The sequence below is a fragment of the Kitasatospora sp. NPDC057904 genome (genome assembly GCF_042887925.1).
In the GTDB taxonomy this organism is placed as follows: Bacteria; Actinomycetota; Actinomycetes; order Streptomycetales; family Streptomycetaceae; genus Kitasatospora.
On the sequence record NZ_JBHVOL010000011.1, the window covers coordinates 1 to 96,704 of the forward strand.

Below are 96,704 nucleotides of genomic sequence, written 5' to 3' on the forward strand. Positions count from 1 at the left end.
GTCGGCGAACTCCCCAAAACCCGCTCCGGCAAGATCATGCGCCGCCTCCTGCGCGACATCGCCGAAGGCCGCGAAGTCGGCGACACCACCACCCTGACCGATGCCGCCGTGATGACGTCCATCCAGGCGCAGCTGACCGACGGTTCACCCAGGAGCTGATCGCGTCCCCACACGGCGAGGGGCCGCTCACCGGTTCGCTCCGGTGGGCGGCCCCTCGCCATCGAACTCCACCGAGGATCAGCCGAGTTGACCTACCGACCCGCGCTCGCCGCCACCAAGGCCACCGCCGCGCTCGCCCTGCTCCCCTGCCTCCTGCTCCCCTGCCTCCTGCTCGCCGGCCTGGCCGCCGGACCCGAAGGTGCGGCCGCCCCTGCCCCTCCGGTCTCCCGAACACTGCGCGGGCTCGGCAACCTGACGGCCGACCAGTCCGGACTGAGGATGACGGCCTTCGGGGCGGACGCCTCGCACGCCGCCGACGGCGCCGCAGTGACCGCGATGCCGGAGAACGCCGAGGAGAACCAGGAGTGGCTCGTACGGCCCGCCGCCGGCGACGAACTCGTCCTCCAGTCGCTCCTGCCGAGCACCGGTGACGACGGGACCGGCCCCCTGGTGCTCACCACGGATCCGGACGGCTCGGTCTACCTCGCACACGAGCGGGCCGGGAGCAGCCCGGAGCAGGCGAGCCCGGACCAGTCATGGACGTTCGCGGACGTCACCGCCCCTCCCCGGTGGACCACACCCGGCGCCGCCCCCGCCGGGCGGTCCACCACCCGGCTCCGGATCCACGCCCACCGGGGCGGCTGCCTCGTCGAGCAGGGCTACGGCGAGCGGCTCGCGGTCGGAGGCTGCGACGATCCCAGGGCCTGGTGGACGGCAGAGGGCTTGACCGGCTAGCCGACGACAGCCGAGCAGGACAGGTGCAGGACCTCCCCGTCCCGCAGCCCCAGCGAAACGGCCGTGTCACCGGGTTCGAGCGGAGCACCGCCGAGACGCCGCAGCGCCCAGTCCCCGTCACCGGCCTGGCTTCCGGCAACGCACCGGACCAGCGCCGGAATGAGCCCCACGACCGGGACGGTGACCGGAACGGCCAGCTCGACGAGACCCTCCGGCCCCACGACGGTCAGCTCGCGGACGGCGTGCGCGGGAGAGATGGCGGTCAGCGTGGCGGTCATGGTGCTCCTCGGATGCGCGAAACGGCGGGGACGAACGACTCCGGCAACCACGTGCCACACCGTCCGGACCGACGCGTCCGGTGTCTCCCAGTGCCTCCACCCTAGGAACCGGGCAGCCCGAGGACATGACGACCGCCACCGACAGAATTGCGTCCCCGGACCGAAACCTTCGAAGCGCCATCCACCGCGGCCGGCGCCCCCGGTAGGTGGCGATCAGGTCGCGGTGGATGGGGTACGACGCCCTCGGGGTGCGGCGCTGCGGCACTGCGGCGCGAAGTCGACGTGGACGAGACCGAAGCGCTGGTGGCAACCCTCGACCGACCGGGGCGTACGGGGTCAGCGGGGCCCACGTCATCGTCCCGGGTCACGGCGCCCCGTTCCCCGCCGGGTCGGCCCCGCGCTGACGGCCCCGGAGGGACCGGGGATCCCGCCGCGCGATCACGTCACCGCACAGGCGATTCGGCTTGGCTTCGAGCACCCGCCGCCGCGCGCGTACGGTGGATGTATGGCCGGACGGGTAGCCGGTGGCAGGCACGGCCGGCTGCCACTGCGGGTGACCGCACGCCGCGATGTGGCGTTCTGCTCCCACACAGGAGGGAAAGGTCATGCCCGAGCACAGGATCGGCACGCAGGAGGAGTTCGAGGCGGCGCGAGCGGAGCTGCTCGCGGAGGAGAAGAAGCTCACCCGACGAAGTGACGAGCTCGCGCGGAAGCGGCGGGAGCTTCCCTGGGTGCCGGTCGAGAAGGACTACGGCTTCGAGACCGAGGGCGGGACCAAGTCGCTCGCGGACCTCTTCGGCGGGCGCTCGCAGCTGCTTGTCTACCACTTCATGTTCGGCCCGCCGTACGAGGCCGGATGCCCGGTCTGCTCCTCGATCGCGGACACCCTCGACCCCAACGCGGTCCACCTCAAAGCCCGCGACGTGACGCTGATCTGCTCCTCGCGGGCGCCGATCGCCAAGCTCCTCGCCTACCGGGAGCGGATGGGCTGGGGCTTCGACTGGGTCTCCACCGCCGGCAGCGACTTCCACCGCGACCTCGGCTTCCAGTACACCGCGGAGGAGCTGGGGCCGTTCCTCGCTGGCGACATCCCGCCGACCGTCCGGCAGATGGCGGAGGCCTGCGGCACCGACGTGCCCGGGTACGTCACCGAGGGACCCGGGCTGAGCGCCTACGCGCTCTCGAACGGCACCGTCCACCGGACGTACGTCACCACCGCACGCGGCCTTGAGCCCGCCATGGCCTACTACGGCCTCCTCGACCGGACGCCGCTGGGCCGGCACGAGGAGGGCGAGGAGACCCACTGGCTGCGCCGCCACGACGAGTACGGCCCGCCGACCGCCTGACCCTCGAACGGCCCGCCTCTTCGGCTCCGCTCCGGAGCCGAAGAGGCGGGCCGGACTCCTACGGCTTCGGCGAATGACCACGGCCAAGTGGCCTGGTAGGGCTGGTCACGTGTCGTCAAGCATGCGAGCGCCGTGAAGGGCTGGTGATTCTGTCGTTCGCTGCGACTAATGTGCCGGTCATGTCGGATGGAATGCAGGACGGCGGATCCATCCTCGAGGGTTCGCCGGCCTGGAGGATGGCTGCCAGAGGGCGTCAACTATTCGGGCGGGCGGGGGAGATCGAGACGCTGCTGGAGGTGCTGGGTGACCTGACGACGGCGGGCGGACGGGCGATCGCACTGGTCGGGGAGCCGGGCATCGGAAAGAGCGCGCTGATGTCCACGGCCGTCGCACACGCCAGGGCCGCCGGGGTCCGGGTGGACACGGCCCAGGGGCAGTACGCGAGCGCACCCGCGCTCCCGGGCCTGCGGTCGCTGCTGGACGAGCCCTGCGACGTGCGCGAGCAGGTGACGCGGGACGGCGCGGCGGTGGTCGCCGTGGACGACCTGCACCATCTTGCGGCCGATCGGATCCCGGGCCTGGAGCGGGTGCTCCAGGCGACCGCCAACGGCCCGCTGCTCTGTCTGCTCGCCTACCGGCAGCGCCAGCTCTCGCCCGCGCTCGCCGCCGTGCTGTCCCGCGCGATATCCGCCGGCCTGCTCGACGTGTGGCAGCTCGGGCCGCTCTCCCCGGCAGCGACCAGGGAGTTGCTCGGCGAGCGTCCCGACCTGGAGAAGCTCCACCACGAGGGCCAGGGCAATCCGCAGTACCTCACGATCATGGCCTCCGACGGCCAGGCGATGGCCGCGGCCGGTACGGCGATCCTCGGTGAGCTGGCCGGCCTCGATGACACCGCGCGCACCGTGCTCCACGCCGCGGCGGTGTTCGACCACTCGTTCCACCCGGAGCTGCTCGCCGCCGCGCTGGGGCTGGAGTTGCCCGAGACCATGCGGGCTCTGGACCTGCTCACCGGCCTCGACCTGGTACGGCCGGCCAACGCCGGAGCGAAGATGGTCCTGCGTCACCCGGCGGTGGGTGCGGTCGTGTACCAGCAGATCGAACCCAGCCGGCGCCGGGACCTGCACCGCCGCTCGGCGGCCGCGCTGGCCAAGCTCGCGGTGCCGATCGCCCGGCGGGCCCACCATGTGGCGCGGTCCCTCGACCCGAACGAGCCGGAGCACCTCACCACCCTGATCGCCGCCTCGCGAGACGCGCTGCACACCTCCCCCGCTGTGTCGGCCGGGTATCTCGAGGTCATACTGCCGCTGCTCCGGGAGGGTGGGCAGCACTGGCACGAAGCGCAGGTGCTGCTCGCGCAGACGCGGCTGCTGACCGGCGACGCCACCGAGAGCCGGGCGATGCTCGACACGCTGCGCCGACCGGCGGCCGGCCGACCGCCGCACGGAAACCACGCCGTGACCGCACTCGCCGACGCGAGCCGGGCCGAACGGCAACTCGGCCGCTACAGCGAGGCCGGCGCCGTGGCGCGTGCCGGGCTCACGGCCCTGGCCGACCGCGACTGCGCCGCGGCGGCCGCCCTGCACTCCGAACTCGCCGACTGCGCCTACGACCTGCAGGACTACGAGAGCTGTCGGCAGCACGCCGAGACGGCCGCCGCGATCGCCCGCCGGAACCACGACCGGGTCAATGAGGCCAAGTCCCTGGCCCAGGCGTCGCTCGCCCACCTGTTCACCGGGGACCTCGCCGCGGCCGACCGCACCGCGGACAGCGCGGTCGAACTCGTCGACGCCGTCTCCGACGCCACCCTCCTGACCAATCTTGAGGCGCTGTACCACGTGGGCACGGCCGAAGGGACCCTCGGACGCCTGGCCGCCGCCGAGCGTCACCTCACCCGGGGCGCGGCGCTGTCCCGGCGCACCGGGCAGACGTACATCCAGCCCGCGCTGCTGATGGCGCTGGCCGGCACCCAGCTGCGCTGCGGGGACCTGCGCCGCACGCTGGCCACGCTCGACGAGGCCGACCGGCACACCGAGTTCGACGGCAACCCGGCGATCCGGGCAGTGCTGGCGGTGCTCCGCTCGCAGGTCCTGCTGTGGCGGGGCGGCTCCGCCGAGGTGCGCGAGGTGCTCGCGTCGGCCGATCGCGCGGCGGCGCTCGCCGACGGTCAGTCCACCGCCTGGGCCGTCAACGTCCGCTGCTCCCATGCCGAACTCGTGCTGATCACCGGGGATCCGGCCCGGGCGAGCCGGCTGCTGCTGGACGCCGCAGGCGGCGTCCACCTGCCCCGGGTCACTGCCTGGTGGCAACCACGCTGCTACGAGACCCTGACGCAGGCTGCGATTGCCGAGGGGGACCGGACGATGGCCGAGCACTGGGCGCACCTCGCCGAGGCCCGGGTCGACGAGCTGCCCTCCGCCAACCGTCGCGGGTACGCCGGGCGCACACGCATGTGGGCCCACCGGATGCGCGGGGACGTCGAGCAGGCTCGGCTCAGCGGGCTGGCGGCGGTCGCGGACTTCACCGTCGGCGGTGAGCGCATCGAGATGGGCCGCACGCTGGTCGCGGTGGCCGCGCTCACGCTGGACGGCCTGCGGACCGAGCAGGTGGCCGGGTGGCTCGACCAGGCCGCGGCGCTGGCCCACCAGTGCGGCTCGGCCCGGCTGGCCGACGAAGTCTCCCACCAGCGCGCCCGGTTGTTCACCGCGCTGGCTTCGTCCGCTGCTCCCTCCGCCCTCGTCCCGTCCGATGCCCGGAGCGGGGCGGATCCGGCCGGGCTGGCCCTGCTCACCGGACGGGAACAGGAGATCGCCCGCCTCGCCGGCACCGGCCTGACCAGCGGAGAGATCGCCGGCACGCTGTTCCTCAGCGTGCGCACGGTCGACACCCACCTCGGCCGGGTCTACCGCAAACTCGGTGTCTCCAACCGGGCGAGCCTCACCCGCGCCCTGCTCGGCGAGGCACCCGACACGGCATGAGGGAGTCGTCGCCCAACGGCTGCTCCGCCCGCTACCTCCCCCCTCGGACGGGGTCAGGAGCTGCGTTGCCAGGTGCTCAGCGAGAGCTTGACCTCGCCGGTCTGTACGTCGGCGGTCTCGATGGTCGCGATCGCGATGCTGTTGGCGGTGCGGTCGCGGATGCAGAGCAACCGGCCGCCGTTCACCTGGGCGAAGCCGACGTCGGCTCTGGGCTGGGTGTCGATCGCGGCGTTGCACTGGGCCGGGGTGGACGACGGGTCGGTCAGCACGGCGAAGTCGGAGAGGTCGAAGCCGGCCGCGCGGAAGGAGTCGGCCGAGACGCCACCGGTGGGGCTCTGGTGCGTCAGGGCGAGGGCCCACTTGGGAGCGGTGACGGCAGGGGCCGTCTTCCCGCCTGCCAGGTCGACCTGGTAGGCCTGGCTGGCGTACAGGCTGGCCGGGATCGTCAGTTCGACCTTGTTCACCACCGGGGTGTAGCTCCCCGCCGTCGCGGGCGCCGAGCCGCCGCCGACCGAGCCGGGTGCGCTGGGCGCGCCACCGGCCGACGAGGCGCCGGCGCTGGCCGCACCGGCGGCCGCGCTGGTGGGCGCACCGGTGGCCGCGCTGGTGGGCGCGGTTGCGGGAGCCGTCGATGCGGGAGCCGTCGTCGACGCGACCGGGGACTTCGCGGCGGCCGGGGCCTGGGCGACGTCGCTGCCGCTGGTGGTCGACGTGTCGTGCCGGGTCAGCAGCACCCCGGCCAGCGAGCCGCCGAGCGCCACCACCACGGCGATGGTCACCAGGGTCTTCCAGGAAACGCCTTTCGCCTTGGCCTGCGGCGGTGCGAGGGGCGGCGCAGCCCCGGCGATCGGAACGGTCTGCTCCGGATATTGCGCACGTGCGGTGGGCATCTCACTGAGCGGTGGTGGGGGAACCGCCGCCGGCGTCGGGGTACCGAGCGAGGGCACCGAGTCCAGGACGGTGGGGGTCGGCAGTGTCCTGGGCAGGTCGGAACGGCGGATGATCTCGGTGGCCACCGGCGCGGGGAGCCAGTCGTCGGCGAACCGCAACTGCCCACCGATCTCGGGGCGGTTGCGGACGAGCTCGATGATCTCGGCAGGCGTGGGACGGTCCTCGGGCGACTTGGCCAGACAACGCTCCAGCAGCGCGCGCAGCTCGGCGGGCACCGCGTCCAGCTCCGGTGGCTCGTGCACCACCCGGTAGAGCACCGCGGTCTCCGGCCCTTCGCCGAACGGCTGCACGCCGCCGGCCACATAGGCGGCCAGCGCGCCCAGCGCGAAGACGTCAGTGGCGGGGGTGACCGGGCGGCCCTGGGCCTGCTCGGGCGCCATGTAGGCGGGCGAGCCGATCCGGACCCCGGTGCCGGTCAGCGCGGTGGTGTCAGCGGCCCGGGCGATGCCGAAGTCGATCACCCGCGGACCGTCGGCGGCGACCATCACGTTGGCGGGCTTCAGGTCGCGGTGCACCACGTCGACGCTGTGGATCGCCTGCAGCGCCTCGGCGATGCCGCCGAGCAGCAGCAGCACGGTGCGCACCGGCAGCCCGCCGTGCTCGCGCGCCACCTGCTGCAGCGAGGGGCCCGGCACGTAGGCGGTGACCAGCCAGGGGGTGTCGGCCTCGGTACCGGCGTCGATCACCTGGGCGGCGTACAGGCCGTGGATCCGCTGAGCGTTGGCCACCTCCCGGGTGAACCGGCGGCGGAACTCGGGGTCCTCGGCGAACTCGGGGCGGACCACCTTGAGGGCCACCGGGCGTCCGCCGGGCGTGTAGGAGAGGTAGACCCGGCCCATCCCGCCGGCCCCCAGACGCGCGTACAACCGGTAACCGGCTACTTCGGTCGGGTCGTCCGCCTGGAGGGGCTGAAAGGCGGGTGGCGGCGATGCGGCGTGGTGGAGATCGTCTGCAGGCATGGGCAGGGATTCGCCTCACTGTGTGTCACTTGTGGAAATTCAGGCAGCCCTTGAATTCGGCTGGAGTGCTCTGTCAGAAGCGGCCTCGCGCGGATTCCCCGGACGGCATTCACGTGCCGCCGACAAGGGTCGCTAGGTAATCCGCTTCTTGATTGCTCCTGTCACCCCGGGCAAGCCTCCCCGGCGACGGGGCCCACGGGCGTCAGTAGAACTACGCATTCCGACTACGTAATCCACCGGGTTCCACCGACCCCCAGCCGCAGGCACGGATCCACACGCCGCGCCAAGCCGCACTCAGCCACGAAAGATGCTTCGCAGAGCCCGACCGGACCTGAATCGAGTCCGGCGGGTGCCACAACAGCCCAGCCCCCGACTACCGCTCACCCCGGGCCCGGTGGGTGGCGATCAGGTCGCGGTACCAGGCGTACGACGCCCTCGGCGTGCGGCGCTGCGTCGCGAAGTCGACGTGGACGAGGCCGAAGCGCTGGTGGTAGCCCTCGGCCCACTCGAAGTTGTCGAGGAGGGACCAGGTGTAGTAGCCGCGGACGTCGGCGCCCTCGGCGATGGCTTGGGCGAGGGCGTCGAGGTGGGTGGCGAGGAAGTCGATGCGGGGGTGGTCGGGGGTGGTGGACTCGTCGACGGAGCAGCCGTTTTCGGTGATGGTGATGGGCGGGAGGGCTTCGCCGTACATCTTCCGCAGGCTGGCCAGGAGTTGGCGCAGGCCGTCGGGGACGACGGGCCAGCCGAAGGCGGTGTGGGGGGCCTCGGGGATGTCGACGAGGTCGAAGGGCAGGCCCGGGGAGGTGGGGGCGGCGACGCGGGTGGGGTTGTAGTAGTTGAGGCCGAGGCCGTCCAGGCGCGGGGTGTGGATGAGGTCGAGGTCGCCGTCGCGGACGGCGCCGTAGATGTCGTCGGGGACGCCCAGGGCGGAGAGGTCGGGGTAGCGGCCGAGGAGGACGGGGTCGGTGAACAGGCGGTTGTGCAGGGCGTCGTAGGCCTCGGCGGCGGCTGCGTCTTCGGGTGACGAGGAGGCCGGCCACACCGGGGTGAGGTTGTTGGACAGCATCACCTCCAGGCCCCGCTCGTGGAGCAGCGAGGCGGCCAGGCCGTGGGCGAGGAGCTGGTGGTGGGCCGCGGGCAGGGCCTCGAACATGAGGGTGCGGCCGGGGGCGTGGGTGCCCAGGGCGTAGCCGAAGACGGTGTGGACGAAGGGCTCGTTGAGGGTGATCCAGGCGGGGATCCGGTCGCCGAGGCGGTCGGCCACGAGGGTGGCGTACTCGGCGAAGCGGTACGCCGTCTCGCGGTTGAGCCAGCCGTCGGCGTCCTCCAGAGTCTGTGGGAGGTCCCAGTGGAAGAGGGTGGGCAGCGGGGTGATGCCGGCTTCCAGGAGGGAGTCGACCAGGCGGTCGTAGAAGGCCAGGCCGGCGGGGTTCACAGGCCCCGTGCCGGTGGGCAGGATGCGGGACCAGGCGATGGAGAAGCGGTAGCCGTCCAGCCCGAGGCCCTTCATCAGGGCGATGTCCTCGGCGTACCGGTGGTAGTGGTCGCAGGCGACCGCTCCCGTGTGCCCGTCCCGGACGGCGCCGTGGCGCGCGGTGAAGACGTCCCAGACGGACGGGCCGCGGCCGTCCTCCTCCACCGCCCCCTCGATCTGGTAGGCGGCGGTGGCGGCACCCCAGCGGAATCCGGAGGGCAGGTCGAGGCGGTTCGGCATGGCAGCCTCCCGAGGCAAACATGAGGAGTACTCATGTTATCGCCGTGCCGCCGGAACGCCAGAGGACGGGTTTCCGCGTTCCAGCAGGGCGAGCCGGGTGTCGCGCCGCTGGGTGGCCTGGGGGCAGAGGCGGCGAGCACCGGCACGGCGGCGAACGGCTCGCCCCGCCACGAGTCCAGCAGGGCAAGCACAGGAGGAGGGCAGCAGCGTTCGCACCTCCGGGCCGGCGAGCAGCAGCGGCCCGAGCAACCCGAACCGGACCCCTGCGCCGGAACCCCCGTAGTGACGACCGGTCGCATCGACGGAGGAGGAGCAGGCTTCCTTGACAGCTGCCGCCGCGGCCGGACGGGGCTTGACGTCAAGTGCGCTTGAACTTCGATCATATGGACGTCGCCCCGCAGCGGGGCGCGCAGATCCGACTGTCGAGGAGTTCCCCATGTCCGCCACGCCCCTCCGTCTCGCCGTCATCACCGGTAGCGTCCGGGACGGCCGGTTCGGGCCGACCGTCGCCAACTGGGTCGCCTCGCTCGCCAAGGAGCGGGACGACCTGCTGGTCGATGCGATCGACCTCGCCGACCACCCGTTGCCGCACGAGCTGTCCCACAACCCCGGCAAGGAGGTTGCGCAGGTGCTGGCCGGGGTCTCGCCGCGGCTGGCCGAGGCGGATGCCTTCATCGTGGTCACCCCGGAGTACAACCACAGCTTCCCGGCCTCGCTGAAGAGCCTGATCGACTGGCACGGGAAGGAGTGGGCGGCCAAGCCGGTCGGCTTCGTCTCCTACGGCGGCCTGTCCGGTGGCCTGCGGGCGGTGGAGCAACTGCGGCAGGTCTTCGCCGAGATGCACTCCGTGACCGTCCGTGACGTGGTCAGCTTCCACAACTGCTGGGGGCTCTTCGACGAGACCGGCGCGCTGAAGGAGCCCGTCGGCGCGACGGCCGCCGCGACCACGCTGTTCAACCAGCTCGGCTGGTGGGGACAGGCCCTGCGCGAGGCCCGGGAGAAGAAGCCCTACGGCAACTGACGGGCACTAACGCGGGGTGGCGGCCGTCCCGTTGATCACCATGCGGAAGGTCCACGCGAGGCGGTCCTCCGGGGTGCCGGCGAGCAGGGCGGGGCCGAGGGCCGCGATGCGGGGGTGCTCGGGGGCGGTGGCGGCGAGCAGGGTTTCGGCGAGGGCGGTGTGTTCGGCCTCGGCGCCCGGGTCGGCGTCGCGGGCGGACTGTTCGGCGGCCGTCGCGGTGGCCACGAGCAGCAGGACGTCCACACCCCAGGCCGCCTGCCCGTCCGGCACGCCGCCCTCGTGCAGCAGCGCGAGGAGCGCCTCCACGACGGCGAGGTAGTGCGGGCCCGACGGGCGGGTGACGAGTGCGGTGTGGGCGAGCGCCGGATGCCGGAACAGCACCCCGGTGTACGAGCCGAGGACGGCCGCCAGGCGCTCGCGCCAGTCGCCGGCCGCCCGCACCGGCGCGAGGTCCACCGCGCCGAGGAACTCCTCCAGGATCGCCGCGTGCAGCTCGGCCGTGTTGGCGACGTACACGTAGAGCGAGGCCGGGCCGGTGTCGAGCTCCTGCGCGAGGCGGCGCATGGTCACCCGCTGCAGTCCCTCGGCCTCCAGGATCCGGACGGCGGCGGCGACGATGCCCTCGTAGGTGAGGGCCGGCTTGGCCGGGCGTTCGCGGCGGCTGCGGGGGCGGGGCGTCGGGGTGCTGCTCATGCCGCCCACCTTAGGCCGCGGGCCCGGTGACCAGGTCGAGCATCCCCTGGAGCCCGTCCGGCCCGAACATCCGCTCCAGGTTGGCCGCCGACTCCGCCGCCGAGGCCTCGCTGCGCGGGAACAGCTCCCGCTCGTACGCCGCGAGCGCCGCCTCGGCGGCGCCGGGGTGGGCGGCGATCGCCGCGCCCAGTTCGGCGCCGTCGAGCATGGCGAGGTTGGCGCCCTCGCCCGCGAACGGGGACATCAGGTGGGCGGCGTCGCCGAGGAGCGTGACGCCCGGGACGCGCTCCCAGCGGTGGCCGACCGGCAGGGCGTGGATGCGGCGCCCGACGAGCGGCCCGTCGGCGTCGGCGACGAGGGCGCGCAGGCCGTCGGACCAACCGTCGAACTCGGCGAGGACGGCCCGCTTGACCGCTGACGGATCAGCGGCGCCGAGGCCGTCCAGCCACTCCTCCCCCACCCGCAGGGCGGTGTAGACGTGGATGCTGCCGTCCGTTTCGAGGTGGCCGAGGAAGCCGCGGTCCTCGGCGAGCGCCATGAAGAACCCGCCGCCGACGAGCGCGGCGGCCTCGGGGTGACGGACGGCGGCGTCGTGCAGGTCGGCCTCGACGAAGGAGATGCCGGTGTAGGCGGGGACGGCGTCGGACAGCAGCGGGCGGACCCGCGACCACGCGCCGTCGGCACCGATCAGCAGGTCGGTGGTGAGGGTGCCGCCGTCGGCGAAGGCGACCTCGTGGCGGCCGTCACCGAGCGCCCGGACGCCGGTGGCCTTGCGGCCCCAGCGGACCGTCCCGGCGGGGAGGGAGCCGAGGAGGAGGTCGCGCAGGGCGCCGCGGTCCACCTCGGGGCGGCCGCCGGTGCCGTCGTCCGGGGCGTCGAGCCGGACGGTGCCGTCCGGGGCGACCAGCCGCATGGCCTCGCCGCCCTCGTGGACGAGGGCGCGGAAGCCGTCGTACAGGCCGGCCGCGTGCAGGGCGCGCTGGCCGGACTCCTCGTGGATGTCGAGCATGCCGCCCTGGGTGCGGGCCTCGGGGGACGCCTCCAGGTCGAACACGGCGGCCTCGACACCGTGAACGTGGAGCACGCGGGCGAGGGTCAGGCCGCCGAGGCCGGCTCCGAGGACGGCGATCGGGACGTGGGCGGGGACGGGGGCCGGGTTGCGCTGGGTCATGTCCGCTCCTTCGGGTCGCTGTCCTCTCCACGGTAACGAACATGTTCGTTACGAACAAGTTCGCCGAGACGAAGAAGGGGGGAGGGCGGAGGCCCGAAGACCTCCGCCCTCCCCCGGCTCAGCCCGGCTCGACCAGGCTCAGCCCGCCAGCGGTCCGGCTCCCGCCAGGAGCAGCGAGAAGCCCGAGTCCGTCGGCTGCTGCGGCGTCTTCACGTGCACCACGCCCGCCGCCGCGTCGTAGAACCACCCCGCGCCCGCCGCGTCCAGCCCGGCCTGCGAGGAGTAGCCGTCCAGCGGCTCGTGGTCCAGGAGCACCGCGCCCGGCCCGGCCCCGGCGTGGACGGTGAACTCGTAGGCGCGCGCGGCCGGCTTGCCCGTGTAGTCGCCCACGCTCGGGCCCACGTCCACGGTGGTCACGCCGTGCCCGCGCCCGACCGAGCGGACCGACACCTCCTGGGTGGCACCCGCGCCCTGCTCGTGCGCGCGCGTCGTGCCGTCGTCCTCGTAGAGCGTGAAGGAGGACTCGCCGCCCTTGGCGTAGACGTCGTAGGAGAGCCGGCCGGTGTCGCGGGTCTGCCACGACAGCGTGCCCTGCGGCCACATCGGCACGACGGCTCCGGCCCGGACGAACAGCGGCAGGGTGTCCAGCGGCGCCTGGTAGCCGTTGACCGTGGTCGGGCCCTCGTACGTCTTGCCCGTCCAGTAGTCCACCCACGTGCCCTTCGGCAGGTAGATGCCGTTGCGGACGGACGAGTTGTCGTACACCGGCGCGACGAGGAAGTCGCTGCCGCTCATGAACTCGTACTTCGCCGCGTCGCCCCACGTGTTCGGGTCGTCCGGGTACTCCAGCACGAGCGGCCGCACCGCGCCGACGCCCGTGCGGTGCGCCTCCTCGGCGAGCGTGTAGAAGTACGGCAGCAGGCGCTCCTTGAGCTGGAGGTAGCGCCGGTTGACCGAGGTGTACGGCTCGCCCGCCCGCCACGGCTGCTTGTCGGCGGCCGCCCAGCCGTCCATGGTCATGATGGCCGGGACGAAGGTCTTCCATTCCAGGTCCCGGGTCTCCACCTTCGGGTCGCTGCCGAAGATGCCGCCCACGTCACCGGTGTTGTACGCGATGCCGGACATGGCCGCGCCCGCGTACGTCGGGATCTGCCAGCGCACGTAGTCGTACGTGCCCTTCTGGTCGCCGCTCCACAGCACGCCGCAGCGCTGTGCGCCGGCCCAGGAGACGGGGAGCCAGACGAAGCCGCGGGCGTCGCTGTTCTGCTCGATGCCGTCCTTGGCCTTCAGACAGCCGTCCAGCGCGAACTTGTAGCCGGGGCCGACCCAGGCGACGTCCAGCTTGCGCACCCGCACGCCCGCCTTGACCTCCTCGCCCTGGTTGGGCAGGCCGGTCGACGTCCACAGGCCCAGCTGCATCTGGTGGTCGCGCAGGCCCTGGCCGGTCTGCTGGAGGTTCTCGTAGCCGCAGCCGTAGCCGTCGTTGACGAGCATCCAGCCGAGCGGCTGCTGGTTGGCGGTGTAGCCGTCGGCGACCTTGAGGGCGTCCAGGGTGTGCCGCTCGCCGCGGTTGGCGTTGTGCAGGTAGCAGTCGGAGTCGCCCGGTTCGAGGCCGTAGACGGGCGGCATGAAGGGCTTGCCGACGAGGTCGGTGTAGGCGCCGATGATGTTCTTGAGGTCCGGGCCGTAGAAGTAGTAGCCGTCGAAGCGGCGTTCGCGCTCGGACGTCTGCACCGGGTCGCCGAAGGTGTACGTGCCGGGGGCGTAGGTGTGGCGGAAGACGCCGTAGCCGGCCGAAGAGAGGTAGAAGGGCTGGGAGTTGTTGAACCCGCCCTCGTTCCAGTTGTAGTCGTTGGCGACGTGGACGGTCCTGCCCCGGTGGGAGAACGAGCCGTTCTGCTCGCCCGCGCCGTAGAACTGCTCCTGCGGCCCGCGGGCGAGGGTCTGCTGCATCGCGTCCTGGGTCCAGGTGAGGCCGCGGGTCTCCTCCCAGACGCGCTTGGTGTCGTCGTCGGTGTAGAGCGCGAAGCGCAGCGGCTGCTTGTACGCGCGCAGGGTGAGGTGCGCGGAGCTGATCGCGTAGTAGTCGCCCTCGTCGCGCTCCTCGACCGTCTTGAGGGTGGGCGGAGTCGTCGCGATCATCTCGCCGACGGGCGGGGCCGTGAAGGTGCCGTCCGGGCTGAACTGCAGGCGGAAGGCGTCCTCGGTGGTGAAGTCCACGCGGGCGCGGGCCGTCGCGCCCGCCTGGATCAGGTAGCCGTCGCCGTCCCGGGCGATGCCGGTCGCGTCGCCGACGGTGGTGGGCTCGGGGAGCAGCGCGGTCGCGGTGTAGGAGGAGTTCTTGACGGAGTAGGGCACCACCAGCACCTGGTAGGTGCCCGACGCGTCCGGGATCACGGCGGTGGTGGGGACGGCGCCGGTCTGGTTCTCGGCGACCTTGCGGCCCGCGCCGTCGTAGACGTAGAGGTCGAACTCCATGGTCGGGTCGGGCCAGCTGATCGAGACCGGCACGCCGCCGTCGGGGTGGCCCTGCCAGTAGCCGGCCGGGACGTCCACGGTGATCGAGAAGCGGTCGCAGACCTTGCCGTCCGGGTCGGCGGCGGCGCTCGGGCAGTGCGCGGGGTCGGGCACGGCGCCGTTGGCGTAGGTGGGGCTCTGCCAGGTCACCGTGCGGTGGCCGGGCGAGAGCGTGCCCGCCGACGGCGTCGCGGCGCGGGCCGCGGGGACGGCGCCGAGCAGCGCGCACAGCAGCGCGAGCACGGTGGTCAGGACGCCTCGGGGGTGCGGGCGGCGTAAGCGGTGGCGCATGGACGGCATGGGGCGTGTCACCTTCCGTTCGTCGGGGGGCGTCTCGTCGGGGGGCGTCTGTGTTGGCCGCCCGTCCGCTCACCGTCCTCAGGAAGGGTTCGCCCGGAGGACGGTGAGCAGGCGGGCGACCTCGGCGGCCGTCGCGGCGCGGCCGGCCCCGAGGTAGCGGCGGGTGTCCACGAGCCGCACGTCGTCCGCGAGGGCGCGCCGGACGGAGGCGGTGAACACCCGGTTGAGCTGGGTGGCGATGTTGACCTTCGTGATGCCGTGCTCGACGGCCCGGGTCAGGTCCTCGTCCGCGACGCCCGAGGACCCGTGCAGCACGAGCGGCACCGGCACGGCCTCGCGCAGCCGCGCGATGAGGGCGAAGTCGAGGACGGCGTCCCGGGTGGCCATCGCGTGCGAGGAGCCGACGGCGACGGCCAGCGCGTCGACGCCCGTCCCGGCGGCGAAGTCGGCCGCCTCGTCCGGATCGGTGCGCACCCCCAGCGCGTGGACGCCGTCCTTGCCGCCGATCTCCCCCAGCTCCGCCTCCACCCAGACCCCGGCCGCGTGACAGCGGGCCACGACCTCGGCGGTCCGGCGGAGGTTGTCGGCGTGGGCGAGCGCGGAGGCGTCGAACATGACCGAGGAGAAGCCCAGGTCGACGGCCTCGGCGACGAGTCCGGCGGACGTCGCGTGGTCGAGGTGGACGGCCACGGGAACGGTCGCCCGCCGCGCGAGCGCGAGCGTCGCGGCGGCGACCGGCGCGAGGGCGCCGTGGTAGCGGACGGCGTTCTCGCTGAGCTGGAGGACCACCGGCGCCCCGACCGCCTCGGCCCCCGTCACGATGGCCTGCGCGTGCTCCAGCTGGATGACGTTGAACGCCCCGACCCCCCGGCCGTAGGCGACTGCGGGGGCGACGATGGCACCGGTACCGGTCAGGGGCATCGGGGACTCCTCGGGTCGGGGTGGCGGGGGCGGGGGCGGGCGACACCGGCTCCGCAGCGGCCGATCGGACACTCGCGCAGCGCGGGAAGTCGAACCGGCCGACTTCCCGCGCACGCCCCCTCCGCGCACGCCCCCTCCACGCCCGTCACGTCCCCGTCTCCGCCGCCAGTTCGCGGGCCAGGAGGGCTGCGCCCTGGCAGCCGGCGCGGGGGCCCAGTTCGGCGGGGACGATCTCGGGGACGGTCTGGAACGTCAGGCGGGCCGCGAGGGCGGTCCGGAGCGGGGCCAGGTGGAGTTCGCCCGCTTCGGCGAGGCCGCCGCCGATCACGATGCGCTCGGGGTCGAGCAGGGTGACGGCGGCGGCGAGGCCTTCCGCGAGGGCGTCGACGGCCTCGCGCCAGACGGTGACCGCCGCGAAGTCGCCGGTGCGGGCGCGTTCGGCGACCTCCTTGGCGTCCGTCCCGGTGCGGCCGGTCCTGCGGGTGTAGCGGCGGGCGATCGCGGCGGCCGACGCGACTGTCTCCAGGCAGCCCCGGCCGCCGCACCCGCACGGTTCGCCGGCGGCGAGTTCCACCGGGAGGTGGCCGAGTTCACCGGCCTTGGCGTGGCTGCCGGTCAGCGGGCGGCCGTCGACGACCAGGGCCGCCGCGACGCCGGTGCCGACCGGGACGAACAGGAAATTGCCGCTGCCCCGACCGGCCCCCAGGCGGGCTTCGGCGAGGCCGCCGGCCCGGACGTCGTGGGCGAGGGCGACGGGGACGCCGAGTTCCTCCGCGAGCCGGTCGCGGACGGGCAGCCGGTGCCAGCCGAGGTTCGCGGCGAGCACCGACCGACCGGCCGGCCGGCTCGTCGACGATGCCGGGGATCGCGACGCCGGCCGCCACCGGGCGGTAGTGGTCGGCGAGTTCGCGGGCGGTGGCGAGCACCGTCGCGAGTACTGCCTCCGGGCCGTGCTCGGCGCCGGTGGGGCGGCGGGTGGCGGCCCGCAGGCGGCCGTCCGGGCCGGCCGCGCCGCCCTTGACCCAGGTGCCGCCGACGTCGAGCGCGATGACCGTGGTCACGGCCGGGTGAGGACGATCGACCGGGTGAGGTGGCGCGGCCGGTCGGGGTCGAGGCCGCGGGCCTTGGCGAGTTCGACGGCGAGCCGCTGGGCGCGGATCAGGTCGGCGAGCGGGTCCAGGCCGGTGACGGAGGTGGTCGCGCCGATCTCGCGGACCTGGTCGAGGAGTCCGGCCGGCGGCTCGCCGAAGAACCAGACGACGGTGTCCGGAGCGGTGACGCTGATCGGGCCGTGCCGGTACTCCATCGCCGGGTAGGACTCCGTCCACGAGCCGGAGGCCTCGCGCAGCTTCAGCGCCGCCTCGTGCGCGAGACCGACGGTCCAGCCGGTGCCGAGGAAGGTGAACTGCCGTGCGTCGAGGGCGCCTTCGGGCAGGTCGGCGGCCAGCGCCCGTTCGGCCTGGGCGGGCAGGTCGGCCGGGGCGTGGCCGAGCCGGGCGCGCAGCAGGGCGAGGGTGGTGGTGGCGAAGCGCGTCTGGACCACCGACTCCTCGTCCGCGAAGGCCAGGTCGACGACGGTGTCGGCGACGGCGCTGATCGGGGTCGTGGGGTCGCCGGTGATCGCGGTGCGGGGTGTGCGGTCGGCGCGCGCGAGCGCGGTCAGCACCTCGGTGGTGGTTCCGGAGCGGCTGAGGGCGAGGAGCCGGTCGTAGCGGCGGTCGGCCGGGTACTCGGAGGCCGGGAAGGCGTCCGTCTCGCCGTGGCCGGCGGCCTCGCGCAGCGCCGCGTAGGCCTGGGCGACGTAGAGCGAGGTGCCGCAGCCGATGACGGCCACCCGCTCGCCCGGTTCGGGCAGCCCGGCCGGGTCCAGTTCCGACGCCCGCCGCCAGCAGTCCGGCTGATCCGCGATCTCACGCTCGACGTGACTCCGATTGACGTGACTCTGGTTGACGTGACTCCGGTTGACGTGACTCTGGTTGACGTGACTCACAAGGGCCTCCCCGCCTACGGCGCCAACAGCTCCCACGGCACTTCTGCTCAAATCTGCCGCACTTCACGCCCAACAGATCAAGATTGAGCAACCGGCGGCGAGGCTACACGCAGTTCCAGTCACACGGAAGGGTGCCTTCTCGCCACGGCCCGTACGGCAACACTTCGATAACGCGCCCGTCATGGCCATCGCCAACGGGGCACACTCTGGGCACGCTACTGATCGAACTTGATTGGTGATCTGCGCGATCGCACAACTTCACGCAGTTCGTAGACTCGCAAAGGCGGTCCTGCACATGAAGCGGCCTCTCCTCGCCCTGTCGGCGGCCACCCTGGCCGGCACGCTCGCCCTGTCGGCGTGCAGCAAGGGCTCCGGCTCCGGCGGCACGTCCGCCGACGGCGTCACCACGATCCGGTTCGTCGCCGCCGACTACGGCTCCAACGGGCAGAACCCGAGCCAGGCGTACTGGCAGGGCGTCATATCCGCGTTCGAGCAGCAGAACCCCAAGGTCAGGGTGGACCTCCAGGTCATCAACTGGAACGACCTCGACACCCAGGTCAAGACCATGGTCCAGAACGGCAACCAGCCCGACCTCCTGCAGACCGGCGGCTACGCCGACTACGCGAAGAACGGCATGCTCTACCCGGCAGGCGACGTCCTCTCCGCAGCCACCGCCGACGACTTCGTCCCGGCCCTCGCGAAGGCCGGCGTGCAGGACGGCACCCAGTACGGCGTCCCGTTCGTCTCCAGCGCCCGGATGTTCCTGATCAACAACACGCTCTTCCGCAAGGCCGGTCTCGACCCCGCCAATCCGCCGAAGACCTGGGACGACGTCACCGCCGCCGCGACCGCCCTCAAGAAGGCGGGCGTCGAGGTGCCGCTCGGGGTGCCGCTCGGCAAGGAGGAGGCGCAGGGCGAGTCGTTCATCTGGATGCTCGGCAACCACGGCGGCTACCAGGACGCGGGCGGCAAGTACGCCATCAACTCCCCCGCCAACGTGGCCACGTTCACCCAGCTGAAGTCCTGGGTCGACGCGGGCCTGACCGAGCAGAGCCCGGCGGCCGTCAACCGCACCGACCTCACCAAGGACTTCGCGTCCGGCAAGGTCGGCATGCTCAACGGCATCCCCACCCTGCTGGGCGACGTCAAGACCATGGACGTCAGCTGGACCGCGATGCCCGGGAAGGACGGCGCGAGCCCGTCCACGCTCGGGGTGGCCGACTGGGTCATGGCCTTCAAGAAGGGCGGCCACAAGGAGCAGGTCAAGGCCTTCCTCGACTTCGCCTACGCCAAGGACAACGCGGTGAAGTTCGCCAAGGAGTACAGCCTGCTGCCGGTCACGAAGTCCGCGCTCACCGCCCTCCAGGCCGACCCCGACGAGCAGGCGCTCGCGCCCTTCCTGCGCATCCTGCCGACCGCCACCTTCTACCCGCTCAGCGACCCGACCTGGCCGGGCGTCTCGGCCCAGGTCAAGACGCAGATCGGCACCGCCGTCAGCGACCCGAAGAAGGCGCTGGACGCGCTCCAGCAGGCCGCCGTCCAGGCCGGCCAGTGACCGTGCCGCACCCACCGCGCCGCCGGGACCCGCTGCGCCACCGGGACCCCCTGCGCCGTCTCGGCCCGGTGCCGTGGATCGCGCCCGCCGTCCTGCTGATCCTCGCCGTGGTCGTCTGGCCGGTGGTGGAGATGGTCCGCACCTCGCTGCGGCGCATCGACACCACCGGCACCGACCACGGCGCGGCCGGCCTGGCCAAGTACCGCAAACTGTTCGCCGACCCGCGCCTGCCCGAGGTCCTCGGCTGGACGGTGCTCTGGACGGTCGCCGTCGTCGGCCTGACCATGCTGCTCTCGCTCGCCCTCGCCCAGCTCTTCAACCAGGAATTCCCCGGCCGACGGATCACCCGCTGGGCCCTCATCGCCCCCTGGGCCGCCTCCGTCCTCATGACCGCGATCGGCTTCCGCTGGATGCTCGACCAGGTCGCCGGCGTCCTCAACCGCCTCCTGCTCGACCTCGGCCTCATCGACCGCCCACAAGCCTGGCTCGGCGACGCCACCCACGCCAAACCCTGGCTCATCGCCGTCGCGGTCTTCGTCTCCCTCCCCTTCACCACCTACACCCTCCTCGCCGGCCTCCAGACCATCCCCACCGAGGTCTACGAAGCCGCCCGCGTCGACGGCGCCACCCGCCGCCAGACCTACCGGCTCGTCACGCTGCCGCTGCTGCGCCCGGCCTTCCTCGTCGCCCTCGTCGTCAACCTCATCAACGTCTTCAACTCCTTCCCCGTCATCTGGGGCATGACCCAGGGCGGACCCAACGCCGACACCGCCACCACCACCGTGTTCATGTACATGCTGCGCGGCTACGACGTCGCCGAATCCGCCGCCATGTCCGTCGTCAACTTCGCCGCCGTCATCGTCATGGTGCTGCTCTTCCTCAAGGTCAGCCGCTGGAACGAGGAGCAGGGCCAGTGAAACGCTTCGACCCCCGTACCCTGCTGCCGGCCGCCGCCGCCTGGGCGCTGGCGGCCCTGTTCCTGCTGCCGTACCTGGAGATGCTCGTCACGGCGGGCCGCCCGGCCGGCGAGCTGCGCGACAACGGCTACCTGCCGGACCACTTCAACTGGTCGTCGTTCACCGCGGTGTGGCGGGACACGACGCTCGGCCAGAACCTCCAGGTGACCCTGGTGGTCGCGGGCGGCTCGACGCTGCTGGTGCTGCTGGTCGCGCTGCCCGCCGCGTACTACACGGCGCGGGTCCGCTTCCGGGGGCGCCGGGCGTTCCTGCTGCTGGTGCTCGTCACGCAGATGTTCCAGCCGACGGCGCTCCAGGTGGGCCTCTACCGCGAGTTCTACGCGCTCGACCTGCTGGACACGGTCCTCGTGCTGGTGCTCGCCAACGCCGCGTTCAACCTGGCGTTCGCGATCTGGATCCTCAGCGCCTACATCGCCTCCATCCCGGTGGAGCTGGAGGAGGCGGCCCGGATCGACGGCACCGGGCGGCTGGGCGCGCTGTGGCGCGTCACGCTGCCGCTGGCGCTGCCGGGGGTGGTGACAGCGGTGATCTTCACGTTCATCGCGGCCTGGAACGAGTTCATCATGGGCCTGACCCTGACGACCTCCCCGGACCGGCAGCCGCTGACCGTCGGGATCAACAACATGATCGGCGCCTACAGCGTGCAGTGGAACCAGGTGTTCGCCGCGTCGCTCGTCGCGATCGTGCCCGTCGTCGTCCTGTTCGCGGTGATCGAACGGCACGTCGTCTCGGGCCTGACCGCCGGCTCGGTCAAGTAGCCGCCCCCGCAGCGGCGTTCACACGCGCTGGACGCGCACCCCGCAGTCCGCGATGGCCTTCTCCTGGGCGTCCGTCATGCCGGTGTCCGTCACGATGTCGTGCACCTCGGCGAGCGGGCAGATCGACGCGAAGGTGACCCGGCCGACCTTGGTGCTGTCCGCCAGGACCACCGACCGCGCGCTGCCGCGCAGGAACGCGCGGTCGGTCTGGGCCTCCATCTCGTCGTGCGTCGTGCAGCCCTCGTGCGGGGTGAGGCCGTCGACGCCGACGAACGAGACGTCGAAGTGGTAGTGGGAGAGCATCCGTTCGGCCGCCGGGCCGATCAGCTCGTAGCTCGCCGAGCGGGCGATGCCGCCGATCACCACCAGGCGGATCTCGGGGCGGACGATGAGCTCGGCCGCGACGTTGACGGCGTTGGTCACGACGGTGACGCCGCCGCGCTCGGCCAGCACCCGGGCGAGCTCGCTCGTCGTCGTGCCGCCGGTGAGGCCCACGACCGCGCCCTCGGGCACGAGTTCGGCCGCGGCGCGGGCGATCCGGCGCTTCTCCTCCTGCTGCTTCTCGCTGCGGTGCCGCAGCGGCAGTTCGAGATTGACCGCCCCGGTGACGGCCCCGCCGCGGGTGCGGTGCAGCAGACCCTGGTCGTGCAGCTCCTGGAGGTCCCGGCGGACCGTGGCCCCCGACACCCCGAGCAGCCCGGCGAGCGCGTGCACGTCCGCGCTTCCCGCCTCCGAGATGTGGGACAGGATCCGTGCGGCGCGATCAGCTTTGAGCATGACCGGAGTGTAGCCCCGGGGCACGACACCTGCGCAGCCCTGGGCGATTCCCGAACGACCGGCCGGACAGCCCGGGATCGCGACCTGCGCGAAGCTGCGCAATTTGCCATGGACTGATCAATATCGAACACGGCGGGACGTCCGTCCATTACCTGCGGAGCGCCAGCCACCCGGCCGTCACGCTGACCGCGGGTCCGAGCAGCAGGACCAGCCGGCGCGGGCGGGACTGGAGGGTCAGGCGGAAGCCTCCTACCCGGAACTCCAGGAACGGGCGCGGGGAACGTCGCTTTCGGCGCACTCGAATCTCCGTAGACGGTACCAACGGGGGACGGTCCCATCACAATGGCCAGCACGGTGGTTGCGTCAGGTCGCAACGGCATCGTGCGTCGGCCCGACGCAAGATGCCGGCCGCACAACACGGAGGAGGCACGGCGTGACGCGGGAGCAGATGCCCGCACCACGGGGGTTGTCCCCGCTGGACGAACGGCTGTCGGAGCCGGAGCGGCGCTGTGCGCAGCGTCTGCGGGAGTTGCGGGGACGCATCGGGCTCTCGTCGGAGGAACTGGCCGGGCGGCTGAGCGGCGACGGACTGCGGGTCGACCGGACCCGCCTGTCGAAGTTCTTCAACGGCCGTGAGGTGCCCCGTCGGGAGCTCGCCGCGCGGCTCCACGAGCTGATCGCCGAGCAGGAGGGCACCTGCGTCTCCCCCGAGGAGGTCGCGGCGACCCGGGCGTTGATGTACGCGGCGGCCCGCGCGCGAAGCCCGCTCCAGGCCCGCGAGTTCGAGCTCGCCGACGCCCGCGAGGACCTCGACCTGCACCGCGCCCAGGCGCTCCGGGAGATGGACGGCCTCCAGCAGGAGCTCCGGGACGAACGCGAGCTCCGGCGGAACGCGGAGGAGGCCCTGGAACACCTGACCTCCCGAAGCCGGGAGGAAGTCCGCGGGTTGACCGAGCAGCGGGACGCCGCTCTCGACCGCATCGCACAGCTGGAGGACCAGATCCGCCAGGCCGGAGCCGTCCTGCGCCTGCGCGAGGTGTACGCCCGGACCCTCGACGAGCTCACGCGCGCGACGAACGCCGAGCTCGAACTGCGGGAGAGGGGCGGCACGGGCGATCTGACGGGCATGTGCGAGGCGGTCTCCTACCTGCGGGACGCCGACCAGGACGAGGCCGCGGACAACCTCATCGAGCAGGTCGCGCTCGGCCACCCGGTCCGCGACGTCATGGCCCTCGCCCGGGAGTTCAGGGACCGGCGCCGCCTGCACGACGGGATCACGGTCGAATACGCCCTCGCCTGCGTGCGCCGGCCGATCGACCTCTTCCGCTGGATCGCCGACCAGGACGAGCCGAGCGGGGAGCGGTCGGGCCTCCTGACCGCCATGGCCAGCTCCGCGCCCGTCGGGCACCTCGTCCGGTTCCACAAGGCTTGCGAGGAACACGGGAACGCGGGTCTGGACATCGATCTGCTCCGGGCGATGGCCAGGAATCAACGGACGGTCCCGGAGGACGACGACGGCGACGACGACTTCTGGACGACGGACCTCCGGAACCGCCTCGCGGGCTACCTGCAGGCGGCCGCCGAGGCGGAGCACGCGGCTACCGAGGCGGAACAGCCTGCGACCGGGGCGGAGCAGCCGGCCGCCGTGCCGGCCGTGCCGGACGGGCCGATGAGCGGCGCGAACGCCTGAGGCGACCGGCGGTGGGGTCCACCGACCGGCGGACCCCACCTGGCCGGTCAGAAGGCCGAGTTGGCGAACCAGAGCGCGAGCAGCGCCTCGTCGCCCGCGACGGCGACGCCCTCCGAGGCGCGGTCGACCCGGCCGTACAGGAGGAGCAGCAGGTCGGCGGCGGTGGCGGAGACGGTCGCGTCGGCCGGGACGTGCGCGGCGTCGCGGTCGAGGCCGAAGCCGTCGGGGCGGAGGCGGACGAGCCAGGTGCCGTCGCCGTCGGTGCGGGCGAAGCGGATGGTGCGGTCCTCGGCGCGGAGCTCGGCGGTGCCCGGGGCGAAGAAGACCGCGTACGGCAGGTTGGTGAGGAATTCGTCGACGCCGTCGGCGGCGAGCTCCGGGGCGATGTCCGCCTTGCCGCCGAGGGCGAGCTCGGCGTCGACGCGGTGGACGAGGGTCTCGAACAGCATCCGACGCACCCAGAAGCGGGCGTGCTGGTCGGCGCCCCAGGCCCACATCGGGGCGTCGAGGTCGGTCGCCGCGAAGGCCTCGCCGGCCTCGGCCGCCGCGTCGGCCAGCCAGTCGGGGAACGCCTCGGCCCGCCCGGGCAGCTTGAGGTCCACGTCCCGGCTGGTGGGCCGCTCCTGGATCCGCTGCCGCAGCAGGACGGTGAACCAGCGCTGGACGCTGCCCGCGTGCTGGACGAGGTCGGCGAGGGTCCACCCGGGGGTGGTGGGCACCGGGGTGGCCGGGTCGGCGGCCCGCACGGCGCCGACGAAGCGGGCGGTCTCGGCGGCGACGGCGGCGCTGTGGTCGAGCGGGGTCATCGGTGTGGTCTCCAGGGAGGTGGAAGGGGTGAGGGGCTCAGGGGCTCAGACGAGGGGCTTGTCGACGACGGCCTTGAGGTGGCTGAACGTGTCGATCGAGTACTCGCCGTGGTAGCGGCCCATGCCGCTCCCGCCGACGCCGCCGAACGGCAGCTCGGGCATCGCCAGGTGCAGGACCGGCAGGCCGAAGTTGAGCGCGCCCGACGACGTCTCCTCGGCCAGGCGGCGCTTGGTCTCGGCCGACTCGGTGAAGGCGTACAGGGCGAGCGGCTTGTCGCGCTCGTTGATGAAGGCGATCGCCGCGTCCAGGTCGGGGACGGTGAGGACGGGCAGGATCGGGCCGAAGATCTCGTCCCGCATCACCGGGGCGGTGGGCTCGACGTCGGCGAGGACGGTCGGGGCGAGGTAGCGGGCCGCGCGGTCGTGGGCGCCGCCGGTGACCGTCCGGCCGTCGCCGAGGAACGCGGTGAGCCGGTCGAAGTGGCGCTCGCTGACGATGCGCCCGTAGTGCTCGGCCGCGGCCGGGTCGTCGCCGTACAACTCGTGGACGGCGGCGGCGAGTTCCTTCTCCAGCTCGGCCGCGGTGTCGCCGACGGCGAGCACGTAGTCCGGGGCGACGCAGGTCTGGCCGGCGTTGAGGAACTTGCCGCGGGCGATCCGGCGGGCGGTGACGGCGAGGTCCGCGCCGGGCTCGACCACGACCGGGCTCTTGCCGCCGAGTTCGAGGGTGACCGGGGTCAGGTGCCGGGCCGCGGCGGCCATGACGATGCGGCCGACGGTGCCGTTGCCGGTGTAGAAGATGTGGTCGAAGCGCTGCTCCAGCAGCGCGGTGGTCTCCGGGACGGCGCCCTCGACGACGGCGACGGTCTCGCCGAGGTAGCGCGGCAGCAGCTCGGCGATGGCCGCGGAGGTGGCCGGCGTGAGCTCGCTGGGCTTGACGACGGCGGCGTTCCCGGCGGCCAGGGCGCCGACCAGCGGCGAGAGGGCCAGCTGGAGCGGGTAGTTCCACGGCGCGATGATCAGCACGACGCCCAGCGGGTCACGGACGACGGTGGCCTCGGCGGGCCGGAACGGCTCCGGGACGGCGGCCGGGCGCGGGCGCAGCCACTCGGCCAAGTGCGCGACGGTGTGGTCGAGTTCGTTGAGCGTGAAGCCGATCTCGCTGCGGTAGGACTCGGCGGCGCTCTTGCCGAGGTCGGCGCGGAGGGCCTCCTGGAACACCTCGGCCTGCTCGGTGAGCAGGGCGCGCAGGGCGGCGAGCCGGTCGAGGCGGTCGGCGAGCGGGCGGGTGCGGCCGGTGTCGAACGCGGCCCGCAGCCGGGCGACGGCGGCGGGGATGTCCTCGGCGGAGGCGTGGGCGGAGGGTCCGGACAGTGCGGTCATGGGGTTCTCGCGGTCCTTCGGGATGGCTTGCGCACATCGATGTTTCATCACTTGAAGCAATACCGACGCTAGACGTGAAAGGTTGAGTTTGTCAATCATTTCCCCGGGGTCCCGCGCGGGGTCCCGCCCCTCCCCCCGTTGATTCGCCCCCACCTGGCCGAATGCGGCACAGTGAGCCCTATGAGCGCGAACACGTGGAGTCACGTACCCCCCGGACGGCGCAAGCCCGTCCAGCAGCGCAGCCAGGAGCGGTACGGCCGCATCCTGGACGCCTGCGCCGGGCTGCTCGACGAGGTCGGCCCCACCGCGCTCACGACCAAGGAGGTCGCCGCCCGCGCCCAGGTGCCGATCGGCACCCTGTACCAGTTCTTCGCCGGCAAGGAGGACCTGCTCGCCGCGCTCGCGAGCCGCAACCTCGACCACTACCTCCAGCGCCTGGACGGCCGGCTCGCGCAGGCCGCCCCGGTCGGCCCGGCCCGCTTCACCGACCTCGCGGTGGAGGAGTTCGTCGCGATGAAGCGCGCCGTGCCCGGCTTCGGGCAGCTCGACTTCGGGCTCGCCGGCGCCGCCGTCCCGTCCGGTCTGCGCGACGAACGGCACCTGCTCGACGCGGGCGTGGACAACAACACCGCCGTCGCGCTGCGCCTGCAGGCGCTCGGCGGCGAGCTCTTCGCGGCGAGCGACCCGGCCGCCCTCACGCTCGCCCTGCGGGTGGCTCTGGAGGCCGCCGACGCGGTCCTCAAGCTGGCCTTCCGGGGCGACCCGGACGGGGACCCGGCGCTGATCGCCGAATGCAAGCGGTTGGTGCGCAGCTACCTGGCGGAGCAGCTCGCGTAGCACCACGCGGGCCCCGTCCCGTCCCGTCCGCCCGAGCCGTTGCGGGGCCGCTCACCGCGCAGCACAGTGGAAGGCAGACCGGCCGCCGACGCGGCCACCGCGACCCGAGGAGCAGACCCATGCACGCGGCAGTAGGTGACCAGCTCCACATCCACAGCAGGTCGGTGGGCATGACGGACCAGAAGGGCGAGATCATCGAGGTGCGCGGCACGAACGGCGAACCGCCGTACGTGGTGCGCTTCGAGGACGGCCACGAGGGACTCGTCTACCCGGGCCCCGACTGCAACATCGAACCCCGTCTGGCGGACCGCTGACCGACGCACCCGCCGCCCCGCCCCCGACCCGGGCGAGGTGGTGAGGAGCGGTGTCCACCCCCGCGACCCCGCTGCCCGGGGCACTGGCCGGGCTCGCGCCACTGCTGGACCACTACGGGTACCTGGCGGTGGCGCTGCTCGTGCTGCTCGACAACTGCGTCATCCCGGTGCCCGGGCAGACCATCCTCGTGCTCGCCTGCGTCTACGCCGGCACCGGGCACCTCGACTTCGCCGCCGTCCTGGTGATCGCCTTCGTCGCCGCGACGCTCGGCAACTCCCTCGGCTACCTGATCGGCAGCACCGGCGGGCGCGCGTTCGTCCACCGCTGGGGCCGGTACGTGCTGCTCACCCCCGCCCGGATGGAGCGCGCGGACGGCTTCTTCGCCACGCACGGCGGGAAGGTCGTCGCGGTGGCCCGCTTCGTGGACGGGCTGCGCCAGACCAACGGCATCATCGCCGGGACCACCGAGATGCCCTGGCGGCGGTTCGCGGTCTTCAACGTCATCGGCGCGGCGCTGTGGACGGCCGCGTGGGGGACGTTCGGGTTCGTCGCCGGCGCCAACATCGGCACGGTGTACCGCACGGCGATCCGCTACCAGCTCTGGTTCGCGGTCGGGCTCGGGGTCCTCGTCGCCGCCCTCCTGGCGCGCCAGGTGGTGCGCTACCGGCGCCGGCGCCGCGAGGGCACCGAGGACTCCGAGGGCTCCTCCGAGGGCACCGAGGACTCCGAGGACGGCACGAACGAGGACGGCACGAACGAGGACGGCACGAACGAGGACGGCACGAACGCGGACTAGCGCAGCGGGAACACCTCGAACGGCACGGCGAAGCGCACCCCGAGCCGGCTGCCCGCGCCCCGGCCGAAGCCCTCCAGGAACTCGCGCGGGTCCGCCATCGGGCCGCCCAGCCCGGCGAGGTACGCCTTGTGCTCCCGCAGCGAGGCGACGCCCAGGTCGAAGGTGTCCGTGGTGTCCACCGCGTGCCGTGCCCCCGGCGAGGCGGCCGCCCAGACCTGCCGGACGCCGTTCCACGGCTCGTACCCCTCCTCGGCCAGCTCGCGGAACACCCACCGGTTGCCCGCGTCCCGGACGGCGTCCAGGGTGGCCCGGCCGACGGCGACGTGGTCCGCCTGGTTGAGCATCGTCCCGCCGTACGTCTCGCGGAAGTTGCTCGTGATCACGATGTCCGGCCGGTGCCGGCGCACCGCGCGGGCGATGTCGCGGCGCAGCGGCAGCCCGTACTCCAGCACGCCGTCCGGGTGGCCGAGGAACTCGACGGTGTCGACGCCGACCACGGCCGCCGAGGCGATCTGCTCGGCCTCGCGCAGCGGCCCGCACTCCTCGGGGCCCATCGAGTCGATCCCGGCCTCGCCGCTCGTGACCATCACGTAGACCACCTTCTTGCCCTGCCCCGTCCAGCGGGCGACGGCGGCGGCCCCGCCGTACTCCATGTCGTCGGGGTGCGCGACGACGGCGAGCGCCGTCCCCCAGTCCTCGTCGACGGGCTCGAACGGCTCGGGCGCCTGCTCGTTCATGGCGGTACTGCCTCTCGGTGCGGCTCTGGATCTCGTACACGCGTTCCACGGCGACTCTAGAAGACGGCCCGTCAGAGCGCTTCCCGGGCTTGCCCCTGACCCGCACGTCAGGGTTTAGCGTCCCGGCACCGCGGCGGAGAGCCCGCCGCGCCCGCCCGAGGAGGCCCGCCATGGCCCTGCCCGCCACCACCCGCGTCGTCCGGCTGACCGCCGACCCCGCCGGACTGCCCGAGCCCGGGCACTTCGCCGTCGTCGAGGAGCCGCTGCCGGCCCCCGGACCGGGCGAGGTGCTGGTCCGCAACCGGGCCTTCCTGGTCTTCCCCGGCCTGCGCACCCTGATCGGCCGCGAGGCCGGCGGCCTGCCGCTGCCCCCGATCCGGCCCGGGGACGCGCTGTTCGGGCCGGCCCTCGGCGAGGTGCTGACCGCGCCCTCGGACGGCCCGCTGCGCCCGGGTGACCTGGTCACGCACATGCACGGCTGGCGGGAGCACGCGGTCGCGGACGCCACCGCGTTCACGCCCGTCGGCGCCGGCCTGCCGGACCCGGTCGCCCTGCTCTCCCCCGGCGTCGCGGCTTACGGCGGGCTGGCCCGCACGGCCGGGGTGCGGGAGGGCGACGTCGTACTGGTGACCGGCGCGGCGGGGGCGGTCGGCAGCCTGGCCGGCCGGGTGGCCCGGCTGCTCGGCGCGGCCCGGGTGATCGGCACCACCGGCTCGCCCGCCAAGGCCGCCCGGCTCACCGCCGAGTTCGGCTACGACGCCGTGCTGGTGCGCGGCGGGCGGCCGTTCGCGGAGCAGCTCGCCGGGGCCGCGCCGGACGGGATCGACGTGCTGCTGGACACGGTCGGCGGCGAGCAGCTGACGGCCGCCGCGGCGGCGGCCCGGCCGGGCGCGCGGTTCGCCCTGGTCGGGGCGCTGTCGGGGCAGCTCGCGCCGGACGGGCGGGGCGGCACCGCCCCGACGGTCCTGGACGGCCTCCCCTTGATCGTCAAGGGCGTGACGCTGCGCGGATTCCGGGGTGCCGACCACCCGGGCCTCGACGCCGAGTGGCGCGAGCGCTTCGGCGCCTGGCTGCGCGCGGGCCTCATCTCCTTCCCGCACACGCGGATCGCGGGCATCGATCGGGCGCCGGCGGCGTTGCGTCGGTTGATCGACGGGGACGCCTTCGGGGCCCTGATCGTCTAGCTCTAGGCGAGCTGTAGGCGGCCGGCAGTCGACCTGCAGGCGACCTGCAGGCGAGCGGTGGACGTGCACGGTGACGGCGGGAGGACGGGAATGCGGATCGGCGACGCCGCGGCGGCGGCGGGCACCACGCCCAGGGCGCTGCGCTTCTACGAACAGCGGGGCCTGCTCAGCCCACCGCCCCGCTCGCCCTCGGGCCAGCGCGAGTACGGCCGGGCCGAGATCGTCCGGATCCGGGCGATCCGGGAGCTGCTGGCACTCGGCCTGACCGTCGAGGACGTCGCCGCCCGCGCGCACCGGCTCGACCTGCTCGACACGGACGCGCCGCACCGCTGCGCCGGCGAACCGCCGGCACCGGAGACCTTCGCCCCGGTGGTGGCCCGCCGGCTGGCCGCGCTGGACGCCGAGATCGCCCGGCTCACCCGCCTGCGCGACCGGCTGGCCCGGCACGCCATCACCGGGACCGCCGTCGGGCCGGCCCCGGCGGACGGCTGAGCACGGACGGCTGAGCACGGGCGCCGCGGAACGGGCGCCGCGCAACGGGCTCGCCCGGCACGTCCACGACGGGGGCGTCGGCGTGCCGGGCGAGGTTCAGGGGGCGACCGTCAGGTCGCGTCGGGGGCGAGGCGGGCGTCGAGCGGGTCGGCGGCGGCCGGGGCGGGCCACTGGATCCGGAGGGCGCACAGGGAGACGACCCCGGCCGAGGCCGCGACGGCGGCCATGCCCCAGACCAGGCCGGCGCCGTCGGCGATGAAGCCGATCACGGCGGGGCCGGCGAGGAGGCCGGTGGTGCCCATGGCGGCCACCAGGGACAGCGCGTCGGAGCCCCGGCGGGCCGCGGCGACGTAGACGCACGGGGTGACGGCGGCGACACCGAGGCCGACGCACGCGAAGCCGAGGAGGGTCGGCACCACGCCGCCGGAGAGCAGCGCGAGGGCGAGGCCGGCGGCGGCCAGCAGGCTGCCGGCGCGGACGATCCGGCCGTCGCCGAAGCGGGTGCGCCAGCCGTCGGCGAAGATCCGGGCGAGCACCATCATGACCGAGACGACGGCGATGCCCAGCGGCGCGATGCCGGCGCTCGCCTCGACGACGTCCTTGAGGTAGAGCGCCGACCAGTCGTTCATGGCGCCCTCGGTGACGGTGCCGAAGACCATCGCGAGGCCCATCCACAGCGTCGCCATCGCGGGGAGGGCGAACCGGCGACGGTCCTTCTTCCCCGGGGCGGCCTCCTCCTGGGCGGCGGGGTCCTCCGCCAGCAGCGCCGGGCGCGCGAGCGCGACCAGCGCGACCAGCACCGCGACCGCGACGCCGAAATGCACCGCCATGGTGTCGGTGGCCGCGGTGACGGCCGAGGCGAGCAGCGCGGCCAGCAGCGAGCCCGCGCTGAACGTCGCGTGCAGGCGGGACATGGTCGTGCGTCCGAAGCGGGCCTCCAGCGCCGCGCCCTGGGCGTTCATGGCGACGTTCAGGCAGCCGACCGCGATGCCGTCGCAGAACAGCACCAGCAGCGTGACGGCGTAGTTCGGCACCGCCGACAGCGCGAGCAGCACCCCGCCGAGCGCCAGCGCGGACAGCACCGACAGCAGCCGGGATCCGACCCGCCGCATCAGCACGGCGACCAGCGGGAAGGACACCGCCGCGCCGACCCCGCAGGTCATCAGCAGCAGCCCGATCTGCGCCTCGCTCAGGTCGAGCCTGGCCTTGAGCGCGGGCACCCGGGAGACCCAGGTCGCGTACTGGAAGCCGAGGACGAAGAACAGTGCGGCGATGGCGAGTTGGTGCCGACGGAAGTCGTCGCGGACGCGGATCATGTGCATCAGCCCAGTTCGGTGGCGAGGGTGGGGACGGCGGTGAGGTCGGTGAGGGCGGGGAGGGCGTGAGCGCCGGCGGGCCGCAGCGGCATCGCCATGTAGACGGCCCCGGGCCCGTAGCTCTCCGGCAGGCCGATCTCGGGCCGGGCGCGGTAGCCGAGCCGGGCCCACACGGCCTGGGCGCCGAGGACGGCGACCAGCGAGACCGTCCGGTAGCCGGCCGTCCGCGCGGTGTCGTGCAGGTGCCGCATCAGGCGCGGCGCGAGGCCCCGGCCGCGCAACTCCTCGGCGATCACCAGGTCGTGGGCGTGCAGGTTGCTGGGCCTCGCGCCCGGCCGCGCGGCTCCCGGCCGTTCGCCGAGGCTCAGGTCCGGGCTGCGGAACAGCGGGTAGGGCAGGGCGAGCAGGTAGCCGCCGACGCCGCCGACGTGCTCCAGCACGTAGCAGGTGCCGGGCGAAGCGGCGTGCCGGGAGCGCAGCGCCTCGCGGCCCTCGGAGAGGCCGTGGTCGGCGTAGGCGCGGGCCTCCAGGGCGACGATGGCGTCCCAGTCCCCTTCCCGCACCGGGCGGATCCGGATGTCGGCGCTCACTCGCCGCCTCCTATGCAGCTGTACGGGAGCGGTTCGAAGCCGTTGAACCCGCGGGTGGCGTAGGCGGTCGCGTACGCGCCGCACGCGTGCACCCACACCGGGTCGCCGGAGGCGATCGCGCGGGGCACCCGGACGAGTCCGTCCTCCAGCGCGCGGTACGCGTCGTCGCTGTCGCAGGTCGGGCCGGCGACGACGGCATTGACGAACTGGCCACCGGGGTGGGTCGGGAACTCCAGGCGGTACTGCAGCTCGTCCATCTCGTACAGGCCGTTGAACTTGCCGCAGCTCAGGTAGAGCCAGTCCTCGCGGGTGCCGTCGAGCTGGCGGCGGGAGGTGAGCCGGGCGACGTGGGCGCGGATCGCGCCGTGGTCGGCGACCAGGTGGCGGCCGGGCTCGATGATGAACTCCACCGGACCGGAGGAGAGTTCGCGCAGCCGGTCCATGCCTTCGCGAATGACGGCGAACATCTTGTCCAGCGGCGGGTGCAGCGGCCGGCCGCTCCGGTCGAGCACCCCGAGGGCGGGCAGACCGCCGCCGAGGTTGATGGTCGCGGGCGTGATGCCCCGCCAGTTGAGCGCCTCGACGACGGCGGCCAGCGCGTCGATCGCGGCGTGCCAGGCCTCGGCGGTCATCTGCTGCGAGCCGACGTGCACGGACAGGCCGGACGGGGTCAGGCCGGCCGCGCGGGCCGCCTCCAGCACCCGGACGGCGTCCTCGGGCGAGCAGCCGAACTTGCGGCTGAGGCCCCACAGCGCACCCTCCCCGGTGGTCGCCAGGCGGCAGAACACCCGCGAGCCGGGGGCGTGTTCGGCGATCGCCTCGACGTCCTCCAGGCAGTCGGTGGCGAAGTCGCGCACGCCGAGCCGGTAGGCCTCGGCGATGTTCGCGTCGGACTTGACGGTGTTGCCGTAGTGGATCCGCCCGGCGCCCGCGCCGGTGCGCAGCGCCTGGGCGATCTCCTGCGGGGAGGCCGCGTCGAAGCCGGCGCCGAGGCCGGCCAGGCGGGCGAGGACCTCGTCGACCGGGCAGGCCTTGAGGGCGAACCGGACGTCGGCGCCCGGGAGTTCGGCCGTCAGGGCGGCGTACTGGGCGGCGATGCCGTCGAGGTCGTAGATGATCCGGTCGTCGGTGGCGGCGGCGAGCGCGGCGCGCAGTGCCGAGGGGTCGTGGACGGGGGCGGGTGCGTCGGAGCCCTGCGGGAGGGCGCCCTGGAGGGAGGAGCGGTGCGGGGCGTGCGGGTGCACGGTCGTATGGAGCTTCGCGGCCGGTTCGGCAGTCTCGCGTGACATGTGGGTGCGGCTCCTGGTCGCTAGCACGGCAGCCGGTCGGCTGGGGTGGCCCGGCTCGCCCGTACGAGCGGACCCCACGCGTCGGTCAGCAGCGCGAAGTCCTCGATGTCCGCCTGCGCCTCGTCGAGCAGGTCCGCCCGCAGGGGTGCCAGGTGGTCGGCGAACTCGGCGTACTTGCCGCCCAGTTGGCGGTAGCAGCGGTCGAGGACGGCGAGCCGTCGGTGGTTCTCCGCGCGGTCGGTCGCGGCGCTGCGGCGGGCGGCGTCGGCGATGACGTCCGCGCGCACGCGGTGGCCGGCGTCGAGCAGGGCGTCGCCGGCGGCCTCCATCTCGGAGTAGACCGGGTAGAGGTAGAGCATGGAGAGCAGGAACTTCGCGAAGCGCAGCTGGTAGGCGGTGAAGCCGGCGCCGGTGCGCCGTTCCGGCGTGTAGTAGTTGACGATGTGCCGGTTGTGGACGACGCCGGGCAGGGTCGCGTCGCGGACGAGGTGCAGGAGGAAGTAGTCGCTGCCGATGGTCGCGGTGGCGGGCGGCAGCGGGACGCGCTCGTAGACCTCGTGGTCGAGGGCGATGTTGCACATGTCGACGCGCCAGATGTCGGGCAGGTCGAGGACGGCGCGGTCGTGGGTGAACGGTTCGCTGCCGGCCCCGGCGAAGGATTCGGCGACGAGTTCGCGCCGCTCCTCCTCGGTGGCGCCGGTGGGCGCCCAGAGGCCGACGACCTCGCGGTGGACGTCGGGGTCGGCTTCGCGCATCTCGCCGATGTCGACGGAGGGTTCACCGATGAAGGAGGCGCCGACGAGGCTGACCGGCTTGTTCGCGTGGGCCGGGTCGAGGGTGTTCCCGGTGACGGATCCGGCCGCGTCGGCGGCCCGCCGGCCGAGGGTGGCGAGTTCGTGGTCGACCGGAAACACCGGTTCACCGTCGATGAGTTGGTAGCGGCTGTCGGAGTCGCGGCGGTGCACGGAGGTGCATCCGAGGGCGGCGGCGATCAGGAACGCGCGGTTGGTGCAGGCGCCGTAGGACACGGCGTCCGGCAGCATGAGCTCCAACAGGTGCTCCGCGTCCGGGAGTTCGGAGCGCGCGATGACGTCCCGCAGGAAGTCGCGCTGGGCGTCCTCGTCGAGGTGGTGGACGACGACGTGTTCCGTCGCGGGGAGCGCGGCGACGGCCTTGGCGTGCTCGTCGTACGTCGGCCCGTCCGCGGAGTCCAGGATCAGCAGGTGCACCTCGACGTCGAACGCCCGTGCCGCGTAAGCGGCTTCGGCACCGGTCGCGGCGATCGTCCCGGCGCAGGCCCGGTTGGTCGGCAGGGTCAGGCAGATTCTGCGCCGCACGCTACTCCCCCGCCCCGGCGGACTCCCCGCCGTTCCAGGACCTGAGCCCGAGCAGCTTCTCGCCCAGTTCCGTGAGCTCGGCGGGGCCGTAGCGCAGCGCCTCGGGCTTGTCGGCGTCGCCGACGAGGGTGCGGTTCCAGTCCGGCGTGCTCAGGGTGCGCCAGGAGTCGACGCGCGAGCGGCGCATGTCCTCGGCCTCCTCCAGTGCGGGCATCATCGACAGGTACTGCACGGCGCGGACGCCGGCGGCGGAGGTGTTGCGCTCGACGCCGTGGGCCAGCAGGCCGTTCCAGATCAGCAGGTCACCGGCCTGCAACTCGGGGCGGACGACCGGGAATTCGGTGCGGTCGACGTCCGGGCGGAGCGGGTCGCGGTCGGCCGGCTGGGCGGCCTGCCACGCGTTGAACCGGCGGAACAGCTCCGGGTCGCACTGGAAGCCGCCGTGGTCGGGCTCGGTGTCGTTGAGCGCGATGATGCCCTGGACGCGCTGCGGCAGCATGCCGAGCGTGGTGTCGACGTCCCAGTGCAGCTCGATGTCGAAGCCGCGGTCGGTGGGTTCGATGAGCGCGCGGTCACGGTTGCGGACGTTGGGCGGGTTGAGGTTGAGCCGGTCGAGGGTGACCCACAGCTCCTCGCAGTCCCACACGTCGACGAAGGCGTCGTAGACCCGCTGCGACTGGCGGCTGTCCCAGATCAGTTGGTGGTGGTAGGCCTCGACGAAGCCGTAGATGTGCAGGTGCTGGTCGAGTTCGTCGCGGTAGTCCCGCTCCCGGTACCAGTCCTCGGGCCGGTCCGGGGACAGGCCCTGGAAGTCCCAGGCGAAGTCGAGCAGGCGCCGGGCCGCGTCGGCCGGCACGGCCTCCTTCACGACGACGTAGCCGTACGTCCGCCAGAACTCCAGGTCCTCCTCGGACAGGACGCGCAGCGGCCGGGTCTTCCGGATGTCCCGCAGGGCGGTCTGCGCGAGGTAGGACTCTCCGTCCGCGGAGAAGTAGGGGCGTTCGGAGGCGGCCCGGTGCAGATATCCGTCAGGCTTCGGCATGAGCAAGTCACTCCATGGTTCGTGTTCGGCGCAGCGCTTCCCCGATGGACGAGTGCGGGCGCGATGGACCGGAATTCTCACCAGGTCGGGCGGCCAACTCGTCGGCGCGGCAGGGCACCTCACCCCGCCTCAGCCGTCGCCGAACGGCGCGTCACCTACGTTGGACTAGACCAACTAATGGTGTCAACCCTCAACCGCGGATTGCCAATAGGGAAATCCACGCAGCTCAAGGCCACCGCCACGGTTCGCTTTATGTTTCGCCGAGGGACATAACCCCGGAGGTATTGTTTCGGAAATTGACATAAAAATGGCCGCCCGGGCGTGAACCCGGACGGCCGTCGGTACGTTGCGGCGGGCGCCGTACGTTGCGGCGGGCGCCTACCCCGGCAGCGAGTCCATGAAGGAGCTCACGGAGAACACCGCCTTCCCCGCCCCCGCGGGCCCGTAGCCGGGCGGGGACGACAGGCCGAACTCCTCCAGCGTCGCCCGGTAGGCCCGGAGCAGCCGGATGTGGTAATCCAGCGGCGCGCCCAGCGGATTGCCCTTCCCGAGCGGCGTCGTCGGCTCCGGGCACCGCGTCGTGAAGCGCGGCACGACGCCGTGCGACATGAAGAACCGCAGCCCCTCCCGCGTGGAGGCGATCGCCTCGTCCACCGTCGCGAACCCGAACGGCTTCGCCATCTCGATGCCGGCGACGAAGTTGGGGATCACGTTCGACGGCCCGAAGACCTCCGCCGACTCCAGGATCCGCCGGTGCCACTCGTCCCGCCCGACGTAGCGCTCCTTGCCGGGGCAGTGCAGCTCGAACAGCCGCTTGTCCCACACCTCGCCCCCGGGAACAGATCACCCTTGCGGGTGACGATACGTAACAGGCTGCTGAGGTAACCTCGTTGAGCCGTCGACGACAGCCAAGGCGATGGCATTGCTGTACGGCCGCCGGGTAGGCGGATGCAGGGCGTGGAGACCTCCAGCGAGTGAGCGGGTCCGTGAAGCGCCAACCAGGACGGCGGGTAACCGCCCGACCAATCCAGCCGCAGCGCCGGAGGGAATCCCCGCCGCACAGCGGGGAGGATGCCAAGTCGCAGAACTGGCACTCCTGTTGGTGCCGTAGTTCTGGCAGACCCGGAAGCCGGTGTTGGAGCTAGTCCCACAGGATGGTCGGGGCCACCTCCATCACCGGCTTCCCTTCTCCAGCGTGTGCCGGTAGTAGTCCGGCATCGGCGGCAGGCCCACGTCCGCGATCCGCGCGCCGTCCAGGTACAGCCCGAGCGCGCCGTCCTCGCCCGCGCCCACCCGGTACGGCGAGTCAGGGTTCACCCGCACCGACACCACCGTGCGGCGCAGCCCGTACGGACCGCCGGTCAGCACGATCTCCTCCGGCGGCCGGTTGAGCGCGGCGGCGCCGAGCTCGGGCAGGGTGCGGTGGTCGAAGGAGAAGATGAAGTACGACTTCGGCTTGACCTCCCCCGTGCCGTCCCCGCCGCTGCCGCTCAGCGCGGACTCGTCGAAGGCCATGCCGCCGCGCAGCAGGTCCTCCTTGATCACCGCCTCGCGCGGCACGTCGGGGAACCGCTCCATGAGGTCCTCGACCAATGCCGTCCGGCTCCGTGCGCCGTCCACGCCGTCCATCCGCCGTACTTCCCTTCCGGCCCCGCGACACCGGGGGCACGAAGATCGTCCGCGCCCATCCTGGTGACCGGACGCCGTGCCACGCTTCGGTCTGCGGTCCCCCTCACGCTACGACTCCTGACGTAGGCCGCGTTCCGGGGGCCCGGCCCGGCGGTTCGCCGTAGTTTTTTCCCATGGCACGCCGCTCCCGAGCCGCCCGGCTCGCCCCGCCCGGCTGGCTGACCGCGGGGCTGCGGCCCGCCCGTGCCCCGATCCCGTGGGCCGCGGCCGCCCGGGCCTCGGTGGCGCTCGCCGCGCCGCTCGCCGTCGGGACGGCCGCAGGACGGCCCGGGTACGGGGCGCTGGTGTCGATGGGAGCGCTGTCCGGCGTCATCGGGGACACCGCGGACGCCTACCGGATGCGGGTGTTCAACATCGCCGTGCCGCAGCTGTTCGGCGCCCTCGGCGTCCTGCTGGGCACCCTGGTCTTCCAGGAGGGCTGGACGGCCGTCGTCGCGCTCACGCTGATCGCGCTGGTCTCCGGCATGATCTCGTCGATCGGCGCGGTCGCGTCGGTGTCCGGGCTGCTCCTGCTGCTCAACGCCGTGGTCGGCGCGGGTCTGCCGCTGCCGTCCCCGTGGTGGCTGCCGCCGGTGCTGCTCCTGGCGGGCGGCGGGGTCGTGCTCGTCCTCACCCTGCTCGCGTGGCCGCTGCGCGGCGGCACGCCCGAGCGCGCGGTCGTCGCCGGGACGTACCGGGCCGTCGCCGAGCTCCTGGAGGCCACCGGCTCCCCCGGCTACGACGCGACGCGCCAGGCCCTCACCCAGTCGCTCAACCACTCCTACGACCTGCTGCTCGCCCGCCGGGCCCGGCGGCACGGCCGCTCGCCCACCCTCGTGCGGCTGCTCGCCCAGCTCAACGCAGTGATCCCGGTGGTCGAGGCGGCCTCGGCGGCCCAGCTGCGCCCGAGCGACCTCGGCCCGCTGCCGGCCGCCTACCCGGCGGCGGTGCGGCGGCTCGCGGACGCCGTCGAGGCGGGCCGCACCGGGCCGTCCCCCGCGCTCGCGCTCCCGGAGCCCGCCGGTCCTTCCACCCGGGCGCTGGACGAGGCCATCGGCCACGCCGCCACCGTCGTGCGGGAGGACGCGCCGGACCCGTACGCCGCCGACGACCACCTCGGCCGGCCCGCCGGGCTGCACGAACGGGCCCGGCGGGCGGCGCGCGCCCTGCTGCTGTCCGGCGCGTCCTGGCGGTACGGGCTGCGGCTCGCGCTGTGCATCGGCCTCGCGCAGGTGCTGGTGTCGGTGATCGCGGTGCCCCGCTCGTACTGGGTCACGCTCACCGTCACGTTCGTCATGAAGCCCGACTTCGGCTCGGTGTTCTCCCGGGCGGTGCTGCGCGCCTTCGGCACCGCGGCCGGACTGCTGATCGCGATCCCCGTGCTGGCCGAGGTGCCGCACGGCTGGTGGGACGTCCCGGTGATGGCGGCGCTCGCGACGCTGATCCCGGCGCTGTCCGCCAAGGGGTACGCGTTCCAGACGGCGGCCATCACACCGGTGATCCTCATGCTCTCCGACCTGCTCAACCACCAGGGCTTCCACCTCGTGCTGCCCCGGCTCGTCGACTCGCTGATCGGCTGCGCCATCTCGCTGCTGGCCGGCTACCTGCTGTGGCCCGAGTCCTGGCACACCCGCATCGGGGACCGCCTGGCCGAGGCCGTCGCCGACACCGCCTCCTACGTCTCGCTCGCCTTCACCACCGGCCCCGGCCGCGACGAGCCCGCCCGCGCCCGCTACCGGCGGCGCCTGTACCGGGACCTCTCCGCCGTGCGCACCGAGTTCCAGCGCGCGCTCACCGAGCCACCGCCGGTCGGCGCCCGGGCCCAGGCGTGGTGGCCGCTGGTGATCGCCGTCGAGCGGATCGTCGACACCACGACCGCGACCAGGGTCCGCGTCGAGCACGGCGCGCCCGTCCCCTCCCGGGCCGAGGTGGCCGCGGTCACCCGCGAGCTCGGCGACCTGGCCGAGGCGCTGCGCACCGGCACCGCCCTGCCCGCCGCCGCCGTGGAGGCGCCGCTGCCGCCGGACTGCGCCCTGTTCCGCGTCCACCACGAGGTCCGCGCGGCCAGGGCGGTGGCGGCGCCCGGCGGGTAGGACACGCGCTGGGGCCGGGCGCGTCGGGGGGTCGGGGGGGTCAGCGCCTCGGCAGGCTCGGCACCCACTGGTCACGCGGCGTCCGGCGCCGCTCGCGGCGGCCGACCGCTCAGTCCTGGATGCGGCGCCAGGGGCGGTCGGCCTCCAGGGCGAAGGCGAGTTCCAGGAGGAGGCGCTCCTGGCCGTGGGCGGCGGAGAGGTGGACGCCGATCGGGAGGTCGTTCTGGGCCGCGCCGGTGGGCAGGGCGATGCCGGGGCCGCCGGTGACGTTGTTGACCGGCGTGAAGGCGACGTAGCGCAGCAGCCGCTCGATCAGCTCGTCGAAGGCGACGTTCGGGCTCAGGTGCCCGATCGGCGGGGCGACGTGGGCGAGCACCGGGGACAGGACCGCGTCGTGGGTGCGGAAGATGTCCGCGTACGTGGCCTCCGCGGCCCGCAGGCGGCGCAGCACGCCCGGGGTGCGGCGGAACTCGCGCTGGTAGCCCCGGCGCAGGCCGGTGGTGAGGCCGTCGAGGTCGCGGGCGCGGAAGCCGGGGTCGTACATCAGCTTGCCGGTGACGGAGATCGCCCAGGCGATGTAGCCCCAGTAGGAGACGAAGTCGCGGGAGAACCCCTCGTCGAAGGGCAGGGTCGTCGGTTCGACGTGGTGACCGAGGGCCTCCAGGCGGGCGGCGGTCTCCTCGACGGCGCGGCGGGTGGGTTCGTCGGTCTTGGCGATCGGCGAGTCCACCACGAGGCCGATCCGCAGCTTGCGCCGCCCGGGGCCCTCGACCAGGCCGACCGGCGGCAACTGCGGGTCGGCGCGGTGCCGTTCGGCGGCGGCGAGGAACGCGGCGGTGTCCCGCACGGAGCGGGTGACGACGCCGTCGGTGACGATGTCGAGCGGCAGTTTGCCGCTCTGCGCGTTGGTGACCAGCCGGCCGCGGGTGGGCTTGAGGCCGACCAGGCCGCAGCAGGCGGCGGGGATGCGGATCGACCCGCCGCCGTCGTTGGCGTGCGCGATCGGGACGACGCCGGAGGCGACCAGGGCGGCCGCGCCGCCGGAGGAGGCGCCGGGCGAGTGCGAGGGCTTCCACGGGTTGCGGACGGGCTGGGCGGTGGCGAACTCGGTGGAGGCGTTGAGGCCGAACTCGGGCATCCGGCTCTTGCCGAGGACGGCGAGGCCGGTGGCGAGGAACTGGTCGGTGAAGCGGGCGTTGCGCCGGGCGGGCCGGGCCCGGTAGGCGGCGCTGCCGTTGGCGGTGGGCAGGCCGCGCAGGTCGACGTTGTCCTTGAGGTAGGTCGGGACGCCCCACAGCGGCCCGCCGATGCCCTCGCGGCTGATCCGCGGCCGGTCGTGGGAGTCGTGGGCGAGGGGCAGCAGCGTGTCGTCGACGCGGGCGGCGCGGGCGACGGCCGCGGCGACCAGCTCCCGGGGGTTGACCTCGCCGGCGCGCACGAGGGCGGCGAGCGCCACCGCGTCGTGCTCGCCGAGGGCGTCGTCGGTGAACGCGTGGACCCGCTCGTCGGCCATCCCAACTCCCCAATTCCTACTGACCGGTAGTCTCGCAAGAGGTTGGCAGTCTAGGCGTGCGACGGCGCCCGCGGATAGCCCCGCTCCGGCCCGGCCGACCGCCCCGCCGACCACCCTGCCGGCCACCCCTCCGGCCGGCCCCGGGCCAACCCCCGGACGGCGCACGGGTGTTCGGCGCACGCCCCCGTGTTCACCAGCCCGCCGCCCGGCGCTCGTTTCGCCGACTCCCGCCGGGGAAGCTGCCGGTCACCTGCCCCCGCACCCCCAAGGTGACGCCCGTGCCCACCCAGTACACCTCGGCCACCGCCCCCGGCGCCCTGCCCCTGCTCGGCCACGTCCCGGCCTTCGTCCGCCGCCCGTACGCCTTCGTGGCCGGCCTGCCCGCCCACGGCGACCTCGTGCGGCTGCGGCTCGGCCCGATGGACGCGTACGTCGCCTGCCACCCGGACCTCGTCCGCCGCATGCTCACCGAGGACCGCATCTACGACAAGGGCGGGCTCGTCGTCGACAAGGCCCGCGAGGTCTTCGGCGACGGCCTCGCCACCTGCCCCGCCGCCGCGCACCGCCGCCAGCGCCGGATGCTCCAGCCCGCGTTCCACCGCGACCGGCTGCCCGGCTACGCCGCGATGATGGCCGACGAGATCGCCGGCGTCACCGCGCCCTGGCGCGACGGCGAGGTGGTCGACGTCCCCGCCGCCATGTACCGCCTGACCACCGCCGTCACCGCCCGCTGCCTCTTCGCCGCCCACGAGCGGGCCGGGGCCCTGCCCGTCCACCGGGCCATGGACGTCGTCACCCACGGCGTCGCCCGGCGGATCATGATGCCGCTGCCCGGCGCCGACCGGATCCCCACCCCCGGCAACCGCCGCTACCACCGCGCCCGCGCCGACCTCGCCGAGATCACCCGCCGCCTCATCGCCGACTACCGCGCCGCCGGCACCGACCACCACGACCTGCTCTCGATGCTGCTCGCCGCCCGCGACGAGGACGGCAGCGGGCTGACCGACGAGGAGATCCACGACCAAGTGATCACCTTCCTGCTCGCCGGGATGGAGACCACCGCCGCCACGCTCTCCTGGACCTGGACGCTGCTCGCCGCCCACCCGGCGGTCCGCGAGCGCCTGCACGCCGAGCTCGACACCGTCCTCGACGGCCGCCCCGCCCGCCACGAGGACCTGCCCGCCCTGCCGCTCACCGCGCGCGTCGTCAGCGAGACGCTGCGGCTCTACCCGGTCTCGTGGCTCCTCAGCCGCGTCGTCACCGGGGACGGCACCGAGCTGGGCGGGCACCACGTCCCGGCCGGGGCGACCATCCTGTTCAGCCCCTACCTGCTTCACCGCCGGGCCGACCTGTTCCCCTGCCCCGACCGCTTCGACCCCGACCGCTGGCTCGACACCGCCCGCCCCACCCTGGGCACCTACGCCCCCTTCGGCGCCGGGGCCCGCCGCTGCATCGGGGACGCGTTCGGGACGACGGAGGCCGTCCTCGCCATCGCCACCATCGCCGCCCGCTGGACGGTCACCCCGGCCCCCGGCCGCCCCGTCCGCCCGATGCGCAGCGCCGCGATGTGCCCCCGCCCCTTCACGGCCACCCTCACCCGCCGCCGGTGACCGGGCACCGGCGGGTCAGGGCCGTCGGCCGAGGTCGGCCAGGAGGCGCTCGATCCTGTCCAGGCGCTGCCGGAGCTCCTCGACGTCCCCGCGGGTCGCGCTCTGCTCGGCGGCCTTGAGGGTGACGAGGAGCTGGCCGTCGGGCTCCAGTCGGGCGTGGGCGACGCCGCTCACGTCGTCGCCGTTCTGGACCCGGATCGCGTGCTCCAGCTCGGACGGGCGCAGCGCGAGCTCCCGCAGGGCGCCCGGGACGAGCTCGCCGTCCCGCACGACCGTCGTCGGCGTGCCCTCCAGCAGGCGGGCGGCGCGCGGGTCGCGGGCGAGCCAGCGGGTGACGGCCGAGTTGACCGCGATCAGCGTGACGGCCCCGATGGCGCCGCCGAGGAGGCTGTTGTCGTTGCCGATGATCGCGTTCTGGACGACGTTGGAGAGCAGGAAGACGACCACCATGTCGAAGGTGTTGAGGCCCGCGAGCCCGCGCTTCCCGGCGACCCGGAACAGGACCAGGATGAGCGCGTAGACGGCGATCGTGCGCAGGACCTTCTCGACGATCGGGATCTGGACGACTACCAGGTCGTGCCACACGGCCGCTCTCCTCGCACCCTCGGCTCCGCCCCGGGCGGGCGGGCGGGGCCGACGGTACGCGCCCCGCCGGGCCCCGGCCAGCACCCGGCCCGACCGGTACTCGACCCGGCCGGCACCCGGGAGCGGGCTACCGGCCGCGCCTCGGCTTGCCCCGCTTGGCGGCGGCGGCGTTCGGCCTCGGCTTCTGGCCGGACTTCTGCCCGGTCTTCTGGCCCGCCTTCTGGGGCTGCGGCTTGCGGGCCGCCGCCTTCTTCGGCTCGGCCTTCTTCGCCTCGGGGGCCGGGGCCGCGCCCCGCCCGCGCGAGCTGTTCACCGTCCGCCCCCGGACGATGCCGATGAACTCCTCGACCAGGTCCGTCGTCCGCTCCTGCGGCCAGGACAGCGCGACCTGCGACTGCGGCGCGTCGGCGACCGCCCGGAAGGTGAGGTCGCGCCGGTGGTGCAGCCGGGCGAGGGACTGCGGCACCAGCAGCACGCCGACGTTGGCCGCGACGAGCTCGATCGCGTCGCCGGTGGTGGCCGGGCGCTCGATGGCGGGGCGCCCGGGCAGCTCGGTCCAGCCGAGGGTGTCGTCCAGGGGGTGGAAGACGACGTCGTCGGCCAGGTCGGCGAGAGCGACGTCGTCCTCGGCGGCCGCGAGCCAGTGCTCCTTGGGAAAGACGACCACGGTGGTCTCGGTGTACAGCGGGATGGCGCTCAGCACGTCCTTGTCGACGGGCAGCCGCACCAGGCCGGCGTCCGCGTCGCCCTCCCGCAGGGCCCGCTCGCCGTCGGCGGCGGGCACCGCGAGGAGGTCGAGCGGGACGTCCGGGAGCCGTTCGCCCCAGACGCGCGCCCACTTGCCGGGGGTGACGCCGGGGACGTACGCGAGCCGGAAGGACGGGTTCACCTGCATGTCTGTCACAGGGCAAGGCTACCGACCGTGACCGGAAGTGCCCGCGCGCTCCCTTACCCTTGTCCTCATGACATCGCTCAAGCAGAAGACCAGCCAGACCATGAAGCCGGCCACGGCGGCCAAGAAGCTGGGGATCTACCTCGACGCCGCCCCGGCGAGCTTCCAGGACGGCCCGGTCTCCCGCGAGGAGCTCACCGCCCTCCAGGCGAACCCGCCGCAGTGGCTCCAGGAGCTGCGCCAGAACGGCCCGCACCCGCGCCCGGTGGTCGCCGCCAAGCTCGGCGTCTCCATCGCGGGCCTGGCCCGCGGCGGGGTGACCGAGGCGCTCACCACCGAGCAGATCGACGCCCTCAAGGCCGAGAACCCCCTCTGGCTCCAGCACGAGCGTGCCAACCAGGTGGACGTCCGCAAGGAGACCGCCCGGATCAAGGCGAAGCACGAGAAGGAGGCCGCGGAGGCCGCCGCCAAGGCTGCGAAGGCCGCGAAGGCCGCGAAGGCCTGACGCTCCCCGCCCCCGAAGAACCGATGCCGGCCCCGTCGCCCGAGAGCGACGGGGCCGGCATCGTCACATCCCGGACGAGCTGCGCAAACGGCACGCGGACCGGCGCGCGAACCGGCTGCATGAACGCGAACCGGCTTCATGAACCCGCAACGGCCAATGCCGTCCCAGGGGTTGCGGACCCCTGAGGTTTCGTCATAGGCACCTCTCATGAACGAGCAGACTCACCAGGCCGAACTCGCCGCGCTCGCCGAGGAGTACTTCGCCGCCGAGAACGCGCACGACCCGTTCGGCGCCACGCTCAGCGGGGTCGCGGGCCACGCCCACGAGGTGCCGGACCCGTCCCGGGAGGCCGCCCTGGAACACCGCGCGGTGCTGCAGGGCCTCGGGACGCGGCTCGCCGCGGTGCCCCTCGACGCCCTCGACGGCGAGGACCGCATCACGCACCGCGTCCTCGCCCGCCTGATCGACAACGGCACCGGCCGGATCACCCACGGACTCGCCGACTTCAGCATCTCGGCGACCATCGCGGCGCCCCAGAACGAGGCCTTCCAGTCCCTCGTCATGACCGCCGTCGACCAGGAGGGCGCCGACTCCTACCTGGAGCGCCTGGCCGGACTGCCCGGCTACTTCGACGCCTGCCTCCAGCGCTACCTCGACGCCGCCGTCGAGGGCCGCCGCCCGCTGCGCAGCGGCGTCGACGCCGCGATCGCCCAGCTCGACGGCTACCTCGCCGGGAGTCTCGCCGACGACCAGCTGCTGCGCCCGCTGCACGGCCGCCGCGAGGCGCTGCGCGCCGAGACGATCGTGCGCGACGGCGTGCGGCCCGCGGTGGCCCGCTACCGGGCGGGCCTGGCCCAGCGGCTCGCGGCCGGGGCCCGGCCGGACACCGAGGCCGGCGTGTGCCACGTGCCCGGCGGCACCGAGGGCTACGCGGACGCCGTCGGCCGCTACACCCGGCCCGGGCTCACCCCGGAGGAGATCCACCGGATCGGCCTGGACGCGGTGGCGGCGCTGCGCGAGGAGTTCGCCGAGCTGGGCGCCACGGTGCTCGGCGTCGTCGGCACCGACCGCGTGCTGGCCGCGCTGCGCGAGGACCCGGCCCTGCGGTTCGCCGGCGCGGCGGAGATCGTCGCCCTCGCCGACGACGCGCTGGAGCGGGCCCGCCTCGCGTCCGCCGGGTACTTCCGCGCCTACCCGATCGCCGACTGCGTGACCCGCGAGATCGACCCGATCGAGGCGGAGACCGCGCCGCTCGCCTACTACCAGCCGCCGGGCCCGGGCGGCCTGCCCGGCACCCACTGGATCAACACGCTGCGCCCGCACACCCGTTTCCGGTACGAGTACGAGGCGATCGCCTTCCACGAGAGCGTGCCGGGCCACCACCTGCAGATCGCCGTCGCCCAGACGCTGCACCACCTGCCGGAGTTCCGCCAGAAGCCGACCGGGCAGCTGACCGCGCACGTCGAGGGCTGGGGGCTGTACACCGAGCGGCTGGCGGACGAGATGGGGCTGTACAGCTCGGAGCTCTCCCGCTTCGGCATGCTATCGCTGGACGCGCTGCGGGCCGTGCGGCTCGTGGTGGACACCGGGCTGCACCACTTCGGCTGGTCGCGGGAGCGGGCGATCGCCTACATGCGGGACAACACGGCCACGACGGAGGCCAACGTCCGCAACGAGATCGACCGGTACATCGCCTGGCCCGGTCAGGCCACGGCCTACCTGATCGGCCGCCGGGAGATCGTCCGGCACCGGGGGCGGGCCCGGGCGGCGCTCGGCCCGCGCTTCGACGTGAAGGAGTTCCACCACGAGGTGATCGGGCACGGCAGCCTGCCGTTGGGCGTGCTGGACGAGCTGATCACGGACTGGATCGCGGCGCACTGACACCCGGGCCGCGGAGGGTGGGGGCGGCCGGTACGGGACCGGCCCCACCCGTGTGTTCGGCCCACCGGGCCCACCGGGCTCGGCGAGCGACTCAGCGCGCGACTCAGCACACCGGGATGAGCACCGTCAGGACGAAGGTGTGCGGGTCCGGGTTGGCCGGGGCCTCGTAGGTGAGCGTCGCGGCGATGCTCGTGCCCGGGCTCGCGGCCGGGTCGACCCGGAGCGCGAAGCCGCGGTTGTACTGGGACCACGTGTTGCCGACGATGTCGTCGCAGGTGGCCGTGGTGCCGTCGGCCGAGATCGCGCACTTGTTGGCACTCGGCGCGCTGTCGAGCCACTCGGAGCCGGGCAGGAGCTTGGCGGTGAGCCGGCCGCGCCACGGGTAGTCGGTGGAAGGGCCGAGGTTGCGCTCCAGCACCTCGAAGTCGGCCGGGTTGCCGGGCGCGGCGGGCTTCGGGGGCCGCCACATCTCCAGCACCGCGTCGGTGACGGGCGCGGAGGTGTCCCAGGACCAGGTGGTCGAGCTGTCGTTCGGGTTCTGGTCGGCGTCCCAGGTGACCACGGCGGTGCCCCCGGGGTAGGTCCTCGGGCCGGGGGTGGTGCTGATGGTCTCGCCGTAGAGCTTCTCCGTCTCGCAGGTGGCCGGTGCCAGCCCCTTGGCGACGGTGAAGCGGATCCAGTTCCAGCCGCCGTCCACCGGGCCCGCGTGATCGGTGGTCAGGCGCATCGACGGATCGGCGGGGCCGTTGACCACCAGGGTCGCCCCGTCGGCCGGCGTCTCGGAGCCGTTGTTGCAGACCGTCACCAGGATCGTCCCGACGGCGCCGGGCACGGTCGGGAAGGACGGCGGGCTGACCTGGACGCTCAGGTCCTTGGCGTACGTCGAGCGGTGGGCCGGGCCGGCGGCGGCCTGGGCGGCCTGCGCGGCGGTGAGGGAGAGCGGCAGCAGGGCGGCTGCCGCGAGGAGGGCGGGGATCCGCATGGGGTGACTCCGGTCGGGGGGTCGGAGAGGGATCAGAGCGGGGGTCAGATCGGGGATCAGAGCGGGGAACGCCGGTGAGCAGTCGTTCGGTGACGAAGCTACGCATGCTCGACGGGCCCCGCCCTTCGGTTACTCCGCCCGACGTCAGTCCCCTGACGGGCCCCCGGAACAGCACGCGACCGGCATCCGGGACGGCACGCGAGACGGCGGGCGCGGCGGAACGATTCCGCACGCCGGGCCACGGCCTCCCGCGCCCGACGTGGCGTCACCCCTTTGGCCCCTTTGACACGGTAGTGTCCGCTGGCGCGGTATCCGGCGGCCCGCCGGCCCGCAGCTCACGCACACCCATCTGGAGGAACTCGTGCCGGCTCCCGCTCGCGGTGCCCTGGCCATAGCCGCGGCCGTCCTGCTCGCCGCGGCCGCAGGCTGCTCGTCCAACACCGGACACACCGCCAAGCCCGCCCCCACCAGCGCGGCCGCCAAGGGCTCGGCCCCGGCGGCCGGCGACGCGGCCGCCGCGCACGCGATCCCGGTCGGCGTCGGCCCCAAGCCCTCGTACGACGTGCAGGCCCAGCCCGCCGCCGGCACCTGCAAGTACCACTACACCGCGGACAAGCAGCCGCTGCCGGACCCGAACTGCACCCCGGGCGCGACCAGCCCGGCGGTCACCCAGGCCAACCTCAACGACACCGTCTGCAAGCCGGGCGGCTACACCTCGGGGATCCGCCCGCCGGCGAACATCACCGGCAAGGAGAAGGCCGAGAACGCCAAGTCCTACGGCTACACCGGCCCGATGGGCGACGCCGAGTACGACCACCTGATCAGCCTGCAGCTCGGCGGCGACCCGAACGACCCGCGCAACCTGTGGGTCCAGCCGCCGTCCCCCGACCACGTCCCGGGCAAGGGTCCGAACAACCCCAAGGACACCGTCGAGACGCACCTGCACACCGCGCTCTGCAAGGGCCAGGCCACCCTCGCCGCCGTCCAGCAGGCCATCGCCGCCGACTGGACCACCGCCGAGGCCAAGCTCGGCATCGGCAAGGGCGGCGCGCCGGCCGCCGGACCGGACGCGGACGGCGACGACCAGTGAGCCGCCGCCCGTCCCGCCGCTGACGCCCGGTCCGGCTCAGCCCAGCGACTCCACCAGCTCGGCGACGGCGTCGAACGGCCGGTACTCCGCGAGCTCCGCGGCCAGCGCGCGGGCCCGCTCGCGGAACCGGCCGTCGGCCAGCACCTCGTCGACGGCCTTCGCGACGTCCGCGGCCTCCGGCCGCCCGGTGCGCAGGTCGAGCCCCGCGCCCGACCACTGCACCCGGGCCGCCACCTCGGGCTTGTCCTCGCTCGCGCCGCCGACCACCAGCGGCACGCCGTAGCGCAGCGCGGTGTGGACGCCGCCGTAGCCTCCGTTGCTCACCAGCACGTCGGCGTGCGGCAACAGCAGGTCGAAGGGCACGTAGCCAGCGGCCCGGACGTTGCCGGGCAGTGCGCCCAGGAGTTCGGTGAGCGCGGCCGGGCCGTCGGGGCGCGCGGTGGCGGCGACCACCAGCACGTCGCGGTCCGCCAGGGCGGTCACGGTGGGCGCGACGAGCTCGGTGAGGTCGCCGTTGGCGAGCGTGCCCTGGGTGACCACGACCACCGGGCGGGTGCCGTCCAGTTCCCGCCACCAGGCGGGCAGGCGGTGATCGGCGCCGCCGGCCGGCGGCAGCGCGCCGATCATCCGGAAGGTCTCCGGGGCGTCGCTGCGCGGGTACTCGAAGCCGGGCACGGTGAGCTGGAGGAAGTGGTCCGGCACCGTCACGAGGGCGTTGGCGCGCGGCCCGTCCGGCAGGGTGATCCCGAGGCCCGCGAACACCTGCTCCGCGTACCGCTGGAGCGGTTCGCCGCGCCGGTTCACCTCCTCGTACATCGCCCGGTTGCGCGCCCGGCCCTCCTCCCCCGGCAGGGGCGGCAGGGCGAGGCCGAACGGCGCGGTGTCGACGCTCTGGAACATCGGCGGGGCCACCCCGACGCCCACCACGGCGGGCCGCTGCGACCGGGGCCGGCTCAGCGCCAGCGCGAGCGCGCCCTGGAAGAACGCGTCCACCACCACCGCGTCCGCCGGGAAGCCGGCCAGCAGCTCCTCCAGCGCGCGGTACTGCGCCGGGACGGGGTCGGTGAAGACGTGCTTGACGTCGAACGCGATCCGCGCGGGCCCGGCCGGCAGCTCGGAGCGCCCCGGGAAGCGGGCGTCGAGGTCCCGGTCGTCGAAGTCCGCCTCGGCGGGCAGCGCCACGAAGCGCACCCCGGCCCGCTCCGCCGCCCCCGCGAACCGGCCGCCGCCGAGGAACACCACCTCGTGGCCGCGGGCGGCGAGGTCGGCGGAGATGGCGAGCAGCGGGCCGACGTGGCCGTGCGCCGGTACGGCGGCGGTGATGATCCTGGACAGTGGAATCCCCCTCGGTCGGAAGCGTGCCGGGGCACCGCCGGCCGGCGGCCCCCGTGGACCCACCGTAGGAAAAGGTTGTTGACGATCGGTAAACGCCGCAGCCTCCGCCGCTCCGCCCCCGGCTCGGCGCGATCAGATCCAGCCGCGCTGGCGGGCGAGCTGGGCGGCCGCGTGGCGGTTCTCCACGCCGAGCTTGGTGGTGACGGAGGAGAGGTAGTTGCGGACGGTGCCCGGGGCGAGGGCGGCGCGCTCGGCGATCTCCAGGACGGGGGCGCCGTCGGCGGCGAGGGACAGGATGTCGGCCTCGCGGGCGCTCAGCGGCGAGGCGCCCGCGCTGATGGCGTCCGCGGCGAGGATCGGGTCGATGTAGCGGTGGCCGCCGTGGACGGTGCGGATGATGCTCGCGAGCTCCTGGGCGGAGACGGTCTTGGAGACGAACCCGGTGACGCCGCAGGCGAGGGCGCGCTTGAGGTGGCCCGGGAGGCCGTGGCTGGTGACGATCATCGTCCGGCAGTCCGGCAGGGCCTGGGCGAGCTCGCGGGCCACCGTGACGCCGTCGCGCTCGGGCATCTGGAGGTCCAGGACGGCGACGTCGGGCCGGTGGTGCAGGGCCATGGCGGTGGCCTCCGGGCCGGTGGAGGCCTCGGCGACGATCTCGATGTCGTCCTCGAAGGCGAGCAGGGCGGCGAACGCGCCGCGGATGAGGTGTTCGTCGTCGGCGAGCAGGACGCGGATCATCGGTGGCCTCGATCGGTCGGCGCTTCGGTCGGCGGTTCAGTCGGGGTCTCGGTCGGCGGGAGGAGTACCCGCAGGCGGTAGGTGCGGTCGGCGCCCGGTCCGTGGTCCAGGGAGCCGCCGAGCGGGGCGAGCCGCTCGGCGAGGCCGGCCAGGCCGCTGCCGCCGCCCGAGGCCGGGCGGTGGCCGCCGCCGTCGTTGGTGATGGTCAGTTCGGCGGCGCCATCGGCGGCGCCGGCGAGCGCGATGGTGCAGGTGCGGGCGTGGGAGTGGTGCAGGACGTTGGTGATGCCCTCGCGGACGACCCAGCCGAGCGCGGTCTGCGCGTCCTGGCCGAGCTCGGGGGCGCCGTCGCGCTCGATCCGGCAGGTGATGCCCGCCGCCTCCAGCACCGAGCGCGCTCCCTCCAGTTCGGTGGCCAGGTCTGTGGTGCGGTAGCCCTTGACCACCTCGCGGATCTCCTGGTGCAGGCTGCGGGTGAGCTTCTGCACCTCCGTCAGCTCGGCCTGCGCCTTCGGGTGCTCGGTGAGCCGCTGGACGAGCTCGGACTTGAGGGCGATCACCGAGAGGTTGCGCCCGATGATGTCGTGGAGGTCCCGGGCGAAGCGCAGCCGCTCCTCGGCCACCATGAGCCGGGCCTGGGTCTCGCGGGCCGCGTCGAGCTGCCACAGCACGGCGAGGAACCACAGCGAGGAGCGCATCAACCCGCCGATGACCGTCCAGGTCGCGACGGTGAACGCCAGGACGGCCGGGCCGGCGGCCCGGTCGAAGGACCAGACGACGCCGGCCGTCGCGACCGAGCCGACCAGCGCCACGGCGAGGTAGCGGGCCTGGCCGAGCAGCGGAGAGAGCGCGAAGGCCGGCGGGATCGCGATCGCGATGGCGGCGATGACCAGGACGCGCGTGCCGTCGAGGTGCCCGGTGCCGTACGCGTACGGCAACAGGCCGAGTTCGAGCACCGTCACGGCGGCCATCGCGCCGAGCAGCGCCCTGGGCCGGGCCGTCCGCCCGACGCTGTGCGCGATCGCCGTGGTGGCGCCGATGCCCTGCACCGCGGTGAGGGTCGCGATGCCCCACCCGACGACGGCCGGCGCCCCCGCCTCGTTGAGCCTGGCGAGCAGCGGCCACAGCAGTGCGGCGAGCAGCAGCCACGGCATCGAGCACAGCATCCACCGCGTCTGGACGGTCGCCTTCGCGACGTCGGTGCGGTAGTGCGTGGTCGTCGGCACGTCGGTCATCCTCCGTTCGTCTCCTTTCCTTCCGGCCCGTCGAGTGCCCGTCGAGTGCCCGTCGCGGGTTCAGGCGCGCGGCTCCCACCGGAAGCGGCGCAGCGCGCCCCAGGCGGCGAGCGCCGTCCAGGCCAGCAGCGTCGCGCCCCTGACCACCGAGTCAACCATCCCGGCGCCCTCGCCGGTCCAGCCGGAGCGGACCAGTTCGATCACGGGGGTGAGCGGGAAGAAGCGCAGGACGTCCGCGAACGGCCCGGGCAGCACCTCCAGCGGGATGACGGTGCCGGAGGTGACGAGCAGCAGCATGAAGCCGACGGTGCTGACGCCCTGGGCGCTCTCCGCGGTGCGGGCGAAGGCGGTGCTGAGCGCGGCGGCGGCGGCGATCAGCACGGTGCCGAGCAGGACGCCGACGGCGACGAGGTGCGGGGCGGCCGGGGCGCCGAGGCCCGCGATGAGGGCGACGGCGGCGGCGATCGCGGTGAACTGCAGGACGGCGGCGATCGCCATCGGGACGGCCGGGCTCGCGAGGATGACGAGGTCGCCGATCTCGCCGGTGCGCTGCCGCTTGAGGACGTACTCCTCGCGCCGCAGGACGTAGACACCGATCAGCGGTGCGTACAGGGCCATGATCAGGACGATCCCGGCGGTGGTGGAGACCATCACGTGGCCCATGGCGAGGCCGGCGCCCTTGAGGTCGAACTGCCGCATGACCGTCGTGGTGCCCATGACGATGAGCACCGGGATGACGAGGACGTTGAAGAGGTTGCTCTTGCTGCGCAGGAAGAGGGTCAGCTCGACCCGGGAGAGCGCGGCGAGGTGGGTGCGGTTCACGCGGCCCGCTCCGTTTCCGTGCGGTCCGTACCGCCCCGGGCGATCCGCAGGAAGGCCTCCTCCAACGAGGCCGAGCGGGCGTAGAGTTGGTTGAGCGTGACGCCCTTGGCGCGGGCCCAGAGCAGCACTTCGGTGGTGGTGTGCTGGAGGTCGTCGGTGGTGAGCTCGACGCGGCCGGCCGGGCCGGTGGCGACGGCGGCCCGCAGGTCGGCGGGGTGCGGCAGGTCGGCGGGGGTCAGGCCGGCGGGCAGGCGGAAGGCGAGGGTGGCGGGGTGCTCGGCGACGATCTCGGCGATCGTGCCGGTCGCGGCGATCCGGCCGGCGTGCATGACGGCCAGCCGGTCGGCGAGTTGCTCGGCCTCTTCGAGGTAGTGCGTGGTGAGCACGATCGTGGTGCCCTCGGCGCGCAGCCGCCGGATGATCCGCCAGGTGTCGTGGCGGCCCTCCGGGTCCATGCCGGTGGTGGGTTCGTCGAGGAAGAGCAGGTCGGGCCGGCCGAGGGTGGCCAACGCGAGGTCCAGGCGCCGGACTTCACCGCCGGAGAGGTTCTTGACGGCGACGTCGGTGCGCGCGGCCAGGCCCACGAGGGCGACGGCCTCGGCGGCCGGGCGCGGGTCGGTGGTGCAGGAGGCCCACATGCGGACGGTCTCGGCGACCGTCAGATCGGTGGGGAGCCCGCCGCGTTGGAGCATCACGCCGGTGCGCGGGCGCACCCGCTTGCGGTCGCGGACGGGGTCGAACCGGCCGAAGAGGGTGACGGTGCCCCGGGTGGGCCGGGCGAGGCCTTCGAGGAGCTCGACCGCCGAGGTCTTGCCGGCGCCGTTGGTGCCGAGCAGCGCGTACAGCTCGCCCGGGCCGACGGTGAAGCCGATGCCCCGCACGGCGTCGAAACCGCCGGGGCCCGGCGGGCCGTAGCGGCGCCAGAGGTCTGTGACCTCGATCACGTTTGAATTGCCGTCATTCGCCATGCGCAACATGTTCGCAGGCGACTCGACTTTGCCGGGATGAGAACTGTCATGGGTTCGCATGACGGATGTCATGGCGCGTCGTGACATCCGCCAGTCAAGGGAAAGTCACCGTCCGAAATCGAGTGTGACGCAGGTCATACCCGATGTTCCGGAGCGATGTTTTCATCCTTCCACGCCACCACGTGTTCGTCTCGGAACGACCGCCCGTTGGCGGCTCCGGGGGGAATTCACGGCATGGCGGTTCGGCGCCGTTCCGCCGCCCCGAGCGCGGAACGGCTGATCATCCACCGGAAATCCCTTCCAGGGAGAGGAATGCCATGAACGACATCGTTTCCCACGTCAACGGCCTGGACCTCGGCACCATCGAGGCCGCCGACACCCACGGCGACGCGCTGCCCGTCCTCGCGACGCCGGCCGCCGCGCTGGCCGCCATCGGCGGGGCCAAGGCCGTCGGCGCCTTCGTCGGCGGTGCGACCCTGGTCGGCGGCGCCTACGCGCTCGGCCGCGCGGTCGGCTGACCGGCCCCCCTTTCCCCCGCTCCGCCCAGCCATCTTTCGAAAGGACGCGAAAATGAACGACGTCATCGAGGCCGTGAACGCGATGGAAATCCCCGAGGAGGGTGTCATCTTCCCGGAGGCCAGCCCGGTTCTGGCGACTCCCGGTGCTTTTCTCGGCGGCGTGGCGATTTCCTCCGCCGTGATCGGCGCGTTCGAACTCGGCCGCCAGGGCTGATGACGACCGCCCCCTGACCGGGGCGGATGCTCCACGACGCCTGCCGGGCCAGAGGTGCGTTCTGGCCCGGCAGGCCCACGGCCAGCCTAGCGCCCCCGACCGCCGGGGCGCCGTGAAAGGGACCACGTGAAATACGTGCCACGCGTGCAATTCGCCAGGAACACCCGGAAGATCGCCTCGGCGGTGTTCGCCCCGGCCGCGGTGAGCCGGGACCGCGCCCTCGGCCTGTCCGAACGGCTGGCCGCCGCCACCACGCTGACCTCCTCCCTGGAGTACCTCGCGCAGCGGCGGCAGATCCGCCGGGGCGGGCTCAACGACTGGGCCATCGTCAAGGACGTCCAGGCCGAATCCACCCCGCTGGTGCGGCGGCTGCTGAACGCCGTGAGCGGCCCGCGGACCACCACCGCGCTGCACGTCGCGCGCGCCGCCGTCGCCACCGGCATGCTGCTGCCCGGCAACTCCCGTTGGCGGGGCGCCGGGAGCCTCTTCCTCGGTTCCACGTCCGCGCTGCTCTACCCGCGCCACCGCTACGGCACCGACGGCTCCGACCAGGTCGCGATCCTCGTGCAGACCGCCACCGGGGCGGCCCGGCTCGTACGGTCCCCGCAGGCCAAGGACGCGCTGCTCTGGTACGTCGCGCTCCAGGCCAACCTCTCGTACCTCGTCTCCGGCTGGGTCAAGCTGCTCGGCGAGCCCTGGCGCGACGCCTCCGCGCTCGGCGGCGTCATGCGCACCCGCACGTACGGCCACGAGGGCATGTACCGCTGGACCCAGGAGCACCCGAAGGCCGCCCGGTACCTCACCCACGGCGTGCTCGCGCTGGAGTGCCTGTTCCCGCTCGCCTACGCCTGCAAGGGCCGTCTCGCCCGGCCGGTCATCGCGAGCGCCGCCGCGTTCCACCTGGCCAACGGGTACTTCATGGGCCTCGGCCGGTTCGTCACCGCGTTCACCGCGATGCACCCGATGGTGGCCTACACCTCCACCCCGAAGGACCACCCCGCCGTCGCCGGACGCGACGACCGGGCACTGCCCGCCGCACTCCTGCTGCTCGCCGGCGCGGGCGCGATCGCCGTCGGCACCGCCGTCCAGCGCCGCCTGCGCACCACCGAGGGCTGGCACACCTCCCGCGTGCTGACCACCCGCCACGGCAACGAGCTGCAGTACGAGGTGCTCGCGCACGGACGCGCCGAGGAGCCCGTCCTGGTGTTCGCCGCCGGCATGGTCTCCACCAGTGAGCACTTCGCCTGGATCACCGAGCGCCTCGCGAAGGAGACCGGCTACGGCGTCGTCACCTACGCCCGCGCCGGGTACGCCGGCAGCCGCCACCGCTGCGCCGCGCGCTTCCGGCTGGCCGAGTCCGTCGACGACCTCGTCGACCTCGTCCGCCTCGCGGTCGAGCCGGACCGGAAGGTGGTCCTGGTCGGCCACTCGCTCGGCGGCGAGCTCGCCCGCCGCGCCGCCGCGCAGCTCGGCGGGCGCCTGCACGGCGTCGTCTACCTCGACTCCTCGCACCCCGACGAGCTCAACCGCTCCAGGCAGCAGAGCGAGTCAGCCGGGCAGCTGCGCACCTCGCTCACCCGGATGGCCTGGTACCTGCGCCTCGGCACCGGCGTCCTGATGGCCCGCCCCGAGTGGGTCGAGGGGCTGCCGGCCGCGTACCGCAAGAAGGCGTTCGCGCAGTACGCCGACGCGCGGATGTGGGAGGCCGGGCGGCGCGAATGGGACGCCGTGGAGGCCGAGTTCCGCGCCTTCTGCGGCCCGCTGGAGCCCGTCGAGGGCGCGCACGCGCTGGTCGTCTCGGCGCAGCAGACCGTCGACCGCGACCCCGACCAGCTGCTGATGCACCGGGAGCTGGCCGAGGCCCACGTGGGCGGCGCGCACACCGAGGTGACGGTCGTCGAGGGCGCCGGGCACGACACCCTGCTCACCCAGAGCCGCTTCGCGCACCGGGCGGCCGACCTCATCACCGCGTTCCTCGACCGCGTCGCGGACGCCCGGTCCGCTGCCCCCGCGGACCCTGCCGACCAGGAGGCCGCCACGTGACCCCCCGTCCCGACGTGCGCAGCGTGTTCACGGGCAGCGCCATGTCCAAGGGCAGCGCCGTGTTCAAGGGCAGCGCCGTATTCAAGGGCAGCGCCGTATTCAAGGGCAAGGGCGCCGCCTGGCGGATCGCCGGGGCCGCGATGCTGCTCGGCACCCTCGCCACCCAGCACCCGCACCCCGCGTTCAACCGGCTCCAGCTCAAGGACACCTTCTCGCTGCTGCCGAACTGGCGGTTCTTCGCGCCCACCCCGGCCATGCACGACTACCACTTCCTGTACCGCACCCTCGGCGCCGACGGCACCACCTCCCCGTGGGAGGGCCTCGACGTGATCGAGGGCCGCAAGCCCTGGCAGATCGCCTGGTTCCCCACCCGGCGCCCGGAGAAGGCCGTCTTCGACATCTGCAGCGAGATCCTGCACGTCATCGACAAGGGCTTCGCCGTCGTCACCCGCACCTCGGCCTACCGGACCCTCACCGAGTACCTGCGCGCCACCATCCACGAGCGCGGCGACGCGGCGGACGTCCGCGGCTTCCAGTTCGCGCTGGCCCGCGCCACCGGATACGACAGGACGCAGGACCCCGAGATGGTCTTCGTCTCCCCGTACACCCCGCTCGACCCGGCCGACGCGCGGCGCCCGCTCGCCGCCCGGCCCGCCACCACCGCAGTGAGGAGCTGACCATGGCCGCGTACATCGTCGTCGCCATCGGTGCCGTGATCGCCGGCGCCATCGCCTACGGGGTGCTGAAGGGGAGGTCCAAGTGAGCACCGTGCAGACCCCCTCCGTCCACGACATCGGCTACGGGCTGGAGTTCAAGGGCTGGTACGACCGGCTCTTCCCCAAGGACGACTCCGCCGCCCGCACCGCCGGACACCTCGCCGCGCTCCACCCCGACCCGGCCGCCGGCACCGTCGAGTTCGGCGTCGGCACCGGCCGGATCGCCCTGCCGCTCGCCGCGCTCGTCGGCCCGGTCACCGGCGTCGACTCCTCCCCCGAGATGCTCGACGGCCTGCGCGCGGCCCTGGCCGGCCGCACCGACGTCGAGCCCGTCCACGGCGACATCCGCACCTATCGCGCCGAACGCACCGCCGGGCTCGTCTACTGCGTCTGCGGCACGCTGTCGATGCTGCTCACCCCCGAGGAACAGCAGCTCGCCGTCCGCCGCGCCGCCGGCCTGCTCGCCCCCGGCGGACGGCTCGTCGTCGAGACCCACAACCGGCCCGCCATCCACGCCCTGCACGAAGGGCGCAGCCACGCCACCTACTTCACCCCGTACCCGGAGCGCGGCACCGGCTTGCAGACGCACTCGACGCTGCTGCCCGAGAACGACCTGTGGCACTGCTCCCACATCTGGTACGAGGCCGACGGCAGCACGCGCGTCGGCACCGAGCTGTCCCGGCTCACCACGCCGGACGAGGTCGACGCGTACGCGCGGGCGGCCGGGCTGGTGCCCGAGAGCCGCTCGGCGGGCTGGGGCGGCGAGCCGTACGCGGAGCGCTCGCCGATGTTCGTCTGCACGTACGTCAAGCCCGGGACCGGGACCGCGAGCGGGCCCGGGGAAGCGGCGTGAACCCCTGGCAGATCGCCCGGCGGCACCGCGCGCTGCTGCTCACCGGCATCCTCCTCGGCCTCGCCGGCGCGGCGGCGACGCTGGCCCAGCCGCTCGTCATCGGCGGGATGATCGAGGCCTTCGCCGCCGACCGCCCCCTGACCGGGCCGATCCTGCTCGCCGCCGCCCTGTTCGCCGCCGACGCCGTGCTCGCCGCGACCCACGCGTACGCGATCGGCCGGGCCGGCGAGGACGTCGTGTACGACATCCGGCACACCCTCGGCGCCCGGCTGCTCCGCTCCCGCCTGCGCTCCTACGACCGCTGGGACCAGGGCGACGTCTTCACCCGGATGGTCACCGACACCTCGCTGGCCCGGGTCTGCATGACGCAGGCGCTCGCCCAGATCGTCACCAGCGCGTTCATGGTTCTCGGCGGCATCGCGATGATGGCCTGGATCGACCCGCTGCTGCTCGCCACCACCCTCGCCTGCCTCGGCACGGCCAGCGCCGTCTCGCTGCTGCTGGCCCGCCGGGTGCGGCTCGTGGCGGTGGCGAACCGGGAGGACACCGGCGTCTACGGTTCCGCCCTGATGCGTGTCCTCGGCGCCTTGCCGACCGTCAAGGCCTCCCGTGCCGAGGAGCGGGAGACCGAGCACCTCGGCGGCCTCGCCGACCGCGCCCGGCGCTCCGGGGTGCGGGTCTCCGCCCTGTCGGCGCTGCTCACCCCGGCGATGAACGTCGGCACCCAGATCGCCCTGACCGTCGTCATCGCGTGGGGCATGGCCCGCGTCGCCACCGGCGACATGGCGCCCGCCGACCTGACGTCGTTCATGATGTACCTGTTCTACCTGGTCGCACCGCTGGTGATGCTCTTCATGTCGATCGCCCAGTTCCAGCAGGGCCGGGCCTCCCTCGACCGCCTCTCCGAGCTCGGGGCGATCGAGCAGGAGGACGCCGGACCGCCCGCCCACGCCCCCGTCGACGGGCACGGCCTCGTCTTCGACGGGGTGACCTTCGCCTACCCCGGCAGCGACACCCCCGTCCTCCACGACGTGTCGCTGACCGTCCCCGACCGCGGCCTCACCGCCGTCGTCGGCCCGTCCGGCGCGGGCAAGAGCACGCTCTTCCAGCTCGCCGAACGGCTCCACGAACCGTCCGCCGGCACCATCCGCATCGGCCGCACCGACACCGCCCGCATGCCGCTCAACCAGCTGCGCTCCCTCGTCGGCTACGTCGACCAGGAACACACCCTGCTGCGCGGCACCGTCCGCGAGAACCTCACCTACGCGGCCCCCGGCGCCACCGGCGAGGACATCGCCGAGGCCCTGCGGATGGCCCACCTCACCGACGTCGTCGCCGCCCTGCCGGACGGCCTCGACACCGAACTCGGCGAACGCGGCGCCGGCCTGTCCGGCGGCGAGCGCCAGCGCCTGGCCATCGCCCGCACCCTCCTGCAGAAACCCCGGATCGTGCTCCTCGACGAGGCCACCGCCAGCCTCGACGGCGCGTCGGAGGCGGCGCTGCGCGACAGCATCGCCGCCATCGCCCGCACCCGCGCCGTCGTCGCCATCGCCCACCGCTTCTCCACCATCACCCGGGCGGACCGGATCATCGTGCTCGACCGGGGCCGCGTGCAGGCCGTCGGCACCCACGCCGACCTCAGCGAGGAGAGCGGCCTCTACCGGCGCCTCGCCGAACACCAGGGGGTCGCCGCATGACGTTCGACGCCGCAGTCGTCGGCACCGGCCCCAACGGTCTCGCCGCCGGCGTCACCCTGGCCCGGGCCGGGCTGCGCGTCGCCCTCTTCGAGGCGGCCGACACCATCGGCGGCGGGCTGCGCACCACGTCGCTGTTCGACAGCGACGTTCGGCACGACATCTGCGCGGCCGTCCACCCCATGGCCGCCGCCTCCGCGTTCTTCCGCCGCTTCGACCTGCCCGCCCGCGGCGTCCGGCTGCTCCAGCCCGACATCCCGTACGCCCACCCGCTGCCCGGCGGGCGGGCCGCCGCGGCCTGGCGCAACCTGAGCCGCACCGCCGCCCACCTCGGCCCGGACGGCCGCCGCTGGATGCAGCTCCTCGGGCCGCTCGCCGACCGCTCCCCCGCCGTCGTCGACCTGCTCCTCTCCGACCAGCGCAGCGTGCCGGGCGACCTCCTCGCGCCGCTGCTCCTAGGGGCGCGGGTGCCGTCGCTCGCGACCCGGCTCACGCCCTTCGGGCTCCTGCGCACCGAACCGGCCAGGGCGCTCCTGACCGGCGTGGCCGCGCACGCCGTCGGCAGGCTCCCCTCGGTCACCTCGGCCGCCGTGGCGCTCCTGCTCGCCCACACCGCGCACAGCACCGGCTGGCCGCTCCCCGAGGGCGGCAGCGCCCGCATCGCCGACGCCCTCGCCGCCGACATCACCGCCCACGGCGGCGTCTTCCACACCGGGCAGCGCATCCGCGACCTCGCCGAACTCGGCGACGTCCCGCTCGTGCTGCTCGACGTCGGCCCCAAGGAGTTCCTCGCTATGGCCGGCCCCCGGCTCCCCGAACGCTACCGGCGGTCGCTGCGCCGCTACCGGTACGGGCCGGGGGCGGCGAAGGCGGACTTCCTCACCGACGGGCCGATCCCCTGGACGAACCCGCTCGTGGGCCGGGCCGGCACCGTCCACGTCGGCGGCACCCGGGCCGACATCGTCCGCCGGGAGACGGCGACGGCCGCGGGCCGCCCGGTCGAGGACCCGTTCGTGCTCGTCGTCGACCCGGCCGTGACCGACCCCACCCGCGAGGCCGGCGGCAGGCGACCGGTCTGGGCCTACGCCCACGTCCCGCACGGCGACCCGCGCGACCCGGTCGACCTGATCCGCCGCCGCATCGAGGACTACGCGCCCGGCTTCGGCGACACGATCGTCGCCTCGCGCGGCCTGTCGGCGCGGCAGTACGAGGAGTACAATCCCAACTACGTCGGCGGCGACATCGGCGCGGGCGCCCTCACCCTCCGCCAGTCCCTGGCCCGCCCGGTGGCCCGATGGAACCCGTACGAGACCCCGCTGCCCGGCGTCTACCTCTGCTCCGCCGCCACCCCGCCGGGGCCGTCCGTCCACGGCATGTGCGGCCACCACGCGGCGCTCGCCGCCCTGCGACGCCACCACGGGCTGCGGACGCCTCCGGCGCTGGCGCCGTACCCGTAGCCGCTCCGCTCAGCGGCCGAGCACCGCACCGCCGTTGAGGCCGATGACCTGGCCGGTCACGTACCCGGCCGCCGGGGACGCGAGGTAGGAGACGGCCTCGGCCACGTCGGCCGGGGTGCCGGCGCGGCCCACCAGGGTGTCGGCCACCTTCTGCGCGTGGAAGGCCTCCGTCCAGCCGTCGCCGAAGATCTCGGTGTCCTCGACGTAGCCGGGCGCGAGGACGTTGACGGTGATTCCGTCCGGGCCCAACTGCCGCGCCAGACCGAAGGCCCAGCCGTGCAGGGCGGCCTTGGCGGCGGCGTACGAGCCGAGCGAGTGCGGGCCGGCGCCGCCGCGCTGGGCGGCGGCCGAGCTGATCACGACCAGGCGGCCCCCGGGCCTGCGCAGGTGGTCCTGCAGGGCGGTGGTGAGGAGGACGGCGGAGAGCAGGTTGCCGTCCAGGTCCTGGCGCCAGGAGTGCGCGAGGGCGGCGAGGCTGCGGTCGGCGGGCGGGGTGACGATCGCTCCCGCGTTGTTCACGAGGGCGTCCACCGGGCCGAGTTCCGCGATCCGCGCGGCGGCGGCCTCGACCGCCTCGGGGTCGGTCAGGTCGACCGGCACGGGCAGGACCCGGCCCGGCCCGACGGTCCGCTCGATCGCGTCCCTGGCCTCGTCGAGGACGGCCGCGCGCCGCCCGAGGATCGCCACCCGGTTCCCGTCGGCGGCGAGCCGGGCGGCGATCGCCCGGCCGATGCCGGTGCCGCCGCCGGAGACCACGGCGAGCCGCTCGGCCGCCGCCGTCACTCGCCCGCCTCGTCGTACTCGTAGTAGTCGCGCATGAGCTCGCTCGACCAGGCCGGCTGGCGGACCTCGCCGCGCGGGCCGAACTCGGCCAGGTAGGGCTTGATGTCGAGCACCGGCGTGCCGGCCACCGCGTCCAGGCCCACAACGTGCAGGTCGAGGCCGTCCACGCGGAGCAGCTCGCAGCGGGAGACGCCCAGCCGGTTGGGCCGGTTCTTGCCGCGCTGGGCGAAGATGCCGACCAGCGGCCAGTCGGTGTTGCCGCGCGGGTGGCGGGCGCCGGTCTCGATCCTGTCCGCCGGCACGCGGTCGAAGTGGTAGACGATCTCCAGGTGGGAGAAGTCCGCCAGCCCGTACAGCGCCTCCTCGGCGAACTGCTCGCCGTCCAGCCGGACGATCGCGGCGACGGCGCCCCAGCGGTCGTCGACCACCTCGTCCCGCCCGCCGACGACGTGCGCCACCGGCCTCGAAGTCACGTCCATGAGCCCCCCGTTCGTCGCGTGATCACGTGGCATCGTAGCCGGTCCCGGCGGCGAGCCTACCGGCCAGTAGTAGAAGGTCCGACGTCCGCAGCACCCGCCCGCCGAACCCGGGCAGCGGCACGTGCAGCGGCTCGGTCCAGGCGGCCGGGATCGCGCCGAGGCCGTACACGGCCCCGGCCAGCGCGCCGGTGACGGCGGCGACGGTGTCGGTGTCCCCGCCGAGGTCGATCGCGGCGCGGACGGCGGCCGGGTAGCCCTCGGTGGTGCGCAGCGCCCACACGGCGGAGCCGAGGCAGGGCCAGACGGCGCCGTTGGGCTCGGTGGCGCGGTCGGGGTGCCAGTCGGGGTCGAGGACGACGGCGTACCGCTCGCGGTGGTCGGGCTCGACGCGGGCCAGGGCGTCCGGGATCGCGGCGAGCGGGTCGGCGCCGTCGAGGGCGTGCCGGACGAGCTCGTGGAGGATCGCCGTGCCCTCCCAGGCGGCGCCGTCGCCGTGGGTGAGGGCGGAGATCCGGCGGGCGGCGGCCATGGTGGCCTCGCGCCCGGCGGGGGCGAAGGCGACGGCGGAGGGGGCGGCGCGCATGAGGGCGCCGTTGCCGGCGGCGCGCATGGTGGTGTTGAAGTGGATCGCGGCGGCCAGGTTCCAGGTGTGGCCGTTGGTGAGGACGTCCTCGGTCTGGATGCCCACGTCCTTCGGCTCGGAGGCCACCCAGCGCTGGAACCGGGCGAAGATGTCCGGCAGGTCCAACTCGCCCTTGTCCAGCAGCGATTCGGCGACGAGGACGGCCATCTGCGTGTCGTCCGTCGCCTCGCCGCGCTCCCAGCCGCCACCCGCGATCATCTCGCCGTCGCCGTCGGGGAAGCGGGCCGAGAAGGCCCCGGCGGGCCCGAACTCGTACGGCGCGCCCAGGGCGTCGCCCACGGCTGAGCCGATCACCGCGCCTGCCGCGCGGTCCTGCCAGTCACGTCCGGTCGTTCGGGTCACTCGGGTCACTCGGGTCATTCGGGGAGGGTAGCGGCCGGGTGGCGGAGGATGTCGAGCACCACTGCGCCGTCCACCGTCTCCTTCTCGACCAGCAGTGCGGCCAACTCGTCGAGGTGGTGCCGGTGTTCACGCAGCAGACCGATGGCGCGCCGCTCGGCGCCGCGCAGCAGGGCGGCGACGGCTTCGTCGATCGCGCGCTGGGTCTCCTCGGAGTAGGGGCGGCGCAGCAGGTCCTCGGGGCTCTCGCCGAGGTAGTGGGAGGAGCCCGAGGCGTAGCCGACCGGACCGAGGTCCGGGGAGAGGCCGAACTCGCGGACCATCCGGGTGGCGACGGAGGTGGCGTTGGCGAGGTCGTTGGCCGCGCCGGTGGAGCCCTCGCCGAAGACGACCAACTCGGCTGCCCGTCCGCCGAGTTGCACGGTGAGCAGGTCGGTCAGGTAGCTCTCGCTGTACAGGTGCCGCTCGGCCTCGGGGAGTTGTTCGGTGGCGCCGAGGGCGACGCCGGCCGGGAGGATGGTGACCTTGGCGACGGGGTCGGCGTGCTCGCACAGCGCGGCCATCAGCGCGTGCCCGGACTCGTGGACGGCGACGGCGTGCCGCTCGTCGGGCAGCAGCGCGTTGGAGGACTCGCGGCGGCCGAGCAGGACGCGGTCGCGCGCGGTGTCGAGGTCGTCGGCGGTGATGGTGGCCCGGTCGGCGCGGACGGCGTTGATGGCGGCCTCGTTGACGAGGTTGGCGAGGTCGGCGCCGGAGAAGCCCGGGGTGCCGCGGGCGATCCGGTCGAGGTCGGCGTCCGGGGCGAGGGTCTTGCCGACGACGTGGACGGCGAGGATCGCGGCCCGCTCGCGCTGGTTGGGCAGCGGCACGGTGACCTGCCGGTCGAAGCGGCCGGGGCGCAGCAGGGCCGGGTCGAGGGCGTCGGGCCGGTTGGTGGCGGCGATGACGACGATGCCGGTGCTCTGGTCGAAGCCGTCCATCTCGGCGAGCAGCTGGTTGAGGGTCTGCTCGCGCTCGTCGTTGCCGCCGAGCCGGGAGCCGCCCGCGCGGCGGGCGCCCACGGCGTCGATCTCGTCGATGAAGATGATGGACGGTGCGCGCTTGCGGGCCTCGTCGAAGAGGTCACGGACGCGGGAGGCGCCGACGCCGACGAACATCTCGACGAAGCCGGAGCCGGTGACGGACAGGAACGGCACCTCGGCCTCGCCGGCGACGGCGCGGGCCAGCAGGGTCTTGCCGGTGCCGGGCGGCCCGACCATGATCACTCCGCGCGGCCCCTTGGCCCCTGCGGCGGCGTACCGCCCGGGGCTGCGCAGGTAGTCGACGACCTCGCTGACCTCCTGCTTCACGCCCTCGTACCCGGCCACGTCGGCGAAGCCGGTGGCGGGCCGCTCGGCCTCGATGATCTTCGCCCGGGAGCGCCCGATCGCGCTCAGGCCGCCGGTGACCGAGCGGGCGGCGAGCCGGCCGGACCACAGGAAGAGCCCGCCGAAGACCAGCAGCGGCAGGAACAGCAGCAGCGTGGACCAGATCGAGCTGCCGCCGGTGCGGCTGCCGGTGACGTCCACGTGTTGCGCGGAGAGGGACTGGCTGAGCTGCGTGGTGTCCAGGGCGGTCGGGATCTGGCTGGTGAAGCGGGTGCCGTCCTTGAGGGTGCCGCTGACGCCGCCGGTGTCCGTCACGTTCACCGTCTTGACCTGGCCCGTGTCGACCCGGCCGACGAAGTCGGAGTACCCGTACTTGGTGCCGGCCGGGCCCGGGGCCTGGACGACGAGCAGCAGGATCAGGGCCAGCAGGGCGCCCACGGGCAGCAGCCAGCGACGCACGCTCGGGGGCGACGGCTTGGGCGGCGTCGGCTTGAACGGGTTGGGTTTCGGCCCTCCGGGCGGGGTGGGGCCCGGCGAGGAGGGACCCGGCGGGGTGGCCAGGTGCTGCGTGGTCGGGTTCCGGGTGGCCGGGTGCCGGGTGGCCGGGTGCCGGGTGGCCGGGTGCCGGGTGGCGCGCAGGCGGATCCGTCCGGTCATCTGCGCTCACCGCCTCTCCGGAGGCGGCCGGGCGGGGTGACCGCCGGGGCCTCCGTCTCCATGGTCGGACGAGACGGCCCCGGACGGGAGTGGATCAGGAGCGGAAGACCCTCCCCCGGCCCTCCCGGGTCGGTCAGGAGAAGTCGAGCGACCCCGTCCGGGTGCGCTTGAGCTCGAAGAACTTCGGGTACGCGGCCAGCGCCCGGACGCCGTCGAAGATCCGCACCGCGTCCTCGCCGCGCGGGATCCCGGTCAGCACCGGGCCGAAGAACGCGACGCCGTCCACGTGGATCGTCGGCGTGCCGACCTCCTCGCCGACCGGGTCCATCCCCTCGTGGTGGCTCTTGCGCAGCGCGATGTCGTACGCGGTGCTCCCGGCCGCGTCGGCGAGGTCCTCCGGCAGGCCGACCTCGGCGAGCGCCTCCCGGATGACCGTCCCGTCGGCCTCGCGGTCCTGGTCGTGCAGGCGGGTGCCGAGCGCGGTGTACAGGTCGCGCAGCACGTGCTCGCCGAACCGTTCGGCGGCGGCGATGCAGACCCGGACCGGGCCCCAGCCGGTGGTCAGCAGGCGCTGGTAGCGCTCGGGCAGGCCCTCGCGGCCCTCGTTGAGGACGGACAGGCTCATCACGCGGAACGTCAGGTCGAGCTCGCGCTCGCGCTCGACCTCCAGGATCCACCGGGAGGTGATCCAGGCGAACGGGCAGATCGGGTCGAAGTAGAAGTCAACTTTGGTGGTCACGGTGAGGAGCCTAGGCGCCGAGTGGACCGCCGGACAGTGCCAATCAGACCTGGTTCGAGTGGGCCACTTGGACTTGTCCAAGCGACCGTGGGCCACGTGCCAGTGAACTAGCCCTGGCCGCACACCGTGCCGTCCGCCGGCACCTTGCCGTCGAGCAGGTAGGCGTCCACCGTCGTCTTCAGGCACGGGTTGCCGGTGTTGTACCCGCCGTGGCCCTCGCCCTGGAGCGTCACCGTGACGCCCACGCCCGCGCCCAGCTGCTGCGCCATCGTCCTGGCGCCCTCGACCGGGGTGGCCGGGTCGCCGGTGGTGCCGACCACCAGGATCGGCGCGGCGCCCGTGGCGGAGACCTCGGGGTGGTCGGTCCTGCCGGCGACCGGCCAGCCGGTGCAGCCGGTCAGGCCCCACGCGGTGAACGCGCCGAAGACCGGCGAGGCGTCCTTGAACTGCGGCAGCTGCTGCTCGACGTCCTGGTCCGAGTAGCGCTGCTTGGCGTCCACGCAGCTGATCGCCCGGTTCGCCGCGTTGAGGTCGTTGTAGTGCCCGCTCGGGTCGCGCCCGAGGAGACCGTCGGCGAGCTGGAGCAGCACCGTGCCGGTGCCCCGCTGCATCGCCTCGGTGAGCCCGGCGGCCAGCGCCGGCCACGTCTCCTGGCTGTACAGCGCGCCCGCGATGCCGGTGACGGCGAGGCTCTCGGTCAGCTGACGCCCGCTGTCGGTCGGCAGCGGCTTCTGCTCCAGCGACTGCAGCAGTCCGGTGACCCGGGCGGTGCCGTCGGCGCCTCCGCTGCCGGTCGGGCAGTCCGGCACGCCGGTGGAGCAGGCCTTCATGAAGTCCTCCAGGGCGAGCTGGAAGCCCTTGGCCTGGCCGAGCGAGGACTGGGCCGGGTCCTTCGTCGGGTCGACCACCGAGTCCAGCACGGCGCGGCCGACCTGCTGCGGGAACAGGTGCGCGTAGACGCCGCCGAGTTGGGTGCCGTAGCTGATGCCGAAGTAGTGCAGCTGCTGGTCCCCGAGGGCCTGCCGCATGAGGTCCATGTCGCGGGCGGCGCTCTCGGTGTCCACGAAGGGCAGCACCGGGCCGGAGTTGCGCTCGCACGCCGAGTTGAACTGCGCGGTGCTCTCGTCGAGCGCCTTGACGGCCGCCGGGCTGTCGGGGGTGTTGTCGATCGCGTTGGCGGCGTCCATCGCCTTGTCGTCCAGGCACTTCACCCCGGCGCTCGCACCGACCCCGCGCGGGTCGAAACTCACCAGGTCGTAGCGGGTGTTGAGGGAGGCGTAGGTGTCCGCGAGCGCCGGCAGCGTGGTGATGCCCGAGCCGCCGGGGCCGCCGAAGTTGAACACCAGCGAACCGATCCGGTGCTGCTCGTCCTTGGCCCGGGAGCGGATCAGCGCGAGGTCGATCGTGCCGCCGCCCGGTTTGGCGTAGTCCAGCGGGGCCTTGAGCGTCGCGCACTGCCAGTCCCCCGCGGGCGGGGTGCCGCCGCCCTGCGCGGCGTCCGGCGCGCCGCACGCGTGCCAGTCGAGCTGCTGGACCGCCGCGGGCGCCGCCGTCACCGGCGCGGCCGGCACGGGCTCGGCGGCGGGCGCGGCCCCGCCCTGGCAGCCGGCCGACGAGGTGAGGAGCAGCGCGCTCAGCCCGAGCGCTCCGGCACCGCGGACGACGGTGTGCATGGGGACTCCACCTCTCGGAAGGCCGGACGGCGCGATCGGCCCCCGGACTGGCGAACGGGCGCGCGAGCGGGCGCACGCCGGGGCCGCACACGCCCCGCGCCCGTCCGCTCACCCTAGGTGTGCGCGACCTCACGCGCCCTCCGGAGTCCGCCGTCGGGGGGCGCGTGCCGCCCGCCGTCCCACCGGCCGTCCGGGTGGGGCGGACGCGCCGCGGCACCCCGGCGCCGTGCGTGCCGGGGTGCCGGGGTGCCGCGGGGCCGATGGCGGGGGCTACTTGGGCATCTCGTTCCAGAGCTGGTCGGGGCCCTTGCCGGTGAGGCGGGCCCAGATGCCGTCGTCGTTCGGGTTCAGGTTCAGCTTGTAGGCGAGGTCGGGCTGGCGGTAGGTCTTGGAGACGTAGTCGATGAAGCGGGCGGTGGCCTGGTATCCGCTGTTGTAGTGGTCGTCCGGGCCAAAGTGCTGGGCGCCGGTGCCGGGCTGGAAGTTGTAGTCGCGCACCCAGTCCGCGAGGCCCTCGCCCATCCAGCCGTGGTCCCTGTCCGGGCCGTTGGGGTTGTTCCAGACCGCGACGTGCACGGCCTCGTGCACCAGGAAGCCGGTGTCGTTCCGGTTGCCCCGCACGTAGCCGATGTTGACGTGGATCTCGTTGACGCCGCCGTTGGGCTTCGTCGCGTAGGCGGGGTACTGGGTCAGCGACGGGTCCATGATGATCTTGAAGTAGGAGGGCGCCTGGAACGCCCCCCGGATGATGAGGTTGGAGATCTGCGGGTAGTAGGCCGCGACGGTCTGCTTCTGCTGCTCCAGCCACGGGCCGAGGTCGGGGGCCTGGGAGTAGTCCAGGTCGATGGTCGGGCGGCCGGTGGTGGGCGGGGTGGTGGCGGAGTTCTTGTCCAGGTTCCAGGACTGTGCCGGGTCGCCGGCGTTGCAGGCGGTCACCTTCGCGTTGAGGTCGGCACCGCGGGTGAGGCAGAGGTTGCCGTCCGAGACGCTGTGCAGCAGCCACGCGCGGCCGTTGCCCGTCGAAGTGTTCTCCAGCCACCAGCGCTGGTTGTCGGCGCCGACGTAGTTCCAGGAGCCGACGGTGTTGCGGCCCTTGTCGCGGTCGACCGCGTTGTTGGTGCCGGGCACCTTGATCGACCAGGTGCCGTTGCCCTCGTCCCGGATCGTCCACGCCTGCTGCGCGGAGGACTCGTTCCAGTCGCGGATCACCACGTTGGTGCCGTTGTTCCGACTGTCCCACTGCAGGGCGCCGCCCGCGTAGCTGGAGATGCGGTAGTCGGCGCCGCTGGCCGGCAGCGACTCGGCCGCGCTCGCGCTCTGGGCACCCAGGGCCATGCCGGACACGACGGTCGCGGCGGACAGGACGGCGGCCGCGGCCGCTCGACGGATGATCATGTCGAAGCTCTCCTCCCGGCCGGTCCCGGTGGACCGGTCTGCGGGGACATGCCACCGCCCCGCGGTGTACGCGGCGTCGACGGTTCGTCAACGGACTCGTTGACGGGGGCTCTGGCGGAGGCGCTGACGGAGGTGCGCGCGGAGTGATCGGCTCCCGATGGGGTCGTCGACGAACCGTCCGCTCCACCAGCCGCTTTTCCGGACCCCTCTGCGGTCGCGTCAAGTCGGCGTTTATAGGCTGGTGAGAGGGTCGGTTGGAACGCGACCGAAGGTCCCGGCCCGGGCCCACGGCGGCGGGACGCGACGATGTACGGGGTCGAGGAGGATCATGCGTGGCACCACGCTCGGTGACCGCTACCGGTTGGACGAGTGGCTCGGTGGCGGTTCGATGGGCGACGTCTGGCTCGCCGAGGACGAGGTCCTCGGGCGCCGGGTGGCCGTCAAGGTCCTGAAACCGGCGCTGCTGGACGAACCGGGCTTCGCGGAGCGGTTCCACGAGGAGGCCCGGGTGATGGCCCGGCTGCGCCACCCCGGCATCGTCGGCGTGCACGACTTCGGCTCCGGCCGGCTCGACGGCGGCCATTCCTGGACGACCGCCTGGGGCAGCACCGGCCGCCCGATCGCCTACCTCGTCATGGAGCTCATCGACGGCGAGCCGCTCAGCGACGTCCTGAAGCGGCGCGGCCGCCTCGACGCTCCCGAGGCGCTCGGCCTGGCCCTCCAGGTGCTGGAGGCGCTGACGGCCGCGCACGAGGCCGGCGTCGTCCACCGGGACATCAAGCCGGACAACCTGATGGTCCGCGACGAACGCGTCGTGATCGCCGACTTCGGCATCGCCCGCCCCGGCTGCGACACCCGGCTGACCGTGCCCGGCATGGTCCTCGGCACCGCCGCCTACCAGGCGCCCGAGCAGGCCTCGACCGGTGCGGTCAGCGCCGCGGCCGACCTGTACGCGCTCGGCGTCGTGCTCTACGAGTGCCTGTCCGGGCAGCTGCCGTACCACGGGGAGACGGCCCTGGAGGTCATCCTCAAGCACCTGACCACCCCCGTGCCGCCGCTGCCGGCGGACGTCCCGGCCCCGGTCCGGGCGCTGGTGGCACGCGCGATGGCGAAGGACCCCGGCGAGCGCTGGCCGGACGCCGCCACCATGGCCGCGGCCGCCCGGGCCGCGCTCGACGGCGAGCCGGTGGAGGTGGTGGAGGCCACGGTGGCCGTGTCGCCGTCGAGCAGTGCCATCCGGACGGCGGCACGGCCGGTGGTGGTCGCCGCGGCCGGCTCGACGGGACCGCGTCCGGTCGCCGGGCGGCTGCGGGCGGCGCTGCGGGGGCGCCGCCGGCTGCTGATCGCGGCGGGCGTGGTCGCGCTCTGCTCGGCCATCACCGCCGCCGCGGCCACCACGCTCGGACGGGACGCCGGCCGGGCCGCGGCCGACGCCGCGCTGGCGGGCGGCGGGCCGACCGCGCCCGCGGTTCCGACGGTGGTCCCGCTCGCGGCGGTCTCCGGCACGCCCACCGGCACGGGCACGCCGTCACCGGGCGCGCCCACGGCTTCGGGGTCGCCCCTGCCGTCCGTTCCCGGTGCCCCGGTGGGCCCGGTTCCGGCGGGCGGCGCGGGCGGTGCGGGTGCGCCGGGCGGTGCGGGCAGTGCGGGCGGGGCAGGAAGTGCAGGCAGTGCGGGCGGCGCGGGCAGCCCGCCTGACGTCCCCTCCGGATCGAACGCTCCGGCGCGCCCGTCGGCCCCCGAGCCGGCCGCCCCGGCGCCGTCGCCCAGTGCCGTCGCCCCGGGACCGGCGTACACCCCGGGCCCGGTCACGCCGGGCTACCAGACGGGCGATCAGGGCGGGAACCAGGGCGGCTACCAGCCGTCGACACCACCCGACAAGCCCACGACGGCCCCCAACCCGCCGCCGTACACGGCCGCGCCCCCGCCGCCGCCCCCGGACACCAACGCCGGCAAGCCGCCCGTCCGGCCGCCGTCGGAGGGGGCGACCGGGCTCCCGTCGTACGTCCGGCTGACCAACCGCGGGCTCGCCCTGACCGACAAGGACTCGGGAGTCCAGAACCAGAACCCCGTCATCCAGGCCCTCGACAACAGCCGCGCCTCCGTCTGGCAGCTGGTCACCCGCCAGGACGGCGGCGGCTACTTCCTGAACAACGGCGCCACCCAGTACCAGAGCCGCCTGGACGCCAGCAACGAGACGTCCCAGGCGCAGATATGGGCCTCGCCGACGTACAGCGTGAACCAGGTCTGGTCCTTCATGCCGACGTCCGGCGGCTACCTGCTCGCGCTCACGGGGAGGACCCAGTCCTGCCTGACGGCCAAGGGGCCGAACGTGCCCGCCGTCGTGAGCCAGTGCACGGGCGGCCCCGACCAGGTGTGGGCGGTCGCGGCCGCCTGACCGGACGGACGGACGGACGGACGGACGAACGGACGAACGGACGAACGGACGAACGGACGAACGGACGAAGGCCGGGCCCTCCCCGAGGGCCCGGCCTTCGTCGCGGTGAGACCACGTGGTGAGACCGTGCTCACCCCGGCAGCCAGGACGGCCAGCGCGAGCGCGCCGGGCCCGCCGGGTGGTCGGCGCCCAGCAGCGGCACCAGGCGCTCCGCCTCCGGGGAGCCGATCGGCGCCAGGATCCCGTACGCCTCCGCCCAGCACGCGCGGGCCCGCGCCAGGTCCGTCCGGCTGTCGGCCAGCGCGTCGCCCAGGACCGCCAGGGCCAGGCCCCGGCCGCGGTGGTCGCCGTCCAGGGTCAGCGCGTCGACGGCATCGCCCGCCGTCCCCACCGCGTCGTCCCACCGCCCCGCAGCCCGCAGCGACTCGGCGAGGCGCAGCAGGAGGCGGCCGGTGCGGCGGTGGTCGGCGGGGTCGGTGAGGGCGAGGGCGGCGCGGCGGTGGGCGGCGGCCTCGGCGAGGTCGCCGCGGTCGTGGGCGATCGTGCCGAGGGCGTCGCGGGCGAGCGCCTCCAGCTCGCGGTCGGCGAGTTCGTGGCTGATCACGAGGGACTGGTCGATCACCCGGTTCGCCGCGTCGTGGCGGCCCTGGCGGGCGAACGCGCCGGCCAGGTTGAGGAGTTCGGCGGCCAGGGAGCGGCGGTCGCCGGCCCGGTCCCAGGCGGAGGCGGCGGCCGAGAAGCCGGCCACGGCCTCGTCGGGGCGGCCGGCCTGGAGGAAGCAGGCGGCGAGCGAGCTGTGGGCGAGGGCGAGCAGCGGGCGGGCCGGTTCGAAGGCGGTGCACAGGTCGCGGGCGCGGAGCAGTTCGGCGAGGGCCGAGGGCACCGAGCCGACCTCGGTCAGCAGTCGGCCGAGGACCAGCCGGGCGCGGGCCTCGGCGGCGCGGTCACCCTGTTCGACGCTCGCGTGCAGGAGCGCGTTGGCGGCGTGGCCGAGCGGGCGGGTGGCGTGCCCGGAGTCGGCCAACAGGCAGCAGCCGAGCAGGAGTTCGGCGAGCCGGCCGAGGGCGGGGGCGGTGTCGGCGGAGCGGCCGGGGAGCTTCGCGCACTGGCTCACCAGGGCGCCGACGGCCGGGGACGAGCCGACGGCGAAGCCGCGCCGCGCGGAGGACGCCCCGAGCGCCGCCGTCACCAGCGCGTGGTGGTGGTCCACCAGGCGGCTCAGTGCCGCCCGGAGCTCGTCCGGGTCGCCGCCCTGGCCGGCCCGCCGGGCGAAGGCCCGCAGCAGGTCGTGGTAGCGGTAGTGGTCGGGGCTGGCGAAGCTCTCCAGCATCGAGCAGTCCACCAGCGACTCGGCGAGCTCGACGGCGTCCGGCTCGGGCAGGTCCAGCACCGCGGCGACCGCCCCGGGCGACAGGTCGGGCACCTCGGGGACGGCCAGCAGCCGGAAGGCGCGGGCCTGTTCGTCGTCCAGCTGGTCGTAGCCGAAGCGGAACGAGGACTCGACGGCCAGGTCGCCGCTGCGCAGCGCGTCCAGCCGGTAGCGGTCGCCGGTGAGTTGCTCCAGCAGCCGGGCGATCGTCCAGCTCGGGCGGCAGGCCAGCCGGGCCGCCAGGATCCGCACGGCGAGCGGCAACTGGCCGCAGAGCCGGACGAGTTCACCGGCCGCCTGCTCCTCGGCGGCGACCCGTTCGGCGCCGACCACCCGGGTGAGCAGGGTGACGGCGTCCTCGGCCGGGAGCACGGGGAGTTCGGTGAAACGCGCGTTGGGCAGGGCGCCGAGGCGGGTGCGGCTGGTGACGAGGACGGCACAGCCGGCGCTGCCCGGCAGCAGCGGGCGGACCTGTTCGGCATCGCGCGCGTTGTCGAGCAGCACGAGGACACGGCGGCCCGCGAGCAGCGAGCGGTAGCGGGCGGACCGTTCGGCGAGGCCGGCCGGGATCGCGTCGCCGACGACGCCGAAGGAGCGCAGGAACGCGGCCAGGGCCTCCTCGGGTCGGGTGGGGCGGCCGTCGGCGCCGTGCAGGTCGAGGTAGAGCTGGCCGTCCGGGAACTCGGCGGCCAGGCCGTGGGCGACGTGCACGGCGAGCGCGGTCTTGCCGACCCCGCCCATGCCCGCGACGGCCGCCACCGGCACGCTGCCGGGCTCCCGCAGGGCGGCGCGCAGGGCCTCGGCCTCCGCGGACCGCCCGGTGAAGTCGGCGGCGGAAGCCGGCAGCTGGGCCGGGACGAGGGTGGAGGCCGGATCGGCCCCGGCCGTCGGGGCGGCCGGCTCGGTCTCGGTCAGGACCCACTCGGTGGTCGCCGACAGCGTCTCGTCGGACGCCAGGATCCGGCCGTGCAGGTCGCGCAGGCCGGGACCGGCACCGACGCCCAGTTCGTCGCGCAGCCGTCGGTCCGCCGCCCGGTACGCCGCGAGGGCGTCGGCCTGGCGGCCGGAGCGGAACAGCGCGAGCATCAGCAGCTCCGAGAGCCGCTCGCGCAGCGGGTGCTCCTCGACGAGGGCCGCGAGCTCGGCCACCGACTCGGCGCACCGGCCGCCCTCGACCTCCGCCTCCAGGCACAGCTCCAGGACGGCGAGCCGCCGCTCCTCCCACTCCCTGCGCTGGCGCTGCGCGTACGGCCCGGGCAGCCCGGGCATCGGCTCGCCGCGCCACAGCGCGAGCGCGCCCCGCAGCGCGGCGGCGGCGTCGGCGTTCCGGCCGTCGGCCCGCCGCGCCCGGCCCTCGGCCAGCAGCTCGTCGCACCGCACGGTGTCCAGGCCGCCGCTGCCGACGGCCAACAGGTACCCGCCGCCGACCGACGTGAGCGCCTCGGCCCCGAGCACCCGCCGCAGCCGGTGCACGTACGTGCGGACGACACCCGTCGCCCTGGCCGGCGGCTCGTCACCCCACAGGTCGTCGATCAGCTGCGCCCCCGACACGTGCCGGCCCGCCCGGAACAGCAGCGCCAGCAGCATGCTCTGCTGCTGCGGCGAACCGAGCGGCACCTCCGCCCCGTCCCGCCAACAGCGCAGCGGCCCGAGCACCGCGAACCGCAGCCCGCCCGAACTCCCGCCCTCGCCGACCAACCGACATCCCCTCCACCCCGCCGACAATCCCCCAGCGGCATGATACCGACCGGTATTCCCCCTGGTCAGACATCCTGCCGAGTCCCTGACGACGATCCGGGCCATGAGCCGTCAAATGGGTACGGACAGGACGGAGTGCACACCTCCACCACGGACCACAGCACCGCGGACACCTCCGGCACCGTCCTCGGCGATGGCGCCCGCACCGTCCGCCCGCTCGGCGAGCTCGAAGAAAGTCGAGGAAATCCTCCTCCGCCTGTCACAAACCTCCTCCGGGCCGGGTCGGGTCAGTGAAGGCGCCGAACACGGCCCGTACAGCCCGGGAGGAACACGACGATGGAGAAGACGATGGAGAGCACGCCGGTGGAGCCGCGACCGATCACCGCCGAGGTCCCGCTGCGGCCGCGCCTGGCGACGGATCCCGGGGTACTCGTGCCCGAGCTGGCGGAGGTGTCGGCGGCGCTGTTCAGGGCCACCGGCAACCGGTCGGTGCCGCGGACGACGATCAGCCTGGTGCAGCTGCGCGCCGGGCAGATCGTCGGCAGCACCTACCTGACCGTGCTGCACACGGGATTCCTGCGCAAGGCCGGGGAGACGGAGGAGCGGATCGACTCGGTGGCGGCCTGGTGGGACTCGCCGTACTTCACCCCGGCCGAGCGGGCCGCGCTCGCGCTGGTGGAGGCGGTGCTCCAGCCGGCCGCTCGGGGCCGTGAGCGGGTGCCGGACGAGCTGTACGCCGAGGTGGCCGCCCACTACGACGAGAAGGCGCTCACGACGCTGACGCTGGCGATCGGGCAGGTCAACTTCTTCGTGGCGATCGCCCTGGTCGCCAAGCCCGTCCCCGGGCGGTCGTTCTCCGAGCCCTGGGCGTGACGGCTCCCGGCCCGATCCGAAGGACACGCCCTACCGGAGCACCAGGTCGGGCGTGCCGCGGACCGCGTACACCGGGAGGCGGGCGGCGTCCAGAACGGCCGGGGGGAGGCTGAGGCCGAAGTGGCGTTCCACGGCGCCGAGGGTGCGGCGGTGGACGGCGGGCAGGGGCTCGCCGGGGAGTGTGGCGCGGGTGATGCCGTCGGGGTGGAGGACGCCGGCGGCGACGAGGACGGGGAGCAGGAGGTCCGGTTGGCTGCCCCAGCGCCAGCGCTCCTCGGCGAGGCCGAACCCGCACAGGACGGCGCCGTCGCGGGCGTAGTCGAGCAGGGCCGGCGGGTGTTCGGCCATGGGGCGGTAGTGGACGACCTCGACGCCGTCGCGCGCTATCTCGGTGAGCAGGTCGGCACCGGTGGAGTCGCCGTACTCGATCGCGAAGGACCAGCCGCCGCAGACCCCGACGCGGACCACGCCGTCGCCGTCCTCGCCGGGGCGGTAGGTCTCGATGTCGAGGTCCCACACCTCGGCGCCGCTGACCGGACCGGCGGCGCCTCGCACGTCCGCGCCCATCCGCCGGGCCACCTCCTCCGGCGGGATCCCGCGCGCGAACAGGACGCCGCTGAGCCGGTCGTCGCCCTCGGCGAGCCACCGGATGCCGTCGCTCATGACGCCCTCCCCCCGTTTCGCACCGACCCGCCCTGGTCGGGCTTCCGGACGGCACCCTAGCGCGCCCCACCGACAATGGAACCTCCCCGGGGGCGACGGGGCCCGCAGGGGCAGAACGGCACGGCTCCCGCGCCGGGTTGGCCGGTGCGGGAGCCGCCGACGGCGGCCACGCCTACGGCAGCTTCACCGCACCCTTGAGCGCGTCGACGGCCCCGAAGACCATCGCACTCGCGCTGCCCAGCATGCCGAACAGCGGGGCGCCGGCCTGCGCGAGAGGAGCGGCGGGGGCGGCGGGCGCGGCTGCGGGCCCGGCGGCGGCGGGGGCGGCGGCAGTGGCGGCGCCGGCCACCGGGGTGGTGGCGGCGAGGAGCGCGGAGGCTCCGAGGAGGACGGCGACGGTGCGGCGCATGGGGTTCCTTCCGGTCCGAACGGCGAGTTGCGGCTCCGACGGTAGGGCGCGCCCGCCCGCGCCTCCGGCCGTTCCACGACAGCTCACCCGGTCGAGTGATCCCGGTGTTCGGGCCCGGGAGAGCCGGGCCCGTCAGCGGCCGGCGCGCACTGACGTCCGCGTGAGGGCGCACCGCACGCCCCGGGGGCGCCGCCGCGGCGCGTGCCGGACGGGCCGCACACCCCCCGAAAGGGTCAACCCGATCACGGCCGCCACCCGAACGGCCGATACCCCGAGTGGTACGGGCGCGAAGCGCGCGCCCGCCGCCCTTCGGGAGGACACGGCATGAAGCTTCGGGCGATCGCGCCGGCCGCGGGCCTGTTGACGGTCGCGCTCGCCGCCGCCGGCACGGGCTGGGTCGCGGAGGCCGACCCCGCCACCGACAACGCGCCCGCACGGGACAGCGCCGCCCGGTCGGTCGAGGGGTACCAGCTGGTGCGGCTCGACAACGCGAACGTGCCCAACTTCCAGCGGCGGACGGTCTCCTGCCCGGCCGGTGAGAAGGCGCTCGGCGGCGGCGCGGAGGCCCGCGGCGACGAGGCGGTCCTGGTCGGCAGCTTCCCGGCCGACGACGGCAGCGGCTGGATCGGCCTCGGCCGCCGACCGGGTGCGGGTGACGTCGGCATCAGCGTCTTCGTGATCTGCGCCAAGGCCTGACCGCCCCTCCACAGACACAGGGGTGGAGCCGGGCGCTCGGCTCCACCCCTGTCCGGCAACCGTCAGGCCGCGGCGTCCGGGGTCTTCCCGTCCTGCGCCTGCTGCGAGCGCGCGGCGAACATCCGGGTGATCCGGTTGACCACCTCGACGTTCGGGGCGGACGGGTTCTCCGGGCAGTAGGAGATCCTCAGGACGTTGCTGCCGGACTTGACGAGGAGTTCCACGCACTGGCCCTCCATGAAGACCGAGGACCGCTCGCCGGCCTTCGGAGCGGCCATCGGCGGCTTCTCGGGCAGGCCGTCACTGATGCCGTAGGCGACGTCGTACATCTTGTCGCCCCACTCCGGGCTGGGGCCCGCCATGAGCTGGAACTCCACCTGGGTCTTGCCGTCGTCGGCGTGGAAGCGCGAGTCGCCCCTCCCGACTATCTGCTCGCACAGGCTCACCTGTGCGGGCGGGACGCCGTCGCCGCCGCAGTCGCCCTTGGGCACCGCGGAAGGCGCCTTCTCCTGGGTCCAGCCGTCCGGCACGGCGTGCAGGTCGGGCATGACGGCCTTCACCTGGTCCAGGTTGGCCAGCGGCTTCGGACCGTCCGGGCCGGTGCCGAGGTAGAGACCGAGCCCGGTCAGCGTGCCGATCACACCGAGCACGACGACCCCGCCGGTCACCGCCCAGGCGCGGCTGCGCCGGGCGGACGTCCCCTGGACCGTTCCGGGGCTGTACGCGGGCCAGTTGGCGTCGCCGCCGCCCTGCCACGCCGGAGCCGCCTGGGGCATCGGAGCCCCGGCCATGGGCGGCGGCGCGGTCATGGCGACGGAGAGCCGGGCGCGCAGGTTGGCCGCCAGGCCCGGGTCGCCGGCGAGCAGTTGGCCCACCGCGAGCGCCAGGTCCCACTGGGCCTGCTGGTCGCCGGGACGGGCCTCCACCCGCCCGAGGGCGTGCGCCCACTGCGGCCACTGCCGCAGCGACTCCCGCACGCGCGCGAGCGCCTCGCCGCCGAGCGCGGCCCCTGCCGCGCCGACCGTGTGCGACGCGGTCTGCACCAGCGCCTCGACCACCATGGCGACGAGATCGGACCCGTCCCCCGCTGTCATCGAACCCCCCGATCGGAAAAGAAGACGGTGACACTCTGACACCAACCGAGCGATCATGCACAATTCCGCCCCGACGGAGACCGAACCGCAATGCCGCAGGCCGGGACAGGGCGCCGTCGCCCGAATATCGTCGCGGACGGTTACCCGGGACGGGCCGGCTCGTTCTCCAGCCGGAAGCCCCGCACGCCGAAGCCGCACCGCACCGCCGCACCACCCGCACCGCACAGCCACACCGCACAGCCACACCGCACCACCCGTACCCCCGCACCACCCCCACACCGCCTCCGCTCCGCCCCACCGCCGAAACCGACCGAGAAAAAACGATTCTGCTCCCCTGAAGACAGCCCGAGACGCCCCGAGACGCCCCGGAACACCCCGGGGAAGAGAACAGGAAGAGCCCATGAGCGAGCACGACTTGCCCGGCGCCCCGCAGGAGAACGCCTGCGCCGGCGACGAGTTGGCGCTGTACATCGACCTGGAGGCGGTCGCCTGCCCCGGCCTCCTCGTCTCCCTGCCCGCCCGGCTGCGCTACCGCCGGGAGGACCCCTACGCGGTGAGCCTCGACACCCACATCGACCTCGACGAGCCGATCACCTGGATCTTCGCCCGCGAACTCCTCGCCACCGGCCTCACCGGCTGGGCCGGCCTCGGCGACGTCACCGTCCACCGCGGCACCGGGCCCGCCGCCGCGACGCTCTTCATCGCGCTCAGCGCCGACGACACGACGGCCGTCCTGCGCGCGCCCGCCGCCCTCGTCCAGACCTTCCTCACCGCGACCGAGCACGTCGTGCCGTACGGCACCGAGACGGTCCACCTCGACGTCGACGACCTGATCCTGCGCCTGTTCGAGACCGAGGAGCCGCCGCTCATCTGACGGACCCCGCCGTCCGGATGCCGGAACGCCGGGTCCGCCGGGTCCCCCGCGAGGCAGGATGGCGGTCGAAAATCAACATTTTGTGGAAGGCGCTGCCGTCCACCGCCCTTCACCCGGAGCTCCCGCATGCCCAGACCCCCGTCCGCCACCACCACCAGGCCGCATCCGCTGCACGTACTAAGGGCCACCGCCTTCGCCATCGCGGCCCTGCTCCTCCTGGTCGGGACCGGGGTCCTGCTGCACCAGCCGCTGCTCATCCCGCCGCTGGCCGCCAGCGCCGCGCTCGTCCACGGCGCGCCCGGGCTGCCGATCTCGCAGCCCCGCAACCTCGTCGGCGGCCAGCTGGTCTCCGCGCTGATCGGGTACGCCACGCTCGCCGTCACCGGCAGCAACGGGTGGGGCGCTGCGGTGGCCGCCGGGATCTCGCTCGGCGTGATGCTGCTCACGCACCTCTCGCACTCGCCGGCCGCCGCCACCGCCGTCATCGTGGTGCTCCAGGCGCCGCACCCGCTGCCGTTCCTGCCGCTGCTCGCGCTGGCCACCGTCCTGCTGGTCGCGATCGGCCTGCTCCCGGGCCGGATCGGCGGCCACCCGGTGCGCTACCCCGTCGCCTGGTGGGCCGTTCCCCGGTGAGCCGCCGGGCCCGGAGGGCGGGCCTCAGGCGCCCACGTACGCCGCGAGGTGCTCCCCGGTGACGGTGTGCCGCTTGGCCACCAGCTCGGCCGGAGTGCCCTCGAAGACGACCCGCCCGCCGTCGTGGCCGGCGCCCGGGCCGAGGTCGACGATCCAGTCCGCGTGCGCCATGACCGCCTGGTGGTGCTCGACGACGATGACCGACTTGCCCGCGTCGACCAGGCGGTCGAGCAGGCCGAGCAGTTGCTCGACATCGGCCAGGTGCAGGCCGGTCGTCGGCTCGTCGAGGACGTAGACGCCGCCCTTGTCGCCCATGTGCGTCGCGAGCTTGAGGCGCTGGCGCTCGCCGCCGGAGAGCGTGGTGAGCGGCTGGCCGAGGCTCAGGTAGCCGAGGCCGACGTCCACGAGCCGGCTCACGATCGCGTGCGCGGCCGGGATGCGGGCCTCGCCCTCGCGGAAGAACTCCTCGGCCTCGGTCACCGGCATCGCCAGCACCTCGCTGATGTCGCGCCCGCCGAGGCGGTACTCCAGCACCGACGCCTGGTAGCGCTTGCCCTCGCAGTCCTCGCAGACGCTCGCCACGCCGGCCATCATCGCCAGGTCCGTGTAGACCACGCCCGCGCCGTTGCAGGTCGGGCACGCGCCCTCGGAGTTGGCGCTGAACAGGGCCGGCTTCACGCCGTTGGCCTTGGCGAAGGCCTTGCGGACCGGTTCCAGCAGACCGGTGTACGTCGCCGGGTTGCTGCGCCGGGAGCCGCGGATCGCGCCCTGGTCGACGGAGATCACGCCCTCGCCCGGCGCCTCCGACGATCGTGGCAGCGAGCCGTGCACGAGCGAGCTCTTGCCGGAGCCGGCCACACCCGTGACGACGGCGAGCACCCCGAGCGGGATGTCCACGTCGACGTTCCGCAGGTTGTGGGTGGAGGCGCCGCGGATCGCCAGCTTCCCGGTCGGTGTGCGCACCGTCTCCTTGACCCTCGCCCGGTCGTCGAGGTGGCGTCCGGTGATCGTGCCGCCCGCCCGCAGGCCCTCGACCGTCCCCTCGAAGCAGACCGTGCCGCCGCCGCTGCCCGCGCCCGGACCGAGGTCGACGACGTGGTCGGCGATCGCGATCGTCTCCGGCTTGTGCTCGACGACGAGCACCGTGTTGCCCTTGTCGCGCAGCCGCAGCAGCAGCCCGTTCATCCGCTGGATGTCGTGCGGGTGCAGGCCCACGGTGGGCTCGTCGAAGACGTACGTGACGTCGGTGAGCGAGGAGCCGAGGTGGCGGACCATCTTGACGCGCTGCGCCTCGCCACCGGACAGCGTCCCGGAGGGGCGGTCGAGCGAGAGGTAGCCGAGACCGATCTCGACGAACGAGTCGAGCGCCTCCCCGAGGCTCGTGAGCAGCGGCGCCACCGAGGGCTGGTCGAGCCCGCGCACCCACGCGGCCAGGTCGCTGATCTGCATGGCGCACGCGTCGGCGATGCTGGTCTTCCCGATCCTCGACGAGCGGGCCGCCTCGGTCAGCCGGGTGCCGTCGCAGTCGGGGCAGGTGCTGAAGGCGACCGCGCGGTCCACGAAGGCCCGGATGTGCGGCTGCATCGCCTCCTTGTCCTTGGCGAGGTAGGACTTCTGGATCCGCGGGATCAGGCCCTCGTAGGTCATGTTGATGCCCGCGATCTTCATCCGGACCGGCTCGCGGTACAGGAAGTCGTGCAGCTCCTTCTTCGTGTACTTGCGGATCGGCTTGTCCGGGTCGTAGAAGCCGGACTCGCTGTAGAGCCGGTAGTTCCACCCGCCCGGCGTGTAGCCGGGGATGGTGAGCGCGCCCTCGGCGAGCGACTTGGCGTCGTCGAAGAGCTGGGCGAGGTCGATGTCGGAGACGCTCCCGCGGCCCTCGCAGCGCGGGCACATGCCGCCGGTGACGCTGAACGAGCGGCGCTCCTTCACGGTCTTGCCGCCGCGCTCCACGGTGACGGCGCCGGCGCCGCTGACCGAGGGGACGTTGAACGAGTACGCCTTGGGCGAGCCGATGTGCGGCTCGCCGAGCCGGCTGAACAGGATGCGCAGCATCGCGTTGGCGTCGGTCGCGGTGCCGACGGTGGAGCGCGGGTCGGCGCCCATCCGCTGCTGGTCGACGATGATCGCGGTGGTCAGCCCGTCGAGGACGTCGACGTCGGGGCGTGACAGCGACGGCATGAAGCCCTGGACGAAGGCGCTGTAGGTCTCGTTGATCAGCCGCTGCGACTCGGCGGCGATGGTGTCGAACACCAGCGAGCTCTTGCCCGAGCCGGAGACACCGGTGAACACCGTCAGCCGGCGCTTGGGGATCTCGACGCTGACGTCCTTGAGGTTGTTCTCGCGCGCGCCGAGCACGCGGATCATGTCGTGGCTGTCGGCGTCGTGCGGCACCGGCGCGGGCGCGCCCGTCCTCTTGGCCATGGTCGTCGTCTCTCCGGTTCTGTGCGGGCGGGCCCGCCCGGTGCGGTCGTTCCATCCAACCGCACCGGGCGGGCGGGGGCGCGGCGCTCGGCTTCCCGAGCCGCGGCTACGCGAGCTCGTTGATGCGGATCAGGTTGCCCGCCGGGTCGCGGAAGGCGCAGTCGCGGACGCCGTAGGGCTGCTTCGTCGGCTCCTGGACGAGCTCGGCTCCGCCGGCCGCCAGTCGGTCGAAGACGCCGTCGAGGTCGGCGGAGGCGAGGGTGAGACGGGCGTAGGTGCCCTTGGCCATCATCTCGGTGACGGTGCGGCGCTCGTCCTCCGTGACGCCGGGGTCCATGGCCGGGGGCTCCAGGACGACGGACGTGCCGGGGCTGCCGGCCGGGCCGACGGTGATCCAGCGCATCCTGCCCTGGCCGACGTCGTTGCGGACCTCGAAGCCGAGCAGGTCGCGGTAGAACGCGAGGGAGGCGTCGGGGTCGGTGTGGGGGAGGAAGGTCCAGTGGATGCTGAGGTCGTTGGTCTCCATGTCCACGAGGCTAGGCGCGGGCCCTGGGCCGGGGCTTCTCGAATCCTGACCGGTCTCGCACGCACCTCGGCCGGAGCGGTAAGCGATCGGTAAGAGGCCGCTGCCTACGGTCGAAGCACACACCCGCATGGGGGGACGGCCGGGTCCGCGCAGGGGACGGACCCGGCCGCGGGTGTGTACTCGTCGCGGACGGTTCACCCGTCGTGCGAGAGCGCGTCCGCGTCGCCGTTCGCCGGTCCCTCGCCCAGCTCCCGGGCCTCGCGCCGCACCCGCTCGGCGGGCGCGTCCAGCCCCGCCGCCTCGTACGCGCGCCCGAGCGCCCGCAGCGCCTCGGCGAGGAACGAGCGCCAGCCCCGGGCCCGCCAGAACAGGACGGACTCCTCCAGGTGCGCGACGGCCGCGTCGTGCCGCCCCTCCGCGAGGTCCAACTCACCCAGGATGCCCAGGGCCTGGGCGAGGTGGTGGCCCAGCTCGAAGCGCCGCGCGATGGCCAGCGCCGCCTCCGCCGTCTCCCTCGCCCGGGCGTCGCCGGTCGCCGCGTGGAGCGTGGCCAGGTAGAGCAGGGAGAACGCCTCCGCGTAGCCGTCGCCGAGCGAGCGGGCCATCGCGAGCGAGCTCGTCAGCAGGTTGCGCCCGTGCTCGACGTCGCCGGCGCGGCCGTGGGCGGCGCCGAGGAACTGGATCGCGGTGGCCTCGAAGCGGACGTTGCCGATCATGCGCGCCAGGCGCAGCGTCTCGGTGAGGTGCTCGATGGTGCGGGCGAGGTCCGTCTCGCCGTGGGCGACGGCGATGATCTGGTGCGCCTTGGCCACCCCGCCGGGGTGGTCGTGGGCGGCGGCGAGGTCCAGTGCGCGGCGTGCGGCGTCCAGCGCGTCACGGGCGCGCCCCTGGGCGACCAGGCTCCAGGCGAGCAGGACGAGGGCGTCGGCGGCGCCGCGCGGCTCGCCGACCTGCTCGAACAGGTCGAGCAGCTGCCGCGCGCGGCCGTCCAGGGCGACCATCGTCTCGGTGCCGTCGGCGGGGGTCGCCCAGGTGGTGACCTCGACCAGGCCGCGGGTGAGCACGGCCGTGCCGACGAGGTCGCCGGCCGCCTTGCAGGCCTGGAGGACGACGAGGTTGGTGGTGCGCCAGTCGTCGTAGAGGCCGCGGACGTCGCAGTACTTCTCCTGGCAGGCGGCGAGGTCCCAGGCGGTCGGGACGAGGCGCAGCGCGGCGGCCTGGCGGGCGCAGGCGTTGAGGGCGGGCTGCTCGACGTCGAACCAGGCGAGCGGGTCGTCGAGCAGCCGGGCGGCGGGGCCGTCGGGCAGCGGGCGGCGCGGGGCGGGACCGTGGATGGCGGCGAAGCAGGGGCCCGGTACCTGGTCGGCGGCCTGTTCGGCGAGCCAGAGCCAGGCGCCGAAGGCCCGTTCGAGGGCGTCGGCGCGGTCGGCGGGGGTGTCGGTGGCGTGGGCGTGCTCGCGGGCGTAGAGCCGGACGAGGTCGTGGAAGCGGTAGCGCAGGTGGGGTTCGGTGCCGGTCTCCTGGAGGAGCTGGGCGTCGATGAGCTCCTCCAGCCGCCGCTCGGCCTCCTCCAGCGGGACGTCGGCGAGCGCGGCGGCGGCCCAGGGGGCGAAGTCGGCCGCGTCGAGCAGGCCGAGCAGGCGGAAGGTGCGGCGGGTCGGCTCGGACAGGCGGGTGTAGCCGACGGCGAAGCCCGCGCGAACGGCGAGGTCGCCGGCCGCGAGCTCGTCGAGGCGGCGGCGCTCGTCGCGCAGCAGCTCGGCGAGGCGGGCGAGGCTCCAGCGCGGGCGCGCGGCCAGGCGGGCGCCGGCGATGCGGACGGCGAGCGGCATGCCGCCGCACAGGTCGGCGATCTGGCCGGCGGCGACGGGTTCGGCGGCGACCCTGGCGTCGCCGACGATGTGGCGCAGCAGCGTCTCGGCGTGGGCGGGGCCGAACCCGCCGAGGTCGACGAGCCGGGCGCCGGGCAGGGCGGTGAGGACGGCGCGGCTGGTGACGAGGGCGTTGCTGTGCTGCTGTTCGGTGGTGCTTCCGGGCAGCAGGGGCCTGAGCTGGGCCTCCCCGGCGGCGTTGTCCAGGACGACGAGCACCCGGCGGCCGGCGAGCAGGGTGCGGTAGAGGGCGGCGCGTTCGTCGAGGGACTCGGGGATCTCCCGGGCGTCGGCGCCGAGGGCGCGCAGGAAGGCGGCGAGGACGCGGGCCGGGTCGGCCGGTTCGTCGTCGGCGCCGCGCAGGTCGGCGTAGAGCCGGCCGTCGGGGTAGTCGGCGGCGGCGCGGTGGGCGGCGTGGACGGCCAGGGCGGTCTTGCCGATGCCGCCCATGCCCGAGACCACCGGCACGCGGCCGTCGGCGAGGGAGGTGAGGACGAACCGCAGGTGCTCCTCGCGGCCGGTGAAGTCCGGGAGGTCGGACGGGAGTTGGCTCGGTGCGTGGACCGGTCGGGCGCCGTCGTGGTCGCGGGCCAGCAGGGCGAGGAAGACGCTCTGGACCTGCTCGCCCGGCTCGATCCCGAGCTCCTCGGCCAGCCGCCGGCGCAGCGTCTGGAAGCGGCGCAGCGCCTCGGCGGGGCGGCCGTCGGCGGCGAGCAGTTCGAGGAGGGCGGCCTGCACGGGCTCGTCGAAGGGGTATTCCTCGGCGAGCGCCGTCACGGCCGGGAGGGCGCAGCCGGGGGCGGCGGTCCCGGCGAGGGCGAGGGCGGTGGAGCGGACGGCCTCCTCGACCGCCGTCACCAGCGGGTCCTCGCGGTTGACCCGGTCCAGCCCGGCCAGCACCGGGCCGCGGCGCAGGTCGAGCGCGGCGGCCCGGTCCCCGTCGGCGGCCAGCAGCCGGAAGCGCCCGAGGTCGACGGCCTCCGGGCGGACGGCGAGCCGGTAGCCCTCGCCGTCGGAGTCCAGCACCACGGCGTCGTCCCCGAAGGTCCCGAGCCACCCGCGCAGCCGGGACACCCCGGTGTGCACGGCGCCGCGGCCGACCCGGTCGGCCTGCCCGGCCCACACGAGCTCCAGCAGCCGCCCGGCCGACAGCCGCTCGCCCTCGGCGAGCAGCAACGCCCCCAGCAGCCCGCGCAGCACCCCCGCCCGGGGCAGCGCCTGCGGCTCCGCGTCCACGGCGACCACCAGCGGACCCAGCACCCCGAACGTCATGCCCATCGGCTCCAGCCCCTCACGCTCACGCCCCGTGCAGCCCCCGCCCACGTGATCATGACACTGGTGCGGACACCGAGCAACGGGCCCGGCCACCGTATCGGCCCGACCGGTTCAGAGGCAGGTCCAGCAGTACAGCCGCTCGTCGGCCGCCCGGGCGCGCCGCGCGAGCCCGGCCAGTTCGCCGACCACCGGGCACAGGCTCTCGGCGGAGGCGCCGTGCAGTTCCTCCGCCTGCGCCCAGCGGGCGGCGACCGCCGGGACGTCGGCGTCCGGCACCGCGGCGAGGGTGTCGCGGGTGTCGGTGTCGAGCTCGAACACCCACGGGCCCGTCATCCACGGATCGTCGTCGTCCACGGGCCCCTCCGGTCCGGGCGGCGGAGTGGTCGGCCACACCGGTGCATCGCCCACGAGGTCAACGGCCCACGGCACTTGGCGGACGGCGGCGACCAGCTGCCCCAGCACGACGACCGGATCCAGCCCCTTGGCCTCGACCCCGTCGAAGGCCCGTCGCGGCCCGGTGAGCGGCGATCCCCCGTCGGCCGCCTCCAGCTCCCGCCGGACCACCGCCGCGTCCGCCGCACGGAAGTAGTCGGTCAACACACCCATCGTCCTCGCCCCCCGCGACGTCTTGCGCTCCGCAGGGAAGTAGACCAGACCCCACCGACAGCCCTACCGGGGATCCTGCCGCTCCTCGGAGAAACCGCCCGGGACGGGCGTGGCCGCGCGCCACAGCAGGCCCGGGTCGGGCGCGTACTCGGTGGAGTGCGCCAGCGGATGGAGCCGCCGGTGGCCGGGGACGGGAATCTCGGTCAACCGGCCATCCCGGATCATCCAGAGCCCGAAGCAGTCGTCCTCCTCGTCACGGATCAGCACCTGGACGCTCTCCGGCGCCTTCCACGGCAGCGACTCCAAGTGACGCAGCAATCCCGTCCGCTGCCCCATCCGGTCGAACTCGGCGACCCACGCCTCGACGAAGGTGGGCAGCGGCGCGAAGCAGCCGCACCAACTGCGGGAGTCGTCCGGTCGGCACAGCGGCGCCATCGCCTCCTCATCCCACGGAGCCAGCACGAGGACCTGCGCGGTTCTGGTCATGCGGCAGTATCGGCGCACAACACACCTGCGGAGCAACCGAATTCGAGCGGAAGCGGGGGACGAAGCACAGGAAGTCGGCCCGCCCGACTTCCCGCGCTCATGGGCTTCGTCGGCTTCCCAGCCCCTCGCCAACCGTGCAGGAGGTGAGGGGCTGGGCGCTGCGTTCAGGAACGGGCCTGCTCGATCGCCTCGAAGATGTCCGCGTCGGTCTCCTGCTGCCAGGACGGCAGGTCGACCCAGTCGGCGACATAGCCCGGCTTCGGGTTCTCAATGTGCTTGTGGATCTGGGCGATCCAGCACGTCGCGACGAAACGGCCCTTCTGCTCCCGGGTCAGCTTGGACGTGTTCCCGCCGCTCACGCTGATGAAGTCACGGACCTGGCCGAACACGGCGGCGGCGCACTCGCGCTCCCACTCGGGGGTCTCGTCCCACGGGGCGACGTAACCGGCCTTCGGTTCGCCCGGGTAGTGCTTGGACACGCCCGCGATCCACGCCTCGCGGAAGACTCGTCCGTCAGCCGACATGCGTCACTCCTTCGTCAGACGGCGCTGTCAAGCGCCGAGATCTGCTGATGCAATGCTGAAGCCCGCCTATCGGCCATGAGCGGGAGGAGGCGGCGCCAAGACGCGCTTGCGCGCCTGGCGGGCGCTTCCCTCGGCCAGGTAGGCGTTCCAGGCGCCGGTGTCGGTGGGTGCGGGCCTCACGTTGTGCGCACCACGGGGCGGAGGAGGTCGAGGACGTGAGTCCAGTCGTAATTGTCGTGGCCGCCACCGGACTTGGGCTTGCGGGGCACATAGTTGCCGAGCAGGACGCCCATAGACCCCAGCCGGCCCAGGCTCTCCGCGTACGCAGGGTGAGCGGCCTGGGCGGAATTGACGTAGGGCTGCACCGCCACGGGAATCCCAAGCCCGTACGCCTCGCACAGGATGCCGAGGGCGAGGGTGTCGGAGATGCCGGCGGCCCACTTGTTGAGGGTGTTGAACGTGGCGGGGGCCACCGCGATGGCATCGGCCGGCGGCAGCGGCTGTGGGACGCTCGGCGTGCGCCACGCGGAGCGGACCGGGTAGCCGGTCTGGGCTTCGATAGCTTCCCGGTCTATGAAGCCGAGCCCGTTAGGGGTCGCGATCACTCCCACTCCCCAACCCTCGGCATGGGCAGCGGTGATCAGCTCGCCGACCCTGTCGGCGATGCCCGAGGCGCACACGACGATGTAGAGGAACGGCTTGCGGTGCTCGACCACTTCACGCTCCCGGGTCCGTGGTGGCCATCAGGCTCGACGGCTTTCGTCGGTCTTCAGCCCGCCGATCGGCGCCCACTCGTGTTCCAGGATCGAGTAGGTGATCGAGTCGCGCCATGCGCCGTGGACAAAGACGTGATCACGGATTCGGCCGTCCTCCGTCATCCCGGCGCGCAGCAGGGTGCGGGCAGAGGCCTCGTTGAGGGGCGCGCGGGCCGCCCAGATGCGGTGCAGGCCGAGGACGTTGAAGCCGAGGGCGCACAGCAGGTGGACGGTCTCGGTGCCGAGGCCCTTGCCCCACTCGGCAGGGTGGAGGGCGAAGCCGATGGTGGCGGCCTGCTGCGGCTCGGTCGCAAGACGCGCGTAGCCGATCAGCCGGTGCTCGTCGCGATGGGTGACGGCGAGGCAGTACTCGATGCGTGGGACGGCGCTCGCCGAGTCGATGGACCTGGTGGTGATCGCCTCGACCTGGTCACGGGTGCGGGGTTCGAAACTGAGGTGCTTGGTGGACTCGGGGTCTCCGTAGATGGCCAAGAGGTCGTCGGTGTCGCCGGGTTCGACTTCGCGCAGTGCCAGACGAGGGCCGGCCAGATGGAGTGGGGTCATGGCTGCGGAGCCTAGCCGCCGGTTCACCGGACGAGGACCGAGGTCGGGGTGGCGGTGAATGCCTCGATCTCTTGCCTCAGGGCGACGCCGACGATGCCGTTTCGGCGGGCACCGGCGTTCAGCGCGGCGTGGACTCGCTGAGCACTACTGACGATGCCGAAGTTCCGTTGCTCGATGGGGAGGTCGAGCACTGGGCGCACAGCCTCGGCTGCGCCCTCGACTTCACCGCGGGCGATGCGGGCGAGGGCGAGGTCGGTCTGCGCGCCGGCCTCGTCGCCGAATGCCCACTCCTCCTCGGAAGCGTCCTGGTAGGCGGCGACGGCGGTTTCGGACTGGGTCTCGCCGAGGACGGCGTCCTCGCCGAGTTGCACGGTGGCCTCGGCGACGTAGTAGAGCTGGCGGGGCACCGGAAAGGTCATGATGCCGCCGAAGTCGTCGAGATCGTCAAGTTCGACGGCATCGCGGGCGTTCTCGGCCTGCCGGATGGCGGTGCGGGTGGCCTCGCCGTCTCCGAGGAGGGAATGGGCGCGGGCGGAGAGACAGGCCAGCCAGATACTGGTGGTGCCGCGGACGTCGCCCGCCGCGTTCTGACCGAGGGCGGCGTAGTCGACGGCCTCGCCGGGACGACCCGCCCAGTAGGAGATGAGCGACTGGAGCGAGCGGACCCAGGCGCGCATGGCGTGGTGATCGGCGTTGTCGGCGCACACGAAGGCGGTGCGAGCCTGCATCATCGCGGCGCTCGGGTTGCCCAGGTCGTGGCTGGCCTTGGCCAGCATGCCGGAGGTGATACTGGCCAGCAGGTACAGCTCGCGGGCCTGCGCGGGCTTGGCCCGGCCGTGCTCGAGGAGTTGGAAGGTGAGGTCCTGGACCTCGACCAGATCTCCGAGCAGGGCCGGCAGTGCCAGCTTCGGGTACGCGACGGTAAGGCGCCGCACCTCGTCGTGGATCTGCCCCAGGGTCTCCGGGCCGATGCTGCTGCCCTCCGCCATCGCGGCGAACCGAAGTGCACGACGAGCCGCCATCACGACCTGCCTTTCCATTTCCGTGGTGCCCGCATCGGAGCGGGTCTCGCTGTTGGGCGGGCCTCCGGCAAGTGGCGCCGTTGCCTTCTCGGGCGGGAGGCAGGCAGGCCCCAGTCGTGACGGCGGGACGGCGAGGGTGCCGGCGGTTGCGGGCGCGACCGCAGAGCCGGTTGGTGCGGGAGCGAGGAGCTGGTCGACACAGACGCCGAACATGGCCTCCAGCACTCGGCATTGGTCCGGGTAGGGGCGGGTTTTCACCGCGCCTCCGTACCAGCGCTCGAACTGCCGCTTGGAGACCGACAGGCCACGAAGTCTGGGGTCGTTCTCCTGCTCGGCGACCGAGTTCGCCATCGCCTCGAACCGGAGTCGGAAGGTCTCATAGACCTGCCAGTGTCGTTGCAGCGTCAAGACCCGTAAGAGTGTCGGGGTTTCAGCCACTGCGGATCCTCTCCGTCCCCATTCGTCTGTTCTGACGATAGCCGTGGTCAGTGGACGGGAAACCCCGTTCGGAGGTGCGACAGGGTGAGATGACGGCAGCCATGACGGTGGTCATGACGCATGACGTCGTCGGCCACGTAGCGAGCCCCCGGTGATGACGTCGTCATGGCGGTGGCGACGTCGTATCCATGCCTACCTGGTGGCCAACATGCTGAACTCGACTTCGCATTCCGTGTGCAGTCGACGGCGAAGCGTGACGTTTGGTGGCTTGCCGTGTCAGCCGCAAGCCCGGTCCAGGGCCAGGAGAAGGAACCGATGTACGACACCACGGCTGGACACACTGCGGAGAACCGTCGCCTGGCGGATAACGGGATGAGCGCGACCGCCGAAGACGGCCCCGCCGCTCGCGCCAGGCGGCGTCCGGGGCTGGCGATCCGCACGTTCAGGGTTGCTCAGGATGGCACTCGCTATGACGACTCCGGCGTGATCACCGCAAACCCGGATCCAGACGAATACGTCGCTCGGATCGAGATCTGGCCTGACTGCGCCTGCCCGCAGCATCGGGCCGGCACCTCCGGCTCGGCGCGGCTGCCCGCCTCGTAGGCAGCAGGACCGTGTTCGAGCCCGACTGCGGGACCTATGTCGTCAGAGTCTGGACCGCCTGTGCTGTGTCCGCAGCAGCCTTGTTCCACCTGGCCGCCATCGCCGTGCTCCTGGCCATGCGCACCCACTGAACTCCCGCCCGTGCCGCTGAGTAAGCGGCACGGGCGGGCTCCCACATCGCCAAGCCGAGAAGAGTTCTGTCATGTCCACCCCGCAGCCTCAGCCGCCTCCGCCGAAGCCGGACAGCCAGCCGTCGCCCCGGCCGCCGGAGCGGTAGCCAACTGACGTTCGTGATCAATCCATCGATAGCAAGGGAGAACCCCATGGGTTGGGGAACCGACAAGAGCAGTGGCGGCAAGCACGGGGGCAAGAAGGACCCCGGCACGGACAAGCCGTCCCCGGACGGCTCGCGGCCGGCACCCGCTCCGAAGCACAAGAAGGACGACGAGAAGAAGTGACGAACTTCGTGCATCGACCGGAGCAGGCCGTCGTTCGCGGGCTGCTCCGGGGCGTCGAAGATGAACTCGGCGGGCCCGTTCCTCCTGAGTGGCGGGAGGCGATCAAGGCCGTGCCGCGGCATCGATTCCTGCCGGAGCGGATCTGGCTGGAGGATGGCGACGGTGGCTATGCGGCCTGCGACCTTCAGCGCGCCCCGGAGCGGTGGTTCGAGGCTGCTTACTCCGACGTCCCCGTTGTGACGCAGGTCAACGATGGGGTGGAGCCGGACGATCCGGATGACATGTGGCCGTCCTCCTCGGCCTCGGCGCCCTCAATCGTCGTCCGGATGTTGCGGGAGCTCGATGTTCGGCCCGGCATGAACGTCATGGAGGTTGGGACCGGGACCGGGTGGAATGCCGCTTTGCTGGCGCACCGGCTCGGGCCTGGCCGTGTGTCCTCGGTGGAGGTCGATCACGAGGTGGCCAGGCACGCCTGCGCCTCGCTGAATGCGGCGGGCTTGGCCGTCGACGTCCTCTGCGGGGACGGGGCTCGCGGGTGGAGGCTCCGACAGCCGTTCGACCGGGTCATCTCGACCTGTTCGGTGCGCCGAGTGCCGACGGCTTGGATCGAGCAGACCGCGCCCGGCGGCATCATCCTCACCCCCTGGGACAACCCCATGCTCTGTTGGGGGCTGCTCAAGCTCACGGTGGCAAACGGTCGGGCGTGCGGGCGGTTCAGTCCGCACTCCGCCTTCATGCTGATGCGCGGGCAGCGTCGCGACCTGCGCATCTTCCGTGACGTTGTCCGCGACGACCACGTGCCCGACGAGTCCCGTACCTCGCTGGAGCCCGACCGTGTGGCCGGGGACGACTGGGAGGCTCGCTTCGCGCTCGGGCTGAAGCTGGGAGACGTCTGGACGGCCTGGGATCACACCCGGCTCTGGGTGGCGACCACGGACGCCCTGTCCTGGGCTGCCGTCGACCCCTTCGAGGTCTGGCAGTACGGGCCCCGCCGGCTCTGGGACGAGGTCGAGGCCGCGTACCGCTGGTGGGAGCAGCACGGCCGGCCGGGGCCGGAGCGCTTCGGGCTGACGGTCACCGGGCCCGACCAGTGGGTCTGGCTGGACCGGCCGACGAATCTGGTTCGGGCCCTGCCATAGCTGACGCGGTCAGTGCGACTCCAGGTTGTGGGTCATCCGTTCCAGAACGCTGACCGCCGTGCGGTACTCGTCCGGCGTGATCCCGGTCGTGGAGAGTGCGCGGAACGTGGCGACCCGCTCCTCGACGGCGGCGAGCCGGTCGCGGCCCGACGGGGTGAGGGTGAGGCGGCCGGGGGCCGGGCGGGTCGTCCAGCCGTCGGCGAGGACGGCCTCGATGGCGGCCGCCCTCGCCGAAGCGTCGGCGTTCGCGGCGAGGGCGGCGTGGACGTCCGTGTCGCGCGCCTCCGGGGTGTCGCCGACCACGTTGAGGACCTGCCACGCCGTCCGGGTGAGGCCGAAGTCGGCGAGCATGGCGTTCATGTGGGCGGTCAGCGCCTTGTCGGTGCGGTTCAGCCAGTAGCCGATGGGCTTCATGGTGTGGGTCACTCCCCCGGTGCGGTGAAGGCGGACGCGTTCTCGACGGCCCACTGGCGGAAGGTCCTGGCGGGTGTGCCGAGCAGGGTCTCGGTGGTGTCGGCGATGGTGGCGGGGCGCACGGAGGCCTCGGCCCAGAAGGCGAGCAGCGAGCCGATCAGCGGGGCGGGCATGAAGCGGCTCATCTGTTCCTCGGCCTTGGTGCGAGAGATGGTCTCGACGGTGATCCGGCGGTCCAGCACCTCGGACAGGACGGCGAGTTGCTCGCGGAAGGTCAGCGCCTGGGCGCCGGTGAGGGTGACGGCGTGGCCGCGCAGGGCGGTGCCGGTCAGTGCCTCCACCGCGACGTCGGCGATGTCCTCGGGGTGGATCGGCGCCAACGACGCCTCGGGGTAGGCGAGTTCGACCGGCAGGCCGTGGCCGATCGGGTGCGCCCAGGCGAACGCGTTGGTGGCGAAGGCGTCCGGGCGCAGGAACGTGCAGGCCAGGCCGCTCGCGGCGAGGGCGCGCTCGACGCCGAGGTTGTGCGAGCCGAGCGGGTCGGTCTCGGCGCCGGGCGCGAGGACAGAGGAGGACGAGAGCAGCACGACGTGCTCGACGCCGGCCGCGCGGGCGGCCTCGGCGAAGGCGTCGATGCCGGCGGGCTCGGGGTAGAGGAAGACCTGGCGCACGCCGTCGAGCGCGGCGGCGAAGGTCTCCGGCCGGCCGAGGACGAGCTCGGCGGTGTCTACGCCGGCCGGGACGGACAGGTCGGCGGGCCGGGCGCTGGCGGCGCGGACCGGCAGGCCGGCGACGTGCAGGCGGTCGAGGACGGCGCGGGCGACCTTGCCGCGGGCGCCGGTGACGAGGACGGTCATGGGTGGTTCCCCCGTTGCATGATGATGCGCAGCTCCTTGCTGCGGAACATATGCATGCTCGCATGCATACATTTGCGAGTCAACATGTGGCTGCTGCTGAGCATGGACCTTAGGATGGCCGCCATGACGACGAACGAGCCGGACCACCGCACGGCCGAGGACCTCCTGAACGCCGTGGGCCCGGCCTTCGGCAAACTGCGCCGCACCTCGCTCCTGGAGGTCGAGAACCCCATCTCGGCCAAGGACCTGAGCCGCACCCTGGTCCTCAACCTCGTCGAGCAGCACACCCGCGACGCCGCGGCCGAGATCACCGTCGGCGCGGTCGCCGAACTCCTCGGCGTGGACCCGTCCGTCGCGAGCCGCATGGTCGGCGACAGCATCAAGGCGGGCTACCTGACCCGCGCCGCCTCGCAGCAGGACGGCCGCCGCACGGTCCTGCACCTCAGCCCGGCCGGCACCGAGCTGATCGTCCGGCTGCGCCGCCACCAGCGCGACGCGTACGACTACATCACCGCCGACTGGGCCGAGCGCGACCGGCTCGAATTCGCCCGGCTGATGCTCAAGTACGTCGACTCCCTCGACCGGCTGGCCGAGCGGAAGGTCACTGGGTAGCGCGCCCCGAGGGCAGCAGCTCGGCGATGTCGCGCGGGAGGACGGCGGCCAGCTTGTCCATCAGGTCCGGCGCGAGCGCCGCGTCCAGGACCTCCAGGACGGCGGCGGCCTCGCGGATGCCGCCGTCCTCTCCGGTGCCAGCCCGGCCGGCGATCCGGCCGGCGAAGACGGGCAGGCCGAAGCGCTCCCCGGAGGCGTGGGTGCGGCCCTCCTCGTCGGCCTCCCGGGCCGCCTCCCGAACTGCGGCGGCGAGCTCGGGCGGCAGCTGGGCGGCCACGTGCACGGCGAGCCCGGAGGGCAGGCGCTCGCCGAGGGTGAGCAGGACGGCCTTGGTGGCGCGCTCGGCGGCGGCCCGGTCGGGGAGCCCGGCGAGGTCCCGGACGGTGGCGATGATCTCGTCGTACTTCATGGCCGAGTCCCCTTCCGCCGGCGGGCGAGACCCCCTCTGTGAGGCTACGCCGCCGGGCCAGAGCCCGCTACGACGGGACGACCGGCAGGCGGCGCTTGTGCTCGGTGCGGCGGTAGTGGCCGACCACCGTGCGGAACACCTCCTCGCTGACCGGGCGCCCCTCCAGGAAGTCGTCCAGGGCGTCGTAGCCGACGCCGAGGGCGTCCTCGTCGGGCTTGCCGGGCGCGAGCGTCTCCAGGTCGGCGGTGGGCACCTTGTGGACGAGCTCCGCCGGTGCGCCCAGCAGCTCGGCCAGCGCCCGGACCTGACGCTTCGTCAGGCCGGACAGCGGCATGATGTCGGCCGCGCCGTCGCCGAACTTGGTGAAGAAGCCGGTGACGGCCTCCGCCGCGTGGTCCGTCCCGATCACGACCCCGTCGGACGCGCCGGCGGCGGCGTACTGGGCGATCATCCGCTGCCGGGCCTTGGTGTTGCCGCGGACGAAGTCCTCGTGGGCGCGGTCCCGGAAGGTCAGGCCGGCCGCCGCCAGGGCGTCCATCGCGCCGTCCGTGGCCGGCTTGATGTCCACGGTGAGGACCCGGTCGGGCCGGATGAAGTCCAGCGCGAGCTGGGCGTCCGCCTCGTCGGCCTGCACGCCGTGGGGCAGCCGCATCGCCCAGAACGACGCCTCGTGGCCCTCGGCGCGCAGCCGCTCGGCGGCGAGCTGGCACAGCCGTCCGGTGGTCGTGGAGTCCACACCGCCGCTGATGCCGAGGACGAGCGTGCGGGCGCCGGCCGCGCGCACCTGCTCCGCGAGGAAGGCGACCCGGCGCTCGGCCTCCTGCTCGGCGCTCGGGACGGGGGCGACGCCCAGGGCGCGGGCGATCTCCCGCTGGACGTCGGCGGGCAGGGGTTCGGACATGATGGGACTCCTCGGACCTCGGACGTGCTTCCGGGAGCCAGCTTGATCGCCACGGCGGCCGCCGCCAAGGGATTCCACCTCGATGGAATACGGGTCACAGCGGCCGGGCGGCGGAACACGGGCCACAGCGGCCCGGCGGCCTCAGAGGGCGTTCGATACTGATTTAGGCTTCCGCAGGCGATTTCGGGCGGAGGTATTGCCCGATTTTGTCGGGGCTGGCGGTCAGGCGAGTGGTCATGGAGTTGACCATGGCCCAGTGGATCATCGAGCGTGACCGGTCCGGCAGTTCCTCGTAGTCGCGATGGAGCCGCCGGTACCGGGACATGATCCCGAAGGTCTGCTCGACCCGCCAGCGGATCGGCTGAACGACGAAGCCCTTCTGCTCCTTGTCACGGGCGACGACCTCGACGTCGATGGACAGAGCGGCACCATGCCTGACGACGGCGTTGTTGTAGCCGGCGTCCACCCACGCCTTGGTCACCGTGGGCCACCTGGAGGCGAGGGTGTCCAGGACCTGTTTGCCGCCGGCGGAGTCCTGGACACCGGCGGCGGTGACGATCAGCACCAGGAGCAGGCCCAGGGTGTCGGTGGCGATGTGGCGCTTGCGGCCCTTGACCCGTTTCCCGCCGTCGTAGCCCTGGCTGTCGGCCGGGGCGTTCGGCGAGGCCTTCACCGACTGGGCGTCGATGACCGCGGCGCTCGGCAGGATCCGACGGCCCTTCTTCGCCCGCAACTGGTCACGGAGCGTGTCGTGGATCTGCTCGGTGGTGCCGTCACGCTCCCACTCCTTGAAGTAGCCGTAGACGGTGGTGTGGGGCGGGAAGTCGTGCGGCAGATAGCGCCAGGCGATGCCGGTCCGCGCGACGTAGAGGATCGCGTTGACCACTTCACGCAGTTCGGTGGTCGGGGGGCCCCCCCCCGCCCGCCCCCCCCCCCCCCCCCCCCCCCCCGGCCCCCCCCGGGGGCCCCGATGGTGCGTCAGGGGCGGGGGGGGGCGGGGGCGGTGCGGCACAAA

86 protein-coding genes and 3 pseudogenes are annotated in these 96,704 nt (G+C 73.7%); 34 read left to right on the forward strand and 55 right to left on the reverse strand.

Features of this window, described 5'->3' with window-relative positions:
- Positions 1 to 246 precede the first annotated feature (246 nt).
- Positions 247 to 894, forward strand: a complete 648-nt coding sequence (locus ACFVSN_RS26055) for a hypothetical protein (protein ID WP_387596334.1) — start codon at positions 247 to 249, stop codon at positions 892 to 894.
- Here ACFVSN_RS26055 and ACFVSN_RS26060 read toward each other — a convergent pair.
- Positions 891 to 1,172, reverse strand: a complete 282-nt coding sequence (locus ACFVSN_RS26060; RefSeq protein ID WP_387596337.1) for an EsaB/YukD family protein — start codon at positions 1,170 to 1,172, stop codon at positions 891 to 893. The genes ACFVSN_RS26055 and ACFVSN_RS26060 overlap by 4 nt on opposite strands.
- Positions 1,173 to 1,777: 605 nt before the next feature.
- Between ACFVSN_RS26060 and ACFVSN_RS26065 the strand changes: the two genes are divergently transcribed.
- Positions 1,778 to 2,518: a DUF899 domain-containing protein gene (locus ACFVSN_RS26065; protein WP_387596340.1), complete on the forward strand. Its 741-nt coding sequence runs from the start codon at positions 1,778 to 1,780 to the stop codon at positions 2,516 to 2,518.
- Between the two features lie 236 nt (positions 2,519 to 2,754).
- Entirely contained in the window at positions 2,755 to 5,493 is a 2,739-nt protein-coding gene (locus tag ACFVSN_RS26070) for a LuxR C-terminal-related transcriptional regulator (protein WP_387596343.1), read from the forward strand.
- A 53-nt stretch (positions 5,494 to 5,546) separates the two neighbouring features.
- On the opposite strand, the gene ACFVSN_RS26075 is transcribed toward ACFVSN_RS26070, so the two are convergent.
- Together ACFVSN_RS26075 and ACFVSN_RS26080 are read right to left on the reverse strand one after the other, a co-directional pair.
- Positions 5,547 to 7,403 (reverse strand): serine/threonine-protein kinase, encoded by a 1,857-nt coding sequence (locus tag ACFVSN_RS26075; protein ID WP_387596346.1) that lies wholly within the window; start codon positions 7,401 to 7,403, stop codon positions 5,547 to 5,549.
- Positions 7,404 to 7,776: 373 nt separating this feature from the next.
- The gene (locus ACFVSN_RS26080; RefSeq protein WP_387596349.1) at positions 7,777 to 9,117 is read right to left on the reverse strand and encodes a GH1 family beta-glucosidase; all 1,341 of its coding nucleotides are present in this window, start codon (positions 9,115 to 9,117) and stop codon (positions 7,777 to 7,779) included.
- A gap of 436 nt (positions 9,118 to 9,553) precedes the next feature.
- Between ACFVSN_RS26080 and ACFVSN_RS26085 the strand changes: the two genes are divergently transcribed.
- Complete coding sequence (locus ACFVSN_RS26085) at positions 9,554 to 10,138, forward strand: NADPH-dependent FMN reductase (protein WP_387596352.1); 585 nt, start codon at positions 9,554 to 9,556, stop codon at positions 10,136 to 10,138.
- Between the two features lie 6 nt (positions 10,139 to 10,144).
- Here ACFVSN_RS26085 and ACFVSN_RS26090 read toward each other — a convergent pair whose 3' ends face one another.
- The 6 genes and pseudogenes from ACFVSN_RS26090 to ACFVSN_RS26115 all read right to left on the reverse strand — a co-directional run bounded on the left by ACFVSN_RS26090 (position 10,145) and on the right by ACFVSN_RS26115 (position 17,649).
- On the reverse strand, positions 10,145 to 10,831 hold the full coding sequence (locus ACFVSN_RS26090) for a TetR/AcrR family transcriptional regulator (protein ID WP_380499418.1): 687 nt from the start codon (positions 10,829 to 10,831) through the stop codon (positions 10,145 to 10,147).
- Positions 10,832 to 10,841: 10 nt separating this feature from the next.
- Positions 10,842 to 12,002 carry an FAD-dependent oxidoreductase gene (locus ACFVSN_RS26095; protein ID WP_387596358.1) on the reverse strand — a complete coding sequence of 387 codons (1,161 nt, stop codon included), beginning with the start codon at positions 12,000 to 12,002 and terminating at the stop codon, positions 10,842 to 10,844.
- A gap of 141 nt (positions 12,003 to 12,143) precedes the next feature.
- Positions 12,144 to 14,480 (reverse strand): annotated as a pseudogene (locus tag ACFVSN_RS26100) (TIM-barrel domain-containing protein); the annotation flags it as partial.
- 417 nt (positions 14,481 to 14,897) lie between these two features.
- Positions 14,898 to 15,740, reverse strand: a complete 843-nt coding sequence (locus ACFVSN_RS26105) for a ketose-bisphosphate aldolase (RefSeq protein ID WP_387596361.1) — start codon at positions 15,738 to 15,740, stop codon at positions 14,898 to 14,900.
- A 145-nt stretch (positions 15,741 to 15,885) separates the two neighbouring features.
- Entirely contained in the window at positions 15,886 to 16,566 is a 681-nt protein-coding gene (locus ACFVSN_RS26110) for an ROK family protein (protein ID WP_387596364.1), read from the reverse strand.
- 231 nt (positions 16,567 to 16,797) lie between these two features.
- Positions 16,798 to 17,649: an SIS domain-containing protein gene (locus tag ACFVSN_RS26115; RefSeq protein ID WP_387596464.1), complete on the reverse strand. Its 852-nt coding sequence runs from the start codon at positions 17,647 to 17,649 to the stop codon at positions 16,798 to 16,800.
- A 376-nt stretch (positions 17,650 to 18,025) separates the two neighbouring features.
- Here ACFVSN_RS26115 and ACFVSN_RS26120 point away from each other — a divergent pair, with 376 nt between their 5' ends.
- Genes ACFVSN_RS26120 through ACFVSN_RS26130 form a run of 3 tightly spaced genes read left to right on the forward strand, consistent with a single transcriptional unit; the run spans position 18,026 to position 21,020 of the window.
- The gene (locus ACFVSN_RS26120) at positions 18,026 to 19,285 is read left to right on the forward strand and encodes an extracellular solute-binding protein (RefSeq protein ID WP_387596367.1); all 1,260 of its coding nucleotides are present in this window, start codon (positions 18,026 to 18,028) and stop codon (positions 19,283 to 19,285) included.
- Positions 19,282 to 20,202 carry a carbohydrate ABC transporter permease gene (locus tag ACFVSN_RS26125; RefSeq protein ID WP_387596370.1) on the forward strand — a complete coding sequence of 307 codons (921 nt, stop codon included), beginning with the start codon at positions 19,282 to 19,284 and terminating at the stop codon, positions 20,200 to 20,202. Before ACFVSN_RS26120 ends, ACFVSN_RS26125 begins: the two co-directional genes overlap by 4 nt.
- A complete protein-coding gene (locus tag ACFVSN_RS26130; RefSeq protein WP_387956771.1) occupies positions 20,178 to 21,020 on the forward strand; it encodes a carbohydrate ABC transporter permease in 843 nt (280 codons plus the stop codon). The genes ACFVSN_RS26125 and ACFVSN_RS26130 overlap by 25 nt, the downstream gene beginning before the upstream one ends.
- A gap of 18 nt (positions 21,021 to 21,038) precedes the next feature.
- On the opposite strand, the gene ACFVSN_RS26135 is transcribed toward ACFVSN_RS26130, so the two are convergent.
- Positions 21,039 to 21,797, reverse strand: a complete 759-nt coding sequence (locus ACFVSN_RS26135) for a DeoR/GlpR family DNA-binding transcription regulator (protein WP_380445145.1) — start codon at positions 21,795 to 21,797, stop codon at positions 21,039 to 21,041.
- Between the two features lie 148 nt (positions 21,798 to 21,945).
- Complete coding sequence (locus ACFVSN_RS26140) at positions 21,946 to 22,095, reverse strand: hypothetical protein (RefSeq protein WP_380445144.1); 150 nt, start codon at positions 22,093 to 22,095, stop codon at positions 21,946 to 21,948.
- Positions 22,096 to 22,230: 135 nt separating this feature from the next.
- Between ACFVSN_RS26140 and ACFVSN_RS26145 the strand changes: the two genes are divergently transcribed.
- A complete protein-coding gene (locus ACFVSN_RS26145) occupies positions 22,231 to 23,487 on the forward strand; it encodes a hypothetical protein (protein ID WP_387596374.1) in 1,257 nt (418 codons plus the stop codon).
- Positions 23,488 to 23,534: 47 nt separating this feature from the next.
- Here the strand turns inward: ACFVSN_RS26145 and ACFVSN_RS26150 are convergent, their stop codons facing one another.
- Together ACFVSN_RS26150 and ACFVSN_RS26155 are read right to left on the reverse strand one after the other, a co-directional pair.
- Positions 23,535 to 24,293 (reverse strand): maleylpyruvate isomerase family mycothiol-dependent enzyme, encoded by a 759-nt coding sequence (locus ACFVSN_RS26150; protein WP_387596377.1) that lies wholly within the window; start codon positions 24,291 to 24,293, stop codon positions 23,535 to 23,537.
- 45 nt (positions 24,294 to 24,338) lie between these two features.
- Positions 24,339 to 25,676 (reverse strand): aldehyde dehydrogenase family protein, encoded by a 1,338-nt coding sequence (locus ACFVSN_RS26155; protein ID WP_387596380.1) that lies wholly within the window; start codon positions 25,674 to 25,676, stop codon positions 24,339 to 24,341.
- A gap of 180 nt (positions 25,677 to 25,856) precedes the next feature.
- Here ACFVSN_RS26155 and ACFVSN_RS26160 point away from each other — a divergent pair, with 180 nt between their 5' ends.
- The 3 genes from ACFVSN_RS26160 to ACFVSN_RS26170 all read left to right on the forward strand — a co-directional run bounded on the left by ACFVSN_RS26160 (position 25,857) and on the right by ACFVSN_RS26170 (position 27,624).
- A complete protein-coding gene (locus ACFVSN_RS26160) occupies positions 25,857 to 26,513 on the forward strand; it encodes a TetR/AcrR family transcriptional regulator (RefSeq protein WP_380499115.1) in 657 nt (218 codons plus the stop codon).
- Between the two features lie 119 nt (positions 26,514 to 26,632).
- Positions 26,633 to 26,827 (forward strand): DUF1918 domain-containing protein, encoded by a 195-nt coding sequence (locus ACFVSN_RS26165; protein ID WP_359959525.1) that lies wholly within the window; start codon positions 26,633 to 26,635, stop codon positions 26,825 to 26,827.
- A 50-nt stretch (positions 26,828 to 26,877) separates the two neighbouring features.
- Entirely contained in the window at positions 26,878 to 27,624 is a 747-nt protein-coding gene (locus tag ACFVSN_RS26170) for a DedA family protein (protein WP_387596384.1), read from the forward strand.
- On the opposite strand, the gene ACFVSN_RS26175 is transcribed toward ACFVSN_RS26170, so the two are convergent.
- Complete coding sequence (locus tag ACFVSN_RS26175; protein WP_380507476.1) at positions 27,621 to 28,361, reverse strand: PIG-L deacetylase family protein; 741 nt, start codon at positions 28,359 to 28,361, stop codon at positions 27,621 to 27,623. The two genes, ACFVSN_RS26170 and ACFVSN_RS26175, sit on opposite strands and share 4 nt — an antisense overlap.
- 170 nt (positions 28,362 to 28,531) lie before the next feature.
- On the opposite strand from ACFVSN_RS26175, the gene ACFVSN_RS26180 reads away from it, so the two are divergent.
- Positions 28,532 to 29,545: a zinc-binding dehydrogenase gene (locus ACFVSN_RS26180; RefSeq protein WP_387956696.1), complete on the forward strand. Its 1,014-nt coding sequence runs from the start codon at positions 28,532 to 28,534 to the stop codon at positions 29,543 to 29,545.
- Between the two features lie 90 nt (positions 29,546 to 29,635).
- Complete coding sequence (locus tag ACFVSN_RS26185) at positions 29,636 to 30,037, forward strand: MerR family transcriptional regulator (RefSeq protein WP_380445136.1); 402 nt, start codon at positions 29,636 to 29,638, stop codon at positions 30,035 to 30,037.
- A 110-nt stretch (positions 30,038 to 30,147) separates the two neighbouring features.
- On the opposite strand, the gene ACFVSN_RS26190 is transcribed toward ACFVSN_RS26185, so the two are convergent.
- The 7 genes and pseudogenes from ACFVSN_RS26190 to ACFVSN_RS26220 form a co-directional block, all read right to left on the reverse strand.
- Positions 30,148 to 31,359 (reverse strand): MFS transporter, encoded by a 1,212-nt coding sequence (locus ACFVSN_RS26190; protein ID WP_387596387.1) that lies wholly within the window; start codon positions 31,357 to 31,359, stop codon positions 30,148 to 30,150.
- The gene (locus ACFVSN_RS26195) at positions 31,359 to 31,943 is read right to left on the reverse strand and encodes a GNAT family N-acetyltransferase (protein ID WP_387956697.1); all 585 of its coding nucleotides are present in this window, start codon (positions 31,941 to 31,943) and stop codon (positions 31,359 to 31,361) included. The genes ACFVSN_RS26190 and ACFVSN_RS26195 overlap by 1 nt, the downstream gene beginning before the upstream one ends.
- The gene (locus tag ACFVSN_RS26200) at positions 31,940 to 33,232 is read right to left on the reverse strand and encodes a type III PLP-dependent enzyme (protein ID WP_387596393.1); all 1,293 of its coding nucleotides are present in this window, start codon (positions 33,230 to 33,232) and stop codon (positions 31,940 to 31,942) included. The genes ACFVSN_RS26195 and ACFVSN_RS26200 overlap by 4 nt, the downstream gene beginning before the upstream one ends.
- 20 nt (positions 33,233 to 33,252) lie before the next feature.
- The gene (locus ACFVSN_RS26205) at positions 33,253 to 34,569 is read right to left on the reverse strand and encodes a DUF6271 family protein (protein ID WP_387596396.1); all 1,317 of its coding nucleotides are present in this window, start codon (positions 34,567 to 34,569) and stop codon (positions 33,253 to 33,255) included.
- A gap of 1 nt (position 34,570) precedes the next feature.
- Complete coding sequence (locus ACFVSN_RS26210; protein ID WP_387596399.1) at positions 34,571 to 35,611, reverse strand: phytanoyl-CoA dioxygenase family protein; 1,041 nt, start codon at positions 35,609 to 35,611, stop codon at positions 34,571 to 34,573.
- A 378-nt stretch (positions 35,612 to 35,989) separates the two neighbouring features.
- A pseudogene (locus ACFVSN_RS26215) lies at positions 35,990 to 36,448 on the reverse strand (radical SAM protein); the annotation flags it as partial.
- A gap of 206 nt (positions 36,449 to 36,654) precedes the next feature.
- Positions 36,655 to 37,240, reverse strand: a pseudogene (locus ACFVSN_RS26220) (radical SAM protein); the annotation flags it as partial.
- 173 nt (positions 37,241 to 37,413) lie between these two features.
- Here ACFVSN_RS26220 and ACFVSN_RS26225 point away from each other — a divergent pair.
- A complete protein-coding gene (locus ACFVSN_RS26225; RefSeq protein WP_387596402.1) occupies positions 37,414 to 39,372 on the forward strand; it encodes an FUSC family protein in 1,959 nt (652 codons plus the stop codon).
- Positions 39,373 to 39,481: 109 nt separating this feature from the next.
- Here the strand turns inward: ACFVSN_RS26225 and ACFVSN_RS26230 are convergent, their stop codons facing one another.
- Positions 39,482 to 40,885 carry an amidase gene (locus tag ACFVSN_RS26230; protein ID WP_380445130.1) on the reverse strand — a complete coding sequence of 468 codons (1,404 nt, stop codon included), beginning with the start codon at positions 40,883 to 40,885 and terminating at the stop codon, positions 39,482 to 39,484.
- A gap of 278 nt (positions 40,886 to 41,163) precedes the next feature.
- Between ACFVSN_RS26230 and ACFVSN_RS26235 the strand changes: the two genes are divergently transcribed.
- Entirely contained in the window at positions 41,164 to 42,495 is a 1,332-nt protein-coding gene (locus ACFVSN_RS26235; RefSeq protein ID WP_387596406.1) for a cytochrome P450, read from the forward strand.
- Positions 42,496 to 42,510: 15 nt separating this feature from the next.
- Here ACFVSN_RS26235 and ACFVSN_RS26240 read toward each other — a convergent pair whose 3' ends face one another.
- Positions 42,511 to 43,080: a DUF421 domain-containing protein gene (locus ACFVSN_RS26240; RefSeq protein WP_387596409.1), complete on the reverse strand. Its 570-nt coding sequence runs from the start codon at positions 43,078 to 43,080 to the stop codon at positions 42,511 to 42,513.
- Between the two features lie 127 nt (positions 43,081 to 43,207).
- Positions 43,208 to 43,975 (reverse strand): LysR family substrate-binding domain-containing protein, encoded by a 768-nt coding sequence (locus ACFVSN_RS26245; RefSeq protein WP_387596470.1) that lies wholly within the window; start codon positions 43,973 to 43,975, stop codon positions 43,208 to 43,210.
- Positions 43,976 to 44,042: 67 nt separating this feature from the next.
- Here ACFVSN_RS26245 and ACFVSN_RS26250 point away from each other — a divergent pair, with 67 nt between their 5' ends.
- Together ACFVSN_RS26250 and ACFVSN_RS26255 are read left to right on the forward strand one after the other, a co-directional pair.
- Complete coding sequence (locus ACFVSN_RS26250) at positions 44,043 to 44,477, forward strand: DUF5997 family protein (protein ID WP_387956698.1); 435 nt, start codon at positions 44,043 to 44,045, stop codon at positions 44,475 to 44,477.
- Between the two features lie 207 nt (positions 44,478 to 44,684).
- Entirely contained in the window at positions 44,685 to 46,358 is a 1,674-nt protein-coding gene (locus ACFVSN_RS26255) for a DUF885 domain-containing protein (protein ID WP_387596415.1), read from the forward strand.
- Positions 46,359 to 46,461: 103 nt separating this feature from the next.
- On the opposite strand, the gene ACFVSN_RS26260 is transcribed toward ACFVSN_RS26255, so the two are convergent.
- A complete protein-coding gene (locus ACFVSN_RS26260) occupies positions 46,462 to 47,340 on the reverse strand; it encodes a hypothetical protein (protein WP_387596418.1) in 879 nt (292 codons plus the stop codon).
- Between the two features lie 361 nt (positions 47,341 to 47,701).
- On the opposite strand from ACFVSN_RS26260, the gene ACFVSN_RS26265 reads away from it, so the two are divergent.
- Entirely contained in the window at positions 47,702 to 48,430 is a 729-nt protein-coding gene (locus tag ACFVSN_RS26265; protein WP_380446560.1) for a hypothetical protein, read from the forward strand.
- A 36-nt stretch (positions 48,431 to 48,466) separates the two neighbouring features.
- Here the strand turns inward: ACFVSN_RS26265 and ACFVSN_RS26270 are convergent, their stop codons facing one another.
- From ACFVSN_RS26270 to ACFVSN_RS26290, 5 genes are all read right to left on the reverse strand, one after another.
- Positions 48,467 to 49,828 (reverse strand): glycosyltransferase, encoded by a 1,362-nt coding sequence (locus ACFVSN_RS26270; RefSeq protein WP_387596421.1) that lies wholly within the window; start codon positions 49,826 to 49,828, stop codon positions 48,467 to 48,469.
- 69 nt (positions 49,829 to 49,897) lie between these two features.
- Complete coding sequence (locus ACFVSN_RS26275) at positions 49,898 to 50,503, reverse strand: response regulator (RefSeq protein ID WP_380446555.1); 606 nt, start codon at positions 50,501 to 50,503, stop codon at positions 49,898 to 49,900.
- Complete coding sequence (locus ACFVSN_RS26280; protein WP_387596424.1) at positions 50,500 to 51,738, reverse strand: sensor histidine kinase; 1,239 nt, start codon at positions 51,736 to 51,738, stop codon at positions 50,500 to 50,502. Before ACFVSN_RS26280 ends, ACFVSN_RS26275 begins: the two co-directional genes overlap by 4 nt.
- Before the next feature lie 60 nt (positions 51,739 to 51,798).
- On the reverse strand, positions 51,799 to 52,560 hold the full coding sequence (locus ACFVSN_RS26285) for an ABC transporter permease (RefSeq protein WP_380499021.1): 762 nt from the start codon (positions 52,558 to 52,560) through the stop codon (positions 51,799 to 51,801).
- On the reverse strand, positions 52,557 to 53,528 hold the full coding sequence (locus ACFVSN_RS26290) for an ABC transporter ATP-binding protein (protein WP_387596427.1): 972 nt from the start codon (positions 53,526 to 53,528) through the stop codon (positions 52,557 to 52,559). Before ACFVSN_RS26290 ends, ACFVSN_RS26285 begins: the two co-directional genes overlap by 4 nt.
- Positions 53,529 to 53,845: 317 nt before the next feature.
- Here ACFVSN_RS26290 and ACFVSN_RS26295 point away from each other — a divergent pair, with 317 nt between their 5' ends.
- The 7 genes from ACFVSN_RS26295 (at position 53,846) to ACFVSN_RS26325 (ending at position 61,023) form a co-directional block, all read left to right on the forward strand.
- Entirely contained in the window at positions 53,846 to 54,046 is a 201-nt protein-coding gene (locus ACFVSN_RS26295; protein ID WP_359959463.1) for a hypothetical protein, read from the forward strand.
- A 52-nt stretch (positions 54,047 to 54,098) separates the two neighbouring features.
- Entirely contained in the window at positions 54,099 to 54,260 is a 162-nt protein-coding gene (locus ACFVSN_RS26300) for a hypothetical protein (RefSeq protein ID WP_380446544.1), read from the forward strand.
- A gap of 144 nt (positions 54,261 to 54,404) precedes the next feature.
- Positions 54,405 to 56,303, forward strand: coding sequence for an alpha/beta fold hydrolase (locus ACFVSN_RS26305; RefSeq protein ID WP_387956699.1), 1,899 nt, complete (start codon positions 54,405 to 54,407; stop codon positions 56,301 to 56,303).
- On the forward strand, positions 56,300 to 56,980 hold the full coding sequence (locus ACFVSN_RS26310; RefSeq protein WP_387596433.1) for a hypothetical protein: 681 nt from the start codon (positions 56,300 to 56,302) through the stop codon (positions 56,978 to 56,980). The genes ACFVSN_RS26305 and ACFVSN_RS26310 overlap by 4 nt, the downstream gene beginning before the upstream one ends.
- Before the next feature lie 82 nt (positions 56,981 to 57,062).
- A complete protein-coding gene (locus ACFVSN_RS26315; protein WP_387596436.1) occupies positions 57,063 to 57,872 on the forward strand; it encodes a class I SAM-dependent methyltransferase in 810 nt (269 codons plus the stop codon).
- Positions 57,869 to 59,569: an ABC transporter ATP-binding protein gene (locus tag ACFVSN_RS26320; protein WP_387596438.1), complete on the forward strand. Its 1,701-nt coding sequence runs from the start codon at positions 57,869 to 57,871 to the stop codon at positions 59,567 to 59,569. Before ACFVSN_RS26315 ends, ACFVSN_RS26320 begins: the two co-directional genes overlap by 4 nt.
- On the forward strand, positions 59,566 to 61,023 hold the full coding sequence (locus ACFVSN_RS26325; protein ID WP_387596440.1) for a phytoene desaturase family protein: 1,458 nt from the start codon (positions 59,566 to 59,568) through the stop codon (positions 61,021 to 61,023). The genes ACFVSN_RS26320 and ACFVSN_RS26325 overlap by 4 nt, the downstream gene beginning before the upstream one ends.
- Positions 61,024 to 61,032: 9 nt before the next feature.
- Here the strand turns inward: ACFVSN_RS26325 and ACFVSN_RS26330 are convergent, their stop codons facing one another.
- From ACFVSN_RS26330 to ACFVSN_RS26360, 7 genes are all read right to left on the reverse strand, one after another.
- A complete protein-coding gene (locus ACFVSN_RS26330) occupies positions 61,033 to 61,806 on the reverse strand; it encodes an SDR family NAD(P)-dependent oxidoreductase (protein ID WP_387596443.1) in 774 nt (257 codons plus the stop codon).
- Positions 61,803 to 62,285: an SAM-dependent methyltransferase gene (locus ACFVSN_RS26335; protein WP_387596446.1), complete on the reverse strand. Its 483-nt coding sequence runs from the start codon at positions 62,283 to 62,285 to the stop codon at positions 61,803 to 61,805. The genes ACFVSN_RS26330 and ACFVSN_RS26335 overlap by 4 nt, the downstream gene beginning before the upstream one ends.
- A 22-nt stretch (positions 62,286 to 62,307) precedes the next feature.
- On the reverse strand, positions 62,308 to 63,288 hold the full coding sequence (locus tag ACFVSN_RS26340) for an ADP-ribosylglycohydrolase family protein (protein WP_387596449.1): 981 nt from the start codon (positions 63,286 to 63,288) through the stop codon (positions 62,308 to 62,310).
- Positions 63,285 to 65,291 (reverse strand): ATP-dependent zinc metalloprotease FtsH, encoded by a 2,007-nt coding sequence (gene ftsH, locus ACFVSN_RS26345; RefSeq protein ID WP_380446519.1) that lies wholly within the window; start codon positions 65,289 to 65,291, stop codon positions 63,285 to 63,287. Before ftsH ends, ACFVSN_RS26340 begins: the two co-directional genes overlap by 4 nt.
- 133 nt (positions 65,292 to 65,424) lie before the next feature.
- The gene (locus tag ACFVSN_RS26350; protein ID WP_387596452.1) at positions 65,425 to 66,030 is read right to left on the reverse strand and encodes a disulfide bond formation protein DsbA; all 606 of its coding nucleotides are present in this window, start codon (positions 66,028 to 66,030) and stop codon (positions 65,425 to 65,427) included.
- Between the two features lie 107 nt (positions 66,031 to 66,137).
- Positions 66,138 to 67,703, reverse strand: coding sequence for an alpha/beta hydrolase (locus ACFVSN_RS26355; RefSeq protein ID WP_387596455.1), 1,566 nt, complete (start codon positions 67,701 to 67,703; stop codon positions 66,138 to 66,140).
- Positions 67,704 to 67,973: 270 nt separating this feature from the next.
- Positions 67,974 to 69,098, reverse strand: coding sequence for a basic secretory protein-like protein (locus ACFVSN_RS26360; RefSeq protein WP_380499032.1), 1,125 nt, complete (start codon positions 69,096 to 69,098; stop codon positions 67,974 to 67,976).
- A 328-nt stretch (positions 69,099 to 69,426) separates the two neighbouring features.
- Here ACFVSN_RS26360 and ACFVSN_RS26365 point away from each other — a divergent pair, with 328 nt between their 5' ends.
- Positions 69,427 to 71,496, forward strand: a complete 2,070-nt coding sequence (locus tag ACFVSN_RS26365; protein ID WP_387596458.1) for a serine/threonine protein kinase — start codon at positions 69,427 to 69,429, stop codon at positions 71,494 to 71,496.
- A gap of 130 nt (positions 71,497 to 71,626) precedes the next feature.
- Here ACFVSN_RS26365 and ACFVSN_RS26370 read toward each other — a convergent pair whose 3' ends face one another.
- Positions 71,627 to 74,563, reverse strand: coding sequence for a BTAD domain-containing putative transcriptional regulator (locus tag ACFVSN_RS26370; RefSeq protein WP_387956700.1), 2,937 nt, complete (start codon positions 74,561 to 74,563; stop codon positions 71,627 to 71,629).
- Positions 74,564 to 74,899: 336 nt separating this feature from the next.
- On the opposite strand from ACFVSN_RS26370, the gene ACFVSN_RS26375 reads away from it, so the two are divergent.
- The gene (locus tag ACFVSN_RS26375; protein ID WP_387601018.1) at positions 74,900 to 75,436 is read left to right on the forward strand and encodes a carboxymuconolactone decarboxylase family protein; all 537 of its coding nucleotides are present in this window, start codon (positions 74,900 to 74,902) and stop codon (positions 75,434 to 75,436) included.
- A gap of 30 nt (positions 75,437 to 75,466) precedes the next feature.
- Here ACFVSN_RS26375 and ACFVSN_RS26380 read toward each other — a convergent pair whose 3' ends face one another.
- Positions 75,467 to 76,099 carry a DUF6461 domain-containing protein gene (locus ACFVSN_RS26380; protein ID WP_387601015.1) on the reverse strand — a complete coding sequence of 211 codons (633 nt, stop codon included), beginning with the start codon at positions 76,097 to 76,099 and terminating at the stop codon, positions 75,467 to 75,469.
- A gap of 172 nt (positions 76,100 to 76,271) precedes the next feature.
- Positions 76,272 to 76,508 (reverse strand): hypothetical protein, encoded by a 237-nt coding sequence (locus ACFVSN_RS26385; RefSeq protein WP_380508993.1) that lies wholly within the window; start codon positions 76,506 to 76,508, stop codon positions 76,272 to 76,274.
- 324 nt (positions 76,509 to 76,832) lie between these two features.
- Between ACFVSN_RS26385 and ACFVSN_RS26390 the strand changes: the two genes are divergently transcribed.
- Positions 76,833 to 77,204 carry a hypothetical protein gene (locus ACFVSN_RS26390; protein WP_387601012.1) on the forward strand — a complete coding sequence of 124 codons (372 nt, stop codon included), beginning with the start codon at positions 76,833 to 76,835 and terminating at the stop codon, positions 77,202 to 77,204.
- 62 nt (positions 77,205 to 77,266) lie between these two features.
- On the opposite strand, the gene ACFVSN_RS26395 is transcribed toward ACFVSN_RS26390, so the two are convergent.
- The gene (locus ACFVSN_RS26395; RefSeq protein ID WP_380446321.1) at positions 77,267 to 78,298 is read right to left on the reverse strand and encodes a hypothetical protein; all 1,032 of its coding nucleotides are present in this window, start codon (positions 78,296 to 78,298) and stop codon (positions 77,267 to 77,269) included.
- A 400-nt stretch (positions 78,299 to 78,698) separates the two neighbouring features.
- Between ACFVSN_RS26395 and ACFVSN_RS26400 the strand changes: the two genes are divergently transcribed.
- Together ACFVSN_RS26400 and ACFVSN_RS26405 are read left to right on the forward strand one after the other, a co-directional pair.
- Entirely contained in the window at positions 78,699 to 79,172 is a 474-nt protein-coding gene (locus ACFVSN_RS26400; RefSeq protein WP_380446322.1) for an SsgA family sporulation/cell division regulator, read from the forward strand.
- Between the two features lie 126 nt (positions 79,173 to 79,298).
- On the forward strand, positions 79,299 to 79,805 hold the full coding sequence (locus tag ACFVSN_RS26405) for an HPP family protein (RefSeq protein WP_380508987.1): 507 nt from the start codon (positions 79,299 to 79,301) through the stop codon (positions 79,803 to 79,805).
- Between the two features lie 24 nt (positions 79,806 to 79,829).
- On the opposite strand, the gene ACFVSN_RS26410 is transcribed toward ACFVSN_RS26405, so the two are convergent.
- The 9 genes from ACFVSN_RS26410 to ACFVSN_RS26450 all read right to left on the reverse strand — a co-directional run bounded on the left by ACFVSN_RS26410 (position 79,830) and on the right by ACFVSN_RS26450 (position 90,266).
- A complete protein-coding gene (locus ACFVSN_RS26410) occupies positions 79,830 to 82,229 on the reverse strand; it encodes an ATP-binding cassette domain-containing protein (RefSeq protein ID WP_387601008.1) in 2,400 nt (799 codons plus the stop codon).
- A 106-nt stretch (positions 82,230 to 82,335) separates the two neighbouring features.
- Positions 82,336 to 82,755 carry a VOC family protein gene (locus ACFVSN_RS26415; RefSeq protein WP_387601005.1) on the reverse strand — a complete coding sequence of 140 codons (420 nt, stop codon included), beginning with the start codon at positions 82,753 to 82,755 and terminating at the stop codon, positions 82,336 to 82,338.
- A gap of 194 nt (positions 82,756 to 82,949) precedes the next feature.
- The gene (locus ACFVSN_RS26420) at positions 82,950 to 85,904 is read right to left on the reverse strand and encodes an ATP-binding protein (protein ID WP_387601003.1); all 2,955 of its coding nucleotides are present in this window, start codon (positions 85,902 to 85,904) and stop codon (positions 82,950 to 82,952) included.
- Positions 85,905 to 86,012: 108 nt separating this feature from the next.
- Entirely contained in the window at positions 86,013 to 86,507 is a 495-nt protein-coding gene (locus tag ACFVSN_RS26425) for a hypothetical protein (RefSeq protein ID WP_387601000.1), read from the reverse strand.
- Between the two features lie 63 nt (positions 86,508 to 86,570).
- Positions 86,571 to 86,993, reverse strand: a complete 423-nt coding sequence (locus tag ACFVSN_RS26430) for a hypothetical protein (protein WP_387600997.1) — start codon at positions 86,991 to 86,993, stop codon at positions 86,571 to 86,573.
- Positions 86,994 to 87,157: 164 nt separating this feature from the next.
- On the reverse strand, positions 87,158 to 87,517 hold the full coding sequence (locus ACFVSN_RS26435; protein ID WP_387600994.1) for a hypothetical protein: 360 nt from the start codon (positions 87,515 to 87,517) through the stop codon (positions 87,158 to 87,160).
- 176 nt (positions 87,518 to 87,693) lie between these two features.
- On the reverse strand, positions 87,694 to 88,233 hold the full coding sequence (locus ACFVSN_RS26440; RefSeq protein ID WP_387600991.1) for a flavoprotein: 540 nt from the start codon (positions 88,231 to 88,233) through the stop codon (positions 87,694 to 87,696).
- A gap of 27 nt (positions 88,234 to 88,260) precedes the next feature.
- Complete coding sequence (locus tag ACFVSN_RS26445) at positions 88,261 to 88,836, reverse strand: GNAT family N-acetyltransferase (protein ID WP_380446329.1); 576 nt, start codon at positions 88,834 to 88,836, stop codon at positions 88,261 to 88,263.
- Between the two features lie 23 nt (positions 88,837 to 88,859).
- The gene (locus ACFVSN_RS26450; protein ID WP_387600988.1) at positions 88,860 to 90,266 is read right to left on the reverse strand and encodes a hypothetical protein; all 1,407 of its coding nucleotides are present in this window, start codon (positions 90,264 to 90,266) and stop codon (positions 88,860 to 88,862) included.
- 345 nt (positions 90,267 to 90,611) lie between these two features.
- Between ACFVSN_RS26450 and ACFVSN_RS26455 the strand changes: the two genes are divergently transcribed.
- The 3 genes from ACFVSN_RS26455 (at position 90,612) to ACFVSN_RS26465 (ending at position 92,496) form a co-directional block, all read left to right on the forward strand.
- A complete protein-coding gene (locus ACFVSN_RS26455; RefSeq protein WP_387600986.1) occupies positions 90,612 to 90,899 on the forward strand; it encodes a hypothetical protein in 288 nt (95 codons plus the stop codon).
- A gap of 323 nt (positions 90,900 to 91,222) precedes the next feature.
- Positions 91,223 to 91,357, forward strand: a complete 135-nt coding sequence (locus ACFVSN_RS26460) for a hypothetical protein (protein ID WP_380446332.1) — start codon at positions 91,223 to 91,225, stop codon at positions 91,355 to 91,357.
- The gene (locus ACFVSN_RS26465) at positions 91,354 to 92,496 is read left to right on the forward strand and encodes a methyltransferase domain-containing protein (RefSeq protein ID WP_387600983.1); all 1,143 of its coding nucleotides are present in this window, start codon (positions 91,354 to 91,356) and stop codon (positions 92,494 to 92,496) included. The genes ACFVSN_RS26460 and ACFVSN_RS26465 overlap by 4 nt, the downstream gene beginning before the upstream one ends.
- A gap of 9 nt (positions 92,497 to 92,505) precedes the next feature.
- Here the strand turns inward: ACFVSN_RS26465 and ACFVSN_RS26470 are convergent, their stop codons facing one another.
- Together ACFVSN_RS26470 and ACFVSN_RS26475 are read right to left on the reverse strand one after the other, a co-directional pair.
- Positions 92,506 to 92,910, reverse strand: a complete 405-nt coding sequence (locus ACFVSN_RS26470) for a MarR family transcriptional regulator (RefSeq protein ID WP_387600980.1) — start codon at positions 92,908 to 92,910, stop codon at positions 92,506 to 92,508.
- An 8-nt stretch (positions 92,911 to 92,918) separates the two neighbouring features.
- Positions 92,919 to 93,767 carry an SDR family oxidoreductase gene (locus ACFVSN_RS26475; RefSeq protein WP_387600977.1) on the reverse strand — a complete coding sequence of 283 codons (849 nt, stop codon included), beginning with the start codon at positions 93,765 to 93,767 and terminating at the stop codon, positions 92,919 to 92,921.
- 123 nt (positions 93,768 to 93,890) lie between these two features.
- Between ACFVSN_RS26475 and ACFVSN_RS26480 the strand changes: the two genes are divergently transcribed.
- Positions 93,891 to 94,379 carry a MarR family winged helix-turn-helix transcriptional regulator gene (locus ACFVSN_RS26480; protein WP_387600974.1) on the forward strand — a complete coding sequence of 163 codons (489 nt, stop codon included), beginning with the start codon at positions 93,891 to 93,893 and terminating at the stop codon, positions 94,377 to 94,379.
- On the opposite strand, the gene ACFVSN_RS26485 is transcribed toward ACFVSN_RS26480, so the two are convergent.
- The 3 genes from ACFVSN_RS26485 to ACFVSN_RS26495 all read right to left on the reverse strand — a co-directional run bounded on the left by ACFVSN_RS26485 (position 94,369) and on the right by ACFVSN_RS26495 (position 96,575).
- Positions 94,369 to 94,788 (reverse strand): DUF2267 domain-containing protein, encoded by a 420-nt coding sequence (locus tag ACFVSN_RS26485; RefSeq protein ID WP_387600971.1) that lies wholly within the window; start codon positions 94,786 to 94,788, stop codon positions 94,369 to 94,371. The two genes, ACFVSN_RS26480 and ACFVSN_RS26485, sit on opposite strands and share 11 nt — an antisense overlap.
- A gap of 67 nt (positions 94,789 to 94,855) precedes the next feature.
- On the reverse strand, positions 94,856 to 95,689 hold the full coding sequence (nadE, locus tag ACFVSN_RS26490; RefSeq protein WP_380491855.1) for an ammonia-dependent NAD(+) synthetase: 834 nt from the start codon (positions 95,687 to 95,689) through the stop codon (positions 94,856 to 94,858).
- A gap of 163 nt (positions 95,690 to 95,852) precedes the next feature.
- A complete protein-coding gene (locus ACFVSN_RS26495; RefSeq protein ID WP_387956701.1) occupies positions 95,853 to 96,575 on the reverse strand; it encodes an IS5 family transposase in 723 nt (240 codons plus the stop codon).
- Positions 96,576 to 96,704 lie beyond the last annotated feature (129 nt).

Bases quoted from the DNA above. Each gene is read 5' to 3' on its own strand.
- ftsH (WP_380446519.1), bottom strand. From the start codon at position 65,291: ATGACCGGACGGATCCGCCTGCGCGCCACCCGGCACCCGGCCACCCGG.
- ACFVSN_RS26135 (WP_380445145.1), bottom strand. From the start codon at position 21,797: ATGCTCAAAGCTGATCGCGCCGCACGGATCCTGTCCCACATCTCGGAG.
- ACFVSN_RS26250 (WP_387956698.1), top strand. From the start codon at position 44,043: ATGACATCGCTCAAGCAGAAGACCAGCCAGACCATGAAGCCGGCCACG.
- ACFVSN_RS26335 (WP_387596446.1), bottom strand. From the start codon at position 62,285: ATGGACGTGACTTCGAGGCCGGTGGCGCACGTCGTCGGCGGGCGGGAC.
- ACFVSN_RS26190 (WP_387596387.1), bottom strand. From the start codon at position 31,359: ATGCACATGATCCGCGTCCGCGACGACTTCCGTCGGCACCAACTCGCC.
- ACFVSN_RS26475 (WP_387600977.1), bottom strand. From the start codon at position 93,767: ATGACCGTCCTCGTCACCGGCGCCCGCGGCAAGGTCGCCCGCGCCGTC.
- ACFVSN_RS26420 (WP_387601003.1), bottom strand. From the start codon at position 85,904: ATGGGCATGACGTTCGGGGTGCTGGGTCCGCTGGTGGTCGCCGTGGAC.
- nadE (WP_380491855.1), bottom strand. From the start codon at position 95,689: ATGTCCGAACCCCTGCCCGCCGACGTCCAGCGGGAGATCGCCCGCGCC.
- ACFVSN_RS26185 (WP_380445136.1), top strand. From the start codon at position 29,636: ATGCGGATCGGCGACGCCGCGGCGGCGGCGGGCACCACGCCCAGGGCG.
- ACFVSN_RS26225 (WP_387596402.1), top strand. From the start codon at position 37,414: ATGGCACGCCGCTCCCGAGCCGCCCGGCTCGCCCCGCCCGGCTGGCTG.
- ACFVSN_RS26445 (WP_380446329.1), bottom strand. From the start codon at position 88,836: ATGACCCCACTCCATCTGGCCGGCCCTCGTCTGGCACTGCGCGAAGTC.
- ACFVSN_RS26325 (WP_387596440.1), top strand. From the start codon at position 59,566: ATGACGTTCGACGCCGCAGTCGTCGGCACCGGCCCCAACGGTCTCGCC.
- ACFVSN_RS26200 (WP_387596393.1), bottom strand. From the start codon at position 33,232: ATGTCACGCGAGACTGCCGAACCGGCCGCGAAGCTCCATACGACCGTG.
- ACFVSN_RS26380 (WP_387601015.1), bottom strand. From the start codon at position 76,099: ATGAGCGACGGCATCCGGTGGCTCGCCGAGGGCGACGACCGGCTCAGC.
- ACFVSN_RS26245 (WP_387596470.1), bottom strand. From the start codon at position 43,975: ATGCAGGTGAACCCGTCCTTCCGGCTCGCGTACGTCCCCGGCGTCACC.
- ACFVSN_RS26355 (WP_387596455.1), bottom strand. From the start codon at position 67,703: ATGCACACCGTCGTCCGCGGTGCCGGAGCGCTCGGGCTGAGCGCGCTG.
- ACFVSN_RS26230 (WP_380445130.1), bottom strand. From the start codon at position 40,885: ATGGCCGACGAGCGGGTCCACGCGTTCACCGACGACGCCCTCGGCGAG.
- ACFVSN_RS26060 (WP_387596337.1), bottom strand. From the start codon at position 1,172: ATGACCGCCACGCTGACCGCCATCTCTCCCGCGCACGCCGTCCGCGAG.
- ACFVSN_RS26290 (WP_387596427.1), bottom strand. From the start codon at position 53,528: ATGGCGAATGACGGCAATTCAAACGTGATCGAGGTCACAGACCTCTGG.
- ACFVSN_RS26075 (WP_387596346.1), bottom strand. From the start codon at position 7,403: ATGCCTGCAGACGATCTCCACCACGCCGCATCGCCGCCACCCGCCTTT.
- ACFVSN_RS26415 (WP_387601005.1), bottom strand. From the start codon at position 82,755: ATGGAGACCAACGACCTCAGCATCCACTGGACCTTCCTCCCCCACACC.
- ACFVSN_RS26425 (WP_387601000.1), bottom strand. From the start codon at position 86,507: ATGGGTGTGTTGACCGACTACTTCCGTGCGGCGGACGCGGCGGTGGTC.
- ACFVSN_RS26070 (WP_387596343.1), top strand. From the start codon at position 2,755: ATGGCTGCCAGAGGGCGTCAACTATTCGGGCGGGCGGGGGAGATCGAG.
- ACFVSN_RS26485 (WP_387600971.1), bottom strand. From the start codon at position 94,788: ATGAAGTACGACGAGATCATCGCCACCGTCCGGGACCTCGCCGGGCTC.
- ACFVSN_RS26095 (WP_387596358.1), bottom strand. From the start codon at position 12,002: ATGACCCAGCGCAACCCGGCCCCCGTCCCCGCCCACGTCCCGATCGCC.
- ACFVSN_RS26400 (WP_380446322.1), top strand. From the start codon at position 78,699: ATGAGCGAGCACGACTTGCCCGGCGCCCCGCAGGAGAACGCCTGCGCC.
- ACFVSN_RS26150 (WP_387596377.1), bottom strand. From the start codon at position 24,293: ATGACCCCGCTCGACCACAGCGCCGCCGTCGCCGCCGAGACCGCCCGC.
- ACFVSN_RS26375 (WP_387601018.1), top strand. From the start codon at position 74,900: ATGGAGAAGACGATGGAGAGCACGCCGGTGGAGCCGCGACCGATCACC.
- ACFVSN_RS26340 (WP_387596449.1), bottom strand. From the start codon at position 63,288: ATGACCCGAGTGACCCGAGTGACCCGAACGACCGGACGTGACTGGCAG.
- ACFVSN_RS26210 (WP_387596399.1), bottom strand. From the start codon at position 35,611: ATGCCGAAGCCTGACGGATATCTGCACCGGGCCGCCTCCGAACGCCCC.
- ACFVSN_RS26260 (WP_387596418.1), bottom strand. From the start codon at position 47,340: ATGCGGATCCCCGCCCTCCTCGCGGCAGCCGCCCTGCTGCCGCTCTCC.
- ACFVSN_RS26090 (WP_380499418.1), bottom strand. From the start codon at position 10,831: ATGAGCAGCACCCCGACGCCCCGCCCCCGCAGCCGCCGCGAACGCCCG.
- ACFVSN_RS26180 (WP_387956696.1), top strand. From the start codon at position 28,532: ATGGCCCTGCCCGCCACCACCCGCGTCGTCCGGCTGACCGCCGACCCC.
- ACFVSN_RS26300 (WP_380446544.1), top strand. From the start codon at position 54,099: ATGAACGACGTCATCGAGGCCGTGAACGCGATGGAAATCCCCGAGGAG.
- ACFVSN_RS26175 (WP_380507476.1), bottom strand. From the start codon at position 28,361: ATGAACGAGCAGGCGCCCGAGCCGTTCGAGCCCGTCGACGAGGACTGG.
- ACFVSN_RS26120 (WP_387596367.1), top strand. From the start codon at position 18,026: ATGAAGCGGCCTCTCCTCGCCCTGTCGGCGGCCACCCTGGCCGGCACG.
- ACFVSN_RS26165 (WP_359959525.1), top strand. From the start codon at position 26,633: ATGCACGCGGCAGTAGGTGACCAGCTCCACATCCACAGCAGGTCGGTG.
- ACFVSN_RS26255 (WP_387596415.1), top strand. From the start codon at position 44,685: ATGAACGAGCAGACTCACCAGGCCGAACTCGCCGCGCTCGCCGAGGAG.
- ACFVSN_RS26295 (WP_359959463.1), top strand. From the start codon at position 53,846: ATGAACGACATCGTTTCCCACGTCAACGGCCTGGACCTCGGCACCATC.
- ACFVSN_RS26405 (WP_380508987.1), top strand. From the start codon at position 79,299: ATGCCCAGACCCCCGTCCGCCACCACCACCAGGCCGCATCCGCTGCAC.
- ACFVSN_RS26160 (WP_380499115.1), top strand. From the start codon at position 25,857: ATGAGCGCGAACACGTGGAGTCACGTACCCCCCGGACGGCGCAAGCCC.
- ACFVSN_RS26460 (WP_380446332.1), top strand. From the start codon at position 91,223: ATGGGTTGGGGAACCGACAAGAGCAGTGGCGGCAAGCACGGGGGCAAG.
- ACFVSN_RS26390 (WP_387601012.1), top strand. From the start codon at position 76,833: ATGAAGCTTCGGGCGATCGCGCCGGCCGCGGGCCTGTTGACGGTCGCG.
- ACFVSN_RS26105 (WP_387596361.1), bottom strand. From the start codon at position 15,740: ATGCCCCTGACCGGTACCGGTGCCATCGTCGCCCCCGCAGTCGCCTAC.
- ACFVSN_RS26385 (WP_380508993.1), bottom strand. From the start codon at position 76,508: ATGCGCCGCACCGTCGCCGTCCTCCTCGGAGCCTCCGCGCTCCTCGCC.
- ACFVSN_RS26455 (WP_387600986.1), top strand. From the start codon at position 90,612: ATGTACGACACCACGGCTGGACACACTGCGGAGAACCGTCGCCTGGCG.
- ACFVSN_RS26275 (WP_380446555.1), bottom strand. From the start codon at position 50,503: ATGATCCGCGTCCTGCTCGCCGACGACGAACACCTCATCCGCGGCGCG.
- ACFVSN_RS26365 (WP_387596458.1), top strand. From the start codon at position 69,427: ATGCGTGGCACCACGCTCGGTGACCGCTACCGGTTGGACGAGTGGCTC.
- ACFVSN_RS26395 (WP_380446321.1), bottom strand. From the start codon at position 78,298: ATGACAGCGGGGGACGGGTCCGATCTCGTCGCCATGGTGGTCGAGGCG.
- ACFVSN_RS26280 (WP_387596424.1), bottom strand. From the start codon at position 51,738: ATGACCGACGTGCCGACGACCACGCACTACCGCACCGACGTCGCGAAG.
- ACFVSN_RS26480 (WP_387600974.1), top strand. From the start codon at position 93,891: ATGACGACGAACGAGCCGGACCACCGCACGGCCGAGGACCTCCTGAAC.
- ACFVSN_RS26065 (WP_387596340.1), top strand. From the start codon at position 1,778: ATGCCCGAGCACAGGATCGGCACGCAGGAGGAGTTCGAGGCGGCGCGA.
- ACFVSN_RS26085 (WP_387596352.1), top strand. From the start codon at position 9,554: ATGTCCGCCACGCCCCTCCGTCTCGCCGTCATCACCGGTAGCGTCCGG.
- ACFVSN_RS26155 (WP_387596380.1), bottom strand. From the start codon at position 25,676: ATGACCGCACTGTCCGGACCCTCCGCCCACGCCTCCGCCGAGGACATC.
- ACFVSN_RS26430 (WP_387600997.1), bottom strand. From the start codon at position 86,993: ATGACCAGAACCGCGCAGGTCCTCGTGCTGGCTCCGTGGGATGAGGAG.
- ACFVSN_RS26470 (WP_387600980.1), bottom strand. From the start codon at position 92,910: ATGAAGCCCATCGGCTACTGGCTGAACCGCACCGACAAGGCGCTGACC.
- ACFVSN_RS26080 (WP_387596349.1), bottom strand. From the start codon at position 9,117: ATGCCGAACCGCCTCGACCTGCCCTCCGGATTCCGCTGGGGTGCCGCC.
- ACFVSN_RS26435 (WP_387600994.1), bottom strand. From the start codon at position 87,517: ATGTCGGCTGACGGACGAGTCTTCCGCGAGGCGTGGATCGCGGGCGTG.
- ACFVSN_RS26360 (WP_380499032.1), bottom strand. From the start codon at position 69,098: ATGATCATCCGTCGAGCGGCCGCGGCCGCCGTCCTGTCCGCCGCGACC.
- ACFVSN_RS26410 (WP_387601008.1), bottom strand. From the start codon at position 82,229: ATGGCCAAGAGGACGGGCGCGCCCGCGCCGGTGCCGCACGACGCCGAC.